The 114,866-nt window shown below is 62.3% G+C and carries 103 protein-coding genes, 2 tRNA genes and 1 pseudogene (2 of these 106 cut by a window edge); 43 read left to right on the top strand and 63 right to left on the bottom strand.

Annotation, left to right across the window (positions count from 1 at the left end; translation table 11 throughout):
- Positions 1–422: the 5' end (the start) of a LysR substrate-binding domain-containing protein gene (locus V8Z65_RS18490; protein ID WP_338724077.1), read on the bottom strand. It extends 436 nt beyond the left edge of the window; the window shows 422 of its 858 coding nt (coding positions 1–422); its start codon is at positions 420–422; its stop codon lies beyond the left edge, outside the window.
- A gap of 97 nt (positions 423–519) precedes the next feature.
- On the opposite strand from V8Z65_RS18490, the gene V8Z65_RS18485 reads away from it, so the two are divergent.
- Positions 520–1,407: a PhzF family phenazine biosynthesis protein gene (locus V8Z65_RS18485; protein WP_338721659.1), complete on the top strand. Its 888-nt coding sequence runs from the start codon at positions 520–522 to the stop codon at positions 1,405–1,407.
- A 110-nt stretch (positions 1,408–1,517) separates the two neighbouring features.
- On the top strand, positions 1,518–2,753 hold the full coding sequence (locus V8Z65_RS18480) for an epoxide hydrolase family protein (RefSeq protein WP_338721658.1): 1,236 nt from the start codon (positions 1,518–1,520) through the stop codon (positions 2,751–2,753).
- Between the two features lie 90 nt (positions 2,754–2,843).
- Here V8Z65_RS18480 and ugpC read toward each other — a convergent pair whose 3' ends face one another.
- From ugpC to V8Z65_RS18450, 6 genes and pseudogenes are all read right to left on the bottom strand, one after another.
- A complete protein-coding gene (gene ugpC, locus V8Z65_RS18475) occupies positions 2,844–3,899 on the bottom strand; it encodes a sn-glycerol-3-phosphate ABC transporter ATP-binding protein UgpC (protein ID WP_338721656.1) in 1,056 nt (351 codons plus the stop codon).
- Positions 3,900–3,917: 18 nt separating this feature from the next.
- A complete protein-coding gene (locus tag V8Z65_RS18470; protein WP_338721654.1) occupies positions 3,918–4,997 on the bottom strand; it encodes a Gfo/Idh/MocA family oxidoreductase in 1,080 nt (359 codons plus the stop codon).
- Positions 4,994–6,013, bottom strand: a complete 1,020-nt coding sequence (locus tag V8Z65_RS18465) for a Gfo/Idh/MocA family oxidoreductase (protein ID WP_338721653.1) — start codon at positions 6,011–6,013, stop codon at positions 4,994–4,996. Before V8Z65_RS18465 ends, V8Z65_RS18470 begins: the two co-directional genes overlap by 4 nt.
- 4 nt (positions 6,014–6,017) lie before the next feature.
- The gene (locus V8Z65_RS18460; protein ID WP_338721652.1) at positions 6,018–6,905 is read right to left on the bottom strand and encodes a carbohydrate ABC transporter permease; all 888 of its coding nucleotides are present in this window, start codon (positions 6,903–6,905) and stop codon (positions 6,018–6,020) included.
- Entirely contained in the window at positions 6,895–7,839 is a 945-nt protein-coding gene (locus tag V8Z65_RS18455; RefSeq protein ID WP_338721651.1) for a sugar ABC transporter permease, read from the bottom strand. Before V8Z65_RS18455 ends, V8Z65_RS18460 begins: the two co-directional genes overlap by 11 nt.
- Before the next feature lie 13 nt (positions 7,840–7,852).
- Positions 7,853–9,147, bottom strand: a pseudogene (locus tag V8Z65_RS18450) (extracellular solute-binding protein).
- A gap of 363 nt (positions 9,148–9,510) precedes the next feature.
- Between V8Z65_RS18450 and V8Z65_RS18445 the strand changes: the two are divergent.
- Both V8Z65_RS18445 and V8Z65_RS18440 read left to right on the top strand, forming a co-directional pair.
- Complete coding sequence (locus V8Z65_RS18445; protein ID WP_338721650.1) at positions 9,511–10,443, top strand: LysR family transcriptional regulator; 933 nt, start codon at positions 9,511–9,513, stop codon at positions 10,441–10,443.
- An 88-nt stretch (positions 10,444–10,531) separates the two neighbouring features.
- Entirely contained in the window at positions 10,532–13,447 is a 2,916-nt protein-coding gene (locus V8Z65_RS18440) for an FAD-binding and (Fe-S)-binding domain-containing protein (protein WP_338721649.1), read from the top strand.
- A 130-nt stretch (positions 13,448–13,577) separates the two neighbouring features.
- Here the strand turns inward: V8Z65_RS18440 and V8Z65_RS18435 are convergent, their stop codons facing one another.
- The 4 genes from V8Z65_RS18435 to miaB form a co-directional block, all read right to left on the bottom strand.
- Entirely contained in the window at positions 13,578–14,498 is a 921-nt protein-coding gene (locus tag V8Z65_RS18435) for a hemolysin family protein (protein ID WP_338721648.1), read from the bottom strand.
- Positions 14,499–14,697: 199 nt separating this feature from the next.
- Positions 14,698–15,174 (bottom strand): rRNA maturation RNase YbeY, encoded by a 477-nt coding sequence (gene ybeY, locus V8Z65_RS18430; RefSeq protein ID WP_338721646.1) that lies wholly within the window; start codon positions 15,172–15,174, stop codon positions 14,698–14,700.
- A gap of 11 nt (positions 15,175–15,185) precedes the next feature.
- On the bottom strand, positions 15,186–16,247 hold the full coding sequence (locus V8Z65_RS18425) for a PhoH family protein (protein WP_338721645.1): 1,062 nt from the start codon (positions 16,245–16,247) through the stop codon (positions 15,186–15,188).
- 254 nt (positions 16,248–16,501) lie between these two features.
- Positions 16,502–17,911: a tRNA (N6-isopentenyl adenosine(37)-C2)-methylthiotransferase MiaB gene (miaB, locus tag V8Z65_RS18420; protein ID WP_338721644.1), complete on the bottom strand. Its 1,410-nt coding sequence runs from the start codon at positions 17,909–17,911 to the stop codon at positions 16,502–16,504.
- Positions 17,912–18,005: 94 nt separating this feature from the next.
- Between miaB and V8Z65_RS18415 the strand changes: the two genes are divergently transcribed.
- From V8Z65_RS18415 to V8Z65_RS18385, 7 genes are all read left to right on the top strand, one after another.
- A complete protein-coding gene (locus V8Z65_RS18415) occupies positions 18,006–18,200 on the top strand; it encodes a hypothetical protein (RefSeq protein ID WP_338721643.1) in 195 nt (64 codons plus the stop codon).
- A 49-nt stretch (positions 18,201–18,249) separates the two neighbouring features.
- A complete protein-coding gene (locus V8Z65_RS18410) occupies positions 18,250–19,956 on the top strand; it encodes a sensor histidine kinase (protein ID WP_338721642.1) in 1,707 nt (568 codons plus the stop codon).
- Between the two features lie 254 nt (positions 19,957–20,210).
- Positions 20,211–20,549: a 30S ribosomal protein S15 gene (gene rpsO, locus V8Z65_RS18405; protein ID WP_338724076.1), complete on the top strand. Its 339-nt coding sequence runs from the start codon at positions 20,211–20,213 to the stop codon at positions 20,547–20,549.
- A 314-nt stretch (positions 20,550–20,863) separates the two neighbouring features.
- Positions 20,864–22,999, top strand: a complete 2,136-nt coding sequence (gene pnp, locus V8Z65_RS18400; protein WP_338721641.1) for a polyribonucleotide nucleotidyltransferase — start codon at positions 20,864–20,866, stop codon at positions 22,997–22,999.
- A 117-nt stretch (positions 23,000–23,116) separates the two neighbouring features.
- Complete coding sequence (locus V8Z65_RS18395) at positions 23,117–23,671, top strand: alpha/beta fold hydrolase (RefSeq protein ID WP_338721640.1); 555 nt, start codon at positions 23,117–23,119, stop codon at positions 23,669–23,671.
- A 105-nt stretch (positions 23,672–23,776) separates the two neighbouring features.
- On the top strand, positions 23,777–24,466 hold the full coding sequence (locus V8Z65_RS18390; protein WP_338724075.1) for a L,D-transpeptidase: 690 nt from the start codon (positions 23,777–23,779) through the stop codon (positions 24,464–24,466).
- A 151-nt stretch (positions 24,467–24,617) separates the two neighbouring features.
- Positions 24,618–25,412: a Stf0 family sulfotransferase gene (locus V8Z65_RS18385; protein ID WP_338721638.1), complete on the top strand. Its 795-nt coding sequence runs from the start codon at positions 24,618–24,620 to the stop codon at positions 25,410–25,412.
- Between the two features lie 119 nt (positions 25,413–25,531).
- Here V8Z65_RS18385 and infB read toward each other — a convergent pair whose 3' ends face one another.
- The 5 genes from infB to V8Z65_RS18360 all read right to left on the bottom strand — a co-directional run bounded on the left by infB (position 25,532) and on the right by V8Z65_RS18360 (position 32,064).
- The gene (infB, locus tag V8Z65_RS18380; RefSeq protein WP_338721637.1) at positions 25,532–28,303 is read right to left on the bottom strand and encodes a translation initiation factor IF-2; all 2,772 of its coding nucleotides are present in this window, start codon (positions 28,301–28,303) and stop codon (positions 25,532–25,534) included.
- A gap of 5 nt (positions 28,304–28,308) precedes the next feature.
- Positions 28,309–28,980: an RNA-binding protein gene (locus V8Z65_RS18375; protein ID WP_338721636.1), complete on the bottom strand. Its 672-nt coding sequence runs from the start codon at positions 28,978–28,980 to the stop codon at positions 28,309–28,311.
- A 45-nt stretch (positions 28,981–29,025) separates the two neighbouring features.
- Positions 29,026–30,627: a transcription termination factor NusA gene (gene nusA, locus V8Z65_RS18370; RefSeq protein WP_338721635.1), complete on the bottom strand. Its 1,602-nt coding sequence runs from the start codon at positions 30,625–30,627 to the stop codon at positions 29,026–29,028.
- Between the two features lies 1 nt (position 30,628).
- Entirely contained in the window at positions 30,629–31,252 is a 624-nt protein-coding gene (rimP, locus tag V8Z65_RS18365) for a ribosome maturation factor RimP (RefSeq protein ID WP_338721634.1), read from the bottom strand.
- A 146-nt stretch (positions 31,253–31,398) separates the two neighbouring features.
- The gene (locus V8Z65_RS18360; RefSeq protein ID WP_338721633.1) at positions 31,399–32,064 is read right to left on the bottom strand and encodes an FAD-binding oxidoreductase; all 666 of its coding nucleotides are present in this window, start codon (positions 32,062–32,064) and stop codon (positions 31,399–31,401) included.
- 243 nt (positions 32,065–32,307) lie between these two features.
- On the opposite strand from V8Z65_RS18360, the gene V8Z65_RS18355 reads away from it, so the two are divergent.
- Positions 32,308–32,571: a PepSY domain-containing protein gene (locus tag V8Z65_RS18355; RefSeq protein WP_338721631.1), complete on the top strand. Its 264-nt coding sequence runs from the start codon at positions 32,308–32,310 to the stop codon at positions 32,569–32,571.
- A 55-nt stretch (positions 32,572–32,626) separates the two neighbouring features.
- Here V8Z65_RS18355 and V8Z65_RS18350 read toward each other — a convergent pair whose 3' ends face one another.
- From V8Z65_RS18350 to metK, 4 genes are all read right to left on the bottom strand, one after another.
- A complete protein-coding gene (locus V8Z65_RS18350) occupies positions 32,627–32,995 on the bottom strand; it encodes a helix-turn-helix domain-containing protein (protein ID WP_338721630.1) in 369 nt (122 codons plus the stop codon).
- Between the two features lie 96 nt (positions 32,996–33,091).
- Positions 33,092–33,820, bottom strand: coding sequence for a tRNA (guanosine(46)-N7)-methyltransferase TrmB (gene trmB / locus V8Z65_RS18345; protein ID WP_338721629.1), 729 nt, complete (start codon positions 33,818–33,820; stop codon positions 33,092–33,094).
- A gap of 66 nt (positions 33,821–33,886) precedes the next feature.
- Positions 33,887–34,834 carry a hypothetical protein gene (locus V8Z65_RS18340; RefSeq protein WP_338721628.1) on the bottom strand — a complete coding sequence of 316 codons (948 nt, stop codon included), beginning with the start codon at positions 34,832–34,834 and terminating at the stop codon, positions 33,887–33,889.
- Positions 34,835–34,940: 106 nt separating this feature from the next.
- Entirely contained in the window at positions 34,941–36,212 is a 1,272-nt protein-coding gene (gene metK / locus V8Z65_RS18335; RefSeq protein WP_338721627.1) for a methionine adenosyltransferase, read from the bottom strand.
- A gap of 239 nt (positions 36,213–36,451) precedes the next feature.
- Here metK and V8Z65_RS18330 point away from each other — a divergent pair, with 239 nt between their 5' ends.
- The 7 genes from V8Z65_RS18330 (at position 36,452) to ptsN (ending at position 41,983) form a co-directional block, all read left to right on the top strand.
- On the top strand, positions 36,452–37,066 hold the full coding sequence (locus V8Z65_RS18330; RefSeq protein ID WP_338721626.1) for a ribonuclease D: 615 nt from the start codon (positions 36,452–36,454) through the stop codon (positions 37,064–37,066).
- Positions 37,067–37,080: 14 nt separating this feature from the next.
- Positions 37,081–37,734, top strand: coding sequence for a hypothetical protein (locus V8Z65_RS18325; RefSeq protein WP_338721625.1), 654 nt, complete (start codon positions 37,081–37,083; stop codon positions 37,732–37,734).
- Entirely contained in the window at positions 37,731–38,192 is a 462-nt protein-coding gene (locus tag V8Z65_RS18320) for an LptA/OstA family protein (RefSeq protein WP_338721623.1), read from the top strand. The genes V8Z65_RS18325 and V8Z65_RS18320 overlap by 4 nt, the downstream gene beginning before the upstream one ends.
- Positions 38,189–38,944 carry an LPS export ABC transporter ATP-binding protein gene (lptB, locus tag V8Z65_RS18315; protein WP_338721621.1) on the top strand — a complete coding sequence of 252 codons (756 nt, stop codon included), beginning with the start codon at positions 38,189–38,191 and terminating at the stop codon, positions 38,942–38,944. The genes V8Z65_RS18320 and lptB overlap by 4 nt, the downstream gene beginning before the upstream one ends.
- 131 nt (positions 38,945–39,075) lie before the next feature.
- Positions 39,076–40,605: an RNA polymerase factor sigma-54 gene (gene rpoN / locus V8Z65_RS18310; RefSeq protein WP_338721619.1), complete on the top strand. Its 1,530-nt coding sequence runs from the start codon at positions 39,076–39,078 to the stop codon at positions 40,603–40,605.
- A 284-nt stretch (positions 40,606–40,889) separates the two neighbouring features.
- Entirely contained in the window at positions 40,890–41,468 is a 579-nt protein-coding gene (gene raiA, locus V8Z65_RS18305) for a ribosome-associated translation inhibitor RaiA (RefSeq protein ID WP_338721618.1), read from the top strand.
- A gap of 47 nt (positions 41,469–41,515) precedes the next feature.
- Positions 41,516–41,983, top strand: coding sequence for a PTS IIA-like nitrogen regulatory protein PtsN (gene ptsN / locus V8Z65_RS18300; protein WP_338721617.1), 468 nt, complete (start codon positions 41,516–41,518; stop codon positions 41,981–41,983).
- 90 nt (positions 41,984–42,073) lie between these two features.
- Here the strand turns inward: ptsN and V8Z65_RS18295 are convergent, their stop codons facing one another.
- Both V8Z65_RS18295 and V8Z65_RS18290 read right to left on the bottom strand, forming a co-directional pair.
- Positions 42,074–42,358, bottom strand: coding sequence for a DUF1150 family protein (locus tag V8Z65_RS18295; RefSeq protein ID WP_338721615.1), 285 nt, complete (start codon positions 42,356–42,358; stop codon positions 42,074–42,076).
- A 24-nt stretch (positions 42,359–42,382) separates the two neighbouring features.
- Entirely contained in the window at positions 42,383–42,802 is a 420-nt protein-coding gene (locus tag V8Z65_RS18290) for an Hsp20 family protein (protein ID WP_338721614.1), read from the bottom strand.
- A 104-nt stretch (positions 42,803–42,906) separates the two neighbouring features.
- Between V8Z65_RS18290 and V8Z65_RS18285 the strand changes: the two genes are divergently transcribed.
- From V8Z65_RS18285 to V8Z65_RS18255, 7 genes are all read left to right on the top strand, one after another.
- Complete coding sequence (locus tag V8Z65_RS18285) at positions 42,907–43,752, top strand: glycosyltransferase family A protein (protein ID WP_338721613.1); 846 nt, start codon at positions 42,907–42,909, stop codon at positions 43,750–43,752.
- Positions 43,753–43,891: 139 nt separating this feature from the next.
- Entirely contained in the window at positions 43,892–44,092 is a 201-nt protein-coding gene (gene rpmI, locus V8Z65_RS18280) for a 50S ribosomal protein L35 (RefSeq protein ID WP_035084480.1), read from the top strand.
- A 19-nt stretch (positions 44,093–44,111) separates the two neighbouring features.
- Entirely contained in the window at positions 44,112–44,513 is a 402-nt protein-coding gene (gene rplT, locus V8Z65_RS18275; RefSeq protein WP_338721609.1) for a 50S ribosomal protein L20, read from the top strand.
- 116 nt (positions 44,514–44,629) lie between these two features.
- Positions 44,630–45,760, top strand: a complete 1,131-nt coding sequence (gene pheS / locus V8Z65_RS18270) for a phenylalanine--tRNA ligase subunit alpha (protein ID WP_338721608.1) — start codon at positions 44,630–44,632, stop codon at positions 45,758–45,760.
- 195 nt (positions 45,761–45,955) lie between these two features.
- Positions 45,956–46,993, top strand: a complete 1,038-nt coding sequence (locus V8Z65_RS18265; protein ID WP_338721607.1) for an ASCH domain-containing protein — start codon at positions 45,956–45,958, stop codon at positions 46,991–46,993.
- Positions 46,994–47,005: 12 nt separating this feature from the next.
- Positions 47,006–49,426: a phenylalanine--tRNA ligase subunit beta gene (pheT, locus tag V8Z65_RS18260; RefSeq protein ID WP_338721605.1), complete on the top strand. Its 2,421-nt coding sequence runs from the start codon at positions 47,006–47,008 to the stop codon at positions 49,424–49,426.
- Positions 49,427–49,583: 157 nt separating this feature from the next.
- Positions 49,584–50,873 (top strand): folylpolyglutamate synthase/dihydrofolate synthase family protein, encoded by a 1,290-nt coding sequence (locus tag V8Z65_RS18255; RefSeq protein WP_338721604.1) that lies wholly within the window; start codon positions 49,584–49,586, stop codon positions 50,871–50,873.
- A gap of 158 nt (positions 50,874–51,031) precedes the next feature.
- On the opposite strand, the gene V8Z65_RS18250 is transcribed toward V8Z65_RS18255, so the two are convergent.
- From V8Z65_RS18250 to V8Z65_RS18175, 16 genes are all read right to left on the bottom strand, one after another.
- Positions 51,032–52,705: a glycoside hydrolase family 3 N-terminal domain-containing protein gene (locus V8Z65_RS18250; protein WP_338721603.1), complete on the bottom strand. Its 1,674-nt coding sequence runs from the start codon at positions 52,703–52,705 to the stop codon at positions 51,032–51,034.
- Between the two features lie 133 nt (positions 52,706–52,838).
- Positions 52,839–53,162, bottom strand: a complete 324-nt coding sequence (gene trxA / locus V8Z65_RS18245; protein WP_338721602.1) for a thioredoxin — start codon at positions 53,160–53,162, stop codon at positions 52,839–52,841.
- A gap of 180 nt (positions 53,163–53,342) precedes the next feature.
- Positions 53,343–53,666, bottom strand: a complete 324-nt coding sequence (trxA, locus tag V8Z65_RS18240) for a thioredoxin (RefSeq protein WP_338724074.1) — start codon at positions 53,664–53,666, stop codon at positions 53,343–53,345.
- Between the two features lie 171 nt (positions 53,667–53,837).
- Positions 53,838–57,266: a double-strand break repair helicase AddA gene (gene addA, locus V8Z65_RS18235; protein ID WP_338721601.1), complete on the bottom strand. Its 3,429-nt coding sequence runs from the start codon at positions 57,264–57,266 to the stop codon at positions 53,838–53,840.
- A complete protein-coding gene (addB, locus tag V8Z65_RS18230; RefSeq protein ID WP_338721600.1) occupies positions 57,263–60,286 on the bottom strand; it encodes a double-strand break repair protein AddB in 3,024 nt (1,007 codons plus the stop codon). Before addB ends, addA begins: the two co-directional genes overlap by 4 nt.
- Positions 60,286–60,975, bottom strand: coding sequence for a nucleotidyltransferase family protein (locus tag V8Z65_RS18225; protein WP_338721599.1), 690 nt, complete (start codon positions 60,973–60,975; stop codon positions 60,286–60,288). The genes addB and V8Z65_RS18225 overlap by 1 nt, the downstream gene beginning before the upstream one ends.
- 58 nt (positions 60,976–61,033) lie before the next feature.
- Positions 61,034–62,014, bottom strand: a complete 981-nt coding sequence (locus V8Z65_RS18220; RefSeq protein ID WP_338721598.1) for an acetyl-CoA carboxylase carboxyltransferase subunit beta — start codon at positions 62,012–62,014, stop codon at positions 61,034–61,036.
- Positions 62,015–62,128: 114 nt separating this feature from the next.
- On the bottom strand, positions 62,129–62,953 hold the full coding sequence (trpA, locus tag V8Z65_RS18215) for a tryptophan synthase subunit alpha (protein ID WP_338721596.1): 825 nt from the start codon (positions 62,951–62,953) through the stop codon (positions 62,129–62,131).
- On the bottom strand, positions 62,953–64,167 hold the full coding sequence (gene trpB / locus V8Z65_RS18210; protein ID WP_338721595.1) for a tryptophan synthase subunit beta: 1,215 nt from the start codon (positions 64,165–64,167) through the stop codon (positions 62,953–62,955). Before trpB ends, trpA begins: the two co-directional genes overlap by 1 nt.
- A 43-nt stretch (positions 64,168–64,210) precedes the next feature.
- A complete protein-coding gene (locus V8Z65_RS18205; protein ID WP_338721594.1) occupies positions 64,211–64,858 on the bottom strand; it encodes a phosphoribosylanthranilate isomerase in 648 nt (215 codons plus the stop codon).
- A gap of 57 nt (positions 64,859–64,915) precedes the next feature.
- Complete coding sequence (locus V8Z65_RS18200; protein WP_338721593.1) at positions 64,916–65,278, bottom strand: lipopolysaccharide assembly protein LapA domain-containing protein; 363 nt, start codon at positions 65,276–65,278, stop codon at positions 64,916–64,918.
- A 157-nt stretch (positions 65,279–65,435) separates the two neighbouring features.
- Positions 65,436–65,717 (bottom strand): integration host factor subunit beta, encoded by a 282-nt coding sequence (locus V8Z65_RS18195; RefSeq protein ID WP_035099264.1) that lies wholly within the window; start codon positions 65,715–65,717, stop codon positions 65,436–65,438.
- A 30-nt stretch (positions 65,718–65,747) separates the two neighbouring features.
- The gene (gene sppA / locus V8Z65_RS18190) at positions 65,748–66,686 is read right to left on the bottom strand and encodes a signal peptide peptidase SppA (RefSeq protein ID WP_338721589.1); all 939 of its coding nucleotides are present in this window, start codon (positions 66,684–66,686) and stop codon (positions 65,748–65,750) included.
- 60 nt (positions 66,687–66,746) lie between these two features.
- The gene (locus V8Z65_RS18185) at positions 66,747–67,256 is read right to left on the bottom strand and encodes a GNAT family N-acetyltransferase (RefSeq protein WP_338721588.1); all 510 of its coding nucleotides are present in this window, start codon (positions 67,254–67,256) and stop codon (positions 66,747–66,749) included.
- A gap of 74 nt (positions 67,257–67,330) precedes the next feature.
- A complete protein-coding gene (rpsA, locus tag V8Z65_RS18180; RefSeq protein ID WP_338721587.1) occupies positions 67,331–69,037 on the bottom strand; it encodes a 30S ribosomal protein S1 in 1,707 nt (568 codons plus the stop codon).
- Positions 69,038–69,216: 179 nt separating this feature from the next.
- Positions 69,217–69,870: a (d)CMP kinase gene (locus V8Z65_RS18175; RefSeq protein ID WP_338721586.1), complete on the bottom strand. Its 654-nt coding sequence runs from the start codon at positions 69,868–69,870 to the stop codon at positions 69,217–69,219.
- Between the two features lie 232 nt (positions 69,871–70,102).
- On the opposite strand from V8Z65_RS18175, the gene V8Z65_RS18170 reads away from it, so the two are divergent.
- The 6 genes from V8Z65_RS18170 (at position 70,103) to V8Z65_RS18145 (ending at position 75,499) form a co-directional block, all read left to right on the top strand.
- Positions 70,103–70,498, top strand: a complete 396-nt coding sequence (locus V8Z65_RS18170; RefSeq protein ID WP_338721585.1) for a TIGR02300 family protein — start codon at positions 70,103–70,105, stop codon at positions 70,496–70,498.
- A 175-nt stretch (positions 70,499–70,673) separates the two neighbouring features.
- Positions 70,674–70,749 (top strand) — tRNA-Ala (locus tag V8Z65_RS18165).
- Between the two features lie 314 nt (positions 70,750–71,063).
- Positions 71,064–72,224 carry a PAN domain-containing protein gene (locus tag V8Z65_RS18160; RefSeq protein ID WP_338721583.1) on the top strand — a complete coding sequence of 387 codons (1,161 nt, stop codon included), beginning with the start codon at positions 71,064–71,066 and terminating at the stop codon, positions 72,222–72,224.
- A 398-nt stretch (positions 72,225–72,622) separates the two neighbouring features.
- A complete protein-coding gene (locus tag V8Z65_RS18155) occupies positions 72,623–73,723 on the top strand; it encodes a crosslink repair DNA glycosylase YcaQ family protein (RefSeq protein ID WP_338724073.1) in 1,101 nt (366 codons plus the stop codon).
- A gap of 78 nt (positions 73,724–73,801) precedes the next feature.
- Entirely contained in the window at positions 73,802–75,109 is a 1,308-nt protein-coding gene (gene pncB / locus V8Z65_RS18150; RefSeq protein ID WP_338721582.1) for a nicotinate phosphoribosyltransferase, read from the top strand.
- A 135-nt stretch (positions 75,110–75,244) separates the two neighbouring features.
- Positions 75,245–75,499 carry a hypothetical protein gene (locus V8Z65_RS18145; RefSeq protein WP_338721581.1) on the top strand — a complete coding sequence of 85 codons (255 nt, stop codon included), beginning with the start codon at positions 75,245–75,247 and terminating at the stop codon, positions 75,497–75,499.
- A gap of 134 nt (positions 75,500–75,633) precedes the next feature.
- Here the strand turns inward: V8Z65_RS18145 and V8Z65_RS18140 are convergent, their stop codons facing one another.
- The 5 genes from V8Z65_RS18140 to tsaB all read right to left on the bottom strand — a co-directional run bounded on the left by V8Z65_RS18140 (position 75,634) and on the right by tsaB (position 78,354).
- Positions 75,634–75,885: a hypothetical protein gene (locus V8Z65_RS18140; RefSeq protein ID WP_338721580.1), complete on the bottom strand. Its 252-nt coding sequence runs from the start codon at positions 75,883–75,885 to the stop codon at positions 75,634–75,636.
- A gap of 101 nt (positions 75,886–75,986) precedes the next feature.
- Positions 75,987–76,781, bottom strand: coding sequence for a lysophospholipid acyltransferase family protein (locus tag V8Z65_RS18135; protein ID WP_338721579.1), 795 nt, complete (start codon positions 76,779–76,781; stop codon positions 75,987–75,989).
- Positions 76,778–77,176 (bottom strand): Fur family transcriptional regulator, encoded by a 399-nt coding sequence (locus V8Z65_RS18130; protein ID WP_338724072.1) that lies wholly within the window; start codon positions 77,174–77,176, stop codon positions 76,778–76,780. The genes V8Z65_RS18135 and V8Z65_RS18130 overlap by 4 nt, the downstream gene beginning before the upstream one ends.
- Before the next feature lie 90 nt (positions 77,177–77,266).
- Positions 77,267–77,746, bottom strand: a complete 480-nt coding sequence (gene rimI / locus V8Z65_RS18125) for a ribosomal protein S18-alanine N-acetyltransferase (RefSeq protein WP_338721578.1) — start codon at positions 77,744–77,746, stop codon at positions 77,267–77,269.
- Positions 77,746–78,354, bottom strand: a complete 609-nt coding sequence (gene tsaB, locus V8Z65_RS18120) for a tRNA (adenosine(37)-N6)-threonylcarbamoyltransferase complex dimerization subunit type 1 TsaB (RefSeq protein ID WP_338721577.1) — start codon at positions 78,352–78,354, stop codon at positions 77,746–77,748. The genes rimI and tsaB overlap by 1 nt, the downstream gene beginning before the upstream one ends.
- Before the next feature lie 266 nt (positions 78,355–78,620).
- Here tsaB and lnt point away from each other — a divergent pair, with 266 nt between their 5' ends.
- A complete protein-coding gene (gene lnt / locus V8Z65_RS18115) occupies positions 78,621–80,237 on the top strand; it encodes an apolipoprotein N-acyltransferase (RefSeq protein WP_338721576.1) in 1,617 nt (538 codons plus the stop codon).
- Positions 80,238–80,247: 10 nt separating this feature from the next.
- Complete coding sequence (locus tag V8Z65_RS18110) at positions 80,248–80,622, top strand: VOC family protein (protein WP_338721575.1); 375 nt, start codon at positions 80,248–80,250, stop codon at positions 80,620–80,622.
- Positions 80,623–80,680: 58 nt separating this feature from the next.
- On the opposite strand, the gene V8Z65_RS18105 is transcribed toward V8Z65_RS18110, so the two are convergent.
- Together V8Z65_RS18105 and V8Z65_RS18100 are read right to left on the bottom strand one after the other, a co-directional pair.
- Positions 80,681–80,765, bottom strand: a tRNA-Leu gene (locus V8Z65_RS18105).
- Between the two features lie 57 nt (positions 80,766–80,822).
- Positions 80,823–81,185 (bottom strand): GFA family protein, encoded by a 363-nt coding sequence (locus V8Z65_RS18100; RefSeq protein WP_338721574.1) that lies wholly within the window; start codon positions 81,183–81,185, stop codon positions 80,823–80,825.
- A 158-nt stretch (positions 81,186–81,343) separates the two neighbouring features.
- Here V8Z65_RS18100 and V8Z65_RS18095 point away from each other — a divergent pair, with 158 nt between their 5' ends.
- Both V8Z65_RS18095 and V8Z65_RS18090 read left to right on the top strand, forming a co-directional pair.
- Entirely contained in the window at positions 81,344–82,333 is a 990-nt protein-coding gene (locus V8Z65_RS18095; protein ID WP_338721573.1) for a complex I NDUFA9 subunit family protein, read from the top strand.
- A gap of 241 nt (positions 82,334–82,574) precedes the next feature.
- Positions 82,575–83,297, top strand: a complete 723-nt coding sequence (locus tag V8Z65_RS18090; RefSeq protein WP_338721572.1) for a PadR family transcriptional regulator — start codon at positions 82,575–82,577, stop codon at positions 83,295–83,297.
- 87 nt (positions 83,298–83,384) lie between these two features.
- On the opposite strand, the gene V8Z65_RS18085 is transcribed toward V8Z65_RS18090, so the two are convergent.
- The 4 genes from V8Z65_RS18085 to V8Z65_RS18070 form a co-directional block, all read right to left on the bottom strand.
- Positions 83,385–84,074, bottom strand: coding sequence for a TetR/AcrR family transcriptional regulator (locus V8Z65_RS18085; protein ID WP_338721570.1), 690 nt, complete (start codon positions 84,072–84,074; stop codon positions 83,385–83,387).
- Positions 84,022–85,548 (bottom strand): tripartite tricarboxylate transporter permease, encoded by a 1,527-nt coding sequence (locus V8Z65_RS18080; RefSeq protein ID WP_338721567.1) that lies wholly within the window; start codon positions 85,546–85,548, stop codon positions 84,022–84,024. Before V8Z65_RS18080 ends, V8Z65_RS18085 begins: the two co-directional genes overlap by 53 nt.
- Before the next feature lie 12 nt (positions 85,549–85,560).
- The gene (locus V8Z65_RS18075) at positions 85,561–86,100 is read right to left on the bottom strand and encodes a tripartite tricarboxylate transporter TctB family protein (protein ID WP_338721565.1); all 540 of its coding nucleotides are present in this window, start codon (positions 86,098–86,100) and stop codon (positions 85,561–85,563) included.
- Between the two features lie 184 nt (positions 86,101–86,284).
- Positions 86,285–87,325 (bottom strand): tripartite tricarboxylate transporter substrate binding protein, encoded by a 1,041-nt coding sequence (locus V8Z65_RS18070; protein ID WP_338721564.1) that lies wholly within the window; start codon positions 87,323–87,325, stop codon positions 86,285–86,287.
- Positions 87,326–87,544: 219 nt separating this feature from the next.
- On the opposite strand from V8Z65_RS18070, the gene V8Z65_RS18065 reads away from it, so the two are divergent.
- The 4 genes from V8Z65_RS18065 (at position 87,545) to V8Z65_RS18050 (ending at position 91,721) form a co-directional block, all read left to right on the top strand.
- Positions 87,545–88,291: a sulfite exporter TauE/SafE family protein gene (locus V8Z65_RS18065; protein ID WP_338721563.1), complete on the top strand. Its 747-nt coding sequence runs from the start codon at positions 87,545–87,547 to the stop codon at positions 88,289–88,291.
- Positions 88,292–88,415: 124 nt separating this feature from the next.
- Entirely contained in the window at positions 88,416–89,567 is a 1,152-nt protein-coding gene (locus V8Z65_RS18060) for a Gfo/Idh/MocA family oxidoreductase (RefSeq protein WP_338721562.1), read from the top strand.
- Between the two features lie 160 nt (positions 89,568–89,727).
- Positions 89,728–90,897, top strand: a complete 1,170-nt coding sequence (locus tag V8Z65_RS18055) for a dihydrodipicolinate synthase family protein (protein WP_338721560.1) — start codon at positions 89,728–89,730, stop codon at positions 90,895–90,897.
- Positions 90,894–91,721, top strand: coding sequence for a sugar phosphate isomerase/epimerase family protein (locus V8Z65_RS18050; RefSeq protein WP_338721559.1), 828 nt, complete (start codon positions 90,894–90,896; stop codon positions 91,719–91,721). Before V8Z65_RS18055 ends, V8Z65_RS18050 begins: the two co-directional genes overlap by 4 nt.
- 77 nt (positions 91,722–91,798) lie before the next feature.
- Here V8Z65_RS18050 and V8Z65_RS18045 read toward each other — a convergent pair whose 3' ends face one another.
- The 8 genes from V8Z65_RS18045 to mutS form a co-directional block, all read right to left on the bottom strand.
- A complete protein-coding gene (locus V8Z65_RS18045; RefSeq protein ID WP_338721558.1) occupies positions 91,799–92,179 on the bottom strand; it encodes a hypothetical protein in 381 nt (126 codons plus the stop codon).
- 118 nt (positions 92,180–92,297) lie between these two features.
- Complete coding sequence (locus V8Z65_RS18040; protein ID WP_338721557.1) at positions 92,298–93,491, bottom strand: TRAM domain-containing protein; 1,194 nt, start codon at positions 93,489–93,491, stop codon at positions 92,298–92,300.
- A gap of 226 nt (positions 93,492–93,717) precedes the next feature.
- The gene (locus V8Z65_RS18035) at positions 93,718–94,284 is read right to left on the bottom strand and encodes a NifU family protein (protein ID WP_338721556.1); all 567 of its coding nucleotides are present in this window, start codon (positions 94,282–94,284) and stop codon (positions 93,718–93,720) included.
- Positions 94,285–94,564: 280 nt separating this feature from the next.
- Positions 94,565–95,038: a universal stress protein gene (locus tag V8Z65_RS18030; protein ID WP_338721555.1), complete on the bottom strand. Its 474-nt coding sequence runs from the start codon at positions 95,036–95,038 to the stop codon at positions 94,565–94,567.
- 24 nt (positions 95,039–95,062) lie between these two features.
- Positions 95,063–96,106, bottom strand: a complete 1,044-nt coding sequence (gene trpS / locus V8Z65_RS18025) for a tryptophan--tRNA ligase (protein ID WP_338724071.1) — start codon at positions 96,104–96,106, stop codon at positions 95,063–95,065.
- A 65-nt stretch (positions 96,107–96,171) separates the two neighbouring features.
- On the bottom strand, positions 96,172–97,734 hold the full coding sequence (gene murJ / locus V8Z65_RS18020; protein ID WP_338721554.1) for a murein biosynthesis integral membrane protein MurJ: 1,563 nt from the start codon (positions 97,732–97,734) through the stop codon (positions 96,172–96,174).
- 150 nt (positions 97,735–97,884) lie between these two features.
- Positions 97,885–100,695 carry a [protein-PII] uridylyltransferase gene (locus V8Z65_RS18015; RefSeq protein ID WP_338721552.1) on the bottom strand — a complete coding sequence of 937 codons (2,811 nt, stop codon included), beginning with the start codon at positions 100,693–100,695 and terminating at the stop codon, positions 97,885–97,887.
- On the bottom strand, positions 100,676–103,390 hold the full coding sequence (mutS, locus tag V8Z65_RS18010; RefSeq protein WP_338721551.1) for a DNA mismatch repair protein MutS: 2,715 nt from the start codon (positions 103,388–103,390) through the stop codon (positions 100,676–100,678). Before mutS ends, V8Z65_RS18015 begins: the two co-directional genes overlap by 20 nt.
- A 120-nt stretch (positions 103,391–103,510) precedes the next feature.
- Between mutS and V8Z65_RS18005 the strand changes: the two genes are divergently transcribed.
- Positions 103,511–104,833 carry a di-heme oxidoredictase family protein gene (locus tag V8Z65_RS18005; RefSeq protein ID WP_338721550.1) on the top strand — a complete coding sequence of 441 codons (1,323 nt, stop codon included), beginning with the start codon at positions 103,511–103,513 and terminating at the stop codon, positions 104,831–104,833.
- Between the two features lie 118 nt (positions 104,834–104,951).
- Here V8Z65_RS18005 and V8Z65_RS18000 read toward each other — a convergent pair whose 3' ends face one another.
- The 6 genes from V8Z65_RS18000 to V8Z65_RS17975 form a co-directional block, all read right to left on the bottom strand.
- Positions 104,952–105,794: a DUF2189 domain-containing protein gene (locus tag V8Z65_RS18000; protein WP_338721549.1), complete on the bottom strand. Its 843-nt coding sequence runs from the start codon at positions 105,792–105,794 to the stop codon at positions 104,952–104,954.
- A 143-nt stretch (positions 105,795–105,937) separates the two neighbouring features.
- The gene (locus V8Z65_RS17995; protein ID WP_338721548.1) at positions 105,938–107,209 is read right to left on the bottom strand and encodes an aminotransferase class I/II-fold pyridoxal phosphate-dependent enzyme; all 1,272 of its coding nucleotides are present in this window, start codon (positions 107,207–107,209) and stop codon (positions 105,938–105,940) included.
- 112 nt (positions 107,210–107,321) lie between these two features.
- A complete protein-coding gene (locus V8Z65_RS17990) occupies positions 107,322–108,944 on the bottom strand; it encodes a glycoside hydrolase family 43 protein (RefSeq protein ID WP_338721547.1) in 1,623 nt (540 codons plus the stop codon).
- Between the two features lie 209 nt (positions 108,945–109,153).
- On the bottom strand, positions 109,154–110,461 hold the full coding sequence (gene xylA / locus V8Z65_RS17985; RefSeq protein ID WP_338721545.1) for a xylose isomerase: 1,308 nt from the start codon (positions 110,459–110,461) through the stop codon (positions 109,154–109,156).
- A complete protein-coding gene (gene xylB, locus V8Z65_RS17980; protein WP_338721543.1) occupies positions 110,458–111,921 on the bottom strand; it encodes a xylulokinase in 1,464 nt (487 codons plus the stop codon). Before xylB ends, xylA begins: the two co-directional genes overlap by 4 nt.
- A gap of 91 nt (positions 111,922–112,012) precedes the next feature.
- Positions 112,013–113,056: a LacI family DNA-binding transcriptional regulator gene (locus V8Z65_RS17975; RefSeq protein ID WP_338721542.1), complete on the bottom strand. Its 1,044-nt coding sequence runs from the start codon at positions 113,054–113,056 to the stop codon at positions 112,013–112,015.
- 137 nt (positions 113,057–113,193) lie between these two features.
- Here V8Z65_RS17975 and V8Z65_RS17970 point away from each other — a divergent pair, with 137 nt between their 5' ends.
- Positions 113,194–114,204, top strand: coding sequence for an aldose epimerase family protein (locus V8Z65_RS17970; protein WP_338721541.1), 1,011 nt, complete (start codon positions 113,194–113,196; stop codon positions 114,202–114,204).
- Positions 114,205–114,326: 122 nt separating this feature from the next.
- A protein-coding gene (locus tag V8Z65_RS17965; protein WP_338721540.1) for an epoxide hydrolase family protein crosses the window boundary here: on the top strand, positions 114,327–114,866 show its 5' end (the start). It continues 579 nt past the right edge of the window; only the first 540 of its 1,119 coding nucleotides appear in the window; the start codon lies at positions 114,327–114,329; its stop codon lies beyond the right edge, outside the window.

Genomic DNA, 114,866 nt, shown 5'->3' with positions numbered 1-114,866 from the left:
CGGCCAGTCCGGATCGCGACATCGAAGTCGGACGAGTCCCGCAGGTCCGAAGAAATATCGAGCGCAATGGTCGCATTGCCATGGGCCTGGTAGCTCGCCAGACGCGGGGCCAGCCAGCGACCGGCAAAGGTCGGGGGCGCGGTGACGCGAATGGGCGCTGCGGCCGCCTGAAAGGCGCCGACCGCGTCGTTGATATTATTGAGGGCGCGACGGATCTGACCGGCCAATGCGACCGCGGCCGCGGTCGGTACCACCCGGCGGCCGACACGGGTGAACAAGGCCTGTCCGAGTTCGGCCTCAAGCGTGCGGATGCGCAGGCTCACCGCCGCAGGCGTCAAGGCAAGCCGGTCGGCGGCGCTGACAAAGCTGCCCGCCGCGACGCAGACCTCGAATATCCGAAGCGATTCCAGCGACGGACGAATGGCAAGTTCTCCTTGTCATATGCGCAAACAATGCGCGTTTTGCTATCGGACCGCAACGGCGCAGACTGGTTCTTGTCAGATCACAGGAGACCACGCCATGTCATCGCCATCACGCAGTCAAGTCCTGATTGCCGGACTGATCGATGTATTCGCCGATACCGCGCTGACCGGTAATCCGCTGGCGGTCGTGGAGGATGCCGATGCTTTGTCCGAGACCGAGATGCGGCGGATCGCGCGCGAGTTCAATCAGGCCGAAACGACCTTCATCATGAAGAGCGAGCGCGCCGACCGGAAGCTGCGCTCCTTCACCGCCGCGGGTGCGGAGGTAGGCGGCGCCGGGCATAACAGCCTGGGAGCCTGGCTCTGGCTGGCCGAGAAGGGCACGCTCGGGCCGATCGGTTCGGCGCGGCGATTTCGCCAGGAGATCGGCGGGGAAATCCTCGATGTCGAGCTCCGCCCGGTCGATGGGCGCATCTATGGCCATATGAAACAATCGGCGCTCAAGCTGCACCCTCCCCTTAGGGACATAGTGCCCTTGACGGCCGCGCTGGGTCTTTCCCCCGAAGAGGTGCTTGTGCACCCGGCACCCCGTGTCGCCGATGCGGGCGTGGCCCACCTTCTGGTCGGTCTGACGGATCCGGCCAGCGTGGATCGGGCGGAGCCGGCCGCCAGAAGCCTCTTGAAAGTGCTGGCCGGAGCAGGCGCGGAAGGGTGCTATATCTATGCTCTGGACCCCGACCGACCCGGGCGCATCTATGCCCGGTTCTTCAATCCCACAGTAGGGCTGTGGGAGGATGCCGCCACCGGCACGGCGGCTGGACCCTTGGCCGCCTATCTCGACCGTGAGGGCCTGACCTCGGGCGCGGTGGAGATCGAACAGGGTGCCAGAATGGGCCGGCCCAGCATTATCCGCGTCAGCCTCGACCCGATGCCGGAAATCTCGGGCGCCGGCGTGGTGGTGATGACCGGCACGCTTACGCTCTAAACCCGGGACAGCCCACCCCCGCAGATGCGGGTTCCCATCCATAGGTCGCTCAACCCAATGCCTGGCCCTCTTGGCCCGGCACCAGAAAACGCGTCTCCAAGGAGGACAGCATGACCATCACACGCCGCGGCTTCACCAAGGGAGCGCTCTCGCTCGCTGCCGCCATTGCCAGCCAATCCGCCTTCACCAAAGCACAGGAGAAACAGCAAATGCTTTCGATTACCCCGTTCAAGATCGACATTCCCGAGGCCGATCTCACCGATCTCAAGGATCGCCTGGCGCGCACGCGCTTTCCCCAGGCCGTCACAGATGACTGGACGCGGGGCCAACCGCACCATTTCATCAAGGAGCTCGCCGATTATTGGCAGCGCGATTATGACTGGCGCAAGCATGAGAGCGACCTTAATCGCTATCCGCATTTCATGACCGAAATCGATGGACAGCCCATCCATTTCGTCCATGTCAAATCGCCGCGCGCCGACGCCCTCCCCCTGATCCTGACCCATGGCTGGCCGGGCAGCTTTGCCGAATATCTCAGCCTTGTCGGCCCGTTGACCGATCCGGAGGCCCATGGATTGGACGGCGCCATTGCTTTCGACGTGGTCATTCCCTCCCTGCCCGGTTTCGGCTTTTCGAGCCCATTGCGGTCAACCGGCTGGGACAGCGCCCGCACCGCAAAGGCCTGGGACACGCTGATGAAGGGGCTCGGCTATGAGCGCTACGGCGCCCATGGCGGCGATGCGGGCGCATTGGTCGTTCGCGAACTGGGTATTCTGGCGCCAGAGGGGCTGGTCGGCGCGCATCTGTTGCAGATTTTCGCCTTTCCATCCGGGCAACCGGGCGAGATGGACAAGCTCAGCCCCTTCGAGATGGAAGGCATGGCGAACCTGGCCAATTTCGAGAAATATGGCGGCTACCAGGCCATCCAATCCAAGCGGCCGGCCACACTCGCCTATGGCCTGGTCGATTCCCCCGTGGGTCAATTGGCCTGGAATGCCGAACTATGGTTCGGCTTTGAAGGGGGTGGCGTGGGTCACATCGATCGCGACCTTTATCTGACAACCAACGCCATCTACTGGTTTACCGGCACCAGTGGATCGGCCGCAAATGTCTATTATGAAGACACCCAGACCGGCGCCGGATACCGCGAACTGAACAATCCCACGCCCACCGGGGTCGCCGTATTTCCCGAGGATTTCCGGTCGGTTCGCGCCTTTGCCGAGCGCTCCAACAATATCGTGCATTGGACGGAAATGCCGCGTGGTGGCCATTTCGCGGCATCGGAGACGCCCGACCTGCTGATCGAGGATATCCGCGCCTTCTTTGGCACGCTGATCGGCGGATAGAGCTGAGCCTTATTTCAGGATCGGCCCTGGCTCGGCCGGGTGGAGATGCGCTCCATCCGGCCGATGCCTTTGCCGCCTGCCCGACCGGCTTTACCGGATCGCCACGCCTTGAGCGTCGAAAATATGGGCCTTGGCGGGATCGAGATAGGCGCCGATGGTCGAGCCCAGCGCCACATTGCGCTGCCCTTCGAGCACGATGGTAAGCGCCTGGCCGTCCTTGGTGGTGGCATAGACCACGGTCTGGCCACCGAGATTTTCGACCAGGTCGACAATGACATCGGCGAATTTGATGCCCGAGCCCTCGGCAATGGTGATGTGCTCGGGGCGGATGCCCAGGACGGTGGCGCCGGTGGCATCGCGGCCCAGATCAAGACCGACGCCGCCGATTTGCAGCGCATTGCCCTGCGCGCTCGTGGTCAGGAAATTCATCTTTGGCGAGCCGATAAAGCCGGCCACAAAGAGATTGCGCGGATTGTTGTAGAGTTCGAGCGGCGCGCCAGCCTGTTCGATGACGCCCGAACGCAGCACCACGATCTTGTCGGCCATGGTCATGGCTTCCACCTGATCGTGTGTCACATAGATCATGGTGTTTCCCAGATCATTGTGCAGCTTGGCGATTTCGACGCGCATGGCGACGCGCAATTCGGCATCGAGATTGGAGAGCGGCTCGTCGAAGAGGAAGATCTTCGGCTCGCGCACAATGGCGCGGCCAATAGCCACCCGCTGGCGCTGGCCGCCGGAAAGCTGCTTGGGCTTGCGCTTCAAAAGCGGCTCGATCTTGAGGATCTCGGCCGCCCTCTGCACGCGGGCCTCGATCTCGGGTTTGGGCATTTTTGCCGTTTCGAGGCCGAAAGCCAGGTTCTGATAGACGCTCATATGCGGATAGAGCGCATAGGACTGGAACACCATGGCGATGCCACGCTTGGCCGCCGGCACCTCGTTCATGCGCTGGCCGTCGATCAAGAGGTCACCGCCGGTGATCGGCTCGAGCCCGGCAATCATGCGCAAAAGGGTGGACTTGCCGCAGCCGGAGGGACCGACAAAGACAGTGAAGTCGCCCGGCTCGATGGTGAGATCCACCCCATGGATGACCTGCACATCGCCATAGGCTTTGCTGATCTGCCGCAACTGAATGGAAGTAGCCATGGTCTTGTCTCCCGGCGGTTAGCGGAACTCGGCCGGCACCCAGCTCTGATAGAGCGGGTGATCGGGGCCGAGCGGCAGCGTGACTTCGGAATGGGTGGACGAGGAATGATAAAAGGCGGTGACCAATTCGAGGGCGCGACGGCTATCGGCACTGGTGACCGGCAATTCGCCCTTGGCAAAGATCGCGTCGTGGAAACGGGCCATCTGCGTCTGGAAACGGCTGGGCACATGTTGCCAATTGGCAAGGGCCTGGTCGATCCGCGCCTTGACCTCGTCATTGCGCGGCAGGATTTTCCAGAGCTCCTTGCCCGGATTATAGGGGGCGTGGTCGCTCTCGATAGTGACGTTTTCAAATTGCAGCCGGATGCGGGTGATCTCGTCGACCGAGCCCAGCGTAGCGGTGAAGCTGGCCAGCGCACCGGACTTCATTTCGAGCGAAGCGGAAATGGTATCTTCCACCTCGATCGGGTTGACGCGGGTGGCAACGCGGCCAAAGACCTTGGCAATATCGCCCATGAGATAGGTGAAGATATCGTGCGGGTGGATGGCGTGGCCCATGAGGACGCCGCCCAGCTCGGTCTTCCACTTGCCGCGCCAGGGCACGGCATAATAGGGGGCCTCGCGGCGCCACATGGTTTCGACCGTGCCGCAATAGGGCTTTCCGGCAATGCCGGCATCGATAATGGTCTTGGCCTGTTCGATGCCATTGCCGAAGCGGTATTGGAAAACCGGCATCAGCTTGCCCTTGGCCGCTTTTTCGACCTCGATAATGGCATCGACATCCTGGAGCGAGCCGACCAGCGGCTTTTCGCACACGACATGCTTGCCGGCCTTGAGCGCCTCGGTGACCATCATGAAATGGGCGCCGGGCGGGGTGCAGACATCGATGACGTCGATATCGTCCATGGCCAGGAGATCGTCGAAATTGACCACGCGGCGCTCGATGCCGAATTCCTCACCGACCTCTACGAGCCGTTCGGGGTTGAGATCGCACAGCGCGGCGACCTTGAACTTATCGGCATTGGGCAGATAGCCCTCGACAATATGCGAGCGGCCAATGCCGCAGCCGACGACGGCGACGTTCAACACCCGGCTCATTGGGCCCACTCCGTTCCGGTCTCGGCCATCTGCTGAGCGGTCAGCGCCAGCTTCATGGCATTGTAGCAGCGCTGTTGCGGCATTGCCGTTTCGGTGCGGTTGCGCACATCATCGAGGAATTGCCGGCCGAAGGGCAGGTCGACATTGGAGCAGTCGATATGCTGCACACCCTTTTTGTCGACGAGGAAGAGGTGGTTCTCGCCGGGGCGGCCGGCGATATCGATATATTTTCTCAATTCGATATAGCCCTCAGTGCCCAAAATGGTCAGGCGCCCGTCGCCCCAGGTGGGCAGGCCTTCCGGGGTGAACCAGTCGACCCGAATATAGCCCGAGGTATTGGCCGTGCGCACATGGGCATCCCCCACATCCTGCAGGCCCGGCTTGTCGGCATGGCCGCGATTGGCGACGCTGGCCGAGACCACTTCGCCATCCATGGCGCCAGAGAAGAACAGGAATTGCTCGAACTGGTGGCTGGCAATGTCGCACAGGATGCCGCCATAGCGCTTGCGCGTGAAGAACCAGTCGGGACGGTTGTTGAGGCGCAGCGAATGCGGACCGAGGCCAACCGTGTTGACCACCTGGCCGATAGCGCCCGAGGCGATGAGATTGCCCGCTTCGACAGCGGCGGGGACCTCGAAATGTTCCGAATAGAGCACCGAGAAGATGCGGCCGGTTTCCTTTTGCACCCGCTGGATTTCGTCAAGCTGGGCGAAAGTGGTCATGCCGGGCTTGTCGGTCAGCACGTCCTTGCCGTGACGCATGGCCGCAAGGCAGATATCGGCGCGATCGCCGGGAATGGCGGCGGTCACGACCACCTGGATGGAGGCATCCTCCAGGATGGCCGCCGGATCGGCAACGCGCCTGGCCTCGGGATATTTTTCGCCGAAGGTCTTTGCAAGATCGTCCTCGGGGGCGTGGAAGGCGACGAACTGGGCGCCCGCGCGCTTCAAACAATCCACCTGCCCGTAAATATGCGCGTGGTTGATGCCGATAGCGGCGAATTTAATGTCAGACATAGATTTAGCGTTTCATACCGGTGGTTGCGATGCCCTCGATGAGCAGCCGCTGGAAGAGGAGGAAGAAGACGAAGATCGGCACCAGACTGAGCACGCTCATGGCAAACATGCCGCCATAGTCGGACATGCCGGTATTGTCGGTGAAGGTCCGAAGGCCCAGCATGACGGTATATTGGCGCAGATCGCTGAGATAGATCAACGGGCCGAAGAAGTCGTCCCAGGTCCAGATGAAGGTGAAGATTGCCGCGGTCGCCAGCACGGGGGTGGAGAGCGGCAGCATGATCTTCCAATAAATGCGCCAGGGGCCGGCCCCATCCATGCGCGCGGCTTCGTCCAGTTCGCGCGGAATGCCGCGGAAGAACTGCACCATGAGGAAAATGAAGAAGGCATCGGCAGCCAGGAATTTGGGCACGACCAGGGGCAGGATGGTGTTGACCCAGCCCAGGTTCAGGAACAGCACATATTGGGGAATGAGCGTCACCTGATAGGGCAGCATCAGCGTCATCAGCATCATGGCGAACCAGAAGCGCCGGCCGGCAAATTCGAGCCGGGCGAAGGCATAGGCCGCCAATGAACAGGCGATCAGATTGCCGATCACCGAGAGGGCCGAGATGACGAAGGAATTGATGAAGAGCTGGCCGAAGCCGATCCTCAGGCCATTCCAGCCCCTGAAATAGGAGTCAAAGCTCCAATTGACCGAGGGCATGATCGAGACGCCCGAGGTAAAGATCTCGTTTTCCGGACGGAAGGACGCCGCCAGCAGCCAGAGCAGCGGATAGAGCATGATGATCGAGACGCCGATCAGCAAAACATGCGCCAGGATCGAGAACAGGCGGCGGCGCCCTGGCGAGGTCGCGGTCACGACGGTGAGGCGTTCTGCATCAGTCGTCATAATGCACCCAATATTTCGACGTCAGGAACGAGAAGGCGGTAAAGAGGGCGACAATGGCCAAGAGCACCCAGGCCAGCGCCGAGGCATAGCCCATGCGGAAGAAGCCGAAGGCCTCGTTATAGAGATTGAGGGTATAGAACAGGGTCGAGTTGATCGGCCCGCCCGTGCCCGCCGAGATGATGAAGGACGGAGTGAAGCTCTTGAAGGCTTCGATGGTCTGAATGATGGCGTTGAAGAACACCACCGGGGTCAGCATGGGCAGGGTGATTTTCCAGAACTGACGCCACTTGCCGGCGCCGTCCAGGCTCGCCGCCTCGTACATGTCCTGGGGGATCTGCCTGAGACCGGCGAGGAAGATGATCATGGGCGAGCCGAACTGCCAGATGGCGAGGATAATCAGGGTCCAGAGCGAATAATTGGGATTGGAAATCCAGCTTGGGCCCTGGATGCCGAAATTGGCGAGGAACTGATTGACCAGCCCATTGCCGGCGAAAATCTGGCGCCAGAGAATGGCAATGGCCACCGAGGCGCCGAGCAGGCTGGGCAGGTAGAACAGGGCGCGGTAAAGCGGCAGGCCTTTCATGCCGCGATTGAGCAGCAGCGCCACGCCGAGGGCGAAGGCGAGCTTGAGCGGCACCGAAAAAATCACGAAGACGAAGGTGACCCGCATGGAGGCGGCAAATTTCGGGTCATTGGTGAACATGCGGACATAATTGTCGGTACCCACCCAATCGGGCGCGGTGAGCAGGTCGAAATCGGTGAAGCTGAGATAGAGCGAGGTGAGGATCGGCCCGATGGTCAGGCCGAGAAAGCCGATCAGCCAGGGCAGAAGGAAGAGGTAGCCCGGGGCATGGTTTTGCCACACCCCGGACCAGAAGCTTGGACTGGCCACGCGGCCGGTACCATTGGAGGACGTATCGACTTGCGTGGCCATGGTTTCGTCCCGATCAGGCAGCGCGCTCGAGGATGGCGGCAGCTTCGGTCACGAAGTACTGGCCGGCATCTTCCGGCGAGCGGGCGCCAAAGGCCACTTCCTGGCTGAGCACGCGCAGCAGCGAGGCGTCGATCTCGCCCGCGGCAGCGGCGGCGGCGGCGGCGGCAGAGGGCCGAGCAGGTCGCCCAGATTGGCCACGAAGTTGAGCGCAATTTGATCCTGGTCATTCAGGTCAGGCGCAATCGCCTCGCGGACCGAAGAGACGCAGGGAATGCCGCGCTCGACGCCGAGCACTTTGGCCGCTTCGAGATCGTTGACGAAGAAGCTGAGATATTCGGCGGCCAGTTCCTTATTGCCCGACGAACCGCCGACCGAGAAGAACATGGAGGGCTTGCGGTAGTGCCCGCCACCCACGCCCGGCGCAATGCGCGGATAATTGGTGATGGTGAGCGGATCGGTCATCAGGGTCTGGTAGGCAACCAACTGGTTGGAGTTGGACGGCATCATGGCCGCCTTGCCCAGCACCACCATGGTGGTCTCAAGCGGCCCATTGGTGTCGAGTGCCTGGGTTTCGGCATCCACGCAGATGCCGTCGTCGCGGAAGCCCTTCCAGAGCGTGAACCATTCGATGGCCTCGTCGGCGCCAAAGCCCAGCTTGCCGTCGGCGGTGTAGAGGGCCAAGCCCTTCTGGCGCAGCCAGTTGTCGAGCATGGGTTCGGAACCCGAGCCATCGGCAATGACCTTGATGCCGCCGCGGACATTGGCCGAGTTGAAGGCTTCGCCCATGGCGCGAATGTCGTCATAGGTGGTGTCGCGGTTGGGCGGCTCGATGCCCGCCTCTTCGAAGGCCGCCAGATTGACCAGCTGTGCCACCGAATTGGCGCCCAGCGAGATGCCGTAGAGCGCGCCATCGACCTTGCCGCCTTCGAGCTGGTCCTGGTCGAAACCGTCCAGCTTGAGGGCACCACCGACATAGTCGTCGAGCGGGGCGATGGCGTTGCGCTTGGCGTATTCGACGATATAGCGGTAATCCATCTGGACGATATCGGGGGCATTGCCGCCGGCGGTTTCGGTGGCCAGCTTGGGCCAGTAATCGCCCCAGCCCAGGAAGCTCGAATCCATCGGCGTCCCAGTGGCGGCGGTGAACAGGTCGTTGACCGCATAGGTGCGGTCCGCGCGTGCCTGACCGCCCCAGAAGAACTGGCGCAGGGTGCTTTGGGCCCAGGCCGGGCTGACGCCGGCTGCACCTGCAGCCAGAAGAGCCGAAGAACCCATCAGGAACTGACGGCGTCCAATACGAATTGTCATGTCTTTCCTCCCATGAACAGTTGCCGTTCCGCTTGGCGGAATGGACAGGTGGACAGCGACCTCCCCGTCGCTAACTCACCAACTGGTTACTCCAGTGAGCCCAGTGCTGATGGTTTCTACCATTAGCAGTCTCGGCTTTGATTGAGCAAATGGCAAAATTCCGATCACAAAATAACCAGCCAGTTACGCCCTTACCATATAAGGCGCTGCGGCGGCAATATCTTGTATGGAAGCCCATACGGGCCATTGCCGTCTCCTCTCAAGCGCAAAGACTGGCGCAAAAAAACCAATTGGAAAATTACGAAATTCCGGTGACAATATAGAAAATATCTATAGCGAGACGCTGCTTGAGGAGGGGTGCCGATGGATAAGCTGCTGACGCAATTTCTAGCGGTGGCCGATGCTGGGTCGCTCAGCGGTGCGGCGACGGCCCTGTTCATCACCCAGCCCACGTTGAGCTTTAACATGAACAAGCTCGAGGAAACGGTGGGGGCGCAATTGTTCGACCGCTCCTCGCGCGGCATGCAGCTGACGCGCTACGGGGAGACGCTTTACGAAAATGCCCGGCTGATGCAGCGGCTTTATGACAATACGCTCAATGCCATTGCCGACCAGAAGCGCGGTGCCGAACGCGGGCTTTCGATCGGTTCGGGCTATTCGTGGTGGACCATGTTCCTGCGCGATATGGTGATCGCCTATCAGCGCGAATTCCCCAAGGCGCCGGTGCAGATCAGCCTGGGCAATCAGCTTCGCCTGATGGACCAGATGCTCTCGGGCGATATTTCCATGTTCCTGGCGCATGAAATCGAGGGCTTGAGCGGGGCGATCGGCACCGATTTCGTGCCCCTGACCCGAATTTACAACGGCTTTTTCGTGCGCGAAGGGCACCCGCTGCTGGCGCGCAAACAGAGCCTGAGCGAAATCGACCTCTATCCTATCGTCATCAGTTCATTGGCCGAGAGTCGGCACGAGCGGTTTTTCGATCCGGCCCGACGGCGGACGCGGGTCGAGACGGTCTTTGACCGCACCAGCGTTGCCTTTCGCACCAATTCGCTGGCCGCCTGTGTGGACTATGCGCTGGCCACCGATGCGGTGCTGGTGCACACCCATGTGATGCGCGACGACTTCGCCCGGCGCGGCCTGTTCGAGGTCCAGCAGCGCGACGAACCCCGCCGCGCCGTCACCGGCATATATGTGCTCAAGGAAAGGCGCGGAGAAGACCGCGTGGAGGAGCTGATCCGCCGCATCACGGCCGCCTGTCATGCCGTATTGCCGGCCTGGAAGCCGGCCAAATAGGCGGACGTGCCGGCGCTGACAGGCGACTATCCGAGAATGGACGCAAAATTCTCTCCACCAATCGGCGCTAACATGTTAGTTAGGATGCATGCAGCAAGACCCCGCTTTTTCCCTTCAGCCCCACGCCCCAGATCCTGAACGCGCCGCCGCCGGTGAACGCGTTGCCGCCCGTCTCAAAGGTCGGGTACAAGGCGCCATCCACACCGATCCGCTCATGACCTATGCCTGGTCGGGTGATGCCAGTTCCTATCGTCTCATTCCGGCCGTGGTGGTGTTCGTCAATTGTGAGGACGATGTGCGCGCCGTGTTCCAGGCGGCCCGGGCCGAGGGCCTGCCGGTGACCTTTCGCGCCGCGGGCACGTCGCTTTCGGGCCAGGCGGTGACGGACGGCGTATTGGCCGTTCTGGGCGATGGCTGGCGCAGGCTCGATATTCATCCGGGAGCCGACCAAGTGACGCTGGGGCCGGCGATCATCGTGGCGGAGGCCAATCGCGCGCTCAAACCCTTCGACAGGAAGATCGGCCCCGATCCGGCCAGCCAGGCCACTTGCAAGATTGGCGGGGTGGTCAACAATAATTCATCGGGCATGTGCTGCGGGGTGGCGCAGAACACCTATCACACCATGGCGCGGCTGCGGATCGTCCTAACCGATGGCACGATGCTCGATTCTGGCGATGCGGAGAGTTGCAACGCCTTTCGCGCCAGCCATGCCGGCATGCTCGACGCGCTGCATCACCTGCATCATGAGATCATGGCAGATGAGGAGCTGGTTGCGCTCATTCGGCACAAGTACCGGATCAAGAATACGGTAGGCTATTCGCTCAATGCGCTGGTCGATTATCACGACCCGCTCGATATCCTCATTCACCTCATGGTGGGCTCGGAAGGCACGCTCGGCTTTGTCTCGGAGGTGACCTACAACACGGTGCCGGAACATCCGTTCAAGGCAACGGGGCTTATTCCCTTTCCTGACCCTGAGGCGGCCGGCCGCGCCATTATCGAAATGGCCAATGGCGGTGTGCAGGTGACGACGGGGGTTACCGCCGCCGAATATATCGAACGCCGGGCGCTGGCTACGGTCGAGCATTTGCCGCCCATGGCGCCGCTCCTGCCCTGGCTGACCGAGACCTCGCCTGCCGTGTTGATCGATGTGACGGCGCCGGACGAAGCCACATTGCTGGCCGAAGTGGCCAAGGCCGAAGACCTGCTCAGGCGGCATGGGGCGACGCATATCGACCTATCGACCGATATGACGCGCAGCCATGCCCTGTGGGATATCCGCAAAGGGTTCTTCACCTCGGGCGGCGCAGCGCGGCCCAAGGGCACCTCGATGCTGACCGAGGACGTGGCCGCGCCGATCGAGAGACTGGCCGATTTCGTGGTCGATATGCGCAATCTGCTGGACGCGCACGGCTATGAGGACGCGATCATTTTCGGGCATGCGCTGGCGGGCAATCTGCATTTCCAGATGAGCGACAATTTTGCCCAAGAGGGTGCCGCCGAAAAGTTCGACCTATTCAACCGCGAGCTTTCTGAGCTGGTCTCGGTGCGCTATGGCGGTTCGCTCAAGGCCGAACATGGCACCGGCCGGGCCATCGCCGCCTTTGTCGAGGCGGAATGGGGCGCCAAGGCCTATGGGATCATGCATCGCATCAAGGCGATCTTCGATCCGGAAAAGCTGCTCAATCCGGGCGTGCTGCTCAATGACGACCCCAAGGTGCATATCAAGAATCTCAAGGTCATGCCGCTCGCGGACGAGCTCATTGACCTGTGTATCGAATGCGGTTTTTGTGAGCCGGCTTGCCCCAGTCATCACATGACGCTGACGCCGCGGCAGCGCATTGCCGTGACCCGCGAGCGAGCGCGGCTGCGCGCCACCGGCGAAGATCCGACGCGGCTGGCCCGCTTCGAGGCCGATTTCCAATATGCCGGCATGGATACCTGCGCGGCGTGCAATCTGTGTTCCCTCCGTTGCCCTGTGGGCATTGAGACGGGCACGATGATCATGGGCGAGCGGGCGCGGCGGCGTGGCGGCATGGCCCATTCCATGGCCCGGTTTGCCGCCGATCATCGCGGCGCTGTGGAAACCATGATGCGCGGCGGGGTTGCCGTGGCCGACGCGGCCCGGACCATAGTGCCGGCGCCGGCTGTGGAGGCGATCACCGATGGGGCACGACGTCTCACCGGCGGCGGGATTCCGCGGGTGTCACGAGCGCTACGTCATGGGCCAGGTGCACCCAAAGCCCGCGACAACCGGCAGGACCCGCGCAAAAGCGGCTTTCCCGTGCCGATCGCGCAGACCGGCCGGCCGGCCATTGTCTATTTCCCGGCCTGCCCGAGCCGCATGTTCGGGGCGCCCAAAACGGATCACGGTCTGCTCGATACGCCAGCGGCGATGATCGCTCTCCTGGAGCGGGCCGGTTACGACGTCATCGTGCCCGAACACCTCAATGGCCAATGCTGCGGCCAGCCATTCCAGTCCAAGGGGTTTCCGGAACAGGCAGCGGCGGTGGGCGGGGCGCTCAAGGCAGAGCTCTCCAGGCTTTCAGATGCGGGCAGGCTGAATGTTGTGACCGACGCCTCGACCTGCGCCAAGCATTTGAAGGAATTTCCGGGGGATGCGCCGGTGGTGGATTCAGCGCAATTCCTGGCCGATCATATACTTCCAAGGCTCACCATCACCCAGCGGCTCAAAAGCCTTGCCGTGCATCACAATTGCTCGGCGCAACGCCTATTCGAACAGCCGATGACGGAAAAGGTCGCGGCGGCCTGTGCCGACACGGTGGCCGTGCTCTCGTCCATCACCTGTTGCGGTTATGCCGGGGATAAAGGCCTGTTCCTGCCCGAGCTCAATGAGCATGCGACGCGGCGGGTGGGCAATGACATTCCCCAGGGCTGCGAGCTGGGTGTGTCGACGGTTTCGACCTGTGCCTCGGGGCTGAGCGAACGGGCCGGGGTGCCCTTTGTGAGCCTGGCGAGTTTGTTGGAGTGGGCGAGCCGGTAGGGCTCAATAGTCACCCCACCCTTAATCCCTCCCCCTCGAGGGGAGGGAGACGATGAACACCGGCTTCAATAACCTGCGCATCCCTCCCCTTGAGGGGGAGGGACAGAGGGTGGAGTGAGCCTGGTGTACCTTACTCCGCCGCCTGCTTTTCCAGTACGGCACGCTGATCGGTGATGGCCAGAGGTTCGACGGCGACGATCTGATCGCGCTTGCGGTGGATGCGCAGCCGCTTGATGCGGCGGCTATCGGCGGCCAGCACCTCAAATTCGAAGCCATCAAGCCCATTGACGCGCTCGCCGCGCTTGGGCACGTGACCGGCCAGGTCGAAGACGAGACCACCAATAGTATCGACATCCTCGGCATGGTCGCCGGGGTCGAAGTCGGGGCCGATCAGGGCCTGCACGTCTTCGAGCTCGGCACGGGCATTGGCGACATAGGTGTTTTCGCCAACCTTGCGGATCAGCGCGGCCTCGGTGACGTCATGTTCGTCCTCGATCTCGCCAACTACGGCCTCAAGCAGGTCCTCGATGGTCACTAGACCATCGGTACCGCCATATTCATCGACCACGATGGCCATATGGGTGCGGCTGGCACGCATGGATTGCAGGAGGTCCGCCGCTGGCATGAAGGTGGGCACGAACATGGCCTTGCGCAGAATGCCCAATCTGCCGATCTTTTGCCGCAGCGCGGTGGAGAGCAGTTTGACCGGCACTTCCTTTTCGGGGTCGGTCACCGGCTCGGTGATCTTTTGCAGCGCGTCCTTGATGTGGATGAAGCCCACAATATTGTCGAGCCCATCCTCATAGACCGGCAGGCGCGAATGCCCGACCTGGCGGAAGCGGGCCAGAAGCGTGCCCAGATTGATGTCGGATGGCACGGCCTGAATATCGGAACGCTCGACCATGACGTCGTCGATCGACACCTTGGAGAGTTTCAGGACATTTTGCAGGATGAGCCGCTCGCTTTCGGAAAAGTCGGCGGTTTCCGGGCTATTGCTTTCTTCGAGCGCGACCTGCAGGTCGTCGCGCAAGGACACCGTGGTCCGCGCCATCAGGCTGCGGATGCGGTTCCACAGGCTCGGCCCCCGCGTTTGCGCGGAGGCGGGACTAGAGGGAGGCTCGGGGTTTTCGGCCACCCGTGGGGCCCTACTGTCGCTATCGTTCATTCATCTCGTGCCGCGTGAGGCGGCTGGTTGACTATCCTAATGAGACCGGAAACGCCCTGCAAATCCGGCGGGCTCCCTGGCAAATTCAATCGGCATAGGGATCATCGATCCCCAACCCTGCCAATATCTGGGTTTCCAGCCCCTCCATTTGAAGGGCCTCGGCCTCATCAATGTGATCATACCCTAAAATGTGCAGAAATCCATGCACCATAAGATGGGTGAAATGGTCATCGAGGCTTTTGTCCAGATCGGCGGCCTCACGCTCGAGCGTTTCGCGGGCCAGGGTAATATCCCCCAAAAGGCCGATGACCGGGCCGAAAGGCTCGATCTGAGGAAAGCTCAGCACATTGGTGGCGCTGTCTTTTCCGCGCCATTGCGCATTGAGTTCGCGCTGCTCCTCATCATCGGTGAGGAGCACCGAAATTTCGGCGGCTCCCTTGATCCGGGCCTTGGCGCCGGCCAGGGCGGCCAGCACCGCTTTTTCGGCAAGGGCATCGAAATGGGCGGGCCAGCCCTCCGCATTGCGGATGACGGCGATTTCCAGGGGCGGCGACGATGGCATCGGCTTGGGGTTCAACTCCGGGGCATGGTGCCCAATGTCCGCGCCAAGCCTTCCCTGTCCCCGTCTTTTTCGGCGATGCGGCGCGCGGTGTCCTGCTCATAGGCCCGAACGATGCGGCCCACAAGCGCGTGGCGCACCACGTCCTTGTCCCCGAAGCGCGAAATATGGACGCCCTCGACGCCGTCGAGCAGCTTGACCGCCTCGACCAGGCCCGACTTTTCGCCGCGCGGCAGGTCGACCTGGGTAGGGTCGCCGGTGACGATCATCTTGGAATTCTCGCCCAGGCGGGTCAGGAACATCTTCATCTGCATCGATGTGGTGTTCTGCGCTTCGTCGAGAATGACCACGGCATTGGAGAGGGTCCGGCCGCGCATGAAGGCGAGCGGGGCGACCTCGATAATCCCGGATGTGATGCAGCGCTCGACATTTTCGGGCTTCATCATGTCATAAAGCGCGTCATAAAGCGGGCGCAGATAGGGGTCGACCTTTTCCTTCATGTCGCCGGGCAGAAAGCCCAGGCGCTCGCCGGCTTCCACGGCCGGGCGGGAGAGAATGATGCGATTGATATCGCCCCGTTCGAGCAGGGATGCGGCATGTGCCACCGCCAGATAGGTCTTGCCGGTACCAGCCGGGCCAGTGCCGAAGACGAGCTCGCTGCGCTCCATGGCGCGCATATAGGCGTCCTGCGCAGGGGTGCGGGCAACGATGGTGGATTTGCGCGTGGCGATCTGGGCCATGCGGACCTTGCCCTTGCGCTCGAGCGTGGGCAGCGTCAATTGGCTGTCCTCGGTCTCGATCATGCGGATCACCGCATCGACATCCGCAATGTCCATGGTGCGACCCTCTTCGAGGCCGGCATAGAGCGATTCGAGCACCCGGCGCGCCTGATCGACCTTGGATGCCGCGCCTTTCAAAAGCACATGATTGCCGCGCGGCGTGGCGCTGACGGCAAGGCGCTGTTCGATGAGGGCGAGGTTCTGGTCGAAATCGCCATAGAGCTGGGCAGCCAGGCGATTGTCTTCAAAGGCGAGTTCGAGTTGCGATGCGAGGGCGTTATCGGCTGTGGGTGGCAAGTGCCTGCTCAAACTTTCTCGGCTCCCGAAAGGGGCGCCGCAGGGTGCAGCGCCCGGACAATAACGAGGCTAGGCTGATTTGGGTTCGTTGTCTGTAGCAATATTGTGACGCTCCAGCCCGTCCGCAAGGCGGCGGAATCGCTCCGGTGGACCGATTTGAGGCGGCAAGGCCATGAGGGCTAGGCTCGAATGGCTGCAAAGGTCCGGCCACCACCGGAAATGGCCGATCCGGTTCGCGCATCGGTCTTGACGCCTCAGGCCGCCACGGCCCGCTTCAACCGCCCTTCGAGCGAATTGGTGCTGACGCCGATGATTTCGACCTGATGGATGGCGCCGATCAGGTCCGCGCCACCGTCGAGATGCACGGCCTGTAGATAGGGGGAGCGGCCGCCGACCTGGCCCGGCATGCGGCCCACGCGTTCAACCAGAACCGGCAGCGTCTTGCCGACCATTGAGGCATTGAAGGCCTGGGTCTGGCTGGTGACCAGTTCCTGCAGACGATAGAGCCGTTCGGTCTTGACCTCTTCAGCAATCTGATCGCCCAAAGCGGCGCCGGGGGTACCAGGGCGCTGGGAATATTTGAACGAGAAGGCCGAGGCATAACCGGTCTCGCGGATGATGGTCAGCGTATCCTCGAAATCCTGGTCGGTTTCGCCGGGGAAGCCGACGATGAAATCGCCCGAAAGCGCCATGTCGGGCCGCGCCGCTTTGATCTTTTCAATCAGGGCGAGATATTCGGCGGCGGTGTGCTTGCGGTTCATGGCTTTCAGAATCCGGTCCGAACCGGACTGCACCGGCAGGTGCAGATAGGGCATGAGCAAGGGTAGGTCGCGATGAGCGGCGATGAGACCATCATCCATGTCGCGGGGGTGGCTAGTGGTGTAGCGCAGACGCTCGAGCCCCTCGATTTCGGCCAGAAGGAAGCAGAGTTCGCCCAGGCCTACATCGCGGCCCCTGGCATCGGTGCCGTGATAGGCGTTCACATTCTGACCGAGCAGGGTGATTTCCTTGACGCCAGCATCGACCAGACGGCGCGCCTCGTCGAGCACCTGGGACACCGGGCGGCTGACTTCAGCGCCACGCGTATAGGGCACAACGCAGAAGGAGCAGAATTTATCGCAGCCTTCCTGCACGGTCAGGAAGGCCGTCAGGCCCCGGGCAATGGTTGCCTCTTTTTTTGCCGCGGGGAGATAGGCAAATTTGTCTTCCTCGGGGAAGTCGGTGTCGATCACCGCTTTTTTGAGCGCCGGATGCAGGTGGCGCTGACTTTGGGCCTTTTCCAGCATATCGGGCAGGCGGTGATAAGCCTGGGGACCAAAGACCAGATCGACCACCGGCGCCCGGCGGGCAATTTCCTCGCCCTCGGCCTGGGCCACGCAGCCGGCCACGCCGATCATCATATCGCCGCCGGCGGCACGTTTTTCGCCCTGCAATTCCTTCAAACGCCCAAGCTCGGAGAAGACCTTTTCGCTGGCCTTTTCGCGAATATGGCAGGTGTTGAGCAGCACCAGATCGGCCTCGGCAATCTCCTGGGTCGGCATGTAGCCGTGCGGGGCCAGGGCATCGGCCATGCGGTCGCTGTCATAGACATTCATCTGACAGCCATAGGTCTTGATGAAGACGCGCCGGGGCGCCGTCTGGGGCATGATTTGGGTCTTGCTCATGAGGCGCTGTTTACCAGAGCCGGAACGCAGATGCCATGCCCCTGCAACCAGCAGGCTTTTCGCGTGTTGTACGAGTTCAGAGGAAGACAATGTCATGGTTGACGACAAGCATAAATCGGACAAGGCCGCTGCCTTGCGCAACGGTCACAAGCCTGGACCCAAGGAGTCACCGGTACAGGTGCGCAATGCCGGGCCGGAAGACATGGCGGACCGGCCCGAGACCTGGGATGAAACCGACGAGACGGTAGACGAAAGTTTTCCGGCCAGCGATTCAGGTGCCAAGTATTGAGTAACCTGCCGCAGGTAACACTGTGGCGCAGGCAGGAAAGCTGGGGCATATGCCGGACAGGAAGGTCCAGAAGGGGAAAAGTGCGCCGCGGGCCAGCGGGCATCCAATAGCGCTGTATCTTATCGCGCTGGTGCTCGCTATTCTGATCCCGGCGCTGGCGGTTGCCCTGGTGCTGCTCAACCGCACCAACGATGCCCAGCAAAAGGTGCTGGCCGCGCTCACCAATACCACGGTCCAGGCCATCGGCCAGTCGGTCGATCGCGAGATCAACGGCATGGCGACGACATTGCGTGTGCTCTCGACCAGCCAGTCGTTGCAGGCCGGCAATCTGGAGAGTTTTCACGACAGGGCGCTGAGTGCCCTTGCCGGCAGCGGGTCCTATCTGATCGCCGTGGATGCCGATTTTCGGCAATTGCTCAGTACGCGCGTCCCCTATGGGACCAGTCTGGGGCTGACATCGGACCCAGAGACGGCGCAACGCGCCCTCGATCGGGGCGTGCCCACCATCTCGCCGCTATTTTTCGGCCAGACCGCTCAGGCCTATGTGTTCAATGTCTGGCTGCCGGTCAGCGATCTCGCGCCGGTGCGCCTGGTGACCATGACACAGAATGCACGCGATCTGGTGCCGGCGCTCCAGGCCAGGCAATTGCCTGATGGCTGGCATGCGGCCCTGGTCGACACCAACAATGCCGTGATTGCGGCGGCTGGCGATTCCGACCTGGAAACCGGCTCCATCCTCCCCATCCGCCAGAATCTCGAAGGGGTTCCGGACGACGCCTGGGTGCAGGAACAATGGGACGGCGAGCGCGTGGTGACGGCCGAATGGCGCTCGGGCTATACCGGCTGGCGTATCATTGCCTGGGCCTCGGCGGCACAGGTGCAGAAGCCCTTGCAGGAATCGGTGCTGCAGCTTGGGGTTTGGGGCCTGTTTATCGCCATATTGGCATCGGGTGTTGCCGCCATAATCGCCCGCCGCATTGGTGGATCGGTACAGGGTCTCAGGCTGGATGCGACGCGGCTGGGCCGCGGTGAGGCGGTCTATCCGCGCACCTATCCGATTTCCGAGATTGCCGAAGTGTCGCGGGCCCTGGCCGACGCGTCCGAGCAGCGCCAGACTGCGGACCGCGACATCCGTTTCCTGATGCGCGAATTGGCGCATCGTTCGAAAAACCAGATGGCCGTGATTGCAGCCATGGCCAAACAGACCGCCCGTGGCGCCACCGACATTCCCAGCTATGTCGCGGCCCTGGAGCGCCGGATCATGGGATTGGCCCGGTCGACCGACCTGCTGCTGGCCCATGGCCGGGCCGGCGTGATGCTGGCCGATCTGGTCGAGCAGCAATTGGACCCGTTCCGCCCGCCCGAAAGCAGCCGCCTCAGGGTCGAGGGCGCGGCCATCCGCATCAATCCGCAGGGCGCGCAGATTCTGGGCATGGCGCTGCATGAACTGGCGACCAATGCCACCCGTCACGGCGCCCTTTCCGGGCCCGATGGCTGGCTGGAACTGAGCTGGCAGATCAGCCCGGACACGCTTCTGATGCGCTGGCGCGAGCATATGGGCCGGCCGCTGGTGGTTGGCGAGGGGTCCGGCTTCGGCACGATCGTTCTGCGCACCATGGTGGGTGGCGCACTGGGTGCCCAGGTGGACCGTGAGGTTCATGAGGAGGGCGTGGAGTGGATTTTCGCCATTCCCCTGAGCGCCCTCGATCTCGAATTCGCCGCCGAACGCCCAGATGAGCCGGCGCGCGCCGGCTAGAGCACAGCAGCTTTTTATTGCACCGCCGGCGCATTGCAAATATCTGCTTTGTCGCGTTTCCGATCCTCGGGTCGAAGGCCGAGGAGCAGAACCATTGCCAGGTTTACGCGAAGCGCTCCAGGCGGAAATCGCCCATTGGCCCGGCCGCAGGCCGTCCTGAAGCCAAGCCAATAAATTCTGGTCTTTTGCCCCCTTTTGCCCTATAGGAGCGCCAGCCGGCGCCGGGACTTGTCTGTCCCGGCCCAGCCAAGACCATTGGCCCCTCCTGGACGACATCCCGGCTGGGGCGACCAACATCCTCATTTTTCGAAAGGATATGCCCGATGTCGATCACTGCTGAACGCAAGAGCCAGCTCATCCAGGAATATGCCACCAAGGCCAATGATACCGGTTCGCCGGAGGTCCAGGTCGCGATCCTGTCCGAGCGTATCTCGAACCTGACCGAGCACTTCAAGGGCCACAACAAGGATAACCATTCCCGCCGTGGCCTGCTGAAGCTGGTTTCGACCCGTCGTTCGCTTCTCGACTATCTCAAGCGGATTGACGAGAACCGCTACAAGACGTTGATCGAGAAGCTCGGCCTGCGTCGCTAAAAGACGACTTTCCGGCGCGGGAGCCTGGCTTCCGCGCCGGTTTGCCCTTCTAGAGGGCATGCCGGACAACAAGGTCCGGCGCCATAGGCCGGCATTGCCGGAGCATGGCAGGATTATCGGCTTCTTCCGCTGCTGGAGAGGCTCATTGTCTTGTCCATGTTCTGTCCCTGCCAAAGATGAACCTGTGCCTGATTTTGAGCCGGCATGCACATAGGGTGCGATTGCCGAGTGCGGGCACACCGGAAACGTTCGTGGGGCATCAGCCTAACCCCGCGTTCCCGCGCTTCCGGCAGAATGGAAAGACGAAAAACAAGATGTCGATCAAGTTTGATCACCACAAGGTCGAGCTCAATTGGGGCGGCCAGCCCCTGACGCTCGAAACCGGCAAGATGGCCCGCCAGGCCGATGGCGCCGTGCTCGCCACCCTGGGCGAAACCGTCGTACTGGCCACCGTTGTCAGCGCCAAGTCGCCCAAGCCGGGCCAGGACTTCTTCCCGCTGACCGTCAACTACCAGGAAAAATACTTCGCCGCCGGCAAGATTCCGGGCGGCTATTTCAAGCGTGAAGGCCGTCCGACCGAGAATGAGACGCTGACCAGCCGTCTTATCGACCGTCCGATCCGCCCGCTCTTCCCCGATGGTTACAAGAACGAGACCCAGGTCATCGTCACCGTTCTCCAGCACGATATGGAGAACAATCCTGACGTTCTGGCCATGGTCGCCGCCTCGGCAGCCCTCACCATTTCCGGCGTGCCCTTTATGGGTCCGATCGGTGCGGCCCGCGTCGCCTATATCGATGGCGAATATGTGCTGAACCCGGCCATCGACCGCCGTGCCGACAGCAAGCTCGACCTCGTCATGGCCGGCACAGCCGATGCCGTTCTGATGGTTGAATCGGAAGCCAAGGAACTCTCCGAGGAGGTCATGCTGGGCGCCGTGATGTTCGGTCACAAGGCTTCGGCCCAGGTGATCGACGCCATCATCAAGCTGGCCGAGCTCGCCGCCAAGGAACCGCGCGACTTTACCCCGCCCGATTATTCGGACCTGGAAAAGGACGTCCTCGCCCTTGCTGAGGCCGATCTGCGCGCCGCCTATAAGCTGACCGACAAGGCCGCCCGCTACGCTGCCGTCGACGCCGCCAATGCCAAGGTCAAGGAAGCCTTTGCTGCCAAGATCGAAGCCGGCGAAGTCTCCAAGGAAGATCTGGGCGAAGTGGTGCACAACCTCCAGGCCAAGATCGTTCGCTGGAACATCCTGGACACCGGCAGCCGCATCGATGGCCGTGATCTCAAGACCGTGCGCCCGATCCTGGCCGAAGTGGGCGTGCTGCCGCGCACCCATGGTTCGGCCGTGTTCACCCGCGGCGAGACCCAGGCGCTGGTTGTTGCCACGCTCGGCACCGCCGAGGACGAGCAGTTCATCGACTCGCTCGAGGGCACCAAGAAGGAAAACTTCCTGCTGCACTACAACTTCCCGCCCTATTCGGTGGGTGAAGCGGGCCGCATGGGTTCGCCCGGCCGCCGCGAAATCGGCCATGGCAAGCTCGCCTGGCGCGCCATCAACCCGATCCGGCCCTCGATGGAAGAGTTCCCCTATACGATCCGCGTGGTCTCGGAGATCACCGAGTCCAATGGCTCGAGCTCGATGGCAACCGTCTGCGGCACTTCGCTGGCGCTGATGGATGCCGGTGTGCCGATGAAGAAGCCGGTGGCCGGTATTGCCATGGGCCTGATCCTGGAAGGCGAGAAGTTCGCCGTTCTCTCCGACATCCTGGGTGACGAAGATCACCTGGGTGACATGGACTTCAAGGTGGCCGGCACGGAAGAGGGTGTCACCTCGCTCCAGATGGACATCAAGATCGCCGGCATCACCGAGGAGATCATGAAGCAGGCCCTGGCGCAGGCCAAGGACGGCCGCATCCACATCCTGGGTGAAATGGCCAAGGCGCTGTCGGCCTCGCGTGGCGAAGTGGGCGAGTTCGCCCCGCGCATCGAGACCCTCAAGATCCCGACCGACAAGATCCGCGAAGTGATCGGCACCGGCGGCAAGGTCATCCGCGAAATCGTGGAAAAGACCGGCGCCAAGGTGAACATCGAAGACGACGGCACCGTCAAGGTCTCGTCCTCGGATGGGTCGCAGATCGAAGCCGCCATCAAGTGGATCCGCTCGATCACCGACGAGCCGGAAGTCAATGCCATCTATCAGGGCACTGTGGTCAAGACCGCCGATTTCGGCGCTTTCGTCAACTTCTTCGGCGCCAAGGACGGCCTGGTACACATCAGCCAGCTGGCCGACCAGCGCGTTGCCAAGACCACCGATGTGGTCAAGGAAGGCGACAAGGTCTGGGTCAAGCTCCTGGGCTTTGACGAGCGCGGCAAGGTCCGCCTGTCGATGAAGGTCGTCGACCAGGAGACCGGCAAGGAAGTGGTCAAGGAAGACGCTGCCGAATAAGGCGGCCTCGCCCGACCAATAGAGGGCCCGGAGCGATCCGGGCCTTTTTGTTTGCGCCAAACTGGAACCGATGATGGCCCATATGGCGTTGGGACCCCAGGCGGCAGGGAGACCGAGATGACCACAGTGCTCTTCATTCACAGCGCCGGAACGCAGGATCCGGGCGAGGGCAGCAGCGCCTTGCGCGAGGCTCTGGCGGCCGGGCTGCCGACGGGCCTGCATTTCAAGGCGCCGCTTATGCCCGACCCGGATAATCCCGAGGCCGAAAGCTGGCTGGCAGCCTTCGAATCCGAGGTGACCGGGATTGAGCATGACCTGATCATTGTGGGGCATTCACTGGGCGGGTCGATTGCGCTTCAGGGCCTGGCGCGGCTCGGCGTGCCGGTGAATTTGAAAGGTGTCATCACGGTCGCGGCGCCCTTCTGGGGTGCGCCGGACTGGGCGTTTGAAAGTTTTGTGCTGCCAGGGGATGCTGCCGAGAAACTGGTGGACCTGTCGCGGCTGACGATCCTGCAGGGCGATAGCGACGCAGTGGTTCCGCTGGACCATGCCGAGCGTTACAAGGCCACCCTGCCCAACGCACAGATTGTCATCCTGCCCGGGGTGGATCACGAGGCCGCAGGCGCCGCGCCGGCCGTGCTTGAGGCGATTGCCACATTGGCGCGAGGCTAGCTGTGGCGCGGATGCAACAGCTGCGCCGTCATCACATTGTGGCGAGGAACGGCCCTATTGGTGCCACGTTAAGGCCATGAAGCGTTACTCATAAGCATGACGCGTATGGCGTTCACCTTCTCCCCCGTCTGCCCTGAGGTTGTTGTTTTGATTTCCCGCCGCCTGTTCCTGCTTGGCCTCTCCGCCACCGCTCTTTCGGCTTGCTCCACCACGCGTCAGCCCGTGGTGCAGGAACCGGTGATCGATCCTTATTACCTGCGCATGTATGGGCCGGTGATGGGCGAGCCTTATTTTGTGGCTGCCATGGATTTGAGGCGCGTCGATCCGAAATGGTGGCGCCAGGAGGTGCCCTATTACACCAGTGAGCGTCCTGGCACGCTGGTGGTCGATACGCCGGCGCACTATCTCTATCTCGTGCTCGAGAATAACCGGGCCCTGCGCTATGGCATTGGCGTGGGCAAGGACGAAGCCTTGGTGTTCCGCGGCCAGGCCACGATCGGCCGCAAGGCGCAATGGCCGCGCTGGACCCCGACCCAGGCCATGATCGCCCGCGAGCCCGACCGCTACGGCCCCTATGCCAATGGCATGGGCCCCGGTTCGGAAAACCCCCTGGGACCGCGCGCGCTTTATCTCTACAAGAATGGCCGCGACACTCTGTTCCGTATCCATGGCACCACCGAACCCTATACAATCGGCACCAATGTCTCGTCGGGCTGCATTCGCCTGATGAACCAAGACATTATCGATCTCTATGCCCGCGTGCCTGTTGGTGCGCGCGTGACAGTGATCAATTAAGTTTCCCGAGATTGCCGGCGGCGTCGGTTTTCACCGTAGTCACCCGCCTCCGGTAACACCAAGGCCCGTTCTCCAGCAAAAGGAGGCGGGCCTTTTCTATTGGGCTTCGGTTGTGCGGAAGGTGCGCCTTTCCCCTCGGCACAGGTTATGCATGGTTGTTCCAACCACCACCGAGGCCTGCATGACCGAAACGCATAAAGCCTATGTCATCTGTGGCACACCGCGCTCGGGCAGCACACTCCTCTGCGAAATGCTTTATCGCAGTGGCATTGCCGGGCGGCCCAACTCTTACTTTCGTGAGGTCGACATTGCCTGGTGGGCCGAGCAATGGGGCGTGTCCTCAATCGCGGGCACCGACGGGCCGAGCTTTGACCGCGCCTATCTTGATGCCATGCGTAAGGTGGGCACGGCCGGTACCGGGGTGTTCGGCCTGCGCATCATGTATCGCAGTCTCGCCGATGCGAACCGACGGTTGCGACGCGCATTGGGCGGGACTGGCGAGCTGCCGACAGGTCTCCATAAGGCATTCGGCCCGCTGCTCTATATTTACATTTCGCGGGGCAATAAGCTCAGTCAGGCCATTTCATTGGTTCGCGCAGAGCAAACCGGCCTTTGGCACCTCAATGCCGACGGTAGCGTCCTGGAAGGGGACGTGGAGCGACCAGAGCCTGTCTACGACGGGGATAGGATTGCTGCTGTGCTGGCGGAGCTGGTGAGCGATGACAGGGCCTGGGACACGTTCTTTGCCAGCCATGGGATCGAGCCGCTGCGACTGCGATATGAAGAGGTCACCAAGGCGCCGCAGCAGACACTGGCGGGGATTTTTGCGCGGCTGGGGCTGGACCAGAAGGTGGCTCTCGGCATGGCAGTGCCGACGGCCAAGATGGCCGACGCAACCAACAGGGTATGGGCGGAGCGGTTTGCGGCAGAGTACGGCGTGAGCTAAGTGCAAGACCTCCTTGCTGTTGTCTCCTCCGGGCCACCCTGAGCGGGGACGAATCCCGGACAGACAAAAAAAGGCGCGGATTGCTCCGCGCCTTCTTAATTCTCCCACTTGCGAAAGTCCTAGAGCGAACGCTGTACGGTCTCGACGCGGAAGCATTCGATAACGTCGCCGGCGCGGATGTCTTCGTAATTCTCGAAGGCCATGCCGCATTCCTGGCCGACGGCCACTTCCTTGACTTCGTCCTTGAAGCGCTTGAGCGTCTTGAGCTTGCCTTCGTGGATGACCACGTCGTCGCGCAAGAGGCGGACGCCAGCACCGCGTTCCACGATACCTTCGGTGACCTGACAGCCGGCCACCTTGCCCACCTTGGTGATCTGGAAGACTTCCAGGATCTTGGCGTAGCCAATGAAGGTTTCGCGGCGTTCCGGCGCGAGCAGGCCCGACATGGCGCTCTTCACGTCATCCACGAGGTCATAGATGATGTTGTAGTAGCGGATTTCGATGCCGTCGCGGGTGGCCAGATCCTGCGCCTGCTTATTGGCGCGGACATTGAAGCCGATGATGATGGCATTGCTGGCCGAGGCCAGGGTGACATCGCTTTCGGTGATGCCGCCCACGCCGCTCATCAGGATCTGGGCGGAGACTTCGTCGGTCGAGAGCTTGTTGAGCGAAGCGACAATCGCTTCCACCGAACCCTGCACGTCGCCCTTGATGACCAGCGGGAACTTGGAGATGCCCGAGGCCTTGAGCTGGTTCATCATCTGCTCGAGGCTGGTGGCGCCGCCGCCAGCGGTCTTTTCGCGGATGGCGCGCTGGCGATATTCGGTGACTTCGCGGGCACGCGCTTCGCTTTCGACCACCGAGAAGCGATCGCCTGCACTCGGTACACCATTAAAGCCCAGCACTTCCACCGGCACGGAGGGACCGGCTTCCTTGACCTGGTCTCCCTGATCGTTGATCAGCGCGCGGACGCGGGCCATTTCGGTACCGGCCACGAGGATATCGCCGACCTTGAGCGTGCCGCGCTGCACCAGAACCGTGGCAACAGCGCCACGGCCCTTGTCGAGCTTGGCTTCGATGACCAGACCCTCGGCGCGCCCGTCATGGGGGGCCTTGAGTTCGAGCACTTCGGCCTGCAGCAGGATGGTTTCGAGCAGTTTGTCCAGACCCGCCTGGGTCTTGGCCGAGACTTCCACGTCGAGCACATCGCCGCCCATGGATTCGACGAAAACCTCGTGCTGCAGCAATTCGGTACGGACACGCTGCGGATTGGCTTCGGGCTTGTCCATCTTATTGATGGCCACGATGATCGGGACCCCGGCCGCCTTGGCATGCTTGATGGATTCGATGGTCTGAGGCATGACGCCGTCATCGGCCGCCACCACCAGAACCGCGATATCGGTCGCCTGGGCGCCGCGGGCACGCATGGCGGTGAACGCCTCGTGGCCCGGGGTATCGAGGAAGGTGATCTTGTTGCCGTTCTTTTCGACCTGATAGGCACCGATATGCTGAGTGATCCCGCCGGCCTCGCCCGAAACCACATTGGCTTCGCGGATGGCGTCGAGAAGGCTGGTCTTGCCGTGGTCGACGTGACCCATAATGGTCACGACCGGCGCGCGATCGGCCAAGTCCTCGGCCTTGTCGTCAGAGGGCAGGTCGAAGAGGCCTTCTTCCACATCGGCTTCAGAGACGCGCTTGACGGTGTGGCCCAATTCGGTGGCGATCAATTCAGCGGTATCGGCGTCGATCACATCGGTGATCTTGGCCATTTCGCCCTGCTGCATCAGCATCTTGATCACGGTCACCGAGCGTTCGGCCATGCGGTTGGCCAGCTCGCCCACCGTAATGGCTTCGGGAATGGTGACTTCGCGGCTGAGCTTGGGCGCATCCTGCTGGTTGCGGCCCATCTTTTTGTCGCGACGGCGGCGCATCGCAGCCAGGGACGGACCACGATCGCGATCGCTTTCGGTGGTAGCGCTGGCAACGGTCAGGCGGCCGCGCGAGGAATTGTCGTCGCTGCGACGCGAGGGGCGCTCGGGCTGGGCGCGGCTGGCGCGGCGGGCATTTTCGATCTCGGCAGCCGTGGTCGGACGCTGTTGCGGTGCCCCGGTACGGGTGCGGCGGCCATCGGCCTCGCTGGGCGGGGCGGGCGGCACATTACCAATGGGCGCCATGCCGGCACCGGCCGGACGGCGATCACCGGCAGGACGCCCAGCGCCACCGGCGGCGGGCCGACGGTCACCAGCAGGGCGGGCCCCGCGCTCACCCTCGCCGGGACGACCGGCAGGACGCTCGGCGCGCTGCGGCCGGTTCGCCTGGCCGGGACGGCCGGCAACGGTACGGACCGCAGATGGACCGGGATTACGCTGGCTGGCCGGCACGAATTCCTCGCGCGGGGCCGGCGCCGGTTCTGGCTCGGCATTGCGCGCAACAGCTTCTTCGGCCCGACGGGCCTCTTCGGCCTTGGCGCGTTCTTCTTCCTGCCGCGCAGCTTCTTCACGAATCTGCCGGCGGCGATTGTCTTCCTCGATGCGGCGCGCTTCTTCGGCGGCGAAGCGTTCCTTATCCTCGGCCTGGCGTGCGCCAGCCAGGGCCAGCGCCTGACGGCGGGCCTCTGCTTCAGCCGCGCTCAATCCCAGAGGGGCACGGTTCTGCTGCTGCATGGGCCGGCCCTGCGGACGGCCACCCTGGCCGCCGGGGCGGCCAGCACCAGCAGGCGGACCGCCAGCGGGTTTTGGCACGATGCGCGTGCGTTTTTCCACGACCACGGTCGAGCGCGAAGGCCCGCGCGACATCCCGCCGGGGCGATTGCCCAGCCCGGCGCCGCCCTTGAGGGTCAGAGTCTTCTTGGCGCCAGTGTCGTCGGAACGCTTGTCGTCGTTATCAGCCATACTACCTATCGTCTTTCGTCCTGTTCGGCGGGCAAAAGCACACCGGACGCCGGGAGGCGGTCGATGTGGTTCTGCGTCGCTGGGGCGATGTAGCGGGCCAGTCTATTGGCCTTGTCCACCGCCGATTGGGCTGCCGCCCCTCTTGTGAGGGCAGCATGTATCACATTTTCCAGCCCAAGTGCCAAACCCATTTGCGCACTTGAGAGCAATTCGAAATGCGGCACGTCCGGACCGGTCAATCCGGCCTCGCGCCTGGCATGATTGAGGGCCTTTAAAGCCCCCAGCATCTTGTTGCGGCCATCCTCGGCCGCATCGCTGGCCGTCAATAGCGCCACGGCCTCGCCCGATTGCAGCGCCGTCTTGACCTTGGTGGCGCCGGTAACGAACTGACCCGCCTTGCGGGCCATGCCCAAAGCCGCAAGCAGCCGCTGCTCGAGCCGGGTCCGCGTCAGTTCGGCCAGATCGTCGGCCACCTCGACCTGCGCCTTGAGGCTGCGCGAAAAGGCCTTTTTCTTCACCGCCTCGGCGACCGCAGCCTGGCTCAGTGTAATCCAGACACCGCGGCCCTCGGCACGCGCCTCGACATCGGGCACGACCAGCCCATCGGGGCTGAGAACAAAACGCACCAAAGCCTCGACCGGCATTTCTGCCCGGGTCAAGGCACAGGTTCTAACCATTTGCGCGCTCCGGGCCAAGGCCGGTGCTCCCAAAAGGGGCGGTCCTTAGACCGCCGCCTCCTCGGATTGGCCCTCGCCATCGTCCTCGACGGCCAGGTCTTCGGCACTGATCCAGCCGGCCTTGATACGGGCCTGCATGATCATGTCCTCGGCTTCCTCGCGGGATACGGGGAAGTCCTTGAAAGTGCCTTCAAAGCGCTTGGTTTCACCATCCTTGCGTTCGGTCCAGCCGACCAGATCGTCGGCGGCACAGCCGGCGAAGTCCTCAACCGACTTAATGTCTTCCTGGCCCAGAGCCACCAGCATGGCGGCATTGAGACCGGCGATTTCATAGAGTTCGTCCTCGACGCCCAGCGCCTTGCGCTCGGCATCGAACTTGGCCTCGATCTCGGCCAGATATTCGGCCGCACGATTCTGGATCTCGGAGGCGGTTTCCTCGTCGAAGCCTTCAATCGAGGCAATTTCGTCGGGTTCAATATAGGCCAGTTCCTCAACCGAGGAGAAGCCTTCGGAAGCCAATAGCTGGGCAACCATCTCGTCAACGTCAAGGGCCTGCATGAACAGGGTCGAGCGTTCGGTGAATTCCTTCTGGCGCCGTTCGCTTTCTTCCTGCTCGGTCAGGATATCGATATCCCAGCCGATCAGCTGCGACGCGAGGCGCACATTCTGGCCACGGCGACCGATGGCCAGCGAGAGCTGTTCATCGGGCACAACCACTTCAATGCGCTCGGCCTGTTCGTCCAGAACCACCTTGGCCACATCGGCCGGCTGCAGGGCCGAAACCACGAGGTCGGCAATCGAATCGGTCCAGGGGATGATGTCGATCTTTTCGCCCTGAAGTTCAGCCACAACGGCCTGCACGCGCGAGCCGCGCATACCGACGCAGGCGCCGACCGGGTCGATCGAACTATCATTGGAGGTGACGGCGATCTTGGCGCGCGAACCCGGGTCGCGGGCAATCGAGCGGATGGTGATCACCCCATCATAGATTTCCGGCACTTCCTGCATGAACAGCTTGGCCATGAACTGAGGATGGGTGCGCGACAGGAAAATCTGCGGCCCGCGCTGTTCGCGGCGCACGTCGTAGATATAGGCGCGGACGCGGTCGCCATAGCGGAACATTTCGCGCGGGATCAATTCATCGCGACGGATAATGGCTTCGCCGCGCCCGAGATCGACGATGACATTGCCATATTCGACGCGCTTGACGCTGCCATTGACCACTTCGCCGACGCGGCCGGAATATTCCTCGAACATGCGGTCGCGCTCGGCGTCGCGCACCTTCTGGACGATGACCTGCTTGGCCGACTGGGCGGCGATACGGCCAAATTCCATGGGCGGCAGCGGCTCTGTCAAAAAGTCGCCCACCTTGGCGGTCGGGTTCTTGACCTGGGCCAGCTTGAGATTGACCTGGCGGGAGGGTTCTTCGACCTCATCGACGATTTCAAGCAGGCGCCACATGCGGGTTTCGCCCGAGCGCGGATTGATCTCGACCTTGATTTCGGTCTCGGCGCCATAGCGGCCCTTGGCCGCCTTTTCCATGGCGTCCTGCATGGCCTCGATCACGACCATGCGGTCGATATTCTTTTCGCGGGCGACGGAATCGGCAATCTGCAACAGCTCAAGGCGGTTCGCGCTAACGGCCATTTCAGTTGGTCTCCTTGGAGTCGTCATTGTCGGCGTATTCGACCGTTTCGGTCTCATCGTCGTCGATAGGGTGCAGCTCCTGGTCGGCACGGGCCATGTCCATGAGCTTGTCGGTCATCACCAGCTTGGCTTCGGCAATGGTGGAAAAAACCAGCTTGTGATCGGGATCGGTGCCGCCGGGCGCATCGGTCAGGCGGATGGTCACGCCCTCGTCATCGACGGCATGGATGTCGCCACGGAAGCGCTTGCGGCCATTGATCATGTCGGAGAGCTCGACCTTGGCCTCATGGCCGATAAAGCGCTCGTAATCGCGCTTGCGGACCAGCGGGCGATCAATGCCGGGCGAGGACACTTCAAGGTGATATTCGCGATCGATCGGGTCTTCCACGTCCAGCACCGGCGAAAGATCCTTGGAAAGGGTCTCGCAATCGGTGATGGTGAAGCGGCCGTTCTCGTCTTCGGCCATGATCTGCAGCGTGCAGCCGTTTTCCGGGGTGATCTTGACCCGGACCAGCGCAAAACCGAGATCATTGGCCACCGGCTCGACAATGCGGGAAATGCGGGCTTCCAGGCCCGTTTCCTTGATATAGCGCTTTTCGGTCAGGTCGAAAGCCAATTGGGTCATTCCAGTTTGGGCGGCAATGGCGGACGCAATGCCCGCCGATAAACAAAAAGAGCGGGGGCCGGTCAGGGCACCCACCCTCATATGAGAGCAATGATGTTGGCGTTCATATAGACCTCCCCGGGGGGAAAGGCAAGGCATGACGCCGCCTACTTCTCCCAGGTCACATTACCCACATCGGCGCCCGCCGCCTCGAGCAGGCCGCGCAGGTCCTTGACCATGGGGTCGGGGCCGCAGAGGTAAAAATTCTGATCCAGCTCGGGCACGTGCCGTTCCAGAAAGCCCGCATCGATCCGCTCCTGCAGCAGGGACGATTTGGGATCGTCCGTGACGGTCCAGAGCACGTCGAGCCCCGCCATGGCCTCGAATTCCTCGCGCAGGATAATGTCCTTTTCGGTGCGATTGGAGACGATCAGCCGATTGCCGGCGATTTTGCCGGTGGCGTTGAGATGGCGCAGAATGGCGATGAAGGGGGTAACCCCAGCGCCCCCGGCAATGAACGTGCCCGGCCCCTTATATTGAATGGTCCCCCAGACATCGCGCAGGATCAGCCTGTCGCCGGCGCCGAGCGACCAGAGCGCATTGGTCACACCATTGTGGTCGAAATAGCTTTTGATGGTGAATTCGAGACTGTCGGCATCGGGCAGGCAGGTAAAGGTGAAGGGGCGTTTCCTGTCCTGCCAGTCCGGCCGGTCGATGCTGACCTCGGTCGCCTGGCCGGGCGTGAAATGGTAATTTTTGGGCCGCTCCAGGCGATAGTGCCGGACATTGTGGGTCACGGGGATGGTATCGAGAATACGGACGCTGGTTTGCATCTTCTGGTCTCCTTTGCCTTGTCAATCTTCCGGCCCGGTCAAGGTTGCATGTGACGGTTTCATCAAATTCAGGAAGTTTCGCAAAGGAAACCGGGTTTCCTTCGAAATCCTTGATTTCCTTTGATAAACCTTCGGAGGCCAAGAGGCGATTTCAAGTGCAAAAAACTTGGAATCTGTCGCTTGCGGGGTCCGGTGGGGGTGCGCATTTGCTTTCTCGTTCACAACAGAAAGGATCATCCTCCCATGATCAAGAACAGTGTAATCGCCCTCGTTACCGCAACCGCCCTTCTGGGCGCCGCAGCACCGGCCATGGCCAACTCGCTGACTGGCGTGTCGGATAACGACTTTAACGAAGACTATGTGCTGGCCGAGCTTCAGCACCAGGGTATCAATGCTAGCAGCGTGGAAGAGTGGGGTTCGTCCTACTATATCGCTTTCGTCACCGACGAGACCGGCGCGCAGAAGATGCTCTATCTCGATCCCGACAGCCTCAAGGTCGTTCGCTGATCGACTTCAGAGCCCGGCGCCGCCAGACCATGGCGGCGCCCGAATCTTACTATCCTCAAGAGGATGCCCTGGCATCCATGGCGTCGAACAGGCGCCGGGCCTCTTCCACTGCCTGCCGGTTGCGCTGGGCAAAGCGATGAAAATCATCCGCCAGGCCCAGAAGCTCACGCCCCAGATCGGTCAGGTCATATTCCACCCGCGGCGGAATGGTCGCATAGGCGGTGCGGGTGATGAATCCGTCCCGCTCGAGCTCGCGCAGGGTCACGCTCAGTGATTTTTGCGGTACGCCGCCCATATTGCGGCGCAATTCGTTGAACCGCATCGTCCCGTCCCGCAATTGCACGATCACCACGAGCGTCCATTTGCTCGGCCGGACAACCAAGAGGTCGGAACCGGCATCGGGGACGTTTGACGACATGGACATGGCTCAACTCCGCGGGGCTTGCGCACCCGATATGGGTCGCATGCGCCCAAGGTCCAGAGGCCGGGCCGCAGAAACCTTATCAAGGTTGCCAGCGGGTTACACCGCCACGCGCGGAAAGCTGAAGTAGAAGCTGAGCATGCGCCCCTCGCGGCGGGCCTTCTGCTCATAGCGGGTGGGCTGCCAGCCGGCATAGGGCTGATGCCAATGTCCTGGACCCTGGGGCGCAAAGGCAAAGAGCGGCTCGCGCAGGATATGGGCCAGGGTCCAATTGGCGTAATCCTCGATATCGGTGGCGAAATTGAAGACACCACCGGGCCGGATCACGCGCGCCAACTGCGTGAGCGTGGTGGGCGAAACAAAGCGCCGCTTGTGATGCCGGGTCTTGGGCCAGGGATCGGGATAGAGCAGAAAAACTTCGTCCACCGAAGCGTCCGGCAGGGCCATGAGCAGCTTGAGCGCATCGTCGGTATAGAGCCGGACATTTTCGAGGCTACGCGCCTCGATGGCCTGCACCATCTTGCCGATGCCGCCGGTAAAAACCTCGCAGCCGATGAAACCGGTTTGGGGTTCTTCTTGGGCCTTTCGGGCCAGATGCTCGCCCCCGCCATAGCCGATCTCGATGACGATCCTTTTGGCATCTGGAAACAGGGTTTTGGGATCGAGCCTGTCTTCGAGCCGGATTTCAAAGCGCGGCAATATTTCGGCCACTTGCGCCTTTTGTCCGCCATGGAGCTTCTTGCCCGAGCGACGGCCAAAAAAGGCGCGCGGTTCGCCGGTTCGGGTCTGGGGCAGGGTTCTGGTCTCGGGCTTCATGGGCTTGCCCATAAACAAATGTCCGTTCGGCGACAAGCTGGACCGGCCTCGCGGTGCGGCGTCGGACAGGGGCTGTCGCTAGCGGCTCCGAAGCCGAAATGCGTCCGCGCGCAGAACTCGCAGCGCGATCAGCGTGATCCAGCGCGAGGGCTGCCCTGCCTTTTCCATGACGAAATGCTGGTCTCCTGCATGGGCGGCATTCACTGTCCACCGGCCATCCGGCCGGCGCGCCGCGATCACCCGGTCCAACGCCTCCTGCAGGCGGGCATCATAGGGTGCATGCGCCAATACCCAATGATCGAGTGCCCGCAGAATGTTGTATTTCCAGCGGAAGGGATAGGGAAAGCGCAGGAAGTCCGGGTGGATAACGGCTCCCGTATGGTCCGAACGGAACAGGCGGTGCATGAGCATGAACTCCCGTGACGATGCCATCGCGTCGCCGATTTCGGTTGCGCGCCAGCTATAGCCGGCCCCGAGAAACTGCTCGAACCCTTCCAGCACCGAGATTGTGCTGTGCAGCGAGGAGTGATGCGGCGCGGATCTGTTGGAGCGGCAGTTGAAGCCGCCATCCGGCATTTTCTCGCGCAACAGGAAATCCACCACGGAGGTCAACAAAGCCTCCGGCATGCCGAAATAGCTGGCATAGTTCAGCACCATGCCGGCCACGCACACGTCCGAATTGGCGATGGAGGCGCCCGGACCCATGCCGCCATCGCTCCGCTTTTCACGCTCGAGAATGGACAGGATGCTGTCCCGGATAGCGGGCGTTTGCGGGTCGATACCGAGATTTCTGAGGTCGAGCAGGGTGTAGTGGGACGAGGTCCATTTGGGCATATAGTAGCCGCGCCCCCAGCTCCCGTCGTGATTCTGTGCCGCCAGAAAGCGGGCACCCCACCCCTCGGTCGCGATGCGGGCCCTCAGGTCGGGCCTTTCCTCGTCCAACAGGTCGCGGCTCGTCTGATACTGAATGGCGACATCGCCGGCCATCAGCCAGTCGATCACCTCGTCTCGCGGCAGCCCAGCCATGATCCCGCACCCCCGCCCGCAAAGGCCAATCGGGATCAAGAATAGAAGCGTCCCCGCCCGGCGACAATGCGGGACGGGGACCGCTGGTTTTCATGCCATTGGCGGCCTAGGCGGCGACCTTCTCGCTCACCGCGGCCCTGAGCGCCTTGACCAGGTCCGTCTTCTCCCAGGAGAAGGAGCCGTCGCGACCCGCCTTGCGGCCGAAATGGCCATAGGACGAGGTCTTGGCATAGATGGGCTTATTGAGATCGAGATGGGTGCGGATGCCGCGCGGGGTCAGGTCCATGACCTCGGCCAGCGCCTTTTCCAGCACTGCCTCGTCCACCTTGCCGGTGCCGTGCAGGTCGACATAGATCGAGAGCGGCTTGGCGACGCCAATGGCATAGGAGAGCTGGATGGTGGCGCGATCGGCCAGACCCGCGGCAACCACATTCTTGGCGAGGTAGCGCGCGGCATAGGCGGCCGACCGATCCACCTTGGTGGGGTCCTTGCCCGAAAAGGCACCGCCGCCATGGGGGGCCGCACCGCCATAGGTATCGACAATGATCTTGCGGCCGGTCAGGCCCGCATCGCCATCGGGACCGCCAACGACAAATTTGCCGGTCGGATTGACATGCCAGACGGTCTGGTCATCGATCCAGCCTTCGGGCAGCGCCTCTCGGATATAGGGCTCGACAATCTTGCGGACGTCCGAGGAGGTCAGCGTCTCGTCCAGATGCTGGGTGGAGAGCACGATCTGGGTCACGCCAACGGGCTTGCCGTTTTCGTATCGCACCGTGACCTGGCTCTTGGCATCGGGGCCGAGCTTGCCGGCCGGGCCGTGATTGGCCTTGCGGGCCTCGGTCAGGGTCGCCAGGATCTTATGGGCATAATAGATCGGTGCGGGCAGCAATTCAGGGGTTTCGCGCGCGGCATAGCCGAACATGATGCCCTGGTCGCCGGCACCAACATCCTTATTGCCCGCTTCGTCCACGCCCACGGCAATGTCGGCGGACTGGCCATGGAGCAGCACATCGATACGGCAGGTCTTCCAGTGGAAGCCGGACTGCTCATAGCCGATAGAACGGATGGCCTTGCGGGCGGCGGATTTGAACTTGGATGGATTGACCACCGGATGGCCGGCGGCATCGGTCAGGATCTGCCCGTCCTTGCCCTTTTTGAGCAGGGTTTCGGGCACACGGACCTCGCCGGCAATGACCACACGATTGGTGGTGGCCAGGGTTTCGCAGGCAATGCGAACCTGGGCCGGGTCCATGCCGGCCTTCTTGGCCTCCTTGAACACCAGATCGACGATTTCGTCGGAAATGCGGTCGCAGACCTTGTCGGGATGCCCCTCGGAGACGGATTCCGAGGTAAAAAGATAATTGGAACGGGCCACGTTAAACCTCTTTGCAAGTGGCGAGGGCGCACGCGGAAGTGCGCGTGTCGGGACACAATTCCCGACACTTTCGGAAGCGTTTTTCGCAGGTCCGGGGCAACAAAGCAATAGCGATATAAAGAAAGCTTTATATCGATCCGGCACTCGAGCAGCAATTCATGCCCTCGGTCGCGCACATGCCTTTCCTTGGCCATCGCTCTGTGCCAAGGAAGGTCCGGCATTTTAGGAGCGACTTTATCATGGCCATCAGAGTGCATCGCGGCGATTTGCCCAATCTTTCCAATTATGGCCGCGAGGTCGCGATCGATACCGAGACCATGGGGCTTAATCCTCATCGGGACCGGCTCTGCGTGGTGCAGCTCTCGCCCGGCGATGGCAGCGCCGATGTGGTGCAAATCCCACAGGATGCGAGCGAGGCCCCCAATCTGGTCAAGCTGCTCAGCGATCCCGGTGTCACCAAGATTTTCCACTATGCGCGCTTCGATGTGGCGGTTCTGCAGAACCGTTTCGGCGTGGTGACCGGACCGGTCTATTGCACCAAGATCGCTTCGAAACTGGTGCGCACCTATACGGACCGGCATGGATTGAAGGACCTGGTGCGCGAGCTGTTGAGCGTGGATCTGTCCAAGCAGCAGCAAAGCTCGGACTGGGGCGGGGAGAAGCTCAGCGACGCGCAACTCGATTATGCCGCTTCGGACGTGCTTTACCTGCACGATCTCAAGCGGCATCTGGATCGCATGCTGGCCCGCGAAGGCCGGACCGAACTGGCCCAATCCTGTTTCGACTTCCTCAAGACCCGTTGTGCGCTGGACCTTATGGGCTGGGAAGAAACCGATATTTTCGCCCATAGCTGAGGCAAGCGGGAGACATGCCTGCGGCCAGCATTTCCCGCCGGACCTATGATCGCCTGCGCTGGCGCAATCGCCTGATCGGGCTGTTGCGGCTGGGCGTGCCGCTTGTCGGCAGCGCGATATTGGCGGGGCTGTTGGTGCAGATCTATCTCTCGAGCTTCACCGGCCGGTTCAGCATCGACCGGTTGAGCGTGACGCCCGAGGCCGTGGTCATAGACGCGCCCGAATATGTGGGCACATTGACCGATGGGTCCTCCTATCGCGTCTGGGCGGAAACGGCGCGGGCCCGCACAGAGCAAAGCGATCTCATCGACCTGTTCAATGCGCAATTGGTGCTGAACAGGGCCGATGGCGTGCAATTGACCATGCGGGCCGATGCCGCCCAGCTCGATACCACCAATCAATTGACGCTGGTGCCGGGGCCGGCAGAGGTTGCCGACAGCACCGGCACCACAGGCAGGCTCAACGATTCCGTTTTCGACTGGGCCAGCCAGATATTGACCAGCCGGGGCAAGGTCGCCATCGACTATGCCGATGGCTCCACCATCAGGGCCGAGGGCCTTACCTATGATGCCGCTGCGGTCGTCTGGACATTTTCCGGATCGGTCGTCACCCTGCCCGAAACGCCCGGCGAAGGGGACCCCGGCGCCACTGGAGAGATGACGCAATGAAACGCGGCTGGTTCGCAATCGTCCTGACGCTGTGCCTGCTTGCCGGCACCCCGGCGCTGGCACAAAGCCGGGTGGAAATCACCGCCGACCAGACGGTGATGAATGACGCGGCGCGCGAAGTGACCTTTACCGGCGATGTCGTGGTCGTGCATCCAAATGTGACGGTCTGGGCGCCCAAGGTTATCGCCACCTATGGCGAGGGCGGCACCACCGATATCAAGACCTTTGTGGCCACCGGCGGCCATGTGCGCCTCAAGACCAAGGACCAGGACGCCACCGGCGACCACGCCGTCTATACGCCCGGCGATCAATTGCTGCGCCTGACGGGCAAGGTGACGGTCAACAATGCCAGCGGCACGGTCAATGCGAGCGAATTGGTGGTCAATCTGGCCACCAGCATATCGACCTTTACCAGCTCTGGCGGCGGCCGGGTGACCGGGGTATTTACCGCACAATGAGTGAACCGGCGCGCCCCCGCATCGATCAGTCCGGCTGGCTGGTCGCCCATGGCCTGGCCAAGAGCTTTGGCAAGCGCGCGGTGGTGCGCGACGTGTCGCTGGCCGTCCGCAAGGGCGAGGCGGTGGGCCTTCTGGGCCCCAATGGCGCCGGCAAGACCACGGTTTTCACCATGATCATGGGCCTGGTCAAACCCAATGCCGGCAAAATCCTGCTCGATGGACTCGATATTACAAGGTTGCCGCTGTTCCAGCGCGGACAATTGGGTATCGGCTATCTACCCCAGGAACCTTCGATCTTTCGCGGGCTGACAGTCACCGGCAATATCATGGCGGTGCTGGAAAACACCGTGCGCGACAAGGCCGAGCGCAGGCGCCGGCTCGAGGCGCTGCTGGAAGAATTTTCCATCACCCATATCGCCAAGTCCAATGCGCTGGCCCTGTCCGGCGGGGAGCGCCGCCGCGTCGAGATCGCCAGGGCCCTGGCCGCCGATCCGGGTTTCATGCTGCTCGACGAGCCCTTTGCCGGGGTCGATCCCATTGCAGTGGCCGAGGTCAAGGGCCTTGTGCGGCAATTGACCCAGCGCGGCATTGGCGTCTTGATCACCGACCATGCCGTGCGCGAAACGCTGGGCCTGGTGGACCGGGCCTATCTCATCCATGGCGGCAAGGTGATGATCCAGGGCAAGCCCGAAACCATCTCTGCCGATCCCGAAGCCCGCCGCGTCTATCTGGGCGAGAGTTTTTCGATCTGAGGCCGAGTCTGCCCGGCCCCTCCGGTATGGATTTGGCACGAAACTTGCCGAGATGACGGTTTTGAGTCATGGTCCGGGCGGGAAGCAGCCGTAAGCGGCTGGAAATATTTGCACATAAAGGCCTGTAACGTATGGCGCTGTCGCCACGGCTGGAGTTTCGTCAGTCTCAAAACCTGACCCTGACGCCGCAGCTCATGCAGTCGATCCGGCTGCTGCAGCTCAGCCATCTCGAACTCAACGATTTCGTCGATGCCGAATTGCTGCGCAATCCGATCCTGGAGCGCGAGGAAGGCGGACCGGACGAGCACGAGCCCGCCGAGGCGCCCGAAAAGCGCACCGAGATGAGCGCCTATGAGGATACGGTGGCCCAGGGCGAACGCATCAAGGATGCCGACCAGATTGCCGAGGGCTATGACACCTCGGTCGACAATGTGTTTCCCGATGCCGGACAGGAGCATGGCCGCGCCGCCGGACCCGACCGCAATGGCACATTCGAGGGCGGGGAAGCACCCGATCTTGATCAATATATCGCCAGCCGGCCGCGCCTTTCCGATCATCTGGAAGCCCAGGCCCATATGCTCCTGCGCACGCCGGCCGACCGGTTGATCGCCCAGCACCTGATCGACGGCATCAACGAGGCCGGCTATCTGGTGGTGGAGCTGGAGGCCATTGCCGAGCTCCTGGGCGCCGAGCTGGCCGATGTGGAAGCGGTGCTCGAAGCTATGCAGAGCTGCGACCCGGTGGGGGTTTTCGCGCGCGACGTGGCCGAATGCCTTTCCATCCAATTGCGTGAGCGCGACCGGCTCGATCCGATCATGCAAAAGCTGATCGCCAACCTGCCGCTACTGGCCGAGCACAATATGCCGGCGCTGCTCAAGGCCGTGGGCTGCGACCGCGAAGATCTCAGCGACATGCTGGCCGAACTCAAGCTGCTCGATCCGCGCCCCGGCCTGGCCTTTGACAGCGGCCCGGTCGAGGCGGTGGTGCCTGACGTTTTCGTGCGCGCCGGCCCCGATGGCGGCTGGCAGATCGAGCTCAATACCGAGGTTTTGCCGCGGGTTCTGGTCAACCGCGTCTATTATGCCAGCGTATCGAAAAAGACCCGCGACGCGGCCGAAAAGACCTTTCTGACGGACTGCCTCAACACCGCCAATTGGCTGACCAAGAGCCTGGACCAGCGCGCCCAGACCATTACCAAGGTGGCCGCGGAAATCGTGCGCCAGCAGGACGGGTTTCTGACCCATGGCGTGGCCCATCTCAAGCCCATGACCTTGAAGACGGTGGCCGAGGCCATCGACATGCATGAATCCACTGTCAGCCGCGTCACCTCGAACAAATATATGGCCACGCCACGCGGCCTTTATGAGATGAAATATTTCTTCACCACCGCCATCGCCTCGGCGACCGGCGGCGGCGATCATTCTGCCGAAGCCGTGCGGCACAGGATCAAGCAGCTCATCGATGCCGAACCGGCCAATGATATTTTGTCCGACGATACGATTGCCGAAATGCTGCGCAAGGAGCAGGGGATCGATGTGGCGCGGCGCACAGTGGCCAAATATCGCGAGGGGATGAATATCCCTTCCTCGGTGATCCGGCGGCGGCAGAAGAAGGACTTTGACGCGGCGGCGCGTAAATTGGCACCAGTGGAGCGAATGTAGCCGGGAAGGCCATGCAGGCCGCGCGCCAATGGCCGGACGCGCCCCGCCCAGGCAGGGCCTCAAATCATCCGAGCGGAACGGTAAGTGGCAGGCTTGCGGCTGTCACGCCTTTTGTTGCGTCTTTGGCATGCGGATGCGCATGGACAGCCCTCTTGGCCGGGTCTAGCATCCCGATTGTCGGCACCCCATCTATGGGCTGTCGGCAGACGCAGGTCCCGTAAAAGCCGGGAAGCGGCTTTTCGGAACTCTCGTGTCGAGCCAAACGACCGAAAGGAACAAGAGCCATGACCCTACGCGTATCGGGAAAGAACATGGATGTCGGCGAAGCCCTCCGGGGCAAGGCGGAGGAGCATTTCGCCTCTGTCGTCGGGAAATATTTCGACGGCGGTTATGACGGCCATCTCACCCTGACACCGGACGGTATCGGTTTTCGCGCCGACTGCGTGGTGCACCTGGATTCGGGTGCCACGCTGCAGGCCAGCGCCCAGGCGGGCGACGCCACCAGCGCCTTTGAAGTCATGGCGCTCAATATCGAAAAACGCCTCCGCCGCTACAATCGCAAGCTCAAACAGCACCGCAAGGGCAATGGAGCCAATGGCGTGGATGGATTGACCGCGCAATATACCGTGTTCGGGGCCACCGACGCCTTCGACGAGCTGGACGAGGATTATGCGCCCGCCGTGATTGCCGAAACCACGAAAAATCTACGGCAGATGAGCGTTGAAGAAGCGGTGATGGAGCTCGATTTCTCTGGACAACAGGTCGTGATGTTCCGCCACGCTGGACATGGCGGGCTGAATGTGGTCTACCGCCGCGCAGACGGCAATATCGGCTGGGTCGACCCGGCCTTGAGTGCGAATTGACGGGCGCTCTAGACGCCGAACCGCTTGGTAGATCCTAAGGCAGATTTATGGAATTGGCCGATATTCTGGCAAAGCACGCCGTGCTGACTTGCACAGGCGTGTCCAACAAACGCCAGATCTTTGATATTCTTGCACAAAAGGCCGCAGAACTGACTGCATTTCCTGCCAGTCAAATCCTTTCGACCCTATTGGGCCGGGAGGAGCTTGGCTCGACCGGGCTGGGCAATGGCATTGCCATTCCGCATGGCAAAATCCAGGGGCTGAACGGGGTGACCGCGGTCTTTGCGCGGCTCGACGAGCCCATCGATTTCGATTCGGTCGACGATCAGCCGGTGGACCTGGTGGTCATGCTACTGGCACCTGTGGGTGCCGGTGCCGATCATTTGAAGGCCCTTTCGCGCGTGGCACGCCTGTTGCGCACCGAGAGCGTGACGGATCAATTGCGCGCGGAAACCGATCCCGAGCAGTTGCACGCCATTCTCACGCGGCCGGTCGAAGGCAGTTTTGCCGCCTGAGCCCTCGGGCGCCGCAACGGAAGATAACAAAGAACCCCCGCAGCCCGGCTGTGGGGGTTTTGTTCGTTTTGCTTCTGGTGCCGGGTGGGCTCAGTGCAGGGTGGCCACGCCGATATTCTGCTCGCCCAGCCATTCGCTTACCGCCTCGGTGCTATCGGCGACCATCAAAGGCGTACCATCGGCCGACATCACCAATTGATAAAGCGTGGTGCTATCGAATTGGGCATCAGCGATCAGGCCCGAGAGCATGAGGCCCGAAACCGGCCTGATATAGGCGACTGCGTCGCCCCCCAAAGCTGCGAATTGCGCGCGCGTCAGGTCCTTGAGCGGGTTTGCGGCATCCATGGCCGCTTCGCTATTGCGCTTGTCCATCATGTGTCGGCCCTTTCTTCTTTTTCCTCAAACTGAGCGAATATCGATCTGTCGGGCGATCCTGGGCGCGCGGGGGCGCTCCAATATAATAACGAGCATACCATGTCCCAGAGTTGCATCTTTGACCTGCATGCCGTCGGCAAGCAGAAAGTTGCGCTGGAATTGGCGGGTCGCAATGCCGCGATGCAGGAAATCGCGACCCGGCTCGTCCTTCTGGCGGCCGCGCACCTGCAATTGGTTGTCCTCCACACTCACCTCGAGATCGGATTGAGCAAATCCGGCCACGGCAATGGAAACCTGGAACCTTTCGGCTCCGTCCTCGCCCGTGGTGCGTTCGATATTATAGGGAGGATAGCCCTCCGCCGACCGGGCCAGCCGATCGATGCGCTCCTCGAAACTGTCAAAGCCGAGGAGAAAGGGGGCGGAAAACACCGAGATACGCGACATCAAAAGCGTCCTTGAGCATCAAGCAACGTTCGGTTCGAGACCCTTAAACTCTGGCATCGCAAACCTGTCAGAGATATGGGTCAGACCTGCTCAAGGTTCAAGTCATGTCCAAAACCGTCGCCATTGTCACACCCGCCTATAAGGCGCAATCCACCCTGACCACCACGGTCAGGAGCGTCCTCGACCAGACCCATCAGGATTGGCAGCACTGGATCGTGGCCGATGACGGTTTCGATTATGGCGCCTTTATCCATGAACAGGGGCTGAATGATCCGCGTCAGGTGTTCCTCACCAGCGGCGGCATCGGTCGCGGCGCCTCCGTCACTCGTAATGTGGCGCTTGAGCGGCTCGATACGCCCTATGGCGCCATTCTCGATGCCGACGACCGGCTGAAACCGCAAAAGCTGGAACTGGCGGTCGCGGCTCTGGACGAGTTCGGCATTGTCACCAGCGCGCTCGACGTCATGACCGATGGTTTTGAGCATCTGCGCTATGTCGGGGACGGCCCGGACCGCGTGCTGACCCCGGGCGAACACAAATGGGTGAGCCTTTCCATGGACGCCATGGTGGTCTGGGACCGGCGGCGGGGCGACGGGCGGTTCGATCCCGATATGAGCAATATGACCGACCTCGAATTCCTGCTGCAGCTCTACCGGACCAATCCTCGGAGCTACCATCTGGGCGAGCCGCTGCATGACTATATCAAGCGCGACGGCTCGATGAGCAATTCGAAAGATGTCGCCGCGGGGATGATCGTCTCGAAACGCGAAATCCATCGGCGTCTGCTGGCCGGCCATTACGGTGTGGGCGAAGAGGATGTGGCCGGACTTATCGGCTTTCTCAATGTCTCGATTGCCGCCGAGGCCGCCTATGGCGCTGCATTGGCAGCCCGGCCGGGGCTCTTGTTCGAGGACCATATCGAGCCCATGCTGCACCAGGCGCGGCAATAGCGCCGGCAAGGCTTGCCTTTCCCCGCCATTCCCCCTATAGAGCGCCATCTCCGGACCGCCCGGCCAAAAGGCATGCCGTGGCGGTCTTTGAAAGCGAAGGCTCGTAAGAGCCGGATCAAGACCAATAAGGACCCGCAAAATGCCCAAGATGAAGACCAAGTCCGGCGCCAAGAAGCGTTTCAGCTTCACCGCCTCGGGTAAGGTGAAGGCCGGCGTTGCCGGCAAGCGCCACCGCCTGATCAGCCACAACGCCAAGTACATCCGCACCAACCGCGGCACCAAGATCCTGTCCAAGGGCGACGAGGGTCTGGTGAAGTGGTACATGCCGTACAACCGCTAAGCTGGAAGGACACTGAACAATGGCACGCGTTAAGAGGGGCGTAACCGCCCACGCTCGTCACAAGAAGGTCTTGAAGGCCGCCGAGGGCTATTATGGCCGTCGTAAATCCACGATCCGTATCGCCAAGCAGGCCGTCGAAAAGGCCGGCCAGTACGCCTATCGCGATCGTCGCGTCAAGAAGCGCAATTTCCGCGCTCTGTGGATCCAGCGTATCAACGCTGCCGTCCGCGATCACGGCCTGACCTATAACCGATTTATCGACGGCCTCAGCAAGGCTGAGGTTGCTGTCGACCGCAAGGTGCTGTCCGATCTCGCGATCACCCAGCCCGAAGCGTTCGCAGCCCTGGTCGCAAAGGCCAAGGCAGCGCTGGCGTATCTGGAAAGCGTGGACTCTGTAACCCACGCCCGCGTCACCGCCTAAGCACCCCAGCCCGCTGAGGTCAAAAATTGCGCCTTGCGCCGCCCGAGAGGGCTGGCGCAGGGCGTTTTGTTTTGGTCTAACACCGCCCGCAGCCCGTCCGAATTCGAGAACTCTCCATGTCGCTAGAAGCCCAGATCGAAACCCTGCGCACCGAACTGTCCTCAGCCATAGCTGCCGCCGACAATGAGGCCGCACTCGACACCGTGCGCGTCTCGGCCCTGGGCAAGAAGGGATCTGTCTCCGCGCTCCTCGCCACGCTCGGTTCCATGGCCCCCGAAGAGCGCAAGAGCGCCGGCCCGGCCATCAACGGCCTCAAAAATGAAATCGCAGGGCTCATTGACGCGCGCAGCACGGAATTGAAGGCCGCAGCCCTCGAAGCCCGTCTGGCCGCTGAAACGGTCGACGTTACCCTGCCCTTGAAGCCCGCGCCGACGGCACGTGGCCGCGTTCACCCGATCTCCCAGACCATTGACGAGATTACCGCGATCTTTTCGGATATGGGCTTCTCGATCGCCGAAGGGCCCGATATCGAGACCGACTATTTCAATTTCACCGCGCTCAACTTCCCCGAAGGCCATCCGGCGCGCGAAATGCACGACACTTTCTTCATGAAGCCCGGCCCGGACGGGGTGAAGAAGGTGCTGCGCACCCATACCTCGCCGGTGCAGGTGCGCGTCATGCAAAAGACCAATGAAAAGCCGGCCGCGCCCTATATCACCCCGGCCATGGACCCGCCGATCCGCGTGGTCATGCCCGGTCGCACCTATCGCAATGATAGCGACCAGACGCACACGCCCATGTTCCACCAGGTGGAAGGGCTGGTCATCGACAAGTCGAGCCATATCGGCCAGCTCCGCTGGGTGCTCGAGGAGTTCCTGAAGGCCTTCTTCGAAGTGCCGAGCGTGACCCTCCGGTTCCGCCCGAGCTTCTTCCCCTTCACCGAGCCCTCGATGGAAGTGGACGTGCAGTGCGACCGCTCCGGCTCCGAGGTGAAGATCGGCGAAGGCAATGACTGGCTCGAAATCCTGGGCTGCGGCATGGTTCACCCGAACGTCATCCGCAATGCCGGGCTCGATCCGGATGTTTATCAGGGCTTTGCCTGGGGCATCGGCATCGACCGCATCGCCATGCTCAAATATGGCATGCCGGATCTCCGCGCCTTCTTCGACGCCGACCAGCGCTGGCTCGACCATTACGGTTTCCGCCCGCTCGACCTGCCGACCCTGTTCGGGGGGCTGAGCAGCTAAGATGCCGACAGGTCAACCCATTCTCTGGGCTCCTGCGTCTCCCTCCCCCTTGTGGGGAGGGACGGCGCGCAGCGCCAAGGGTGGGGGTGTCTCGCCGCAGACACTGTGCTTGTGGCCTACCCCCACCCTCATTCCCTCCCCACAAGGGGGAGGGAGGCGATGGGTCATGCCTCGCGGGCAGGTTGGGGCATCCATATGACCAGTAAACCCGACACCAAAGGGCCCATCCGCTTCAGCTTCGGGGATTCCCCGGAGCTGGCTGACCGTTTGCTTGCTTTGGTGCTGGCGGGCAAAAAGACCGCAACCTGCGGCGCCCTTCGCGACATCGGGCCCGATGAGCCCATGCCCGAAGTCGGCCGCCGCGATATCGTGCTCAATGGCGCGGGCGAAGAGGCCTGTGTCATCGAAACCACGTCGGTCGAGACAAGGCGCTTCGACGATATCGACCCCTCTTTCACCGACCTGGAAGGCGAAGGGCCCTATGCCGAGTGGCGGGCCGGGCACGAGGCCTTTTTCGCCCGCAATGGCGGCTTTGCGCCGGACATGGAAATTGTCTGCGAAACCTTCCGGCTGGTGACGGTGCTGCCCGCCGGGCGCGATCTTTATGCGCAGGTGGCGCGGCCCATTTTCATCGTCACCGATATCGAGAGCGATGGGCCGACCCCGCTGCACAATTCCATGCTGAGCTTTGCTTCGGTCGCCATCACGGCTGACGGCACGCGTCATGGTGAATTCGATGCCGTGCTGACCCCGCGTTCGGATCGCACCACCAATGAAACCACCATGGCCTGGTGGGCAACCCAGCCTGAAGCCTGGGCGGCAGCGACGACAAATGCCGAGGACCCGGCCGTGGTCATGCCGCGCTTTGCCGACTGGGTTGAAAGCCTGCCGGGTCCGAAAGTCTTCGTCGCTGCGCCAATGATCTTCGACGGGCTCTGGATGGACCATTATCTGGATGAGTATGCCGGCACCCGTGCCCTCAGCGGTCCCTTCAAGGGCCGCCAGATATTCCGCGGCGGTGGCATCTGCCTCTACACAATGGCGGGCACGCTGCGTGGCGCGCCCTATCTGGATTGGGGCATGAGCAAGCTGCCGGCCGAATTCTACGGCCACGTGCCCCACACCCACAAGGCGATCGACGACGCCCGCGGCTTTGCCAATGTGCTCCTCGAACTTTTGAAACTTTCCTCCGCATTGCCGCCCATTGCCGGCAGCAAGAGTGACTTCCGCTAAAGGCCCAAAAAGATGAAATTCACCCTCGATTGGCTCAAGGAACACCTGGACACCAATGCCTCCGTCGATGAGATCGGCAAGGCTCTGACCATGATCGGCCTCGAGGTGGAAGGCATTGAAAGCCAGGGCAAGGCGCTGGAAGCCTTTGTGACTGCCCATGTGGTCTCGGCCGAGCAGCATCCCAATGCCGACAAGCTGCGTGTATGTAAAGTCGATGCTGGCACCGGCGAGCTGATCGACGTGGTCTGCGGCGCGCCCAATGCTCGCACGGGTTTGAAGTCCGTCTTTGCCTTCCCCGGCACCTATATTCCGGGCAAGGACATGACCATCGGCAAGGGCAATATCCGCGGCCAGGTGTCGAACGGTATGCTCTGCTCCAATGCCGAGCTGGAACTGAGCGAAGACCATGACGGCATCATCGAGCTGCCGGCAGATGCGCCGGTCGGGGTGAAGTATGTCGACTATGCCGGGATCAATGGCGTGGTTTTCGACATTTCCATCACCCCCAATCGCGGTGACGCGACCGGTGTCTATGGCGTGGCGCGCGATCTGGCCGCCTTTGGCCTGGGCACGCTGAGAACAACCGATTTTTCGCCCATACCCTCCAGGGGGCCGAGCCCGATTGCGCCGCTGCCGCATCAGTTCGGCGCCGATGAGCCCAAGGCTATCCGTAAATTTGCCGGGCGCTATTTGAAGGGTATCAAGAACGGTCCCTCGCCCGATTGGCTGCAGCAGCGCCTGCGCGCCGTGGGCCTCAGGCCCATCAATACGGTCGTGGACATCACCAACCTCGTTTCGCTCGGCTGGGGCCGTCCGCTCCATGCCTATGACGCGGACAAGGTCGAGGGCCAGATGGTGCTACGCAATGCGCGCGGCGAGGCCTTCGATGCGCTGGACAACAAGATCTATACGCTCGACGAGACCATGACCGTCATTGCCGACGACAAGGGTCCGCTCTGTCTGGGCGGGATCATGGGCGGCATCCGCTCGGGCGTGACCGACGAGACCACCAATGTCTTCATGGAATGCGCGAGCTGGGACCCCGACCTGATTGCCCAGTCGGGCCGCAAGACCGGCATTGTCTCGGACGCCCGTTATCGCCTCGAGCGCAATGTCGATCCGGCGTTGACCGAAAAGGGCATGGAGCTGGCAACGCGCCTGGTGCTCGAACTCTGTGGCGGGGAGGCGATGGAGCCGGCCATTTCGGGCGAAGATGTTTTCCCCGATACCGTCGTCGAGTTCCCGCTATCCGAGGTCAAGCGCCTCACCGGTCTCGACGTCTCGGTCGACCGCATTGCGGACATTCTCGGCCGCCTCGGTTTCGTCATGGAGGGCACTGGCCCGGTCCGTTCGGTAAAAGTGCCGAGCTGGCGCCCGGACGTGACGCAGAAGGCGGACCTCGTCGAAGAGATCATGCGCATGGTGGGCGTCGACAATGTGCCCGTCGAGCCGCTGCCGCGCCTCAACCATGTCGCCCCGCGCATGCTAACCACGATCCAGAACCGCCGCCGTATCGCGCGCCGGGCTCTGGCGGCGCGCGGGCTCGATGAGGCAGTGACCTGGAGCTTTATTTCCCATGACGAAGCCACTCGCTTTGGCGGCGGCACCGAAGACCGGCAGCTGGCCAATGCCATCGCCTCGGACATGACCGACATGCGCCCCTCGCTATTGCCGGGGCTGATTGCCGGGGCGCGCCGCAATGCCAATCGCGGCTTTGCCGATGTGGCGCTGTTCGAAGTCGGGCAGATCTTCCTTTCCGATCAGCCGGAGGGCCAGCACACCTATGCGTCGGGCATCCGCACCGGCACCGCCACGCTCGAGGGCGCTGGCCGTCACTGGTCGGGCAAGGTGCAAGCTGTCGGCGTCTGGGATGCCAAGGCCGATCTGGCCGCCGTGCTCGATGCCCTGGGCGTCGATATCGAAAAAGTGCAGGTGCTGTCTGAAGCGGCCAGTTGGAGCCATCCGGGCCGCGGCGGGCGCATTGCCCTTGGCCCCAAAGTGACGCTGGGCTGGTTCGGCGAGCTGCATCCGGCGCTATGCGCCGAACTCGACATAGAGGGGCCTGTTGCCGCCTTTGAAATCGACCTTGATGCCCTGCCCGAACCGCGCCGGAAGGCCACCAGAACCAAACCCGCACTGGAGCTGTCGCCCTTCCAGCCGGTGAGCCGCGATTTCGCCTTTGTCATGGATCGGGGCGTCAGTGCCGCATCGATCCTCAAAGCCGCCCGCGGCGCCGACAAGACCCTCATCAGGCAGGTGGACATTTTCGACGTCTTCGAGGGCGTCCATGTGGGCGAGGGCAAGAAGAGCGTGGCCATTGAGGTGACCCTGCAGCCCAAGGACAAGACGTTGACCGATGAGGAAATCGACAAGGTCTCGGCGGCGGTCGTTACGGCCGTGACCAAGACGACCGGCGGGGAATTGCGGAAGTAAGTGCAAGCGGCGCAGCAGCTCGGCTCCTGCGCCTCCCTCCCCCTTGAGGGGAGGGAATGAGGGTGGGGGTGGTTGTGTGGGTCACTGACGGACCCCCACCCCCGGCCCCTCCCCTCAAGGGGGAGGGGAGGCTACCACTGAGCAATCGAGTTCGCCCATGTCCCGCACCGACGCCATTCTCAAACGCCTCAGCCAGCTTCATCCCAGGCTGATCGATCTCAGCCTGGATCGCATGCTGCCGCTCTTGGAAAAGCTGGGCAATCCGCAGGATCATCTGCCCCCGACCATTCATGTGGCCGGGACCAATGCCAAGGGCTCGACCATTGCCTATCTCCGCGCTTTCCTCGAAGCGGCGGGCAAACGGGTGCATGTCTATAATTCCCCTCATCTGGTGCGGTTCAACGAACGCATCCGCCTCGCCGGGAAACTGGTCGGCACGCGCAAGCTCAATGCGGCGCTCGAGGAGGTCGAGGCGGTCAATAATGGCGAGCCGATCACCTTTTTCGAGGTGACCACGGTCACCGCCTTCTGTCTGTTTGCCGAAACGCCCGGTGATTATCTGCTGCTCGAAACCGGCATGGGCGGCACCTATGATACGACCAATGTGGTCAAGCACCCTTTGGGCACGATCATCACGCCGATCGACTATGACCATCAGGGATTTCTGGGCAATTCGTTGGCCGAGATCGCCTCGAACAAGGCCGGCATTCTCAAGCGCGGGTCAAAGTCGGTCATGGGAATCCAGCATGATGAGGCGCGTGCCGTTCTCGAGCGTGCAGCCCGCAAACTAGGCATCACGCCGATCTGGCAGAACGAGGATTTCCACGGCGCCGAACAGGATGGACGGCTGGTGTTCCAGGACGAGGATGGCTTGCTCGACCTGCCACCACCCGCCCTGCCCGGCCCGCACCAGTTCGACAACGCGGCGCTGGCCATCGCGGCAACGCGCCATTTCGGCCTGCCGGTGGATGAGGCGGGTTTTGCCGAGGGTTTGCGCCGTGTCACCTGGCCGGCGCGCATGCAGCCGATCCGCGAGGGCAAGCTGCGCGCGCTGCTGCCCCCCGGCCACGAATTCTGGCTCGACGGCGGCCATAATCCCCATGGGGCGGCGGCGCTGGCGCGGACCATTGCCGCCATGCCCCCAAAGCCGTTGGTGCTAATCATGGGCATGATGAATACCCGCGCCCCGGAAGACTTTCTTGAAGCCTTCCGCGACCTGTATCCGGCCCAGATATTGACCCTGACCATTCCTGGCGAGGAAAACGCCCATAGAGCCGAGGACATTGCCGCGCGGGCCCGCGCCCATCGCTTCCCGGCCAAGGCGTCACGCTCTGTCGTCAGCGCCCTCAAGGCGGCGGCAAAGATGGAGAATGCGCGCGTTCTGGTATGCGGCTCGCTCTATCTGGCCGGTGACGTTCTGGCAAAGAACGGCACGTTACCGGATTAAAAATCACACGGCCAAGCGGCTCCTGCGCCCCCTCGCCCCTCAGGGGAGAGGGGGGGGTGAGGGGTGAAAGCCACTCAGCAGGAGCGCAAAGCTGAACCCCTCATCCGGCCCTTTGGGCCACCTTCTCCCCTCAGGGGAGAAGGGAAGATCGGCCTCATTTAATACTTCGCCTGATCGCTGCCGCAGAACGCGTCGACCGGGCTTTTGCCTTCAAAAGGCGCGCGGCCCATCAGGCATTCGACCACGGCGACCTGCATATCCTCATTCGAGCCATAGGCGTTCACATAGGTGGGCACGCGTGGCGCGTCATAGAGGTAGAAGGGGAAGCCCAGCGAGACCATGAGCGTGGGCACATCATGCCAATAACGCTTCATGGCGCCAAAGACGTTGCCAGTGAGACCCCGCCAATTGAGGAAGATGCGCTGCCGGGTCAGCAGGGTCTCTTCGGCCAGGAGATAGAGCACCAGGTCATAGTCCTTGGGATTGACCTGCATCTCAGGCTCAAATTCGGTGATCTCGAAGCCTTCCTGCCGCAAAAGATCGGGCAGGGAGAGTGGCAACGGCATGGGCGCGAAGGGTTGGACGGCGCCGGTCGAAAAGATCAACACGCGCTTGTGCCTGGCCGGAGACAGCGGCAACAGCTTGGCCGTATCCTTGACCAGGGTCGGCACCTTTGCCGTGGCAGCGCGGGCAATGGCCTTGCTGTCCGAGCGTGCCATGACGACCTCGGCGCGATTGAGCGCCGGCTCGGCACGATCGGCCTTGTGCAGACCCAAAGCCGCCTTGAGCGCCAGAACCCTGGTGACCGCCTCGTCCACCCGCTCCTGGGTGAGCCGGCCATCGGCCACGGCCTTGACCAGATACATCAGGTCCGCATTGGGATCGTCTGAGAAGAGGATCACATCGCAGCCGGAAATCACGCATTGCGGGATGGTTTCTTCCCGCGGCCCCCAATCGCCGAACCCGGCCATGGGGGTCGCGTCGGAAACGATCAGCCCGTTAAAGCCCAGGCGTTCGCGCAATAGGGTCTGGTTGAGAACGGCGCTTTGCGTGGCCGGGCGATAGGCCTCGGCGCCCGCATCAGGATCGAGTTCGCGCACAAAGGCGGGAAAGGCGATATGGGCGGACATGACGCTGAGGACACCGGCCTTGATAGCGGCGCGATAGAGCCGGCCATAGGTCTTTTCCCATTCGTCCAGGGTCAGCGGATTGACGGTGGTGACCAGATGCTGGTCGCGGTCGTCATAACCTTCACCCGGCCAGTGTTTTACCGTTGCGGCGACACCCTTGGCCTGAAACGCCTTGATCTGGGCCAGGGCGTGGCGTTCGATCCGGTCGACATCGTCACCATAGGAGCGGGTGCCGACAATGGCGCTGCGGAAGGCCTTGTTGATGTCGATGACCGGGGTAAAGCTCCAGTTGAGCCCCACCGCGCGGGCCTCCTCGGCCATCAGGGTTGAAATGGCCGTCGTGGTCTCTACATCGTCAATGGCGGCCAGGCCCAGGGGATTGGGCACTTCGGTGCCAAAGGGCAAGCTCATGCGGCTGCCTTCGAGATCGGCACTCACCGTCATGGGCACCGGCCCGGCACTGTCAATCTGCCGCATCAGGCCAATTTCATCGGCCAGGTTGGGCGAGAAGATGCGGGTAATGCCGCCGGGCTTAAAGGCACGGAGGGTCTCAAGCGCCTGTTCCGGCGCTTCGCGGGACAGCAGCACGAAGAGCTGTGCCAACTTGTCACGCGGCGAGAGGTTGTCGCGCGTTGCATGTACCCAGGCCGCCGCGTCATCATCGAGATTGAACGGTGCGGCGGAAAGATCGATGGCGGCCAAGCGGGGACTCCTCGTCTTGTTCTTGTTGTCGTTATTGTGCCCACTGGATTAGCAGAGCCGGCCGGCAGCCACCAGAATGGAAACACCGCCGAAATGGATCGGCGGTGCGCTTTGTCTCAGGTCATTGCGGCAATCAGGCGGCGTGCTGTTCCAGCCATTTGATCAGCTGCACACGGCTCTGCCCGGCTCCGACCTTGACGTCGACCGGCTGGCCATTCTTGAAGATGATCAGGGTGGGCATGGCGCGCACATTGTACTGCACGGTAATACCGGGATTGGCATCGACGTCGAGCTTGACGATCTTGACGCTGTCGGCAAGCTCGCCGGACAGCGCCTCAATCGTGGGCTCCATGGCCTTGCAGGGACCGCACCATTCGGCCCAGAAGTCCACCAGGACGGGCTTGTCGGACCCCAGGACCTCGGATTGGAAATTGCTGTCTGTCACATTGAGCGCCATGAACGCACCTCCATCGGCAAATGACGATGATGGTAGAGGAGATCGCGGCCACGGAGAAGGCATGGCATTGCGCGGCCCGGCAAAGGCATAGCTTTGATTTTCGCTTCGACCGGCAGAGCATAACAAAAACACCGCCGGGGCTATCCAGCGGTGTCTTGTTTCATCGGGGCCGAAAAAGCCTCAGGCGGCGTGGCCTTCGAGCCATTTGGTCAGGCCGGCCTTGGGGGTGCCCGCACCGATCTTCATGTCGGCGGCTTCGCCGGACTTGAACAGAATCATGGTCGGGATGGAGCGGACGCCATATTGGGCGGCAATGCCGGGATTTTCGTCGACATTGAGCTTGACGATCTTCACCTTGCCCTCAAGCTCGGAGGAGAGCTCTTCCAGGACCGGGGCGATCGCCCGGCAGGGGCCGCACCATTCGGCCCAGAAATCGACCAGAACAGGTTCGTTGGAGCTCAGAACTTCCTGGCCAAAAGTGGCTTCGGAAACGGCTTTGGTCATGGTTTTCATGCCTTTTTCTACTTCTGCGGCTGACACGAAGTCCCCAGACCCCGGGGCCAAGCGAAGCGCTTTCGTATGTCCGATCCGGGCCTCGTGCACCTGGCACGGTCCGGAAGCGGCGGTCTGTTTGCCCCCAAAGCTGGTGAGAGTCCAGCCTTGCGACAATAGAGATCACCGCAGGGTGAAGTCCGATCGCGCCGCCAAAAGCAGCTCGTCGGGCAATTTCATCAATGATTCCAACTCTGTCCACAGGATCGCCGCCTGTACCGGCCGTCCGGGGAAAAGCTGACCTGCAACCAACGCATACAATCCTAGCTGGGTGAGATAGTTCCCCGGCACGCCGTCCGCCCTTTCAGGAACCGTCGCGTCGGACTTGTAATCCACCACCAGCACCCCCCGTTCGTCAACTACCAGACGATCGATCCGCCCGCTCAGCCATATCGATTTCCCCTTTTGTCTGGCCGCGACCCGGAACGGCAGTTCGGCGCGGCTATCGGGGCCGAACAGATTGGCGAAGTCGGGCCGGGCCAGAATGGCCGTGGCCTTTTGCGCAATCCGCTCATGCCGGTCGGCGCCTTCTGGCCAGAGCGTCTCAAGCGCCCGTGGCGCAACCGTGGCCCTTGCATCCTGCGGCACCCGCCAGAGATGCTGCAGAAGGGCATGGAGCGCCAGCCCCTCGCGCCGCGCCGCTTCGGCATCCCGCAGGGCTTCGGCGCCGGTGGCGAGAATGGCAGCTTTGCCGCTTGCTATGGCGGCATAGGAGGGCGCAATGACGGGGATTTTTTTGGGCTCAGGCACGGGGCTGGGTTTGGGCGCCTCGCTCGGGGTCACCAGCCTTGCCGTGCCGGGCTCAAACCGCATGGCGGCCAGCGCGGGAAAGACCTGCGCCACGCACTCGCCCGCAGCATCCAATAGAGGCTGCAGCGCCTCGCCCAGCCCCGTTTCTATGGCGTCATACCAAGACCCGGCGAGATTGCCTTTAAGACCCAATGGCCCGGTGACATAGAGCTCGTCCTCGGCGCGGGTCATGGCGACATAAAGACGGCGCCAATATTCCTCTGCCAGGGTCGCATCGATCCCTTGCCGCAAAAGCGCGGTCGCCGGCACATGCTGGTTTTTCGCGGCGGCATGAAGCAGGAGCGGCCCCGGCGTCTTGTCGAAAACGTAAACGGGTTTGCCGGTCTGGCTGGCGCTGGGCTTGCCGGTGGCATCGGCCAGAATGACAATGGGCGCCTCGAGCCCCTTGGCACCATGCACGGTCATCACCCGCACGCCACCGCCGGTTTCGGCCAGTTCGCGCTTGATGGTGACGGCCCGGCGGCGCATTTCGGCGGCAAAGCCCTGCAGCGAGGGTTGCGGCCCCTGTTCATGGCTAAGCGCCAGTTCGAGCAATTCGGAAAGCACGTCATCGACTTCAGTGCCCAGCCGCGCATGAAAGCGCCTGAGCCCGCCCTCGGCATAGAGCACGCCGGACAAAAACTCGAAAGGACGTTCCATGTCGAGTGCGGCGCGCCAGCGCCCCAATTGCTCAGCGGCCGGACGGGCTGCGGGGAGATCTGCACCAAATAGCGCCGACCAGAGCGTCTGCCCCTTGGCGCGCGGATGGGCAATGGCGAACAGATCGTCTTCGGACAGATCGAACAGCGGCGAGCGCAGGAGCGCTGCCAATTGCAGGTCGTCGGCCGGATTGAGCAGCACATCGATCAGCGCCAGCAGATCGAGCACGGCGATATGGCCGGTCACCGCCAGCCGGTCGGCGCCGGGCGTGGGCAGGCCCTGGGCGCGCAGGGCGCGGATGATTTCCTGGAACAGGGCGCCGCGCTTCTGCACCAGGATCAGCACATCGTCGGCCCGCACTGGGCGGTTGCGCGCGCCCAGCACGCGCCCCTCATCGATCCAGCCACGGATTTCGCCGGCAATGCGCAGCGCCACCCGGCGGTTGGCGCTTTGTTCGGCCTCCGGCGGCTTTTGCGGCCATTGATCATTGTCGCGCTCGGTTTTTTCTTCCTGCATGGGCGGCCAGAGCGTCACCAGCCCGCCCTTCTGGCTGCGGGCCGGCTCGTGGGCCACCTTCTCCTCGGCCAGAAGGGCCTTCTGGATATCGGGCCGGGCGCAGACCAGGTCGACGGCGTCCAGAATGCCTCTCAAGGTACGGAAGCTGGTATGCAGGCGCACATTGCGGAACAGCTTGTCGGCGGCGCCGGCGCGGCGCGCCATGGCGCGACCCGTTTCGCCGAACAGCACCGGCTGGGCTCCCTGAAACGAATAGATCGACTGTTTCTGGTCGCCCACCGCGAAAATCGAGCGCGGCCGCGTCACCGCGCCGTCGCCGGTGAAGAATTCCTCGGCCAGCGCATTGACCACGCGCCATTGCTGCTCATTGGTGTCCTGGCTTTCATCGACCAGAATATGATCGATACCGGCGTCGAGCTTATATTGAACCCAAGGGCCAAGGTTCTGGTCCGAGAACAGATCACCCAGCTTTTCGACCAGATCGTCAAAGTCGAGCAGGGCGTGGCGACGCTTTTCGCTTTCATAGCGCCGGGCTATAGCCACAACGACGTCGAGTACGGCTTGGCTTCTCTCCACCAGCAGCGCGCCGCCCAATTGGGCCTCCAGGTCAAAAACCCGGTCGCGTTCGGCCTCCAGCAAGGGCTGCAGGAGCGGTTTGGCCCTGCGCTGTTCGGCGTTGAGAAGGTTAGCGCGCGGGCGCTTCTCGCCATCCTTTTCGGTGACGAAGAGCGTGCAGAGCTGGTTGGCCGTCAGCCGCTCAGGGTCGAGACGCGCCACCATATCGATGAAGCGCCGGCCGGCCGGATCGGCATTGAAGCTTTGCACAATGTCCTGCCAGACCGTTTTGGTCAGCGCAGTTTCCGATGCAATCCGGGCCGCAATCTCGCTGGCCGTGCCCGAGGCGTTGACCAATTGGCATAAGCGCCTCTTGGCGCCGACAGGATCAGCCAGAACCGGCTTGAGCTTGCTGCCTTCACTGAGTGCGGCGCCAATAGCCTCGGTAATGGCATGGTCGCTCAATAGACCGAACAGGGTTTCGACCGCTCCGGCATTGTCACCCCCGCGCAGGCCCTCGGCCAAGACGCTCTCGCGGGCGGCAAGCAGCATCTGGGCCTGCCGGTCATCCTCGATCACGGCGAAGTCGAAGGGCACCCCGGCCTCGATGGGAAAGCGATGCAGCACGGCCTCGCAAAAGGCGTGGATGGTGAGGATGCGCAGCCCACCGGGCGTTTCGAGCGCCTTGGCAAACAGGGTCCGCGCATCGTCGAGCTGTCTTGCCGTCGGTTCGTGCCCGGTCAGCTTGCGTAAATCCTCGCGCAGCAGGGCCGCATCCGAAACCGCCCATTCGGCCAGTCTTTCCCCCACACGCTTGCGCATCTCGGCCGCCGCCGCCTTGGTATAGGTGAGGCAGAGGATCGATTGCGGCCTGACCCCGGCCAGCAGCAGGCGCAGCACGCGGGTAGTAAGCACGAAGGTCTTGCCCGAGCCGGCATTGGCCTCCACCCAGATGGAATAGTCCGGATTGCCGGCCAGCGCCTGGCTGGTGCTGGTATTGCTGGGGACCGAGAGTTCACCGCGCTCATTCATGCCTCGTCCTCCCCATCCACCGCCGTCCATTCGGCGGTGCGGGCCAGATGGTCATAGGCCCCGGCAAAACGCTGGGTCTTGAGCGGCAATAGGCGCGCGGGCAAGGCGGTCTGGTGCAATAGGAAGAAATCGATATGGGCCTGGACGCGGCGGAACACTTCCTCGGCCGCCTCCATGACACTCATGCCATCGGCTGTGGCAAAGGCGCTGGGCCGGAAGGCATCGGGTCCCAGCCCGATCTTGATATAGGTCAGCGCACTGGTCGAGGCGGGCGCAATATCCTTGAGGCCGGCATTGAGCGCCATCAAGGCTTCGACTGGCAATTGCGGCGCCTCAAAGGCTTTCATGCTGGCAGGGGCAGGCGGCGAGCCGGTCTTGAAATCGAGGATTTCGAGGCTGCCATCGGCCAGCAGGTCGACCCGGTCCGCCTTGCCGGTTATGGCGAAGGGTCGGGCCAGCTTCAGCTCCCAGCGGCCCTCGATTTCGGCATGGCGTTTGCGCACAAAGGCTGAGCGGTCACGCTCGAATTCGAGGAATTGTTCGCCAGCCGTGGCAAAGCGTCTCAGCCAGATGTCGCGGCGCTCGCCAATGGCCTCGAGGCCTGAAAATTCCTCATTGGCGATCTCCATGAGCCGCGTGAAAGCATCGGGCGCGGCGGGATCGCAATTTTCAAAGACGAAGCGGGCGAAGATGGCATGGATGATGGTGCCGCGCTCGCGCGCATCAGGGTCCTCACCCAAAGCATCGAGCGGTTTGAGCCGCAAGACATGCTTAGCATAAAGATCATAGGGCGAGCGCATTAGGGTCTCGATTTCGGTGACCGAGAGTCTTCGCGGGCGCGTTTCGACCGGCGGATTGGGCGCGGGACGCTTTGCCGGCACCACCTGCGGCACGGCATCGAGAATGCGCGCCTGGTGAGTCCAGATGTCGCCGCGCTGCCGCAGATGCTTGGCTGCATCGGCACCGATAAAGGCATCGAGGCGCTGGACCAATCGCGAGGGCAGAGCCGGGCTGGCGCCGATCCGGTCGGCATAGGCCAGTATGACATGGCCATTACCCATGGCCTGCGCGAAATCGTGCGCGGCCAGGCCCTGTTGCCGTTCCGGCGGTTCGAGCCCGGCGCCCAGTCGCATGCCGCGGCTGAGCCAGGGGCCGGGATCGGCGGTGGCGGGCCATTTGTCTTCGTTGAGCGCCCCAAGAATGAGGAGATCGGGGTTCATCAAACGCGCTTCGAGCTGACCCCAGATGGCAATATCGCTCCGCCGCTCATCAATTGCCGCATTGCGCACTTCGATCCCGGCCAGTAGCGAGGCCAGAACATCCTCCAGGCCGCGCGGCGGGAAGCGGTGGCCCTCTCCGGCCAGCTTTTGCGTCTCCTCCACCCAGGCGGTGAACTCTGCCCGCCCTGGCAAGGGCGCGTCGGGGCTGAGGGCGGCAATGGCCTGGCCCAGAGCCTCGGCCAGCGCCGAGGCGGGCATGTCGGTCAGGGCCATTACGGCAAAAAGCGGCGCCAGCGCGGTTTCGAGCCGGTCGAAAAGAGACGCAATTTCCGCGCCGCGCTCTATCGAGAGTTTACGGGCCGGATAGCTCAACTCATCCGCCATATGGGCCCTCAGCAAAGCCCTGAGACCCGGAAAGCCGGGTGCCGGGCGCTGCCCTCGCAGGAGCCCCAGATCAATGTCGTCCGCCAGCGCCACGACCGTACCGCGCTCCAGCCCAAGATTGGTGGCCCGGTTACGCAGCAGCGCCAGCAGGTCCACCGGGGCGCAATTGGATTGGACAAGGCACAGCACTTGCCGCGCCAGCCGCCCCGCCGGCGCGTGGTAGAGCGGGGCGCCCGCCGCGTCGTCGACAAGGATATCGAAGCGTTTGAGTTCAGCGGCAATGCGGCGCGCCAGATTGCGGTCCGGCGTGACAATGCCGACTGTCTTTCGCTGTTCCAGGGCATCGCGGGCGGCCAAAGCAATGGCGCGCGCCTCTTCATCCTCATTGCGGGCCCGGATGATCGCGACACCCTCGAGCGCCATATCCAGCGTTTCGGCGGTGAAGCGCTGTTCGGACCAGAGCGCGGTGCGCGGTGTGGGCGCCAGCGCCAGATTGACCAGCGGCGTGCGCGGATGGGCATGGACGCAGAGTTCGGTCACCTGAGAAATGCCAGCGCCAAAGCGCCGCAAAAGCTGGGCCAAGCCATATTGGGGATGGCCATGGGGATTGGTGTCGGGATTGGTGAAGGCCTCATGCATATCCGCGCTCATGGCCTGATCGAGACCGGGCAGCACCACCGCGCCGCGCGGCAGCTTGGCAATGGTCCTGAGCAGGCGCGCGGTTGCCGGAATGGAGCCGGTGGACCCGGCGGCAATAACCGGCCTGTCGCCAAACAGAAACGGCGCCGCTTCGGCCTGGCGATCCAGCCGCCGGCGGCGCAGATCGGCGGGATCGGCAAGGTCCTTTTCACTCAGCCAGGCCGGCCAGGCGGCCAGCGCAATATCGAGGAATTGCAGGGTCTGTTGCCAGTAATTGCCCAGCTCCTGCCCCATATCGGCGCCCAGCGCACGGATATCAGCGGCGCTGCGTTCCTCGATATGAAGGTCATCGATCAGCCGCCCCAGCGACTCGGCCATGGAGAAAATTTCAGCGGCGGTGGGCGGGGTCGAAAAGGCCTCCCTGCCCTCATCGGTCCGCGCCCAGGCGGCAACGAGGCCCGACAGCGTCAGCCGCCTTTGCAGCGCACTGGCCGGTTTTGGGTCCTTTGGTGCTTCGAAGGGCGGCAGGAAGGGCTCTTCGTCCTCCACTTCGCCGCCAAAGGTGCGCAGATCGGGAAGCAGCCCGCCAAAGTCCGGATGAGCCGCAAAGGCCTCGGCCAGCGTATCGAGCGCCCGCCGGGTGGGCAGGATGATGGTGACATCGGAGAGCCAGAAGGGGCCGCTCCGATCCCAATCGCCCAGCAGGCGCCCATCCATGACCGCCTCGACGAGGCAAGGCAGGAAGGGCGTTTGCGGGGCGATGGTAAAAAGGCTCATCAGGTCAGCGCCCGCTCGGCCGCTGCCAGGCCTTCGGCATCGCCGACATGATACCAGGGCGCGTCCAGCACCACACCTTTGAGGCTTTCGCGCTCCAGCGCCGCCTCGAACAGCAGGTTGAGCGAAAAGGCGCCATCGGGCGTATCGGCAAAAAGGCCCCGCCCCATCAGCGCCACGCCGGCATAGATGACCGGCGCGCCATAATCGCGGGTAACGGTGCCCATGGGGTCAAGGCAGAAATCATGGCTGCGCGCAAAGCCGCTGGCCCGGGCCGGTTGCGCGCAGAGCAGCACGATATCGGCCTCATCCTCGTAGCGGGCCTGCATGCGCGCCAGCGGCGCATCGCTGCCTTCGGGCCAGAAGGCATCGGTATTCATCACCAGGAACGGATCCGAATGCAGCATGGGCAGCGCCGCCTTGACCCCGCCGCCGGTATCGAGCAACGCCTCTTCGCGATTGACCTTCAAAAGCCCGCCAAAATGGGCCAGCACCTGGTCGGCGCGATAATGGGCATTGGCAACGAAACGCCTGGCGCCCTCGGCCCGGGCATTGGCCATGACACGCTCGATCAGCGGCGTACCGGCCACCGGCACGAGCGGCTTTGGCAGAGTATCGGTGATGGGCCGCAGACGCGCGCCGAGCCCGGCGGCCAGCAGCATCACATCGGGGAATCGGGCAGCATTATCCATGCCCGGATAGAACAGTTGCGGGCCGGACCTGTCCAGCCCGCAGGCTCAGCCCTTATGCCTATTCAGCGTGGGCGGCAGCTGCAGGCGGATCGAGGTCGTCGTCGCCCTCGGCGGCAACGGCCGCGTCGCGCATGCTGGCCTGGGCGGTAATGGCCTTGGGCTCGTTGGCGGCGATGGCTTCATTGGGCGGCGCATTGGTGAGAATGGCCGCCAGTGAGCCAATGGTGGACCTGAGATTGTGGCGATGCACGACCATATCCACCATGCCGTGGCTATAGAGATATTCCGAACGCTGGAAACCCTTAGGCAGCTTTTCGCGAATGGTCTGCTCGATCACGCGCTGACCAGCAAAGCCAATCAAGGCACCCGGCTCGGCCAGATGCACATCGCCGATCATGGCATAGGAGGCAGTGACGCCGCCCGTGGTTGGATTGGTCAGAACCACGAAAAAGGGCAAGCCTGCCTCGCGCAGGCGCAGAACCGCGACAGTGGTGCGCGGCATCTGCATGAGGCCCAATACGCCTTCCTGCATGCGCGCGCCGCCCGAGGCGACGAAGAGAATGAACGGGGTCTTCAGACGCACCGCCGTTTCGAGGCCGGTAATGATCCCCTGCCCTGCGGCCATGCCGAGCGAGCCGGCCAGGAAATCGAAATCCTGCACGGCCACGGTCACGGCGCGCTCATAGAGCTTGCCGGTGGCCACCAGCACGGCATCGTCATAGCCGGTCTTGGCGCGGTTTTCCTTGAGCTGGTCGACATAGCGCTTCTGGGCGCGGAACTTCAGCGGATCCTGCGGCGCCGAGGGCACCGGCACGATGTCGTATTTGCCATCGTCGAGGAAGGTCGCCAGCCGATCGGTCGGCTTGATCTTCATGTGATAGCCCGAATTGGGCACCACCCACTGATTGGCCTCGAGATCGCGATAGAACACCATCTCCCCGGACTCGGGGTCCTTGACCCAAAGGTTTTCCGGCGTCTCCCGCTTGTTGGAGAGGAAGGAGCGGATTTTGGGGCGGACGAAATTGTCGATCCAGTTCATGGCGCGGCCTTTCGCGGTGATCCATCAAGGGGTCACATAGTCGTCAATTGTGGCAATTCTTATCAGGCCCTGCGGCAAGCCGCAAAGCGTCAGACGTGGTGCCTGTGGACAGTGTTAAGCGCGTGCCCGCTTCACCCCGGCGGCTAGGTCGGCGACGATGTCGCGCACGGCGGCGACGGTCTTGTCGGTGGCTTTGCCATCGACCAGCGATTTAGCCACGGCATCGACCAGCACCGTGCCGACCACCACACCGTCCGAGTGCTTGCCGATATCCTCGGCATCCTCAGCGGTCTTGATGCCGAAGCCTACGGCCACCGGCAGGTCGGTATGGCTCTTGATGCGCTGCACTGCCTCGCCCACCGCGGCGCGCGACTTGATCGCCGCTCCGGTAATGCCGGTCATGGAGACATAATAGACAAAGCCCGAAGTGTTCTTGAGCACGGTGGGCAGGCGCTTGTCGTCGGTTGTCGGCGTGGTCAGGCGGATGAAATTGAGCCCGGCTTTCAGCGCGGGAATGCACAATTCGTCATCCTCTTCGGCCGGCAGGTCGACAATGATCAGACCATCGACGCCCGCCTCTTTGGCCGCCGCGATGAAGCGCTCGACGCCAAGGGAATAGATGGGATTGTAATAGCCCATCATGACGATGGGCGTCGTCTCATCCTTGCGGCGGAACTCTTCCACCATGCCGAGCACGCCGAGCAGGGTCTGCCCCTGGGCCAGGGCCCGCTGCGCCGCCATCTGGATGACGACGCCATCGGCCATGGGGTCGGAAAAGGGCAGGCCCAGTTCGATCACATCGGCGCCGGCCTGTGGCAGGGCATTGAGAATGGCCTGGCTGGTCGCAAGATCGGGATCGCCGCCCATGACATAGGTGACGAGAGCGGGGCGGTTTTCGGCCTTGCAAGCGGCAAAGCGTGCGTCGATACGGGTGGTCATTATTTCAGAAGCCCCAGATATTTGCCGACGCTTTCCACGTCCTTGTCGCCACGACCCGAAAGGCACAGAACCACCGACTGGTCCTTGTCCAATGTGGGGGCGATCTTGATCACCTGGGCCAGGCCATGGGCGCTTTCGAGGGCGGGGATAATGCCTTCCATCCTGGTGCAGAGCTGGAAGGCCTCGAGCGCCTCATTGTCAGTGATCGGTGCATAGGTGACGCGCCTGGTGTCGTGCAGGAAGGCATGTTCGGGGCCAACGCCGGGATAATCGAGGCCGGCGGAAATCGAATGACCCTCGAGAATCTGCCCGTCACTATCCTGCAAGAGATAGGTGCGATTGCCATGCAGCACCCCTGGCCGGCCGCCGGTCATGGAAGCGGCGTGGCCATTTTCGGTCTCGATGCCATGCCCGCCGGCTTCGGCGCCATAGAGGGCGACATCGCTATCGTCGAGAAAAGCATGGAATGTGCCGATGGCATTGGAGCCGCCGCCGACACAGGCAACCACGGCATCGGGTAATTTGCCCTCGGCCTCGCGGAACTGTTCCTTGAGTTCGGTGCCGATGACCGACTGAAAATCGCGCACCATTTCGGGATAGGGATGCGGGCCGGCCGCCGTGCCGATCAGGTAATAGGTCGAATCCACATTGGTGACCCAGTCGCGCAAGGCCTCGTTCATGGCGTCCTTGAGTGTGCCGGCGCCGGCCGTCACCGGGCGCACTTCGGCGCCGAGCATCTTCATGCGCAAGACATTGGGCATTTGCCGCTCGACATCGGTTGCGCCCATGAAGATGGTGCAGGGCAGGTCGAATTTGGCGCAGACCGTGGCCGTGGCCACGCCATGCTGGCCGGCGCCGGTTTCGGCAATGATGCGGGTCTTGCCCATGCGCTTGGCGAGCAGGATCTGCCCCAGGCAATTATTGATCTTGTGGCTGCCGGTATGGTTGAGCTCTTCGCGCTTGAACCAGACCTTGGCACCGCCCAAATGCCGGGTCAGGCGTTCGGCGAAGTAGAGCGGGCTGGGGCGGCCGGTATAGTGGACTGCCAGATCCTTCAGCTCCGCCGCATAGGCCGGATCGGTCTTGGCGGCGCGATATTCCTTTTCCAGGTCGAGGATCAGCGGCATCAGCGTTTCGGCGACGAAGCGGCCGCCATAAATGCCGAAGCGCCCGTGTTCGTCCGGGCCGTTGCGCAGGGAATTGATGCCGTCCATTTGGATCCTCTCGGCGGGGCCGAGAAAACCCGGCTCGCTGCTGCTATACGGCTGCGCGGGCGTTGCGGATGAACGCCTCGATCAGCTTTGTGTTCTTGACGCCTGGTGCGGTTTCGAGCCCGGAGGATGCATCGATCCCCATGGGCTTCACCTGCTGGATGGCCTGGGCCACATTGTCCGGCGTCAGGCCCCCGGAAAGCATGAAGGGGATGGACGGGTCAAGCGCTTCGATCAGGCTCCAGTCGAAGCTTTCGCCCAATCCGCCCGGCCGATCGGCCCCTTTGGGCGGCTTGGCATCGAGCAGAATGCGGTCCGCCACCTCGGCAAAAGCGGCCACCTGGGCAATGTCCTCGGCCGAGCCGATGGGCAGGGCTTTGATGATTTCCACCCCGGCCTCGGCGCGGATGGCCTCGACGCGATGGGGGGTTTCGGGGCCGTGGAGCTGGATCCAGTCCGGTCCGAGCGCGGCGACTTCGGCAACGCTGGAATTGTCCGGATTGACCAGCACCACACAGCTCTCGATCCGGCCCCGCGCGGCCGAGATCAGGCCGCCCAGCTCATCGATGGAGACGTGGCGGGGCGAGCGCGGAAAATGCATGAAGCCCACCATATCGGCGCCGGCCGCAATGGTGGCATCCAGCAGGTCAAGGGTCTTGATGCCGCAAATTTTGACGATCAGGGGATCGGCCATAGTCGTTGGTGGCTCAAAGGGACGGGACGAAACAAATAAGCCGCACTGCGCCGTCCATCATCGCAGTTCCAGCAGATCATCGACTTCGGCCATGGGCCCTTTGCGGGCCTGGTCCGTGCCTCGGCGCATTGCTTCGAGTTCCTGGCTCAATTGCTGGGCCTCGCGCCGCCAATGCCGCTCGCTGCGGCGATGCGGCCCTTGCGCGAACCAGCTCGCCGTGCCGCCCAGCAGCACGCCGATCAACAGGACGACAAAAAGCACCACGAAAAGCGGAATGCCATAGCCGGCGGCGCTGGCGTCCATGGGCGCGACAAAGGGATTGAGATTGACCGCCACCAGGTGGCGATTGGCCAGGGCGAAGGCAATCAGCACTGCGCACAGGGGCACCAGGACAAGCCAGCCGACAATTTTGTTGACCATAGAGGCTTCCATTTGGAGCTGAAAAGCTCCGGTCCTTTCCTTGCCGCCTGGAGTATTTCACCGTTCCAAAGAAACGCTGAAATGGCTCCAGTTGTGTGTTTCGTCGCGTTTCCGAACCGCAAAACCGTTGCCACTTTTGCTGGAAACGCTCCAGGAATTACGAGCGGTTCAGCCGCTCGCGGATTTCCTTGCCGGCCTTGAACTGGGGCACGTATTTTTCGCCCACATCGACCTGTTCGCCGGTGCGCGGATTGCGGCCCACCCGGGCAGGGCGGTTCTTGACCGAAAAAGCCCCGAAACCGCGCAGCTCGACGCGGTCGCCCCGCGCCATGGCATCCCCGATCTCGTCGAGGATCGCATTGACGATATTTTCGATGTCGCGTTGAAAAAGATGCGGGTTCTCCGCGGCGAGCTTCTCGACAAGTTCAGACTTGATCATCAAAGGCTCCGGTATCCACCCCTAATCCCCTCATAGGGTTCGTTCAACCTGCCAAAGCGAGACCAAACCGTCAAGCATGACAGGGCCTTCGGCCGGCATTCCGAGAAATGAGCGCGCCGAGGAGCCCAGCAAATCGGCGAGCCAGGCCAGTTCGCCCTGCTCCACCGGCCAGACGGTGACAATGGGCAGGTCCGGATCCACGCCATGCTCGGCCTCGAGCCAGGCCAGGGCCTCATGCTCGCCGCCAATGGCGTCGATCAGGCCGGTCTCTATGCCCACCCGGCCGGTCATGATCCGCCCATCGGCCAGGGCAAGGGTCGCCGGGCGCGTCAGGCCGCGACGTTCTGCCACAATATCGACGAACCAGGCAAAGCTGTCCTCGACCAGTTCGGTGATGGACGCACGGGGCGCCCCGGTCAGCGGCTCGTCATAGTCGGGCTCGGCCTTCAATGGCCCGGATGCGACCTTGTCGAGATCGATGCCGATAGTGTCGAGCAGTTTGCCGGCATTGACATGCTGATAGAGCACGCCAATCGACCCCACGATCGAGAGCCGCCGGGCAAAGATGCGGTCGGTGGCGATGGCCGTCATATAGGCGGCCGAGGCGCCAAGCTCGTCGATGGTGGAGACCACCGGCTTGGCGGCGGACAGGCGCCGCAGGTCTTCATAGAGTTCTTCGCCGCCCGCCGTGGTGCCGCCGGGGGAATTGATGGCCACAATGACGGCCTTGATCCTGTCATCTTCAATCAGCTCGTCGATTGCCTCTGAGCGAGCCGACATGGTGGTCACGGTGCCGGAGACGACAATGCGCGCAATCCGGTCGCCCCCCGCAGCATTGGGCAGAGCAAAGCGCCCGACAAGCGCCAAAACGGCAATCACCGCCAGCACCAGCGCCAGGATACGCCAAAGGCCGCGCGAGCGGCGGAAGCGGTCGGCAGCGAGGATATCGTGATGCATCTGGTCGGTCACGGCACGTCTCCGGTTTGCTCAAAGCCGTACTGGCGCAGCACCGGGAAAGCAAGCCGCGCCTCAGCCCAGCGCCTTCACCATATAGCGTGCCGCATCTTCATAGGCGGCGAGCTTGTCCTCCAGCTCAGGCCGGTCCTGGGCCACAAAGCCCTGCTTTTCCCAGAACGGGACCGAGCCATTGACCGCTACCAGGCTCATGGTCGGATAGCTCATCGCCAGTGCATGTTTGGTCAGGCTATCGACAATCTTGCCGGCTGCGCCAACCCCGCGGGTCAGCGGCAGCAGCGCCAGATCGTGGATGTAATAGGTGTCCGGATTGGCCGGAAGCTGGCCCAGAAGCGTATCGAGCGCCGGCAGGCTGCCAAGCGTCCAGGGATGGCTCAAGACATAACCGGCCGGCTTTTCGCCGACTTCGAGCAGGTAGCAGCCATTGCGATAAAGGGTGAACTTTTCCGCCAGCACCGCCTCGGCCTCGAAAAAGCCGGGATGGACCTTGTTGGCAATGTCGAACACGGCGCCAAAGTCATAGCCGGTCATGGCACGCCAGGCGACGTCGCGGAACTGGATCATGTCAATCTACCCGTCACACAAAACGACCCGCACCTATTGGCGCGGGTCGAAAGCTTATCGGAAGCGCGAAACGCTTACTTCTCGTCGCGGCCCTTGAGGGCAGCGCCCAGGATGTCGCCGAGCGAAGCGCCCGAATCCGAGGAACCGAAATTGGCCACCGCTTCGCGTTCTTCGGCGATTTCCAGCGCCTTGATCGAGAGCTGGATGCGGCCGGTCTTGCGGTCGTACTGGGTGACGCGTGCGTCGACCTTGTCGCCCTTGGCGAAGCGCTCGGGGCGCTGGTCGTTGCGGTCGCGGCTGAGGTCGGCGCGGCGGATGAAGGCGGTCACATCGCTATCGGCAATGCGCACTTCGATGCCGCCATCGTTGACGTCCACCACTTCGGTGGTGACCACGGCGTTCTTGCGCAGACCCGAACCATCGGACGAACCGGCATCGGCCAGGTCATCGGCAGCAAGCTGCTTGATACCGAGCGAGATACGTTCCTTCTCGACATCGACGTCGAGAACCTTGGCCTTGACCATGTCGCCACGGTTGTAGTCGTCGAGCGCCACTTCGCCCGATTTCTGCCAATCGAGGTCGGAGAGGTGAACCATGCCGTCCACATCGCCTTCGAGACCAATGAACAGGCCGAATTCGGTCTTGTTCTTGACTTCGCCTTCGATGGTGGAGCCAACCGGGTTCTTCTCGGCAAAGGCTTCCCACGGGTTCTGCAGGGTCTGCTTGAGGCCCAGCGAGATGCGGCGCTTGTCCGGATCGACTTCGAGCACGACCACTTCGACTTCCTGGGAGGTCGAGACGATCTTGCCCGGATGGACGTTCTTCTTGGTCCAGCTCATTTCCGAGACGTGGATCAGGCCTTCAATGCCCGGCTCCAGTTCGACGAAAGCACCATAATCGGTGATGTTGGTCACGCGGCCCGAGAACTTGGCGTTGATCGGGTACTTGGCCTCGATGCCTTCCCACGGATCGGCCTGAAGCTGCTTCATGCCGAGCGAGATACGGTGGCTCTCGTGGTTGATGCGCACGATCTGGACCTTGATGGTCTCGCCGATGGTGAGCACTTCGGAGGGGTGGTTGACGCGGCGCCAGGCAATGTCGGTGACATGCAGCAGGCCATCGATACCGCCCAGGTCAACGAAGGCACCGTAATCGGTGATGTTCTTGACCACGCCATCGACCACCTGGCCCTCTTCGAGCTGCTGGACGATTTCGGAACGCTGTTCGGCGCGCGATTCTTCGAGAATGGCACGGCGCGAGACAACGATATTGCCGCGGCGCTTGTCCATCTTGAGGATCTGGAAGGGCTGCGGCACGTTCATGAGCGGCGCGATATCGCGGATCGGGCGGATATCGACCTGCGAGCGGGGCAGGAATGCCACGGCGCCTTCGAGATCAACGGTGAAGCCACCCTTGACCTGGTTGAAGATGGTGCCTTCAACGCGCTCATTGGCGTTGTACTTCTCTTCGAGCTTGACCCAGCTCTCTTCGCGGCGGGCCTTCTCGCGGCTGAGAACGGCTTCACCAACGGCGTTCTCGACGCGGTCGACATAAACCTCGACTTCCGAGCCCACAGTGATGGTGCCGTCGCGGCCGGCCTGGCCGAATTCCTTCAAGGGGACGCGGCCTTCGGTCTTCAGACCAACGTCAACAATGGCCAGGTCCTTTTCGATGGCCACGACACGACCCTTGACGACGGTGCCTTCGGCGGCATCGTTGTCGACAAAGGAGTCGAGGAGCATCGATTCAAAATCTTCTTTCGTCACAGTCTGCTGTGCCAAATCATTTCTCCGGCGCCGGTGGTTGGGGGTTTCTGCACCTGGTCCGAATGCGGGTCCGCTTCGGCAAAAATGCCAAAGCCGGCGCACGGAGCACCGCTTCAGAAAACAGGTTGATTGGGTATTTCAGGTCCGGGCCAGCGCGGGATGATTGCCAGATGGAGCCGGTCCCAAGGAGGAAATTAGGAGAGCTTTTGCCCTCCTGCCTTGAGCGCCATGGCCTTATCGACAATCGCGATGGCAGCGCGGAGTGCGGCCTCTATACCGAGTTGTGTCGTATCGAGCAAGTGTGCGTCTTGCGCCTGATAGAAGCCGCCATTGGGATTGAGCATGTCGCGCGCGTCCCGCTCCTCGATCTGGTGAAAGAGTGCGTAGCGGTCCACCTCAAGCCCACGCGCCTCCAATTGCCGCGCCCGGCGCTCCATGCGTGCCTTGCTGTCGGCCTGGATGAAGAGCTTCACGTCGGCATCGGGACAGATCTTGGTGCCGATATCGCGCCCGTCCAGCACGGCGCCGCCCTTCCGGGTGGCAAAATTTCGCTGAAAATCAAACAGCGCGGCGCGCACCTCGGCGATCACCGCCACCTTGGAAGCGAGCACGCCGGTTTCCGCGCTGGTGAGGGCGGCAATATCCTCCAGATGCCCAGCATCGAGCGCCCGGGCCGCGGCAATGGCGGCGGCTTCGAATTCGGGCCCGTTCACCCGCTCGGCCACTGCCAGCCCGACGGCGCGATAAAGCAGGCCGGTATCGAGATGGGGCAGGCCATAATGCTGCGCGAGCCCTGCGGCCAGCGTGCCCTTGCCCGAAGCGGCCGGTCCGTCCACGGCGATAATCATGTCTTTTGTCCCCATTTCGCGATCAGCCGCAAAAGGCGATAGCGGGGCAGACCGGCAAGGGCAAGGGGCATGCATTGGAGCTCTCGGGAGGCGCCCGAGCCGCGGGGGAGATGGGCCAGGCCGCATTTTGCGTTTGACAGGGCAGGGCTTTGCCCATAACCGGACTGACCGAAATGGGCGTTCGCGGCTACTGAAGCGCCCGCACTTCTCCTTATTCGACGAGGCATGAGAGATGGCCAGTGAACGCGGTACCAAGCGGACCGACCCCGATACCGGCAAAAAGTTCTACGATCTCAATATGGATCCGATCGTCTCGCCCTATACCGGCAAGAGCTATCCGCGGTCCTTTTTCGAAACGCTGACCGGCAAGCCGAGCCCGGCAACCGCCCGCAAGGTGGATGACGAGGACGAGACCGAAGAAGAAGACGAGGTCGAGGATACCAGCGGTCCCGAAATCGTCAGCCTCGAGGAAGCCGACGCCGAAGAGAGCGGCGACGATATTCCCGATGTCGAGGATGTCGAGGTCGATGAAGACCTGGGCGACGATGATGAAGACACCTTCCTCGAAGAGGATGAAGACGAGGACGACAGCCTTGGCTTTGACGTCGGCGACGACGAAGACCGTTGATTTTGTTCAATTTATCCTGCCGGACGGGATAATCGCCCGGCAGGATAAAAAAGTGTCATTTAGGCACTTGCGTGTTGCGGAATGATCCAATAGGTTCCGCCTCGCTTCGGACGGGCACCACCCCGGACGAACCCAAAACACTCGACAGGGCCTGCATTTCGCCCCCTGTCCGGATGGGGCCATAGCTCAGCTGGGAGAGCGCTTGCATGGCATGCAAGAGGTCAGCGGTTCGATCCCGCTTGGCTCCACCACTTCGCCGCTGGTCTGCGTAGCAGATCGAGCGCTTCAGTGAAGCGATCGAAAGCAAGAAGGCCTTGAGCGCTATGCGCGAAAGGCGAGCTGCTTACGCGGTTTGGGCTCGGCAAGCCCGCGAGGCCTGCACGACGTTCATGCTGATCACTGGCGAAGGCTGTCACGGCGAAGTTGCCGCAGGAAGTCTGTCCGGTCGGTCCTAGGCTCTCCCAATATCCGTCTTGTTCTCAGCCCCGTCGCCTGACTAATGTACTCGCGAGGGGGCAAGATGCGACAATTACTCAGATGCTTCCCAGTGGTATCGGTGTTCCTGGTGTCTCTGGTTTCGGCAACGTGGGCCGATGAGCAAATCGGCGCCTTTAGAGTCTTTGACGACCATCCAAATGTTGTGGTTTTGGATGGGGAAATCGGGATCAACACCCCGCTGGAGTTCCGGCGAGCGCTCACCGCCGCGCCCCAAGCTGACGTTGTCGTCCTTAATAGTCCCGGCGGTCTCGTAGCCAGCGGGCTCATTCTCGCAAACGACATTCATGATCGTGCCCTATCAACAGTGATACCCGAGGGGGCAGGATGCTACTCGGCGTGCGCGTTTGTCTTCTTTGCTGGTGCCGAGCGCCTCGTAGAGGGTGAGTTGGGCGTCCACCAGATGTACGGCACCAATGACACCTCAGGCGTTCAGGCTCGTGTCTCCGACATTATCGAAGCGCTTGAACAGTTCGGAACACCGACAAGCGTGGTCACGCGCATGTTCAGAACACCTAGCGACGACATGTATGTATTTTCGTCCAGCGAAATCGACAGCCTAGCGATCAACGTACTTGGTCCAACCGTTCTGGCCGACCTGAGCGGGCTTGGCCTCGCGTCGCCTGCTTTTGATACTGTTGAGAGAACCTCCACGGTAGCCTCGACGCCCCCTGATGCCGCGCCCAATGGTGGCCTTAGGCTGGCACTTTATGGTGGCCTAGACTTTTACGGTTCGGACATTTCCTCGGAGCGCACGGAAGATGCAGTTGAGTGCGCCTCCATGTGCCTCTACGAAGACCAGTGTCTAGCCTTCACATTTAATGCCAACCCTCGTCTTTCTCGCGGGCCGAATTGCTTCTTGAAGGGAGGCGTTGAGCGACTTGAGGCGTATGCAGACGCCATGTCGGGTATTTTTCTGTTCCCCGAAGATGGCGACGCGATCACTTACTCAATTGGCGCGATCGATCCGACACAGGATGTATTGCCACGCCAAGGCCTGAGTGGACGCGATTTCAACACGTCCCCGGAGCGCGGTATCTCGTCGCCCGGCGCATGTCGGATGGCTTGTGTGGATGACAACGCGTGCCGCGCGTTCACGTACGACTCGCGGCTCAAGCAGTGCTACCTGAAACACAATGTGGGTACGGCCTTTGCCTCCACCAACTTGACCAGCGGGATCAAACGAGGGGCAACCTTTCCGCCTATCGACGTTATCGATCTGTCTGAGTAATCGAACCGGTGGTGGTTTCGTCGACCGCTTCAAGGTTGGCCACGAACTCGCGCTGCGCAACCATGAGCCTCCGCTGCCACTCGCAGGGATATTCGGTACTCATCTCTCCTGCACAAACGGGCCTCTTGGTCTTCATCTCAACAGCGCTCGTCGAGACTAAGCTCAGGGCTGTCAGCAGTCCGACTATTGCGACGCGCATGGCAAACCTTAGGGATTAGTTAACCAATCATCGACGCGCCGGGTAAAGAAATCTTTAACGTCAAAGCTGCGCAGGCCGCTTCACTCCTGACCCCATTTGACACACATCCCTGATCTGACAAGGTTCCTGCCAATTCCAGGAATCACCCGTGTCCAAAAAGCCCATCACGCTCACCCCTGCCCTGGCCCGCGCCATTTGGATGAAGGCGCAGCGCCTCGATGAGACCGAGCCTTTCGGGTCCGGCCCCCAGGCGGCGCAGGCGGCTATCGAACAGCTTGGCTATGTGCAGATCGACACAATCAATGTGATCGAGCGCTGCCATCATCATATTCTTTATTCGCGCATTCCCGCCTATCAGCGCCAGGACCTGGCCGTGCTGCAATCGGGGCAAAAGTCCATTTTTGAATATTGGACGCATGCGCTGAGCTATGTGCCCAGCGCCGATCTTCCCTATTTCATCCCGGCCATGAAGGCCTATCGGGACAAGCCCAGTGCCTGGTTCGGCTCGGTGACCGCAAAAGAAGTCAGCGCCATGGTGCGTCGCCTCAAAAAAGAGGGGCCATTGTCCATCCGCGATATCGATGATGACGAGCTGGTGGACAAGGACCATCCCTGGGCCAGCCGCAAGCCGAGCAAGCGCGTGCTGCAATTGATGTTCTATCAGGGGCTTGTGGCCATTGCGGCGCGCGAGGGCATGGTCAAGACCTATGACCTGACGGGCAGGCATTTCGGCTGGGAAAAAAGCCCCCGTCCCGCCACCGAAAAACAGGTGACGGCCTATTTGGTCGACCGGGCGCTGCGCAGCCAGGGTGTGGCCAGCCTCGATTCGATCTGCCATCTCAATGCCCCGGCGAAAAAGGCGGTGCGCGAATTGATTGAAGCGCGCGTCAAGCGCCGGCAAATGGTGCCGGTCACCATTGAGGGCGCCGAGAAAGTGCCGCATTGGACGACCCGCGAGGCGCTGGACAGTGCGGCCCCTGCCCCGGCCAATCGGGTGCATATTCTTTCGCCCTTCGATCCGCTGATCATCCAGCGCAAGCGGCTCAAGCTCCTCTTCGGCTATGACCATATTTTCGAGGCCTATGTGCCGGCGGCCAAGCGACAATATGGCTATTTCGCCTTGCCGGTGCTGGTCGACGACCGGGTCGTTGCCGCCATCGACCTCAAGACCGACAGGCAGGCGGGCAAATTGCTGGTGCAGAAATGGACCTGGCTGGAGGATATGGGCGCCGGGGCAAAGGCGGCCATCGATGCGGAACTGGAGCGGTTCGAACGGTTTCAACTTCAAGCCGGGCCGTAGGTAAAATCTCCCCACCGGAGCGAATTTGCCTTCGGCACGGCTCGAAGTTACAAGACCTGCCGCGCATTGGGGACACTTATGGCCACCTATACCGATATTGCCCGGCGGGTTTACAACCACACCTTCAAGCTCGACCCGATCATCCGGAGCCTGCTCGACACCGATTTCTACAAGCTCCTGATGCTGCAGATGATCTGGGGGCTCTATCCCAAAGTCGAGGCCACGTTCAGCCTGATCAACCGCACCAATTCGGTCCGGCTGGCCGAAGAGATCGATATCGACGAATTGCGCGCCCAGCTCGATCATTGCCGCACATTGCGCTTTTCGAAAAAGGAAATGATCTGGCTGGCGGGTAACACCTTTTACGGGTCCAAGCAGATCTTCCAGCCCGGCTTCCTGCGCTGGCTGGAAAATTTCCAGCTTCCCGACTATCGGCTGGAGAAACGCGACGGCCAGTTCGTGCTCGAATTTCCCGGCCTTTGGGTGGAAACCACCATGTGGGAAATTCCGGCCCTGGCCATTATCAATGAATTGAGAAGCCGCGCGGCGATGAAGCATTACGGGCCTTTCACGCTCGATGTGCTCTATGCCCGCGCCAAGGCCCGGATGTGGGAAAAGGTCGAGCGGCTGGCCAAGCTGCCTGATCTTAAAATTTCCGATTTCGGCACGCGACGGCGCCACTCTTTCCTCTGGCAGCGCTGGTGCGTCGAGGCGCTCAAGGAAGGCATTGGCGCCAATATGACCGGCACGTCCAATGTGAAACTGGCCATGGATAATGACCTCGAGGCGCTGGGCACCAATGCCCATGAATTGCCCATGGTCCTGGCCGCGCTCGCCCGGTCGGACAAGGAATTGCGCGAGGCGCCCTATCGGGTCCTGCAGGACTGGAAGAGCTATTATGGCGGCAATCTTCTTATTGTCCTGCCGGACGCCTTCGGTACCGACGCATTCCTGCGCGATGCGCCCGATTGGGTGGCCGACTGGACCGGGTTCCGGCCCGATAGTGCACCCGCCATCGAAGGGGGCGAAAAGATCATCGACTTCTGGAAATCGCGCGGCCGCGATCCACGCGAAAAGCTCCTCATTTTCTCCGATGGGCTCGATGTCGACATGATCGAGGAAGCGTATCTGCATTTCGATGGCAAGGTGCGCATGAGCTTTGGCTGGGGCACCAATCTCACCAATGATTTCGAGGGTTGCGCACCCGAACCCAATCCGGGCCTGAAGCCCATTTCCATTGTCGCCAAGGTGTCCGAGGCCAATGGCCGCCCTGCGGTGAAACTTTCGGACAATCCGGCCAAGGCCACCGGTGACAAATCGGAAATCATGCGTTATCTGCGCGTCTTCGGTGACGCGGGCATGGTGGAACACGCCGTGCGCGTCTAGCAACGGGCCGTTCCGGCCGGTGACCAATCACAAATATTGCTGCACCTGTGGAGAACCCATGAGGGCGCAGCAGCGTTAAGGCTCGATGAACCATCGCTGGCCAATCTGGCCGGTGGGGGCTCTGCGGAGCCAAGTATGAGACTTGAATTGATCGATATTGCCCTGGCCGAGCGCCAGCCACACCCGACCCTGGCCGAACGGATGACCGGAAAGGTTCGCGCTATCCTCACCGAAACCATTGGCGAGCAGGAAATCCGGCACGAAATCATGGTGCCGGTCTGGATGGATGTGCGCGAAGGCATGAGCGAAGAAGATATCGAATTGGGCCTGATGGTGAAGGCGGCCGATATTGTGGGCCGGCTCAAACAACATATGGGCCCGCAGGGCTAGAGCGTTTCCAGCAAAAGTGGCAACGGTTTTGCGGTTCGGAAGCGCGATAAAACAAGAACTTAGAGCAATTTCAGCGCTTCAACGAAACGGTGAAATGCTCTAGTCCTCTGCCCCGCGCACCGCCAGCTTGGCAATCAACGCGCCTGACGCTGCATTTCCTCAAGGAATTTACGCTGGATCTCGGTGACCCGATATGGGTCATAGGTCATCACCGGCACAGCTGGTTCGGTTTCGCGGTGACGCCAGGCCGCGCCGGTCGCAAATTCCCGCGCGTCCTCTTCGAGCTGCTCGTGCTGCCTGGCGCTTTGCTGACGCCGCACGTCAAGGGCAAACCAGATGGTCGCGCCTGCAACGATTGCCCAAATGGCCACAAGTTCCCACGTCATGATCGCCTCCAAATTGGAGGTCTTTCATAGCTAACCGAGTGTTAAGGGGAAAAGCGCGAACGCCTGTTAGTCTTAATCGGTAAACTTGTCTGCAATCGATGTCAGGCCGGCAATTTACCGCCCCGGTTGAGCGCCACCAGCATGGCCCGAACCTGGTTTTCCGCAGCTTTGCTGACCGCTTTGCGGTCATCGCCCTCGCGCAGCGGCAGGGGCGTGCCGAAGGCCACGGTGACCTCCTTGACCGGGCCTGAAAGAATTTCGGCAATATTCTGCTTGACCGATTTGGACTTGATCCAGGCAATCAGCGAACGCTCATTGCGGCTCACCGGCAGGCCCTGCAATTTGGTGTAAGCTATGGTAAGCGGCTGGATCAGCACATCCTTGGCGCCCGCCTCGAGCATGGCGTGCTGGGCCGCGCCTATGAGGGCGGAGCGAAACGGCAGCACATGGGTGCCGATATCGGACTGGCCCTCGGCAAAAAGCAGCACGGCATTGCCGCCGGCCATATGCTGGCCCATGGCCTGGGCCGTCCGCCCGGCATCGGAGCGGCGTGTCCGATCCACATAGATGGTGCGCTGCAGATCGGCCATCATGCCCACAAAGGGCCATTTGCCCACTTCGCGCTTGGCCACAAAGGTCACGTCGGCCACCGAACCGATTGCCACGATATCGGTCCAGGAAATGTGGTTGGACACCAATAGTGTCGGCCGTCCATGGGAGGGCTCGCCGATGACATTGACGCGCAGGCCCAGAAAGACACAGCCCATGCGGTGGAACAGGCGCGGCAGGAAGTTCCAGAACGGCAGCTTGAGCAGCAGGACCAGGGCCTGGAGCGGGATGACCACCAGCATAAAAGGCACGAAAACAAACAGGAAGAAGACAATCCTGAAGATCATTTGGCTTTGTCGTCCTTGGCCGTCTTGTCGGAAAGCGGCACGGCATAAAGCTCGAGCCGGTGATCGACCAGCTTATAGCCCAGACGCTTGGCGATGACCTCCTGTATAGCCTCGATTTCCTCGTTGCGGAATTCGATCACCGTGCCGGTCCGGATATCGATAAGGTGGTCGTGGTGCTCATCGGGAATGAGTTCGAAGCGGGCCCTGCCGTCCTTGAAATCGTGCTTGGTCACCAGCCCCGCCTCTTCAAACAGGTTCACCGTGCGGTAGACCGTCGAGAGCGAGATGCGCGGATCGAGCGCAGAGGCGCGGCGATAGAGCTCTTCCACATCGGGGTGGTCGGAGGCCTCCTCGATGACCCGGGCAATGGTGCGCCGCTGCTCGGTCATGCGCATGCCACGGGCGACGCAAGCCTCTTCGAGGGTTGGGTCGGAAGGGTTCTTGTTCACGCCGGCACTCCCTGTCCCGTTGTCCCGGAGACCGGGTTAACCAAGATCGCGCGCCATGACAAGCGCGGTAGCGGCGCTGCCATCGGGCCGGGGATAATATCCCTTGCGGGTCGCAATGGTCGAAAAGCCCAGCTTCTCATAGAGGCGGATGGCCGGCATATTCTGTTCGTCGACCTCGAGAAACAGGCGCCGGACCGGCGACAGCATCAGATCGGCCAGGACCGCATCCATCAGCGCCCGGCCAACGCCCCTGCCCCGCCATCTGGGGTCAACCGCAATGGTGAGCAGCTCGGCTTCGTCGGCGGCCATGCGGATCAGCGCAAAGCCGGCAATGCGGCGGCGCGCGTCACAGGCAATATAGGCCGGGCTGGCACTGTCTTCCAAAAAGCTGACAAATTCGCCGGTGGGCCAGCCGCGGTAAAAGCTCTGGCCGTGGATGCGCGCCAGGTCCTTGGCGTCGCGCGTCTCTGCCGGCTCCACATGCAGTCCACCCGGGGCCATCCAGAATTTGAGCATCAGGCGCGCCTCGGAACACGCGCCGCATTTTGCGGCTTGGCATCGGCATCGCGCACGTAAGAGGCGTGGGGCGGGTAGCCGGCCGGATCGGCGGTGGCGGCAAAGCGTACCATGGCGGCAATATCGACAAAGGGCGAGGTGATCAGGGCCGCGCCGGGCGGAACGGTTTCCCGCGCCTCGTCGATCGGCAGAAGGCGCGGTCCGTCAAGGCTGATACCGGGGGCGGAAAAGCGCTCGAAATAGGCCTCGCCCCGGCGCGCATCGAGCAGAACGGCGACCGGCCCGGCGGCGGCGGCAAGAGAAATGGCAAGCAGGCTGGGAATGCCCAATACCGGGATCTTGCGCGCCACCCCCAGGCCGCGTGCCGCCGACAGGCCAATGCGCAGGCCGGTAAAGGAGCCCGGACCGGTGGTGACCGCGACCCGCGCAATATCAGAGTAAGCCAGCCCATTGCGCGAGAGCAGCGTTTCGAGCCGGTCGAAGAGGATTTCGGCATGCCCCTTGGCGATGTCGAGGATTTCGGTATCCACACCGCCATCGGCGCGCAGCAGGGCCAGCTGCAGGCGCGGGGCGGCGGTATCGATGGCGAGGGTAACAGGATTGGACATGCGGCTCACATCCCCTCACCCGTCTCGGCCTCCGGCCAATCCACCCTCTCCCCAGTGGGGCGAGGAATAGGGCGAGACGCCGGACCATTCTTCTCCCCGTCGGGGAGAAGGTGGCGCGCAGCGCCGGATGAGGGGGGATGCTGGCGCCGCGTTGAAGTCCTAGCCCCGCCCCGGCGCCAAGTCCACTGCCAAAACCATTGCCTTGACGCCTTGAGCGACGGCGACCACCTTGCCCTCATGCCCTGTGATTCGCCCTTTTCCTGCCCATGACCTGGCTGGCCGAAACTGCCATGTTGAGCCATGGCTGGCGCCGCTTTGCGCTGCTGCTGGTGGCGGGCGCGATAGCGGGGCTCTCGGTGCCGCCGCTCTTCATTCTGCCGGCCTTGTTCCTGGCCCTGCCGATCTGGGTCTGGGCGCTGGACGGGGCCGAACGCCTGAACGGCTGGCGGCGGTTGTTCGGCCCGGCCTTTTCCATCGGCTTTGCCTTTGGATGGGGCTATTTCCTGGTCGCCTTCCACTGGCTGGGAGCCGCCTTTTTTGTCGATGGCGGCTGGGTGCTCGGGGCCATGCCCTTTGCCATTGCCGCACTTGCGGCGCTGATTGCCCTGTTCTGGGGCCTGGCAAGCGCTTTGGCGCATTTGAGCTGGAGCCATGGCTGGGTACGCATATTGACGCTATCGGCCTGGCTGGCCGCGGCCGAATTTGCGCGCGGGCACCTGTTTACCGGTTTCCCCTTCGATCTTCTGGGCTATAGCCTCACCGGCACGGACGAGATGATGCAATTGGCCTCGGTGATCGGGGTCTATGGCCTTACCTTCATCGCGCCGCTGCTGGCCATGACCCCGGCTTTGGTCTGGCCGGGCGACAATCGTGGCTGGTCGCAGCGCCTCGCGCCACTGTTTCTGGCGCTGCTGGTGATTGCCGGGCAGCTCGGCTATGGCTGGAACCGGCTTGCGGGCACGATTGCCACCGAGCGGCAGGACATGTCGATGCGGCTGGTGCAACCGCTGGTCTACGAGCATGCCGATTTCGGCAATGTCGATCCGGTTGTCCTGATCGACCGGCTGTTGATGCTCTCGGATATGCGGATGAACCCCAATGATCAGGGGCTCGACGACATTACCCATCTGGTGTGGCCCGAATCGAGCCTGCCCTTCTTCCTCGAGACCTATCCCGAGGCGCTGGCGCGTATTGCCCGGCTGCTGCCCGAGCAGACAACGTTGATTGCCGGCGTGCCCCGCCGTCCATATGAGCCTGATCCCGAAACCGTCGCCGCGCCGCCCTATAATTCGGTAGTGGCCGTCGACAGCGATGGCGAGGTGGTGGCCAGCTATGACAAGGCACATCTGGTGCCGTTCGGCGAATATCTGCCCTTTGCGCCTTTCTTTGCGCAATTGGGCATCAAGCAGTTCGTACCGGGCGCCGATGGCTGGTCGCCGGGCGACACCAAGCGGCGCCTGATGAGCTTGCCGGGGGCCCCCGCCGCCCTGGTGCTGGTCTGCTACGAAATCATCTTTCCGGGCGATCTTGGCGACGTTGCGGGCGCCCAATTCCTGCTCAACCTGACCAATGATGCCTGGTTTGACCGCTCGATTGGACCGGCCCAGCATGCCCATCACGCGCGGCTGCGCGCCGTGGAGGAAGGCATGAGCCTGGTGCGCGCCGCCAATACTGGCCTGAGCTTTGCCACCGATCCGCTGGGCCGGATCACCGCGGAGTTGGCGCCGGGTGAAATGGCGGCGCTCGACCTGCGCCCGCATCAAAAGCTCGAAGGCACGGTTTTCCAGAGCGTACGCCACTGGCCTTTCCTGATCGCGGTGATCGCCGGGATCCTTGCCGGATTTGTTGCCTCGCGCAGAACCCGCAAGCGACCCTTGGACTAAAGGCAGCAAGATGGGACGGCTCAAGGACATTGTTATCGATGCCGACCAACCTGCCGCCCTTGCCCGCTTCTGGGCGGCCGCGCTCGATGGATATGCCGTGCTGCCCTATGACGATGCCGAGATTGCCCGGCTGGCTGGATTGGGCCTGACGCCAGAAACCGATACCAGCGTCATGATTGCCGGCCCGGGCACGCGAGTTTGCATCCATCTCCGGCCCGGCCCCCGGCCCAAGCGCAACCGGGTGCATCTCGATATTGCCGCCGACGATGTCGCGGCCGAGGTCCTGCGCCTTGTAGCGCTGGGCGCTACCGAAATCCGGCGCGGCGACGGCTATATCGTTCTTGCCGATCCGGAGGGCAATAATTTCTGCGTCTGCCCGGACTAACGGCAGGCCTTAAAAGCAAAACCCCGACTGCATTGCTGCAGTCGGGGTTTTGAGAAATTGGTGCCCAGAAAAGGACTCGAACCTTCACGCCTTGCGGCACACGGACCTGAACCGTGCGCGTCTACCAATTCCGCCATCTGGGCGACGGCGGTGTGTCTATGGTGGCGGCGGGGCATTGTCAATGCGGTTCATGGAGATTGTCAGAAGTTTGCACCGTCCCAATGCGCAATGGCATTGCGATCCACCTCTGGCGCATCGGTGAGGCAATTGACATTGACCATGACTAGCTCATTGCCCTTGCCATCGCTGCCGCGGGCGAAGGATTCGATGCCGCAGGTCTTGCAGAACAGATGATCGATGCCCCTGGTATTGAAATGATAAAGCGTGAGCTGGTCCTCACCTGCATGCAGCGTGAAATCGCTGGCGGACACCGATTGCATGATCCAGCCCAGCCGCCGGCAGCGCGAACAATTGCAGTCTCCCAGGGACGAGAAATCGGTCCGAGCGGTGAAGCGGACGGCGCCGCAATGACACTGGCCCTGGTAATCTCGCTTTTCGGTCATTGTGCTCAACTCCATTGATATAGAACAAATAGAGAACACTCAAGGGCCGGAGTCAAGCCGGCAAGATCGTCATCAAGGCGCGGCAAGGCTCGACAGGCACAAGCCGGCTGCGCTAGAAGCGGAACCGATATTGTTTCGCCTGATCTCGGAGCCCCACCATGGACCGCAACGCCCCCAAGCTCGTCACCATTTTCGGCGGGTCGGGATTTGTCGGCAATCATCTGGTGCAATTGCTGGCGCGCGATGGCTATCGCATTCGCGTGGCGGTGCGGCGTCCGGACCTGGCGGGCGAAGTGCGCATGTTCGGCAGTGTGGGGCAGGTCGTGCCGGTGCAGGCCAATCTGCGCAATGAGGCTTCGGTGCAGCGCGCCGTGGCAGGCGCCGACATCGTCATCAATCTGGTCGGCATTGGCGCCCAGGCCGGCAAGCAGACATTCGAGGCGGTGCATGTGGATGGCGCGGCGGCCGTTGCCCGCGCGGCCACGGCCGCAGGTGTCGAGGCCCTGGTGCATATGTCGGCCCTGGGGGTCGACAAGGCCGCCTCGGTCAGCGCCTATGCCGCCTCCAAGCTCAGGGGCGAAGCGGCGGTGATGGCTGCCTATCCCCAGGCCGTGATCATCCGCCCCTCGCTGATGTTCGGCCAGGGCGATGGCTTTTTCAACCTGATGGGCACGCTGTCTCGCATCCTGCCGGTCATGCCGCTGATTTCGGGCCAGACACAGTTCCAGCCGGTTTTCGTTGGCGACGTTGCCGAAGCGATTGCCAAGGCCGCCGAAGGCGCCGTCAAGCCCGGCCGCATCTACGAGCTGGGCGGGCCGGATGTGGAAAGCCACAAGGCATTGATGCAGCGCATCCTGCGCGAAGCGGGCCGCAAACCCATGCTGGTCTCGGTGCCGTCGGGGCTGATGAAGGTCATGGCGGCGCTTTTAGGCGTGCTGCCCTTCAAGCCGCTGATCACGCCCGATCAGGTCGAGCTTTTGGGCGTCGACAATGTCGTCTCGGACGCGGCCAAAAAGGAAAAGCGCACCCTGGCCGGCTTCGGCATTACCCCGACCAGCATGGACGAAATCCTGCCCACCTATATGTGGCGCTTCCGCCGCCACGGCCAGTTCGACCGGGAAGGCGGATCACCGGCCTATCCGGTCTGATTCCGGCCTTCATTATTCGTTCATTAAGCGCCTCCTGGACCCCTTCCGGGCGTTTGCAGCTTTGCACCGAGAAGTCTATTTCTCTGCCCGGTTACTTGCGGCAGGGATTTGGCATGCTTTCGGCCACCCGCACAGAGCACGATCTGCCGCCGGCAAATTCTCTCCAAGATATATCTTGAAATGCTCCCAGCCCGCGCCAATCTCTTGGCCAAGGGCTTTACGATATATCTGGAGATAGGTCATGACCTACTGGAAGAATGGTGAGCCGAATTGGCGGCATATCGAGCGCATGGCGCGACGCGGCTGGGGCCGGATGGCCCGCATGGCCGATGAGGAATTTGGCAATATGGGCGGGAATTTTCGCGTCGGCCGCATGCTCGCCTCGGGCGATCTGCGGCTGGTGGCGCTCTATTTCATCGAGCAGCAGCCGCGGCACGGCTATGATCTGATCAAGGCAGTGGAAGAGCGCTCGAACGGTGTATATTCGCCGAGCCCAGGCATTGTCTATCCGGCGCTGACCTATCTCGAAGAAGCGGGCTATGTGGCCTCTGCTACCGATGGCAATAAAAAGCTCTATACCATTACCGATGAGGGCAAGGCTCATCTCGAGGACAATCGCGAAGCGGTGGCCGGAACGCTGGATTTCCTGGCCCGCACGGGCGAGCAGATGAACCGCTTCCGGGAATTCGTAAAGGCCGACTGGCCGTTTGCGGGCGATCCGGAAAACGGCAATGTGCCGCCCCATTGGGGCGAGCAAGGGCCAGGCCCAGGGCATCATGGCCCCGACCACGACCGACCAATGCATGACGCTGCCCCTGAGCTGGAAGCGGCCCGCAAAACGCTCAAGGCGGCCATCAAGCAGGTGCGTCGAGGCGACAAAGACCAGCAGCAGAAGGCTGCCGCCATTCTCCAGCAGGCCGCCACGGCGCTCTATGCTCTGGGCGATGACGAGGTGGATATCTGAGGGTGCTTCGGCGCCCTCACGCCCTGTCCGACACTCTGCGCTATCCTTCTCTCATGACGGGAGAAGGACCTGGTCGTGCTTGCCCGATCAGGCCCCCGGCTTGGTCCGCAAAAAGTCCAGCACCATCTGCACGGCATGGGCCTCGCGTTCCTGAACCATGTTAACGCTGGTCAGGTCGCGCTCGAAGATCACCGACAAGGTCGCCGTGTTGGACACATAGAAGAAGCCCAGGGCGGCAACGGAAATATAAAGCTGCACCGGATCGACATCGCGGCGGAACACGCCCGAGGCGGCGCCACGCTCGATAATGGCGGCAATCTGCCCAACCAGGGGGGAATGGAGCGCCTTGATATCGGGCAAGGTCTTCAAAAACCGGGCATTTTCGATGTTTTCCGTGCCGAGCAGGCGCGGGAACCAGGGATTGGCCAGAAAGTGCCGGAAGGTGAAGCGCACCAGCCGGTCCATGGCCTGGACCGGATCATATTGATCAAGGCTCAGGGCCCGCTCACCCTGGCGGATTTCCTGATAGGCATCGAGCAGCACCGCCCGATACAGCTCCTCCTTATTGCCGAAGTAATGATAGAGCAGGCGCTTATTGGCGCCGGCCCTGTCGGCAATCGCATCCACCCGCGCCCCTTCAAACCCCCGATCAGCAAATTCCACCCGCGCGGCGGCGAGAATTGACGCCTTGGTCTTGACCGAATTGCGGGGGCGCTTGGCCGCCTCAGCTTTGCGCCGAGGCGTCTCCACGGCCGCGGGTGAGGAGGGATCGGACACGTGTGGACACCGCTGGAATGGACATGAGGATGGTCAGGATGATGGTGATGCAAATAACAGCGCTGATCGGCCGGGTAAAGAAGGGGCTCGGATCGCCATTGGTGAGCAGCAGGCCGCGCCTGAGGTTAAGATCGAGCAGATCGCCCAGGATAATGCCCAGCACCAGGGGCGCCATGGGATATTTCATTTCGCGCAGGATGAAGCCGGCAATGCCGAACCCGACCATGACATAGACATCGAACATGCGCTGGGTGATGGCGAAGCTGCCGACGACACAGAGCACATAGACCACGGCCATCAGCCGCTCGCGCGGCACCGAAAGCACGGTGAGGAGCGGCTTGGTCAGCGTCAGCCCGAAGACCAGCATGGCAATGGTCGAAAAGAGCAGGATCGCCACGATCTGGTAGAGGAATTCGGGATTTTCCGTCATCAGCAGCGGCCCGGGGCGGATGCCGTGGATGAACATGGCGGCGATGAGCACGGCCGCGGCGGCAGAGCCGGGCAGGGCCAGGGTGAGGGTCGGGATCATGGCGCCCGGAATAACGGCGGAATTGCCGGTTTCGGCGGCAATCAACCCTTCCTGGCTGCCCTTGCCGAAAAGGTGCTTTTCCTTGCTGACGCGCTTAGCCGCCGCATAGGAGGCCCAGGCACCAACATCCTCGCCAACACCGGGCACAATGCCGACAAAGGTGCCGATAAGGCCCGAGCGGATGGTGGTCCATTTGAAGCGGAACACATCGGCCAGGCGCGGAATGACACGATCGCCGGAGGAGACGATCCGTGCCTGTGCCGTGCGTTTCATCACGCCGAGAATTTCAGCGAAACCGAAAGCGCCCACCATAGCCGGGATCAGGTCGACCCCGCCGCCCAATGCCGTGATACCAAAGGTGAAGCGCTGATGCGCATGCAGGGTCTCCATGCCCACCATGGCCACCAGAAGGCCCAGAATGCCGGCAATATAGCCCTTGAGCGGATCGTCGATGGCGGTCAATTGGCCGGAAATGACGACGCCGAACAGGGCCAGCCAGAAGAACTCATAGGTTCCAAATTGCAGGGCCGCCTCCGCCAGCAATGGCGCGATGAGCGCCAGGGCGATAATGCCCACAATGGTGCCCAGGGCCGAGGATGTCGTGGCCAGGCCCATGGCAGTGCCGGCCTTGCCCTGTAGCGCCAGCGGGTGCCCATCAAGCGTGGTGGCGGCGCTGGCCGGCGTGCCGGGAATGGACAGCAGGATAGCCGTGCGGCTGCCGCCATAAATGGCGCCGCAATAGAGGCACATCAGGCACAGGATCGCCTGGTCGGGCGCCATTTTATAGGTCAGCGTTACCAAGAGGGCCACGCCCATGGTGGCTGTCAGGCCGGGCAGGGCGCCGATGATAATACCGAGCAGGGTCGCCCAGGCGATATTGAACAGGGAAATGGGGGTGAGGAAGTGGGCGAGCCCGCCTCCCAGCATCAGAAGTCCATCAAACATGGTCGCGCCCTCCTATGGCAGCCGCACGAGGAAGGCGCGCTCGAAAACCAGTGTGACCGCCGTGGCGGTCGCCACCGCCAGGCCGAGCGCCCAGGGCAGGGATTGCAGCAATGGCTTGCGCGGGGCGGCCAGCCAGCATTCGAACACCATGATGAAGCAGAAGACGAAGAGGCCCGTGGCCGCCCAGAAGGGCAGGGTGCCCACCAGGCCCAATGTATAGACGAGCGCAAGCAGCATGACCGCTGCGGCGCGGCCCGCGGCGCCTGACAGCATGGCGCCCGACAATTGCTGCCAGCCGCCCGGCGCTACTGTACGGAGCGAGCGGAAGGACAGGATGGTGCCGCAAAGGGTCAGCGCAATGGCCAGCATGCCCGGCACCAGGCCCGGCACGGTAAAGGGATGAATGCGCCGCACTTCGAGCCTGTCCATGGTCCAGGCGCCATAGAAGATGGCCAGACCCAAGAGGATGAAGACAAGGCCGGCCAGCAGATCGGCCTTGATCATTCCGGGTGTCGTGGCGTCATCGGTCTGCGTGGGGGCGTCGGTGGTCATGTGGCATTACCGGACTAATCAAGGAATAGGTTGGCGCCGACGCATTGAACCCCCACCCTTGATCCCGCCTCACAAGGAGGGGAGACGATGGGCACTTGCGCCGCGGTCCTTGGCATCCCTCCCCTTGATGGGGAGGGACCGAGGGTGGGGTGACACCTTTCGGGCCACCCCAACCGTTTGATTTTTACATCCCCACTTCGGTGCGGGTTTCGCAATCGATGCCGATCGTGGATGGGTCATTGACGGCCTCGCCACGCTCCACCGAGGAACAGGCTTCCAGGATCACCACCGGCATGGCCAGGGCCCTGGCCTCTTCGCCATAGGAGGGGGCAAAGACGGCGCCGAAGGTTTCGGCATAGGTTTTCACCTCTTCCGAGTTCATCACCTTTTCGGCCCAGATCTTGTCCATGGTGGCGATCACCTCATCGGGCACGCCGGCAGGAATGAAGATGCCGAAATAATCCGGCGCCAGCGGCATATCCGGCAGCCAATTGGTGATCGGCGGGATCGGATCGACGCCATCGAGTTCCAACGGCTTGTCCGAGAGCACGGCCAGTGGCTTGAGACGGCCGCCACGGATCAACTCGGTCTGTTCCACCGCCAATTGGGTGGTGACCATGGCCTCGCCCGAGGCCGTGGCGATGGCCGCAGGCCCGCCGCCATCATAGGTGATCATATTGTAATCAAAGCCGTCGGCCGCGTCGGACAGGGCCGCAATGGCCGTGCCGCCCGAGGAGGTCACGCCGGCCGTCGCCACGGAAATGCCGCGCCCGGCATCGGATTGGAAGGCCTCGAGCAATTGCCCGAAATCCTCGAACTGGCTGTCGGCCGGCACCGAGACCACCGGCACATTGGCGACCGAAAGATAGATGTGCCAATCGTCGATATTGGTGCCTTCGAGCAGGCCGGTCACCGAATAGGTGGCATTATTGGCAATGGCGTTAGCGGTCCAGGTATAGCCGTCGCGCGGGGCGTTGAGCACTTCCTGGGTACCGATGGCGCCCGAGGCGCCCGGCTGGTTGACCACCACCACCTCGACGCCCAGCGCCTCGGCGATTATGGGCGCGGTGACGCGAGTGACCTGGTCGGTCGAGCCGCCGGCACCCCAGGGCACGATCAGGTTGATCGGCCGATCCGGCTGCCAGTCCTGCGCAAAAGCTGTGGCCGTGCCCAGCGCCACCAGGGCGCAGCCCGACGCCAGAACGATCCGCATGGTCTGCTTCATCGTCTTATCCTCCCAATATGTCCGGACCCGTTTTCCGGTTCTCGCATTGCGAACTTGCGACCGAGAGGAGGTCGAGTCAAGACACATGTAACCAATTGGTGAGCATTGGGCCGTTGGCGGCGACGTGATAAATTGCGTTGCCTCAAAGCTTTCGGGTGGTATCAACATATTCTGACCGGGTTTTCGAACCGGCTCGTTCGCCAATATTCGGGACTTATGATGGAATTGGATTTTGCACGGCTGGCGATCATGGCCGTGGCGCTGGGCGCCGGCGCCGTGGTCAAGGGCGCCACGGGCATGGGCCTGCCTCTGGTCGCCCTGCCGGTGCTGACCACGTTTTTCGGGCTGCAGCATGCCGTGGGACTGATGTGCGTGCCGCTGATCTTTACCAATGCCTGGCAGGTCTGGCGCTTTCGCGCCGCCGCCCGGGACGGGCGCATGGCGTTCCTACCTCTGTTTCTGGCGGGCGGGGCCATCGGCATCGCGCTGGGCACCTGGGCTTTGACCAGCCTACCCGAACGGGCGCTGGTGCTCACGCTGGGTATTATTCTGCTGTGCTATGTAGCGCTCAAGCTGGCGGCACCGCATTTCGTGGTCAAACCCGCGCTGGCCCGGCGTATCGGGCCGCTCTTTGGCATGGGCGGCGGTGTGTTGCAGGGCGCCACAGGCATATCGGCGCCTATCGGGGTCACCTTCATCCATGCCATGGCGATGGACCGTGATGCCCATGTTTTCGCGGTCTCGGCGATGTTCCTGCTCTATGCCAGTGTGCAATTGCCGGCCCTGGCCGTGGCCGGGGTCATGCAGGGCCAATGGCTGCTCGAAGGCGTCCTGGCGCTCATTCCCATCCTGGCCTTCATGCCGCTCGGCCAGGCCATTGCCGGCAGGTTGAGCCGCAAAGCCTTTGACCGAATGATCCTGATTTTCCTCGGGCTGATCGGCCTCAAAATGGTGCTCGGGCTCTAGCCGGGGCCTGGACCCCGTTGATGAACGAAAGTTTGCGGGGGCACCGCTTGACGGCATCCAGGCAGGTCATATAGGTAAGTAACTAATCAGTTACACCGAAAGCGATGGCTTGGGAGGTTTTCGAATGGCAGAGCAACGGCTTGGCATCATCATGCATGGCGTCACCGGACGCATGGGTTACAACCAGCACCTGGTGCGCTCGATCCTGGCGATCCGCGACCAGGGCGGCATTATGCTAAAAAATGGCGACCGCCTCGTGGTGGACCCGATCATTGTCGGGCGCAATGCCGACAAGATGGAAGCCCTGGCCAAAAAGCATAATATTGCGCGCTGGAGCGACGATCTCGACAAGGCGCTGGCCAATCCCGACGACAGCATTTTCTTTGATGCCGGCACCACGCTGATGCGCGCGGGCCTGCTCGAAAAGGCCTTGGCCGCTGGCAAGCATGTCTATTGCGAAAAGCCGACCTCGGATGATCTCGAGGTGGCTGTCAATCTTGCCAAGACTGCCCGTGCCTCGGGCCTCAAACATGGCGTGGTGCAGGACAAGCTGTTTCTGCCGGGCCTGATGAAAATCAAGATGCTGCGCGATGGCGGCTTTTTCGGCGACATCCTCTCGGTGCGCGGCGAGTTCGGCTATTGGGTCTTTGAGGGCGACTGGCAGAAGGCACAGCGCCCGAGCTGGAACTATCGCAAGAATGATGGCGGCGGCATTATTCTCGATATGCTCTGCCACTGGCGCTATGTGCTCGACAATCTCTTCGGCGAAGTAAAGGCGGTCTCCTGCCTGGGTGCCACCCATATTCCCCAACGCGTGGACGAGCAGGGTAAGACCTTCAAATGCGACACGGATGACGCGGCCTATGCCACCTTCGAGCTTGAAGGCGGGGTGATCGCCCAGATCAATTCGAGCTGGACCACCCGCGTGCGCCGCGATGACCTGGTCACCTTCCATGTCGATGGCACCCATGGCTCGGCCGTAGCGGGGCTCCACAAATGCTGGACCCAGCATCGCGTCAATACGCCCAAGCCGGTGTGGAACCCCGATCAGCCGCAGACCATGAACTTCTTCAACGACTGGGAAGAGGTTCCGGACAATTGGCCGGCAGATAATGGCTTCAAGGCGCAGTGGGAAATGTTCCTGCGCCATGTCGCCGAGGACGCCCCCTGGCCCTATGGGCTGGAAGCCGGCGCCAAGGGCGTGCAATTGGCTGAGCTTGGTTTGAAAAGCTGGGAAGAACGCCGCTGGCTGGATGTGCCCAAGCTCGAATTTTGATGGTGGGCCGCAAGGCCCCCTCACCCGGCCCCCAACGGGGCCGACCTCTCCCCCAAAGGGGAGAGGTGTCGCCAGACCCGTCACTGTGCCCTCTTCACCTCTCCCTTGGGGGAGAGGTCGGTGCGTAGCACCGGGTGAGGGGGCCTTCTTGGAGGCCACCATGCCGACCATCAACCTGCCCAATGCCGACCGTTCCATCAGCACTTACACGCTGACTGGCGACCCCATTCCATTCGTCAAATTCAAGGCCACCGATTTTCCGCGCATTGCCTATTCGGCGGCGCATGTCGTGGCCGACCCGCTGGCCGGTAACGATCCCTGGCTGACCCCGGCGATCGATTGGGACACGACGCTGAAATTCCGTCACCGCATGTGGGATCTGGGCCTGGGTGTTGCGGAAGCCATGGATACGGCCCAGCGCGGCATGGGCCTGACCTGGACCGAAGCCCAGGAGTTGATCCGGCGCTCGCAGGTTGAAGCAAGAACGCGTGATGACAGCCTGATCGCCTATGGCGCCGGCACCGACCATTTGGCGCCAGGCCCCGATGTCACCATTGACGATATCATCAAGGCCTATGACGAGCAGGTTGGATTTGTCGAAGCCCAGGGCGGCCGCGTCATTCTCATGGCCAGCCGTGCCCTTGCCGCCGCCGCCAAGTCGCCGGACGATTATGCCCGGGTCTATGGTCATGTCCTCTCCCAGGTGAAACAGCCGGTGATCATGCATTGGCTGGGCGAAATGTTCGACCCGGCCTTGCAGGGTTATTGGGGCGACATCGACCACGACAAGGCCATGGACGTCTGCCTCGACGTCATTGCTGCCAATGCCGAAAAGGTCGATGGCATCAAGATTTCCCTGCTCTCGGCCGAGAAGGAAATCGCCATGCGCCGCCGCCTGCCGGCCTCGGTCAAGATGTATACTGGCGACGACTTCAACTATGCCGAGCTGATTGCGGGCGACGAGCAGGGCTATTCGCATGCGCTTCTGGGGATTTTCGACGCCATCGCGCCGGCCGCTTCGGCAAGCCTCGCGGCGCTCGGGCGCGGCAATACCAATGAATTCTTCGATATTCTCGAGCCCACCGTGCCCTTGAGCCGCCACATCTTTGCGGCTCCGACCCGCTTTTATAAGACCGGCGTGGTGTTCCTTGCCTATCTCAATGGGCTGCAGGATCATTTCGCCATGATCGGCGGGCAGCAGTCGACCCGTTCGCTGCAGCATCTCAGCGAGTTGTTCCGCCTGGCCGACAAGGCCCGCGTGCTGGCCGATCCCGACCTCGCCACCCAGCGCATGAAGGCGGTGCTCGCCGTCCATGGAGTTTCCGCATGAGCGCCGATACCGTCATCTCGCTAAACCTGGCCACGACCCGACCGCAATGGGGCTTTGCCGAGGCCGTTGACGGGTGTCTTCGCCATGGCATCACCGCCATCTCCCCCTGGCGCGACCAGATCGAAGCCATCGGGCTCGATGAGGCCGCCCGCATTGTCCGTGAGAACAAGCTCCGCGTCACTGGGGTGTGCCGGGGCGGCATGTTTCCCGGCATCGATGCGGCCGACCGGCAGAAGCGCATTGACGACAATCTCAAGGCGATCGACCAGGCGGCGGCGCTCAATGCCGATTGCCTGGTGCTGGTCGTGGGTGGCCTGCCGGGCTCGTCAAAAGACCTGCCCGGTGCCCGCGAGCAGGTGACGGACGGCATTGCGGCCATGCTGCCCCATGCCAATGCCTCGGGCGTCAAAATAGCCATCGAGCCGCTGCACCCGATGTATGCGGCGGACCGGGCGTGTGTGAACACGGTCGATCAGGCGCTCGATATCTGCGAGAAGCTGGGCGAGACGGTGGGCGTTGCGCTGGATGTCTATCACATCTGGTGGGACCCGAACCTCAGCCATGCGATTGCCCGCGCCGGACGGATGAAGCGCATCTTCGCCCACCATATCTGCGATTGGCTGGTGCCCACAAAGGACATGTTGCTCGATCGCGGCATGATGGGCGACGGGGTGATCGATCTCAAGGCCATCCGCAGGATGATCGAGGAAGCCGGTTTCCATGGCCCTCAGGAAGTCGAGATCTTCAGCCAGGATAATTGGTGGAAGCGCCCCGGCGACGAGGTGCTCGAAGTGATCAAGGAGCGCGTCGCCACCGTGTGCTGAGACCGGCCCAAAAGATATTGACGCCAAAAGAAAAGCCCCGGGCCGCAGTCCGGGGCTTTTTCGTGAACGCCTGTCTGTTAGGACACGCGCTGATATTCAATGCTCGAGCACAGGAGCTGGCAGCCGGTCAGCTTGATGGTGTCCGGGCCGGTCATCTGCACAATGGCCTTGGCGTTTCCGCCATTGAGGGCAATCTGGCCCTCCCATTTGCCGGGCGCGGTCTGCTTGGCCTTGACCACCTGCTGGTTCACAAAGGCAAGGTTTTCCTGGGTGCGGCTATCGCCCTGGATGTCGTTGAGCGTGCCGCAAAGCTGGGTGCCATCACCGCAAAGCCGGAAGGTAAAAGTGGTGCCCCAGCGGTCCTGCCAGACACCGCCAGGATTGGCGCTGGACTGTGCAAGGACGGGAACGGCGAGAATTGCCGCAATGGTCGCGGCAGCGGCAAAGATTTTCAGCATCGTCGTAATGCTCCAAAATTGGTCGCGCCGAACCGGGGAGGCGGCCTGACGCGAAAGTTGTCAATTTCAAAGCCCTCATGGGCTAACGCCGGAACCACGCAAAATGTTGCGCGCAGGGTCACCGGCGGAATGTCGCTGCCAGCTCGATGTGGCTGGACCAGGCGAACTGATCCACGGCTATTAGGTCACTCAAGCTGAACCCGGCCTGAACAAGCCGGGCCGCGTCGCGCGCGAAGCTTTTCGGGTCGCAGGCCACCATGACCACGTGGCGCGTTTTGGAGAGGGCAATCTCCTTGACCTGCGCATCAGCGCCGGCCCGGGGTGGATCCAACACTAAAGTGTCGAAATTGAGTTCAAAGCGAGTCAGGGGATCGCGGAACAGGTCACGGGCCTTGGCAGTGACGGTCTTGAGGCCCCGGGTATGGCGCGCCGCCTTGTCGAGAGCTGCAATACCGGCCCGGTCGCTATCGGCGGCATAGACAGGGGCGATCTCTGCCAGGCGGAGAGCGAAAGGCCCGATACCACAGAAGAGATCAGCAACCGATTTCGGCTTGCCGACCGCCTTGAGCACATAATCGGCCAGCGCCTGTTCGGCCTCGGCGGTGGCCTGGAGAAAGCTGCCAATGGGCAGGTCAACCTCCGAGCGCCCCATGGTGACACTGGGTTGCTGGCGCAAAAGGATCATTTCGCGATCCAGCGCCAGGCGCGCGAGACCCAGCTCGTTGGCCAATGGGACCAGCTTTTCGGCCCTCACGCCTTTTCCCGCCTTGTGAATGCCGACATCGATGCCGGCATTGGTGGCGGTAAAGCTGATGTCGCATTCGCCGATGGCAGCGCCCAGAGCGCGGGTAATGTCAGGGGCGCGGCCAAGCGCCGGCACCAGGATGGGGCAGCTATCGAGATCGAGCAGATCGTGGCTGCGCAATTGCATATAGCCGGCCTTATCCCTGCGGGCGTGCAGCGTCGCGCGGCGGCGGCCGGTGCCATGGGCGGTGATGAAGCGCTCGACCCGAACCTCAATGCCGGCCTGGCGCAGTGGCGCTTCCACCAATTCGGTCTTGAAAGCGGCATAGCTTTGGCTGTCCATGTGCTGGAGCTGGCAGCCGCCGCAGGTTCCAAAATGCGGACAGAAGGGTTCAATGCGGGCGGGCGCGCGGCTCAGCCGCTCGACCACCGCGCCGCGATTGCCCTCAAGGGTGATTGCCACCTCTTCGCCGGGCAGGGCAAAGGGCACAAAGACGCGCTGCCCGTCGACAAGGGCAAGGCCTTCACCCTTATGGCCGAGCGCTTCGATGATGACGGTGATGGCCATGGCTTTCCGGGGCTTGCTGGGGCGGAATTAGCGGGTTTGGGGACCCGGGGCAACTGGCAGCCACGCCCCCACCCAAAAAGACAGAAGCCCGATCATTGCTGATCGGGCTTCCGGCTTGCTGCTTAACCTTTTTGCGGCCCTTGAGCTGCGGCCACTCAAGCATAGCTTTCGTGGCTTTGAGCTCTAAAATCGCTCCACCGGAGCGATTTTGCCCTTGGCCGGGCTCTCAAACCTGCTGGACCGCTTCAACGCCCGGCACGAAGTGGCGGAGCAGGTTCTCGATGCCGTTCTTGAGGGTCGCCGTCGACGAGGGGCAGCCCGAGCAGGCGCCCTGCATATGGAGGAAGACCGTGCCTTCCTTGAAACCCTTAAAGATGATGTCGCCGCCATCCATGGCCACGGCCGGTCGCACCCGGGTGGCCAAAAGTTCCTTGATGACTTCCACCATCTCCTTGTCGTCTTCTTCGAAGAACTCCTCGACCTCATCGAAATCGACCGGTGTGGCACCGCCCTCGGCGATGACCGGCTTGCCGGAGAGGAAATGATCCATGATGACGCCGAGAATGGCGGGCTTGATATGAGCCCAATTGGTCTCGTCCTTGGTCACCGAGATAAAATCGGAGCCCAGAAACACGCCCTCGACGCCGGAAATCGCAAATAGTCCCATGGCCAGCGGAGAAGCCGCTGCCGCATCGGTCGACCGAAAATCACGCGGTTCGCCGCTGAGCACTTCGCGTCCCGGCAGGAATTTCAGGGTCGCCGGATTGGGCGTGGCTTCGGTCTGGATGAACATGGGATTTTCCCGCGCGCCTTTGCGATTAGAATGCTTCTAAAATAGACTTTTGCGCTCAGGATGCAAGACCGAATGCGCAATGGAGGTCTGCGCCAGGACGTGGGGCCCACGACTACCCCGCGGTCCTGTCATTCGAGCACAGCCCTTGTGGCCTGCCTCCAGCCATTCGGGCTTAGCTCTCGTGGTTCTGCTAGCCTAAACGGCGTCGCCCTGCGAGCATAGCTCTCCGGGCCTGCTTCGCTAAAATCTCCCCACTGGGGAGATTTTCCCTGCGGGACGCTCAGCAGATAGCGATGACTTCTTCGTCGCTCATGCGGCCGGGCACGATGGTCAGGGGAATGGGCAGCACATTGGCGCGGGCGGCGAAATGAGTTACCAGCGGCCCAGGGCCATCAGGGGACTTGGAGGCGGCCAGCACCAGAATGGCGATATCGTGATCCTTGTCGATGACCCGCTCGATCTGCTCGGGGCCGTTGCCTTCGCAGATCACCGATTCGGCGCGGACCTCGCCGATTTCCTTGATACGGGCCATGCGGCGGTCAAGATTGCGCTCAGCTTCCTCGACCGCTTCGGCCCGCAGAACATCCTCCACACCCAATCCGATGAATTCGGGCTGGGGAATCACCGTCATCAACACCACCGTGCCGCCAGTGCGCTTGACGCGCCAGGCGGCAAAGGTCAGGGCCCGATCGCATTCCTCGGTCTCGTCGATAACCACGAGGAATTTGCGCTTATATTCGACCTGTGAAACCAAAAGCGCCTCCGTTGCTGCCCGGGCCTAGCGGATGAAGCCGACGATGGAGCGTACCTGCTTCATCGTCTGTTCGGCAATGGCACCCGCACGCTCGCCGCCATCGCGCAATATGGCGTCGATCGTGTGCGGATCATCGAGCAGGCGCCGCATCTCGTCGGCCATGGGCGCGAGGACCGCAACGGCCAGCTCGGCCAGAGCCGGCTTGAACTTGCCCCAGCCCTGGCCGCCGAACTCACCCAGAACGTCGGCCTTGGACTTGTCCGAAAGCGCGGCATAGATGCCCACGAGATTATCGGCCTCGGGCCGGTCCCTGAGACCGTCCACTGCATGGGGCAGCTCGGCCGGATCGGTCGTCGCCTTCTTGATCTTCTTGGCAATGGCGTCTGCATCATCGAGCAGGGAAATGCGCGATTGGTCCGATGGGTCGGACTTGCTCATCTTCTTGGTGCCGTCGCGCAGGCTCATGATGCGCGTGGCGGGCCCGGCAATCAGCGGCTCGGTGATGGGGAAGAATTGCCCCTCCTCAGTCGCCACGCCCTCCGCAGCAATGGAGGCGGCATAATCGTTGTTGAACTTGGCGGCGATGTCGCGGGTGAGTTCGAGATGCTGCTTCTGATCGTCGCCCACCGGCACATGGGTGGCCTTGTAGAGCAGGATGTCAGCGGCCATCAGCGAGGGATAGGCGAACAGACCCAGTGAGACGTTTTCGCTGTTCTTGCCGGCCTTGTCCTTGAACTGGGTCATGCGGGCCATCCAGCCCATGCGCGCGACACAGTTGAACACCCAGGCCAGTTCCGCATGCTGGACCACCTGGGACTGGTTGAAGACGATCGAGCGTTTCGGATCGACCCCAGCTGCAATGAAGGCGGCGGCCACTTCCCGTGTGGCCCGGCGCAAAGCCTCGGGTTCCTGCCAGACGGTGATGGCATGCATGTCGACCACGCAATAGATGGTCTCATGCGTGTCCTGCAAAGGCACGAAGCGGCGGATGGCGCCGAGATAATTGCCAAGATGCAGATCGCCGGAAGGCTGGATGCCGGAAAAGACGCGGGGGCTGAACGTCATGATGCCCTTCGATAACAGAAACGAAATCAGGCGCCCGTTCTATACGGGCAAAGCTCAGAATGGAACCATCAGCCGCGGCGGCGCAGCCGGCCGAGTAATTGGATCAGGTTCTGCGTGCCGCTGATATGGACCAGGGTGAAATAGACCGCGACACCAAAGGCAACCAGCACCGCCAGAACGCCACCCTGCCGCCAGAGTGGAACCCCGTTCACCAGATGCGCATGGCCCTGGTTGGCCAGGAGCCAGAGCGCGCCCCCCATGATGAGGCTGATCGCCAGGATGGCGAGCTGTGCCCGCCATTGCGGCCAGGTGAGGCGGAAATGTCCACGCAGCGCCAGGGTGGCGGCCAGCAATATGACATTGAGCCAGGATGAGGCCGCCGTGGCGACGGCAATGCCGATATGGAGCAGGCTGGGAAACAGCCAGAGCGAAATGGCGATATTGGCGGCAACGCTGGCGCCGGCGAAAATCGTCGGCGTAACGGTGTCCTCGCGAGCAAAAAAACCCGGCTGCAGGACCCTGATCAACACATAGGCCGGCAGGCCAAAAGAGAAGGCGATGAGCGCCTGGGCCGTCTGCTGCGTCGCCAGCGCGTCAAAGGCGCCGCGCTCGAACAGGACCCGGACAATGGGTTCGGCCAAGGCGATCAGCGCGACAGCGGCCGGCATGGTGAGCAGCATGGAGACGAATAGCGCCTGGTCCTGACTCGCCCTGGCTTCACGGTCGCGCCCGCCTTTGAGGTGCCGGCTGAGCTCGGGCAGCAGGACGGTACCGATGGCGATACCGATAATGCCTAATGGCAGCTGATAGAGCCGGTCGGCATAGGAGAGCACCGAAATGGCATTATCAGCACCCGAGGCAATGATGGTGCCCACGAAAATATTGATCTGGGTGATGCCGCCAGCCAGAATCGCGGGCACCGCCAGCACCCAGAAGCGACGCACTTCCCTGTCGAGCCGCGGAAAGCGGAAAGCCGGGCGGAAACCGCTGCGCTCGATGGCCGACCAGACCAGCACCAATTGGGCAATGCCGCCGCCCATTGTGGCAATGGCCACCCAGATGGTCGCCTGTTCGGGTGCCTGCAGCCAGAAGGTGGCCAGCGGCACCAGCATGGCAATATTGACGATATTGAGCAGAACCGGCGCAAAAGCGGCAGCGAAGAATCGCCCCAATGTGTTGAGAATGGCACCATAGGCGGCCATGAGCGACATGCAGGCGAGATAGGGGAACATGATCCGTGTGAGCAGCACGGTCAGCTCGAACTTTTCCCGGTCATCCACAAAGCCGGGCACGAAGGCCAGCATGATCTGCGGCATGAAAATTTCGGCCAGGAGGGTGACAATGAACAACATCACCACCAGCCAGCTCATGATGCGGGCGGCGAGCAGCTTGGCCCCATCCTCGCCCTCGCGCTCCAGCGCGCCGGAAAACATGGGCACGAAGGCGGTGTTGAATGCACCCTCGGCAAACAGGCGGCGAAACAGATTGGGAAAGCGGAAGGCAGCAAAAAAGGCGTCGGCGGCTGGGCCGGTGCCCAGAACCGCCGCCATCAGGGCATCGCGGGCAAAACCGGCAATGCGGCTGACCAGGGTAAGCGAGCCCACGGAGAGGAAATTGCGGAAGAGGCTCACCTGGTCTTCTCCCCCTCGGGGAGAAGGTGGCGCGCAGCGCCGGATGAGGGGGAAGTTGCGGCGAAGGCCAGCGCCGTGGGTAAAACCCCCTCACCGACTCGACCTGCGGTCGAGCCACCTCTCCCCGAGGGGGAGAGGAATGGAAGGGCCTCACCCATTGACCACCTTCTTGTCCTGGCCCTTCTCCTGTTCGGGCCGCTTGAAGACGCCCATCAGCACATCGTGGATTTTCTTCTGCCGCGATTTGACGTGGATTTTCTGGCCGGTGAGATCGGTGACATAGAAGACGTCAACGGCCTTCTCGCCATAGGTGCCGATATGGGCCGAGCCGATGGTGAGGTTGAGATCGGAAATCTCGCGGGTCAGCGCATAGAGCAGGCCAATGCGGTCGAGGCCCGACACCTCGATGACGGTGAACTTTTCCGAGATGGCATTGCTGACCGAAACCTGCGCCGGCAGGCTGAAAGGCCGCAGGCGCTTGTTGTAGCGGCTTTCCTTGCCCAGATCGATCAGCACCTGGCGCTTGCCCTGAAGCAATTGCTTGACCGTATCGATGATGCGGGTGGCGCGGACCTTTTCATCTTCGTCCGAGGTGAAGGAGCGCTTGAGCCGGAAGGTATCGATGGCGCGGCCATCGCGGGTGGAAAAAATCTGCGCGCCAATGATGGAGGCATCCTGCATGGTACAGGCGCCGGCAATCAGCGAGAGCAGGCGGGGGTGGTCGGGCGTGTAGAAGCTGACCTCGGTAATGCCTTCGAAGGCCTTGACGCGGATCGAGCCGGCAAAGGGCTGGTCCATGCTGTCGGCATTGCGGATCATTTTTGCATGTTCGAGCTGCAATTCGGGCTCGGCACGCAGCCAGTAATGATCATAGTGGCGGGCCGTATAGGCCTCGAGATCGGCTGGCGCCCAACCAGACAGGGCGCTGGCCAGCGCATTGCGCGCCTGATTGACGCGGTCGGATTGGCTGACCTGACTATGCCCGCCCGAAAGCAGCGGCTCGGTTGCGAAATAGAGGGCACGCAGGAGCGAGCCCTTCCAACCGGTCCAGGTGCCCGGACCCACTGCGCGGATATCGCAGGCGGTGAGGATCATCAGCAGGGCGAGACGCTGCGGCGATTGCACCACATCGGCAAAGCTCTTGGCGGTTTCAGGGTCCTGAATGTCGCGGGCCTGGGCAATCTCACTCATCAACAGATGATATTCGATCAGCCAGGACACCGTGTCGGTCTCGGCCTCGTTGAGCCCGAAACGCGGACAGAGTTTTTTGGCAATGCGCGCCCCGGCAATGGAATGGTCCTCTGGGCGGCCCTTGGCGATATCGTGCAGGAACAGCGCCACATAGAGCAGGCGCGTATCGTTGAGCTGGGGCAAAAGCTCATGGGTCAGGGGCAGTTCGTCGCGCAGGCCGCCATTGGCGATCTGGGCCATGACGCCGACCGAGCGGATGAGATGCTCGTCCACCGTATAATGGTGGTACATGTTGAACTGCATCAGCGCGACGATCTTGCCGAAATCGGGCACGAACTTGCCCAGGACGCCGCTCTCATTCATCTGCCGCAAAATGCGCTCGACATAATTGGCGCTGGTCAGGATGGTGAGGAAATGCGCATTGGCCTTGGGATCATTGCGCAAATTATTGTCGATCAGCCGCAGGCTGTCGCGAATATGCTTGATGGCATCGGGGTGGAATAGCAGTTCCTCGCGCCCCGCGACCATGAAGGCGCGGATCAGGTTGACCGGGTCCTTCTCGAAAACGTCGGGGCTGGCGATATTGAGACGACCGGTATCGACGATAAAGGCCGTCTCGCCCTTGATCTTGGACTTGCCCGAGCGGAAGGGCGCCAGGACCCGCCCGACCAAGTCCATATCCTTGGCATGGTGGAATTCGAGGCTGGCACAAATAATGCGGGTCAGGTCCCCCACATCCTTGGCGACGAGAAAATAGCGCTTCATGAAGCGCTCGACCCCCAGCATGCCGAGCCGCTCGGCATAGCCCATGCGATGGGCGAGCTCGGGCTGCATGTCGAAGGTCAGTTTCTCGTCGGCGCGGCCGGTGACGAAATGCAGGTGGCAGCGCACGGCCCAGAGAAAATCTTCGGCGCGGGAGAAGAGCCGGTATTCGGCGGCCGAGAGCACACCCTTGCCGACCAGTTCATGGCTGGTTTTGACCGAAAAGAAATATTTGCCGATCCAGAACAGCGTATTGAGGTCGCGCAGGCCCCCCTTGCCATCCTTGATATTGGGCTCGACCACATAGCGGGTATTACCCATCTGCTTGTGGCGTTCGTCGCGCTCGGCCATTTTGGCGGCAATGAATTCGGGCCCCGTCTTGGGCATGATCTCCGTTTCGAACCGATGGGTGAGCTGGTCGTAAAGCGCCTTGTCTCCGGTGAGGAAGCGCGCTTCGAGGGTGGCTGTCCGCACCGTCATGTCGGCGCGGGCCATGCGGATGCATTCATCCACCGAGCGCACGGCATGTCCGACCTTCTGACCCAAGTCCCAGAGCATATAGAGAATATATTCGGTGACCTGCTCGCCCCAGGGGGTCTGCTTATAGGGCAGGATGAACAGCAGATCGATGTCCGATCCGGGCGCCAGCGTGCCGCGCCCATAACCGCCCACGGCAGACAGCGCGATAGCCTCGGCGCCGGAGGGATTGTCGACCGGATAGACCCTGGTGGTGGCGAAACGATGAACGGCGATGATGATTTCGTCCTGAGCCGCGCACAGGTTCTGGGCGCAGCGCGTGCCCTTGTTATTGGCCAGCAATTCGGCTTCCGCGCTCTTTCTGGCCTCGGCCAGGGTTTGGCGGATATGGTTGAGCACGACCATGCGGGCATTGGGCGAACGGGCCGGTTCGTCCCCCAGCAGGGCATCGAACTCGGCCAGGAGTGTGTCGGCGGTTTTCAGCGCGAACTGCGTTTTTTTGGGCCTTGCCTCAACTTCGGCGAGCGTCATCGCGGAGTTTCTTTAGCTGGTAGAGCGCATCGATAGCTTGCCGCGGCGTCATCTCGTCGGGGCGGACGGCATCGAGCGCTTCGTGAACAGGGTCCTTGCCCTTTGGTGCCGGGGCAGGCTGATGGGCAAAGAGCGGCAGATCGTCTAGCACGCTGGCTTTCTGGCTGGAAGAGGCCGTACCGCTGGACCTCTGTTCCAGCACATCGAGCACCTGGCGCGCCCTGGCGATGACAGGCTCGGGCAAGCCCGCCAGCCGCGCCACCTGGATGCCGTAGGAGCGGTCGGCGGCGCCCGGCCCCACTTCATGCAGGAATACCACCTCGCCCTCCCATTCGCGCACTTTCATGGTGACATTGGCGACGCGGGAGAGGGTCTTGGCCAGTGCGGTCAATTCGTGGAAATGGGTGGCGAACAGCGCCCGGCAGCCGGTGGTTTCATGCAGGGCCTCCACCGCCGCCCAGGCAATGGAGAGGCCGTCAAAAGTGGCCGTGCCGCGACCGATTTCGTCCAGCACGACCAGGGAATGCCGGGTGGCGCGATTGAGAATGGCGGCGGTTTCGACCATTTCGACCATGAAGGTCGAGCGACCATGAGCAATGTCGTCGCTGGCGCCGACGCGGGAGAAGAGCCGATCAACAACCCCGATATGGGCGCTGTCGGCCGGCACATAGCAGCCCATCTGCGCGAGAATGGCGATCAGTGCATTTTGCCTCAGGAAGGTTGATTTACCGCCCATATTGGGGCCGGTAACCAGCCAGAGAGAGCCGCCGCCGCTTTCCTCGCTGCCCGACAGGTCGGCGTCATTGGCGACAAAGCTCTGTCCTTCGGCCTTGACCATCAATTCCACCACCGGGTGGCGCCCGCCAGAAATGGCGAAAGCAAGGCTATCGTCGACGATGGGACGGCAATAGCCGCGTGTGGCGGACACTTCGGCGAGAGCGGCGGTGACATCGAGCTCGGCCAGGGCATCGGCAAGACCCTGCAATAGCTCGGTGGCGGCCAGGGTTTCGGCGCGCAACCGGGCGAAGATCGCCAGTTCGATCTCAAGCGCGGCGCCCTGGGCGCGGGCGATACGCCCTTCGAGATCGGCCAATTCGGTCGTGGTGAACCGCATGGCATTGGCCAGCGTCTGGCGGTGGATAAAGGTCTCGCGATAGGGGGCTTCGAGTAGTTTCTGGCCGTGCGCCGCCGGCACTTCGACGAAATAGCCCAGAACGCCATTATGCTTGATCTTCAAGGACCGCATATCGGTCTCGTCGGTCAGTCGAGCCTGAAGCGCGGCAACCACGGCGCGGGTTTCGCGGCCCAATGCGCGTTCTTCATCGAGCTTTGCATCGTAGCTGCCGCGCACAAAGCCGCCATCGCGCATGAGCAGGGGCAGCTCATCGTCCAGCGCCAGAGCCAACTCACTGGCCAGGGCATGCGGCGCGGCGCCGAGCGCTGCCACCAGGCGCTTCAGCACGGCGGGAAGATCGCCCTGGCGCCCCAGATGATCGGCCAGGTCCAATGCGGCGCTGACCGCCCGGCCGATGGATGCCAGATCGCGCGGGCCGCCGCGGTCCAGCGCAATGCGCGACAGCGCTCGTGCCAGATCGGGGGCGCGTTTCAGGTCCTGACGCAAGCGAGACCGCAGGAGCGGATCATCGACCAGGCGCGTGACCGCTTCGAGCCGCTCATTGATGGCTGCGGCCTGACGCAAGGGCGCGGCGAGCCGGCTGGCCAGCAGGCGGGCACCGGGGGCGGTCACAGTCAGGTCGATCGCGTGCCGCAATGAGCCTTTGGCCTGTCCACGCTGGGTCTGGAGAATTTCGAGCGAAGATCGTGTCGCCGCATCGATGGCCATGACCCTGGCGCCGGGATTGCTCTGGGGCGGGCGCAAGGGGGCGATGCGTCCCTTTTGGCTTTCGCCAATATAGGCAATGAGCGCAGCCAGGGCGGCCCGGCCGGCGCGGCTCAAGGCACTGGGGTCAAAGCGGTCAGCCGGAAAGGCATTGCGCAGCACAGGCAGGGCGGCTTCGCTATCGGCCATTTCGGTCGGAATGGTTGCGGCAATAGCCGACCAGGCCGGGGCAAACAGATGCCGTTCATTCAGAGCGGCGCGCGTGGCCTCGGTCAGCAGCAATTCGGCTGGCGCAATGCGCGCCATTTCGTCGCCAAGCTCATCGGCCGACAGGTCGGCAATAAAGGTCTCCCCGGTCGAGATATCGGCCCAGGCCAGGGCAAAATCGGTATCGCCATGGCGCACCATGGCGAGCGCGGCGAGATAGTTGGACGCGCGCGCATCGAGATGGTCGTCCTCGGTCAGGGTGCCGGGGGTCACCAGCCGCACCACATCGCGCCGGACCACGGATTTCGAACCGCGTTTCTTGGCCTCGGCCGGGTCTTCCATCTGCTCGCAGATGGCGACGCGATGGCCCAGCTTGATCAGCTTGTTGAGATAGTCATTGGCGGCATGGATGGGCACGCCGCACATCTGGATGTCTTCGCCCAAATGCTTGCCGCGTTTGGTCAGCACAATGCCCAGCGCGGCGCTGGCGATCTCGGCGTCCTCGAAGAAGAGCTCGTAGAAATCGCCCATGCGATAGAACAGCAGATAGCCCGGATTGACCGCCTTGATCTCAAAATACTGGGCCATCATAGGCGTCAGGCCCGCTGTAGCGGGGCCGGGGGCAGCCTCAAAGGGGGTCTGGTCCATGAGCTCGAAGGTTCGGGAGAAGATGGAGCCCGAACTTAGGCCGTTCGGGGTAGAAATCCAACCGGGCGTGGGCAGATTTTGAACAATTGCCAGGCGCGGTCCACGGGATAATATGCCGCCATGCGGGCAATGCGGATTGTAGGATTGGCCCTTGCGGCCATAATGCTGGGCGGGCTGGCGCTGGTAGCGAGCGGCCAGGCCGAACAAAGCCGCATTGCCGGCCTGCCACAGGATGTGCTGAGCCAGCCCATGCAGGGCGTCCATTCAGCAATTTTGGCCAAGTTCAATTATGGTCTGGGGCTATTCCGCCATGTGCGCGAGCCAAGCCGGCGCGCCGATGGCAGCGTCGAAGGTCTGGGCCCGCTGCACAATGCCCAATCCTGTTTCGCCTGCCATATCAGGGACGGTCGCGGCGCCATGCCCGATGATGGTGCCGAAACTGTTGGCCTGGTGTTCAATCTGGTTGGTCCGGATGGGCCCGACCCCGTCTATGGCAACCAATTGCAGGACCGTGCCGTAGATGGCCTTCTGCCTGAGGGTCGGCCGGTGGTGGACTGGCACGAGACCGAAATACACTTTGCCGATGGCGCCCCGATCGCCCTGCGCGCACCGCGCTTTTCCATTGCCGATCTCGCCTATGGTCCACTCGACCCAGCCACCCGGATCGAGGCGCGGCTGGCGCCGCAATTGGTGGGGCTGGGCCTGCTTGAGGCCGTGGACGAGCACGCTCTGGCGGCGCTAGCCGATCCGGACGACGCGGATGGCGACGGTATTTCGGGACGGCTCAATCTCGTCGAGGCCGAGGAGGGACTGGTTGCGGGACGGTTTGGATGGTCCGCGACCGCCCCCAGCCTTGAAGCGCAAAGCGCCAAGGCGGCGCATCTGGATATGGGGCTCACCGCTCCCGGTTTTGAAGCGCCGGGTGGCGATTGCCAACCGGCTCAAGCGGCCTGCCGGGCCCTGGCACATTCCGACCGGTTGGACCTCAGTGCCAATGATATCTTTCTCATGGCCTTCTACGTCGCCCATCTCGGGCTACCCGACCGCCCGCGAGAGCAGGATGGCGAGGTGGCGGCGGGCGAGGCCGTTTTTGGCACGCTGGGCTGCGGCGCCTGTCATAGGCCCGTGCTGACCACCAGCCTGGACGCGCCCCCCGAATTTGCCGATCGGACCATTGCGCCTTTCACCGATCTGCTTTTGCACGATATGGGCCCCGATCTGGCCGGACCGCGCGGCAGCGAGTGGCGCACGCCGCCGCTTTGGGGCATCGGCCTGACCGAACAGGTGAGCGGCGTGACCCGTTATCTCCATGACGGACGCGCGCGCAATTTCGCCGAGGCCATTGCCTGGCATGGCGGAGAGGCCGAGGCTGCGCGAAACCGCTTTCTGGCTCTTGATGCGCGCGAGCGCGCCGCGCTCTATGCCTTCCTTGGCGCCCTCTAGATCGTTTCACCGTTTCGTTGAAACGCCGAAATTGCTCCAAGTTCTTGTTTTGTCGCGCTCCCGATCCTCGGGTCGAAGCCCGAGGAGCAAAACCGTCGCCACTTTTGCTGGAAGCGCCCTAGCCCGTCGTGTGCTCCTCGGCCGGTTCCGGCTTGCGGATCAGGGAGGCGTCGCCAACCAGCTTGCGGTAAAGGTGCCAGGTGGCATGGCCGAGAATGGGCAGCACCACGGCGAGGCCGACAAAGAGCGGCAGGGACCCGAGGAAAATGCCGGCGCCGACAATGACACCCCAGGCCAGGAGCGGCACAGGATTGCGCATCACCGCCCGGAACGAGGTTTCGACCGCCACATAGGCCCCCACATCGCGATCCAGCATGAGCGGGAAAGCGATCACCGTGGTGCAAAGAACAACCAGCGCGAAGAGGGCGCCGAGACCCGTGCCGACCGCCAATAGCGTCATGCCGCCTGGCTGGGTCAGGATCTGGTTGACGAGCACGTCGAGCGTGTGCGGCGGCGAGGGACCGAAAAGGCTTTCATAAAGCGCCTGGGCGCTGGTGAGCCAGAGGGTGAAAAGGACGAAAAGCATAGCGCCGACCGCCACAATGCTGCCCATGGCCGGCGAGCGCAGCACGGCCATGGCATCGCGCCAGCCTGGATTTTCACCCCGCTCGCGGCGGCGGGAAATCTCGTAAAGCGGCAGGGCAGCGACGGGGCCGACCAGGGCAAAGCCGCCGACCAGCGGGTAGAGCAGGGTCCAGGCGTGCCAGCCATTCATCCATACCGTCAGCACGATGCCAATGATGGGATAGATCAGCATCAGCAGCACATAGTGACTGGGCTTGGCCCAGAAATCGGCCGTGCCGCGCCTGAGCGCATCGCCGAGATCGGCTATCGAAATCTGCTGGATCACCGGCATGTCGAGCTTGTCGCCGGCGCCGGACATGACATGCATTGAGGCCATGAGCATCACTCCTCCGCTTTCCTTCGGAGACCGCAGACCCGCGAGATGCGCAAACAGGCGCGAGACGCAAGTGACTGCGACCGCTATGACATCATAATACGCTGGTGACCGGGGGCTGTCGCCCCCGGATCGAAGTTTTGTGATCAGGCCTTGGCCAGGGCCTGCTCGATATCGGCAACGATGTCCTCGACATGCTCGATGCCCACCGAAATGCGCACCAGATCCTCGGACACGCCGGCCTTTTTCAGCTCCTCGGTGGAGAGCTGGCGATGCGTGGTCGATGCAGGGTGGCAGGCGAGCGATTTGGCGTCGCCGATATTGACCAGCCTGAGGATCATCTGCAGCGCGTCGATGAAGCGGCCGCCGGCTTCCTTGCCGCCCTTGATGCCGAAGGACAGGATGCCCGAGCCCGAGCCTTTGGAAATCTTCTTGGCCACGGCGTGATAGGGGCTGTCCGGCAGGCCGGCATAATTGACCCATTCCACCTTGGGATGGCTCTTGAGGTAATTGGCCACTTTGAGCGCGTTTTCGGCGTGGCGCTCAATGCGCAGGCCGAGGGTTTCCAAACCCTGCAGGATCAGGAAGGCGTTGAGCGGCGAAATGGCCGCGCCGGTATTGCGTAGCGGCACGACGCGGGCGCGCCCGATATAGGCTGCCGGCCCCAGCGCCTCGGTATAGACAACGCCGTGATAGGAGGGGTCGGGCTCATTAAGGACCGGAAAGCGCTTGGCATTGGCCTTCCAGTCGAACTTGCCCGAATCCACGATAATGCCGCCAATGGAGGTGCCATGGCCGCCGATATATTTGGTTAGCGAATGCACCACGATATCGGCGCCAAAATCGAAGGGGCGCGTGAGATAGGGCGTTGCGACCGTGTTGTCGACGATCACCGGCACCCCATGGCGGTGGGCGATCTCGACGATCTTTTCGATATCGACAACATTGCCGGCCGGATTGCCGATGGATTCGAGGAAAACCGCCTTGGTCTTGTCGTCGATGGCCTTTTCAAAACCCTCATAATCGTCATGAGCGACCAGACGGGTTTCGATGCCCTGGCGGGGGAAGGAATGCACGAACAGATTATACGTGCCGCCATAGAGCTGGGAGACCGAGACGATATTGTCGCCGACCCCGGCGATGGTCTGGATCGCATAGGTGATCGCGGCCATGCCCGATGCCAGCGCCAGGCCGGCAATGCCGCCTTCAAGCTCGGCGACGCGCGCTTCCAGCACAGCGGTCGTGGGGTTCATGATGCGAGTATAGATGTTGCCGGCGACCTTGAGATCGAACAGGTCGGCACCATGCTGGGTGTCGTCGAAGGTGTAGGAGGTGGTCTGGTAGATCGGAACGGCAGCCGCCTTGGTGGTAGCTTCCGATTCATAACCATGGTGCAGGGCGATCGATTCGAGTTTCATATTTGGCTCCCTTTGACTCGCGGGCGCCAAACTTGCTGGTTCGCTTCAAAATGACAAGGCGCGGGAGAGGCAGTTCGTCCTCTCCCGCGCCATGTCGTTGAAATAGGCGTGTTCAGCTCAGCGCATCGACCTCGTATCGGTCGGAAGGATCACGCACCGGCCGATAGGTGAAATAGTCGAAACGGGCGGGGCTCGCCATACCATTGAGATCGCTGGCCGCCATGCCGACAAAGGCGCCGGTAAAGCTGCCATGAGCCTGGTGGCCGCCGCATTCATCCGAAAGGATCGAGGCGTCAAGCACCGGCCCGATAGGCTGCAAATCCTGGCCCTCGAGGGCGTAGAAAAATTGCAGCTTTTTGCCCCTGATAGTCAGCGCCAGCTTGACCTTGCCTTCATTGGGGATCTGCACCGGCTCGGCCGGGAATTTGAGATTGCCGTCGGGCCAGGAGATTTCCGAACTCATCAACAGCAGTTCGCGCTGCCCGTCGGAATGGGCGGTGACGGCCAGATAGAAGAAATTGTAGCGGCTGTAATAGGCCGTCAGCCCCGCAAAGGTGCGTTCGTCGGTGGCGGCGAAATCGACCACGGTTTCCGCATCATAGGAGAAATGGGTCTGCCGACGGGCCACCAGCGCCTGCTCGAACCAGGACCCGATCGATTCACGACCGAAAAGCGTCAGCTTGCCGCCTTCGGTTGAGAAAATTCGATCGGTATCGGGCGTGCGCAGCCACTGGAAGTCGATGGGCAATCCGTTTTCGAATGTATAGCGCTGCTCGGCCCAGTATTTGGCCTCGTCGCGCGTGCCGGGCACCTCGACATGGAGGGATGGCACAGGCCCGTTCTTGACATAGAGCCAGTCATCCTCGCCCCAATAGGCTTCCTGGATAGCGGTTTCTCGACCCAGAACACAGCGGCGTTCCTGCGTCGTCGGACGGCCGGTCAGATGCACGAGATAGGTCCTGCCTTCGGGCGTCTCGACAATATCGCCATGGCCAGCCCGCTGCAGGGCGGCCAGCGGCGCATCCTTGGAGGTCAGGACATATTGGTCGGGGTGGGTTTCATAGGGCCCGTCGATATTGCGCGAGCGCGCGAAAGTGCAGGCATGGTCATAGGCCGTGCCACCTTCGGCGGTCAGCAGGTAGTACCAGCCATTGCGCTTATAAAGATGCGGCCCTTCGACTAGTTTGAGATCGGTGCCCTTATAGATGTTTTTGATCGGGCCGACGAGCTTGCCCTGCTCGGGGTCGAATTCCTGCAGCACGATACCGGCAAACAGCAGCGGCCGCCGGCGGTGGTCCCAGGTCATATTGACGAACCACTTTTTCCCGTCATCGTCGTGGAAGAGCGAGGGGTCAAAACCCGAGGAATTGACATAGACCGGGTCGGACCAGGGGCCTTCGATCTTGTCGGCCCAAACGATGTAATTGTGGGCGTCCTTGAACGAGCCGTCCTTGCGCTTCACATCGGTATAGACCAGCCAGAATTTTTCCCCGTCATGGGTGAGGCAGGGCGCCCAGACGCCGCAGCTGTCGGGGTCACCGCGCATGTCGAGTTGGCTCTTGCGGGTGAGCGGGCGGGTGATCAGCTCCCAGTTCGCCAGGTCCCTGGAATGATGGATCTGCACGCCGGGGAACCATTCGAAGGTGGAGGTGGCGATATAGTAGTCGTCGCCCACACGCAGAATGGACGGATCCGGATTGAAGCCGGGAAGGATGGGATTGGTGATCTGAGACATTGGGCCTCCTATTCTTCTCCCCATTGGGGAGAAGGTGGCGCGGAGCGCCGGATGAGGGGAAGGTTTCCGCGAGTCCAGGGGGCGCCGTCAGCACCCCCTCACCCGTCTCGGGCTGCGCCCGATCCACCCTCTCCCCGATGGGGAGAGGAATAGTGCCGCCGCCCGCCATGCGAGCATAGCTCCCATGGGTCTTGCGGGACGGCTCAAAGTCAAACGAAGCGATTGACCAGGTTTTCGAGATATTCCTGGCGGCCGGAACGCGGCTGGGGGTTGATGCCATCGGCATCGACCTTGGCGGCGATATCGGCCAGGCTCATCTTGCCGGCCAGAATATCCTTGCCCAGACCATTGTCCCAACCGGCATAGCGGTCATCGAGCAGCTTGTCGAATTCGCCATCCTCGATCATGGCAACGGCGCCCTTGAGACCACGGGCTAGGGTGTCGAGGCCCAGAATGTGGCCATGCAGCAGATCGGCCGGGTCGAGCGACTGACGGCGCACCTTGGCGTCGAAGTTGAAGCCGCCCTTGCCCAGACCGCCTTGCTTCAAGATGTAGTAGAAGGCCAGGGCCATTTCGCCGGCATTGTTCGGGAAGTGGTCGGTATCCCAGCCCGATTGCAGGTCATTGCGGTTGGCATCGACCGAACCGAGTTGACCGAGCGAGGAGGCCACAGCCAGTTCGTGCTCGAAGGAGTGACCGGCGAGGAAGGCGTGGCCAACCTCGATATTGCACTTCACCTTCTTTTCGAGACCGTATTTCTGGAGGAAGCCGTAAACGGTAGCGACGTCGAAGTCGTATTGATGCTTGGATGGCTCCTGCGGCTTGGGCTCGATCAGGATCTGGCCCTTGAAGCCGATCTTTTCAGCGTGCTCGATCACCAGATGCAGGAAGCGGGCCATCTGGTCCTGCTCCTGGCCGATCTTGGTGTTGAGCAGGGTTTCGTAGCCCTCACGGCCACCCCAGAGCACGTAGTTCTCGCCGCCCAGTTCGTTGGTCAGCTCGAGCACAGCCTTCACCTGGCCGGCGGCATAGGCGAACACTTCCGGATCGGGATTGGTGGCGGCGCCCGCCATATAGCGGCGGTTGGAGAACAGGTTTGCCGTGCCCCAGAGCAGCTTCTTGCCGGTCTGGCTCATCTTTTTGGCGAAGATGTCGCCAATCACACGCAGGTTCTTGTTGCTTTCGGCCAGGGTCGCGCCTTCCGGCGCCACGTCGACATCGTGGAAGCAGTAGAAGGGCACGTCGATCAGGTCGAAGAACTCAAATGCCACATCGGCCTTGAGCTTGGCACCGTCCATGCCCTTGTCGAACCAGGGGCGATCAAAGGTCCGGCCGCCAAACGGATCGCCGCCTTCCTGGGCGAATGTGTGCCAATAGGCGATGGCCGGGCGGATATGGTCTTCCATCCGCTTGCCGGCGATCACTTCGTCCTTGTTATAGTGGCGATAGGCCAGCGGGTTCTTGCTGGCAGGGCCTTCATATTTGATCTGGCTGAGACCAGAGAAAAAATCGGTCACGAACGTGCCTCCTCGATGGCAGGGTAAAGGGCGCGATAGCGCGCATATTGATCGATATAGGCGGCCGACAGGTCTTGGTCGGGCGCGATTGCGGTCTTGATCCCGGGCATGGTCATGACGTCCATGGGATCGGCACCGGTGGCGGCGCAGAGGCCGAGCCGGGCCGCGCCCAGCGCACCACCGAAATCGCCATCCTCGGGCAGGGCGATTTCCATATTGAGATTGGTGGCCAGCATTTTGAGCCACAGGGCCGATTTGCTGCCCCCGCCCACCGCCAGGAGGCGGTTGATGCGGGTTCCGGCATCAGCCAGCACGCGCTGGCAGTCGCGCATGGCAAAGCTGACGCCTTCCATCACGGCCTGCGCCAGTTGCGCCGGCTCGGTGGATTGGCTGAGGCCCACAAACGAGCCGCGGGCATTGGCATTGTTGTGCGGGGTGCGCTCGCCCGAAAGATAGGGCAGGAAGATGGTCTCCCCCGGCCCGGTGAATTGCGCTTCGGCTTCACCAGACAGCTCGGCCTGCTTTTTCCGGGTGATGCGCGAGAGCCAATTGAGGCTATCGGTGGCCGAGAGAATGACGCCCATCTGATGCCAGGTATCGGGAATGGCGTGGCAAAAGGCGTGCACAGCCCCTTCGGTATTGGGGCTGAACTTTTCGTTGGAAACGAAAAGCACGCCCGACGTACCGAGCGAAACAAAGCCTTCGCCGGGCCGCACCGCGCCAATACCGCAGGCTGCCGCAGCATTGTCGCCAGCGCCGCCCGCCACAACCACGGTGCCCGACATGCCCCAGCGCGCCATCAATTCGGGCTTGAGCTGAGCGGAGACAGAAGAGCCTTCCACCAGAGACGGCATGTGATCGCGGGTGAGACCGGTAACGCCGAGCAGGTCGTCGGACCAGTCACGTTTAGCCACATCGAGCCAAAGCGTGCCGGCGGCGTCGGACATGTCCTCGACATGTTCGCCCGTCAGCAGCAGCCGCACATAGGCCTTTGGCAGCAGCACTTTGCGGATGCGGGCATAAATATCGGGCTCGTGCTTGCGCACCCAGGCGACTTTGGGGGCGGTGAAGCCGGGCATGGCGATATTACCCGCCAATTGCCGCAAAGAGGGAAGCGCCGCTTCCATTTCGCTGCATTCCTCGGCCGAGCGTCCATCGTTCCAGAGAATGCAGGGACGCAGCACCTCGTCATTGTCACCCAAAAGCGTGGCACCATGCATATGGCCCGAGAGGCCAATGCCCTTGACCGCCGCCAGCGCTGCCCCGTGGCTCTGTTTGAGCTTATCGATGGCGCCCAGCGTCGCCGTCCACCAATCGGCCGGGTTCTGCTCGGACCAGCCCGGGCGGGGGCGAACCGGCTCCACGGCGGGAGCCGTTGCCTCGCCAAGCGCCTTGCCGGCTTCGTCGATCAGCAGTGCCTTGACCCCGGACGTGCCGATATCAATGCCGAGAAATGTCATGAGGCACGTACCTCATGAGTGGTCACCAAAGTCATCCAAACGTCCTCCCACCCATGTTAGGGCCACGCCGATTTCGAGATTGGCGCGTTTCTTAGCGCAGATTATCCCGCAGGAAAATCCCTATTTCAATGGGGTCGGTCACCGCCGACCGGGACGCATCGAGTGCCAGGGCGCGCGCCGCGGCGATGGCCTCGCGGATTTCCCCATCCGGGTTCTGGTCGAGCACAACGTCGATGGCGCCGCTGATCAGGCCGGCGCGGGTCGGCGCGGTCAACTCGTGTGCGATAACGCGCAAGGTGCCGCTGCGACCCGATTGTTCCAGCGCCGTGACCAATCCGCCATTGCCGGCGCCGAGATTATAGAGACCGGCCAGGTCGGGGTGATCCGCAAGAAGGCGCGCAATGATCTGGGCGGTCTCGGTGCGCTCGTCATGGCCTTCGAGCGGACCGATAATGTCGATGTCCGGATATTCGCCGGCCAGCACCGCCGAAAAGCCTTCGAGCCGTTCGGCATGGTCGCGCAGATGCAGGGACCCGGCCACCACGGCCACCGTGCCCCCCTCAGGCAGAAAGCGCCCCATCAGCGAGGCAGCGGTACGCCCGGCTGCGACATTATCTATGCCGATGAAATTGCGGCGCGACGAGCCGGGCAGGTCCGATACCAGGGTCATGACCGTGACGCCGCGACGCTGCGCGGCATCAATGGCGCTCAGAACCTCGGGGGCATCGCTCGAGACGATCACCGCGCAGTCGCAATTGCGCGCATCGAGCCGGTCGAGCCCCTCGACCAATGCGACCGCATCGAGAGCCCGCACACGGCGGACCGCGAGATGGATACGATCGGCCAGCGCCAGGGGTGAACGCCTCTGCACCGCCTGGCTCAGGCTGTCCATGAATTCATTGCTGCCGTCGGGGATGAAGAAGACCACGCTAAGATCGCGCGAGCGCGCCATCAGGGAGGCATTGAGGTCGCGGGAAAAACCCAGTTCGGCAATGGCTTCCTCGACCTTTTCGGCGGTGACGGCGCGTACGCCGGGCCTACCATTGAGCACGCGATCGACCGTTGCCAGAGAGACGCCTGCGGCGCGCGCCACATCATGAACCGTGGCTCTTCGCCTGATCGTTTCTTCGCTCAATCGGTGCCCCCGCTTCACGCCATTGCCATTGTCGCACCCTTCTTCTCCAATGCCCAAAGGTCAAGTGCAGCGTTGCAGGCAAGGGGCAAATAGGTTTACAGCTCCGCGCCGGAACGAGAGGGACGGGGGACGTCGATATGGCAATCGCGGTTTCAACTTTTGGCGAATTCAACGGCCAGCGGGTCGATCAGTTTCGCCTTGTCAGCGACACGGGCGTCACCGTCGACATTATCGGTTATGGCGTGGTGGTGCGGGACTGGCGGGTACCGGTTGCCGGCGGCGAACGATCGGTCGTTCTGGGCTTTGACCAGTTCGATGCCTATCCCGCCCATAGTCCGCATCTCGGCTCGCTGGCCGGGCGCGTCGCCAACCGCATCAAGCATTCCAGCTTCGAACTCGATGGCATGACCTATAAATTGCCGCCCAATGCGGGCGATCTGCAATTGCATGGCGGCGATGAGGGTCTGGGGCGGCAGGTCTGGCAGGGCCAGGCCGACAGCGCCAATAATGCCGTGCGCTTCACTCATTTTTCGCCCGACGGCGCCATGGGCTATCCCGGCAATGTCAATTTCGCCGCCACCTATACCCTGACCGGCAATCGGCTGCGGCTGGAGCTGACGGCCACCACCGACCGCGCCACGCCGATCAGTCTGGTGCAACACCAATATTTCAATCTCGGGACGACCGAGACCGCGCTTGACCATACCATTCAGGTCAATTCGAGCGCCTATACCGAGCTTGGTGACGATCTGGCGCCCACCGGCGCCATCCTGCCTTCGGCCGGGACCGTCTACGATTTGCGACAACCCCGTATCATGCGCGACGCCAGTGGCGCGCCCATCGATTACGATATCGGCATGGTGCTCGATACCGGCCGCAAGCACACCGACCCGATTGCAACAGTGGTTTCGCCCGATCAGGACCTGACACTGAAACTGTGGTCAGATCGGCCCGGCGTGCAGGTCTATAATGGGGTCTGGACCGATGTGCCGGTGCCCGGTCTGGGCGGCAAGCACTATGGCAAATATTCCGGCTTCTGCCTGGAAGACCAGGCCTTTGCCGATGCGGTCCACAATCCGCATTTCCCCAATATCATCCATTCGCCCGACCGGCCCTACAACCATTGGTGCGAATTCGAGATCGCGTGACATCTGCTAAAGGAAAACTGTTGTGCTGAACGGCCCGTCAGACTGTGTCGGCAGCCATGCTGCCACAGCCTGACAGCCTGAAGACGCATGATCTCTCCATTCACGATGACCGGAGAGATCGAATGCCAACCCCCTTCACCATTGCCGTCGCCGATCAGGACGTTTCCGACCTCAAGAACCGCCTGGCTGCCACCCGGTTTCCCCAGGCGCTCGACGGCGTCGGCTGGGACTACGGCATGGAAGAGGGCTTTCTGCGCAAATTTGTTGCCTATTGGGGCAGCGAATATGACTGGCGCGCGGCCGAAGCCCGTCTAAACAGCTTTGCCCAGTTCACCGAAGTCGTCGACGGCGAAACAGTCCATTTCGTGCATGTGAAAGGCCGCGGCACGACCAATGTGCCACTGCTGCTGGCCAATGGCTGGCCATCTAATTTCGTGGAACTGCTTCCCCTGGTGCCGCTGCTGACTGAACCGGTCGATGGTCAGGCATTCGATCTGATCATTCCTTCGCTGCCCGGCTATGGCTTCTCGTCGCAACCCACCGTTCCCGGCATGAACCTTTCTCGGGTGGCACCGCTCTGGGCCGAGGTCATGACGCGGCTGGGCTATGACAAATTCCTGGTTTCCGGCTCCGATATGGGTGCCGGCGCCGTTATGGCCCTG

Origin of the sequence: Devosia sp. XK-2, assembly GCF_037113415.1 — a bacterium.
Taxonomy (GTDB): domain Bacteria; phylum Pseudomonadota; class Alphaproteobacteria; order Rhizobiales; family Devosiaceae; genus Devosia.
The sequence above is the reverse complement of the archived record's forward strand: the minus strand, read 5'-3'. Positions and strand labels throughout refer to the sequence as shown.

Bases quoted from the DNA above. Each gene is read 5' to 3' on its own strand.
- V8Z65_RS18485 (WP_338721659.1), top strand. From the start codon at position 520: ATGTCATCGCCATCACGCAGTCAAGTCCTGATTGCCGGACTGATCGAT.
- V8Z65_RS18480 (WP_338721658.1), top strand. From the start codon at position 1,518: ATGACCATCACACGCCGCGGCTTCACCAAGGGAGCGCTCTCGCTCGCT.
- ugpC (WP_338721656.1), bottom strand. From the start codon at position 3,899: ATGGCTACTTCCATTCAGTTGCGGCAGATCAGCAAAGCCTATGGCGAT.
- V8Z65_RS18470 (WP_338721654.1), bottom strand. From the start codon at position 4,997: ATGAGCCGGGTGTTGAACGTCGCCGTCGTCGGCTGCGGCATTGGCCGC.
- V8Z65_RS18465 (WP_338721653.1), bottom strand. From the start codon at position 6,013: ATGTCTGACATTAAATTCGCCGCTATCGGCATCAACCACGCGCATATT.
- V8Z65_RS18460 (WP_338721652.1), bottom strand. From the start codon at position 6,905: ATGACGACTGATGCAGAACGCCTCACCGTCGTGACCGCGACCTCGCCA.
- V8Z65_RS18455 (WP_338721651.1), bottom strand. From the start codon at position 7,839: ATGGCCACGCAAGTCGATACGTCCTCCAATGGTACCGGCCGCGTGGCC.
- V8Z65_RS18445 (WP_338721650.1), top strand. From the start codon at position 9,511: ATGGATAAGCTGCTGACGCAATTTCTAGCGGTGGCCGATGCTGGGTCG.
- V8Z65_RS18440 (WP_338721649.1), top strand. From the start codon at position 10,532: ATGCAGCAAGACCCCGCTTTTTCCCTTCAGCCCCACGCCCCAGATCCT.
- V8Z65_RS18435 (WP_338721648.1), bottom strand. From the start codon at position 14,498: ATGGCGCGGACCACGGTGTCCTTGCGCGACGACCTGCAGGTCGCGCTC.
- ybeY (WP_338721646.1), bottom strand. From the start codon at position 15,174: ATGCCATCGTCGCCGCCCCTGGAAATCGCCGTCATCCGCAATGCGGAG.
- miaB (WP_338721644.1), bottom strand. From the start codon at position 17,911: ATGAGCAAGACCCAAATCATGCCCCAGACGGCGCCCCGGCGCGTCTTC.
- V8Z65_RS18415 (WP_338721643.1), top strand. From the start codon at position 18,006: ATGGTTGACGACAAGCATAAATCGGACAAGGCCGCTGCCTTGCGCAAC.
- V8Z65_RS18410 (WP_338721642.1), top strand. From the start codon at position 18,250: ATGCCGGACAGGAAGGTCCAGAAGGGGAAAAGTGCGCCGCGGGCCAGC.
- pnp (WP_338721641.1), top strand. From the start codon at position 20,864: ATGTCGATCAAGTTTGATCACCACAAGGTCGAGCTCAATTGGGGCGGC.
- V8Z65_RS18395 (WP_338721640.1), top strand. From the start codon at position 23,117: ATGACCACAGTGCTCTTCATTCACAGCGCCGGAACGCAGGATCCGGGC.
- V8Z65_RS18390 (WP_338724075.1), top strand. From the start codon at position 23,777: ATGGCGTTCACCTTCTCCCCCGTCTGCCCTGAGGTTGTTGTTTTGATT.
- V8Z65_RS18385 (WP_338721638.1), top strand. From the start codon at position 24,618: ATGGTTGTTCCAACCACCACCGAGGCCTGCATGACCGAAACGCATAAA.
- infB (WP_338721637.1), bottom strand. From the start codon at position 28,303: ATGGCTGATAACGACGACAAGCGTTCCGACGACACTGGCGCCAAGAAG.
- V8Z65_RS18375 (WP_338721636.1), bottom strand. From the start codon at position 28,980: ATGGTTAGAACCTGTGCCTTGACCCGGGCAGAAATGCCGGTCGAGGCT.
- nusA (WP_338721635.1), bottom strand. From the start codon at position 30,627: ATGGCCGTTAGCGCGAACCGCCTTGAGCTGTTGCAGATTGCCGATTCC.
- rimP (WP_338721634.1), bottom strand. From the start codon at position 31,252: ATGACCCAATTGGCTTTCGACCTGACCGAAAAGCGCTATATCAAGGAA.
- V8Z65_RS18360 (WP_338721633.1), bottom strand. From the start codon at position 32,064: ATGCAAACCAGCGTCCGTATTCTCGATACCATCCCCGTGACCCACAAT.
- V8Z65_RS18355 (WP_338721631.1), top strand. From the start codon at position 32,308: ATGATCAAGAACAGTGTAATCGCCCTCGTTACCGCAACCGCCCTTCTG.
- V8Z65_RS18350 (WP_338721630.1), bottom strand. From the start codon at position 32,995: ATGTCCATGTCGTCAAACGTCCCCGATGCCGGTTCCGACCTCTTGGTT.
- trmB (WP_338721629.1), bottom strand. From the start codon at position 33,820: ATGGGCAAGCCCATGAAGCCCGAGACCAGAACCCTGCCCCAGACCCGA.
- V8Z65_RS18340 (WP_338721628.1), bottom strand. From the start codon at position 34,834: ATGGCTGGGCTGCCGCGAGACGAGGTGATCGACTGGCTGATGGCCGGC.
- V8Z65_RS18330 (WP_338721626.1), top strand. From the start codon at position 36,452: ATGGCCATCAGAGTGCATCGCGGCGATTTGCCCAATCTTTCCAATTAT.
- V8Z65_RS18325 (WP_338721625.1), top strand. From the start codon at position 37,081: ATGCCTGCGGCCAGCATTTCCCGCCGGACCTATGATCGCCTGCGCTGG.
- V8Z65_RS18320 (WP_338721623.1), top strand. From the start codon at position 37,731: ATGAAACGCGGCTGGTTCGCAATCGTCCTGACGCTGTGCCTGCTTGCC.
- lptB (WP_338721621.1), top strand. From the start codon at position 38,189: ATGAGTGAACCGGCGCGCCCCCGCATCGATCAGTCCGGCTGGCTGGTC.
- rpoN (WP_338721619.1), top strand. From the start codon at position 39,076: ATGGCGCTGTCGCCACGGCTGGAGTTTCGTCAGTCTCAAAACCTGACC.
- raiA (WP_338721618.1), top strand. From the start codon at position 40,890: ATGACCCTACGCGTATCGGGAAAGAACATGGATGTCGGCGAAGCCCTC.
- ptsN (WP_338721617.1), top strand. From the start codon at position 41,516: ATGGAATTGGCCGATATTCTGGCAAAGCACGCCGTGCTGACTTGCACA.
- V8Z65_RS18295 (WP_338721615.1), bottom strand. From the start codon at position 42,358: ATGATGGACAAGCGCAATAGCGAAGCGGCCATGGATGCCGCAAACCCG.
- V8Z65_RS18290 (WP_338721614.1), bottom strand. From the start codon at position 42,802: ATGTCGCGTATCTCGGTGTTTTCCGCCCCCTTTCTCCTCGGCTTTGAC.
- V8Z65_RS18285 (WP_338721613.1), top strand. From the start codon at position 42,907: ATGTCCAAAACCGTCGCCATTGTCACACCCGCCTATAAGGCGCAATCC.
- rpmI (WP_035084480.1), top strand. From the start codon at position 43,892: ATGCCCAAGATGAAGACCAAGTCCGGCGCCAAGAAGCGTTTCAGCTTC.
- rplT (WP_338721609.1), top strand. From the start codon at position 44,112: ATGGCACGCGTTAAGAGGGGCGTAACCGCCCACGCTCGTCACAAGAAG.
- pheS (WP_338721608.1), top strand. From the start codon at position 44,630: ATGTCGCTAGAAGCCCAGATCGAAACCCTGCGCACCGAACTGTCCTCA.
- V8Z65_RS18265 (WP_338721607.1), top strand. From the start codon at position 45,956: ATGACCAGTAAACCCGACACCAAAGGGCCCATCCGCTTCAGCTTCGGG.
- pheT (WP_338721605.1), top strand. From the start codon at position 47,006: ATGAAATTCACCCTCGATTGGCTCAAGGAACACCTGGACACCAATGCC.
- V8Z65_RS18255 (WP_338721604.1), top strand. From the start codon at position 49,584: ATGTCCCGCACCGACGCCATTCTCAAACGCCTCAGCCAGCTTCATCCC.
- trxA (WP_338721602.1), bottom strand. From the start codon at position 53,162: ATGGCGCTCAATGTGACAGACAGCAATTTCCAATCCGAGGTCCTGGGG.
- trxA (WP_338724074.1), bottom strand. From the start codon at position 53,666: ATGACCAAAGCCGTTTCCGAAGCCACTTTTGGCCAGGAAGTTCTGAGC.
- addA (WP_338721601.1), bottom strand. From the start codon at position 57,266: ATGAATGAGCGCGGTGAACTCTCGGTCCCCAGCAATACCAGCACCAGC.
- addB (WP_338721600.1), bottom strand. From the start codon at position 60,286: ATGAGCCTTTTTACCATCGCCCCGCAAACGCCCTTCCTGCCTTGCCTC.
- V8Z65_RS18225 (WP_338721599.1), bottom strand. From the start codon at position 60,975: ATGGATAATGCTGCCCGATTCCCCGATGTGATGCTGCTGGCCGCCGGG.
- V8Z65_RS18220 (WP_338721598.1), bottom strand. From the start codon at position 62,014: ATGAACTGGATCGACAATTTCGTCCGCCCCAAAATCCGCTCCTTCCTC.
- trpA (WP_338721596.1), bottom strand. From the start codon at position 62,953: ATGACCACCCGTATCGACGCACGCTTTGCCGCTTGCAAGGCCGAAAAC.
- trpB (WP_338721595.1), bottom strand. From the start codon at position 64,167: ATGGACGGCATCAATTCCCTGCGCAACGGCCCGGACGAACACGGGCGC.
- V8Z65_RS18205 (WP_338721594.1), bottom strand. From the start codon at position 64,858: ATGGCCGATCCCCTGATCGTCAAAATTTGCGGCATCAAGACCCTTGAC.
- V8Z65_RS18200 (WP_338721593.1), bottom strand. From the start codon at position 65,278: ATGGTCAACAAAATTGTCGGCTGGCTTGTCCTGGTGCCCCTGTGCGCA.
- V8Z65_RS18195 (WP_035099264.1), bottom strand. From the start codon at position 65,717: ATGATCAAGTCTGAACTTGTCGAGAAGCTCGCCGCGGAGAACCCGCAT.
- V8Z65_RS18185 (WP_338721588.1), bottom strand. From the start codon at position 67,256: ATGATCCAGTTCCGCGACGTCGCCTGGCGTGCCATGACCGGCTATGAC.
- V8Z65_RS18175 (WP_338721586.1), bottom strand. From the start codon at position 69,870: ATGATTATCGCCGTGGACGGACCGGCCGCTTCGGGCAAGGGCACGCTG.
- V8Z65_RS18170 (WP_338721585.1), top strand. From the start codon at position 70,103: ATGGCCAGTGAACGCGGTACCAAGCGGACCGACCCCGATACCGGCAAA.
- V8Z65_RS18155 (WP_338724073.1), top strand. From the start codon at position 72,623: ATGAAGGCGCAGCGCCTCGATGAGACCGAGCCTTTCGGGTCCGGCCCC.
- pncB (WP_338721582.1), top strand. From the start codon at position 73,802: ATGGCCACCTATACCGATATTGCCCGGCGGGTTTACAACCACACCTTC.
- V8Z65_RS18145 (WP_338721581.1), top strand. From the start codon at position 75,245: ATGAGACTTGAATTGATCGATATTGCCCTGGCCGAGCGCCAGCCACAC.
- V8Z65_RS18140 (WP_338721580.1), bottom strand. From the start codon at position 75,885: ATGACGTGGGAACTTGTGGCCATTTGGGCAATCGTTGCAGGCGCGACC.
- V8Z65_RS18135 (WP_338721579.1), bottom strand. From the start codon at position 76,781: ATGATCTTCAGGATTGTCTTCTTCCTGTTTGTTTTCGTGCCTTTTATG.
- V8Z65_RS18130 (WP_338724072.1), bottom strand. From the start codon at position 77,176: ATGCGCATGACCGAGCAGCGGCGCACCATTGCCCGGGTCATCGAGGAG.
- rimI (WP_338721578.1), bottom strand. From the start codon at position 77,746: ATGCTCAAATTCTGGATGGCCCCGGGTGGACTGCATGTGGAGCCGGCA.
- tsaB (WP_338721577.1), bottom strand. From the start codon at position 78,354: ATGTCCAATCCTGTTACCCTCGCCATCGATACCGCCGCCCCGCGCCTG.
- lnt (WP_338721576.1), top strand. From the start codon at position 78,621: ATGACCTGGCTGGCCGAAACTGCCATGTTGAGCCATGGCTGGCGCCGC.
- V8Z65_RS18110 (WP_338721575.1), top strand. From the start codon at position 80,248: ATGGGACGGCTCAAGGACATTGTTATCGATGCCGACCAACCTGCCGCC.
- V8Z65_RS18100 (WP_338721574.1), bottom strand. From the start codon at position 81,185: ATGACCGAAAAGCGAGATTACCAGGGCCAGTGTCATTGCGGCGCCGTC.
- V8Z65_RS18095 (WP_338721573.1), top strand. From the start codon at position 81,344: ATGGACCGCAACGCCCCCAAGCTCGTCACCATTTTCGGCGGGTCGGGA.
- V8Z65_RS18090 (WP_338721572.1), top strand. From the start codon at position 82,575: ATGACCTACTGGAAGAATGGTGAGCCGAATTGGCGGCATATCGAGCGC.
- V8Z65_RS18080 (WP_338721567.1), bottom strand. From the start codon at position 85,548: ATGTTTGATGGACTTCTGATGCTGGGAGGCGGGCTCGCCCACTTCCTC.
- V8Z65_RS18075 (WP_338721565.1), bottom strand. From the start codon at position 86,100: ATGACCACCGACGCCCCCACGCAGACCGATGACGCCACGACACCCGGA.
- V8Z65_RS18070 (WP_338721564.1), bottom strand. From the start codon at position 87,325: ATGAAGCAGACCATGCGGATCGTTCTGGCGTCGGGCTGCGCCCTGGTG.
- V8Z65_RS18065 (WP_338721563.1), top strand. From the start codon at position 87,545: ATGGAATTGGATTTTGCACGGCTGGCGATCATGGCCGTGGCGCTGGGC.
- V8Z65_RS18060 (WP_338721562.1), top strand. From the start codon at position 88,416: ATGGCAGAGCAACGGCTTGGCATCATCATGCATGGCGTCACCGGACGC.
- V8Z65_RS18055 (WP_338721560.1), top strand. From the start codon at position 89,728: ATGCCGACCATCAACCTGCCCAATGCCGACCGTTCCATCAGCACTTAC.
- V8Z65_RS18050 (WP_338721559.1), top strand. From the start codon at position 90,894: ATGAGCGCCGATACCGTCATCTCGCTAAACCTGGCCACGACCCGACCG.
- V8Z65_RS18045 (WP_338721558.1), bottom strand. From the start codon at position 92,179: ATGCTGAAAATCTTTGCCGCTGCCGCGACCATTGCGGCAATTCTCGCC.
- V8Z65_RS18040 (WP_338721557.1), bottom strand. From the start codon at position 93,491: ATGGCCATCACCGTCATCATCGAAGCGCTCGGCCATAAGGGTGAAGGC.
- V8Z65_RS18035 (WP_338721556.1), bottom strand. From the start codon at position 94,284: ATGTTCATCCAGACCGAAGCCACGCCCAATCCGGCGACCCTGAAATTC.
- V8Z65_RS18015 (WP_338721552.1), bottom strand. From the start codon at position 100,695: ATGACGCTCGCCGAAGTTGAGGCAAGGCCCAAAAAAACGCAGTTCGCG.
- mutS (WP_338721551.1), bottom strand. From the start codon at position 103,390: ATGGACCAGACCCCCTTTGAGGCTGCCCCCGGCCCCGCTACAGCGGGC.
- V8Z65_RS18005 (WP_338721550.1), top strand. From the start codon at position 103,511: ATGCGGGCAATGCGGATTGTAGGATTGGCCCTTGCGGCCATAATGCTG.
- V8Z65_RS18000 (WP_338721549.1), bottom strand. From the start codon at position 105,794: ATGGCCTCAATGCATGTCATGTCCGGCGCCGGCGACAAGCTCGACATG.
- V8Z65_RS17995 (WP_338721548.1), bottom strand. From the start codon at position 107,209: ATGAAACTCGAATCGATCGCCCTGCACCATGGTTATGAATCGGAAGCT.
- V8Z65_RS17990 (WP_338721547.1), bottom strand. From the start codon at position 108,944: ATGTCTCAGATCACCAATCCCATCCTTCCCGGCTTCAATCCGGATCCG.
- xylB (WP_338721543.1), bottom strand. From the start codon at position 111,921: ATGACATTTCTCGGCATTGATATCGGCACGTCCGGGGTCAAGGCACTG.
- V8Z65_RS17970 (WP_338721541.1), top strand. From the start codon at position 113,194: ATGGCAATCGCGGTTTCAACTTTTGGCGAATTCAACGGCCAGCGGGTC.